95 protein-coding genes, 3 pseudogenes and 1 riboswitch (2 of these 99 cut by a window edge) are annotated in these 115,343 nt (G+C 36.6%); of the genes and pseudogenes, 78 read left to right on the top strand and 20 right to left on the bottom strand.

What is annotated here, in order from left to right; translation table 11 throughout:
- A protein-coding gene (locus tag D1B17_RS03235) for a YhgE/Pip domain-containing protein (RefSeq protein ID WP_120143065.1) crosses the window boundary here: on the bottom strand, nt 1-2,417 show its 5' portion. Its footprint begins 133 nt before the window's first position; only the first 2,417 of its 2,550 coding nucleotides appear in the window; it begins with the start codon at nt 2,415-2,417; its stop codon lies off the left edge, out of view.
- Between the two features lie 144 nt (nt 2,418-2,561).
- On the opposite strand from D1B17_RS03235, the gene D1B17_RS03240 reads away from it, so the two are divergent.
- The 3 genes from D1B17_RS03240 to D1B17_RS03250 all read left to right on the top strand — a co-directional run bounded on the left by D1B17_RS03240 (nt 2,562) and on the right by D1B17_RS03250 (nt 6,138).
- On the top strand, nt 2,562-3,152 hold the full coding sequence (locus tag D1B17_RS03240) for a TetR/AcrR family transcriptional regulator (protein WP_120143064.1): 591 nt from the start codon (nt 2,562-2,564) through the stop codon (nt 3,150-3,152).
- A 375-nt stretch (nt 3,153-3,527) separates the two neighbouring features.
- Nucleotides 3,528-4,808: an RNA polymerase factor sigma-54 gene (gene rpoN, locus D1B17_RS03245; RefSeq protein ID WP_120143063.1), complete on the top strand. Its 1,281-nt coding sequence runs from the start codon at nt 3,528-3,530 to the stop codon at nt 4,806-4,808.
- A gap of 400 nt (nt 4,809-5,208) precedes the next feature.
- Nucleotides 5,209-6,138, top strand: coding sequence for an AEC family transporter (locus D1B17_RS03250; protein ID WP_120143062.1), 930 nt, complete (start codon nt 5,209-5,211; stop codon nt 6,136-6,138).
- A gap of 59 nt (nt 6,139-6,197) precedes the next feature.
- Here D1B17_RS03250 and D1B17_RS03255 read toward each other — a convergent pair whose 3' ends face one another.
- The 4 genes from D1B17_RS03255 to D1B17_RS03270 all read right to left on the bottom strand — a co-directional run bounded on the left by D1B17_RS03255 (nt 6,198) and on the right by D1B17_RS03270 (nt 8,735).
- On the bottom strand, nt 6,198-6,533 hold the full coding sequence (locus tag D1B17_RS03255; protein ID WP_120143061.1) for an ArsR/SmtB family transcription factor: 336 nt from the start codon (nt 6,531-6,533) through the stop codon (nt 6,198-6,200).
- Nucleotides 6,534-6,583: 50 nt separating this feature from the next.
- Nucleotides 6,584-7,153 carry a cadmium resistance transporter gene (locus tag D1B17_RS03260; RefSeq protein WP_120143060.1) on the bottom strand — a complete coding sequence of 190 codons (570 nt, stop codon included), beginning with the start codon at nt 7,151-7,153 and terminating at the stop codon, nt 6,584-6,586.
- A 233-nt stretch (nt 7,154-7,386) separates the two neighbouring features.
- Nucleotides 7,387-7,623, bottom strand: coding sequence for a hypothetical protein (locus D1B17_RS03265; RefSeq protein WP_120143059.1), 237 nt, complete (start codon nt 7,621-7,623; stop codon nt 7,387-7,389).
- 137 nt (nt 7,624-7,760) lie between these two features.
- A complete protein-coding gene (locus D1B17_RS03270) occupies nt 7,761-8,735 on the bottom strand; it encodes a MucBP domain-containing protein (RefSeq protein WP_240704447.1) in 975 nt (324 codons plus the stop codon).
- Between the two features lie 953 nt (nt 8,736-9,688).
- Here D1B17_RS03270 and D1B17_RS03275 point away from each other — a divergent pair.
- On the top strand, nt 9,689-11,668 hold the full coding sequence (locus D1B17_RS03275) for an Ig-like domain-containing protein (protein ID WP_120143057.1): 1,980 nt from the start codon (nt 9,689-9,691) through the stop codon (nt 11,666-11,668).
- Between the two features lie 82 nt (nt 11,669-11,750).
- Here D1B17_RS03275 and D1B17_RS03280 read toward each other — a convergent pair whose 3' ends face one another.
- Complete coding sequence (locus D1B17_RS03280; RefSeq protein WP_120143056.1) at nt 11,751-13,469, bottom strand: BspA family leucine-rich repeat surface protein; 1,719 nt, start codon at nt 13,467-13,469, stop codon at nt 11,751-11,753.
- A gap of 322 nt (nt 13,470-13,791) precedes the next feature.
- On the opposite strand from D1B17_RS03280, the gene D1B17_RS03285 reads away from it, so the two are divergent.
- Complete coding sequence (locus D1B17_RS03285; protein ID WP_120143055.1) at nt 13,792-14,124, top strand: nuclear transport factor 2 family protein; 333 nt, start codon at nt 13,792-13,794, stop codon at nt 14,122-14,124.
- Between the two features lie 327 nt (nt 14,125-14,451).
- Here D1B17_RS03285 and D1B17_RS03290 read toward each other — a convergent pair whose 3' ends face one another.
- The gene (locus D1B17_RS03290) at nt 14,452-16,650 is read right to left on the bottom strand and encodes an ATP-dependent Clp protease ATP-binding subunit (RefSeq protein WP_120143054.1); all 2,199 of its coding nucleotides are present in this window, start codon (nt 16,648-16,650) and stop codon (nt 14,452-14,454) included.
- Between the two features lie 327 nt (nt 16,651-16,977).
- Between D1B17_RS03290 and D1B17_RS03295 the strand changes: the two genes are divergently transcribed.
- From D1B17_RS03295 to D1B17_RS03325, 7 genes and pseudogenes are all read left to right on the top strand, one after another.
- Nucleotides 16,978-17,244 (top strand): phosphocarrier protein HPr, encoded by a 267-nt coding sequence (locus D1B17_RS03295; protein ID WP_057892306.1) that lies wholly within the window; start codon nt 16,978-16,980, stop codon nt 17,242-17,244.
- Nucleotides 17,244-18,965: a phosphoenolpyruvate--protein phosphotransferase gene (ptsP, locus tag D1B17_RS03300; protein ID WP_120143053.1), complete on the top strand. Its 1,722-nt coding sequence runs from the start codon at nt 17,244-17,246 to the stop codon at nt 18,963-18,965. The genes D1B17_RS03295 and ptsP overlap by 1 nt, the downstream gene beginning before the upstream one ends.
- 373 nt (nt 18,966-19,338) lie before the next feature.
- Nucleotides 19,339-19,479: pseudogene (locus tag D1B17_RS03305) on the top strand (MFS transporter); the annotation flags it as partial.
- A gap of 77 nt (nt 19,480-19,556) precedes the next feature.
- Complete coding sequence (locus tag D1B17_RS03310) at nt 19,557-20,081, top strand: hypothetical protein (protein ID WP_120143052.1); 525 nt, start codon at nt 19,557-19,559, stop codon at nt 20,079-20,081.
- A gap of 66 nt (nt 20,082-20,147) precedes the next feature.
- Nucleotides 20,148-20,227, top strand: a riboswitch (ZMP/ZTP riboswitch).
- A gap of 48 nt (nt 20,228-20,275) precedes the next feature.
- Nucleotides 20,276-21,259: an ABC transporter ATP-binding protein gene (locus tag D1B17_RS03315; RefSeq protein WP_205880156.1), complete on the top strand. Its 984-nt coding sequence runs from the start codon at nt 20,276-20,278 to the stop codon at nt 21,257-21,259.
- 22 nt (nt 21,260-21,281) lie between these two features.
- Nucleotides 21,282-22,073, top strand: coding sequence for an ABC transporter permease (locus D1B17_RS03320; RefSeq protein ID WP_120143051.1), 792 nt, complete (start codon nt 21,282-21,284; stop codon nt 22,071-22,073).
- Between the two features lie 4 nt (nt 22,074-22,077).
- Nucleotides 22,078-22,854 carry an ABC transporter permease gene (locus tag D1B17_RS03325; protein ID WP_120143050.1) on the top strand — a complete coding sequence of 259 codons (777 nt, stop codon included), beginning with the start codon at nt 22,078-22,080 and terminating at the stop codon, nt 22,852-22,854.
- Between the two features lie 92 nt (nt 22,855-22,946).
- On the opposite strand, the gene D1B17_RS03330 is transcribed toward D1B17_RS03325, so the two are convergent.
- On the bottom strand, nt 22,947-23,522 hold the full coding sequence (locus D1B17_RS03330; protein ID WP_120143049.1) for a TetR/AcrR family transcriptional regulator: 576 nt from the start codon (nt 23,520-23,522) through the stop codon (nt 22,947-22,949).
- 233 nt (nt 23,523-23,755) lie between these two features.
- On the opposite strand from D1B17_RS03330, the pseudogene D1B17_RS03335 reads away from it, so the two are divergent.
- The 5 genes and pseudogenes from D1B17_RS03335 to D1B17_RS03355 all read left to right on the top strand — a co-directional run bounded on the left by D1B17_RS03335 (nt 23,756) and on the right by D1B17_RS03355 (nt 31,754).
- Nucleotides 23,756-26,785: pseudogene (locus D1B17_RS03335) on the top strand (MMPL family transporter).
- 594 nt (nt 26,786-27,379) lie between these two features.
- Nucleotides 27,380-27,715 (top strand): hypothetical protein, encoded by a 336-nt coding sequence (locus tag D1B17_RS03340; RefSeq protein WP_120143048.1) that lies wholly within the window; start codon nt 27,380-27,382, stop codon nt 27,713-27,715.
- Nucleotides 27,712-28,482 carry a hypothetical protein gene (locus D1B17_RS03345; RefSeq protein ID WP_120143047.1) on the top strand — a complete coding sequence of 257 codons (771 nt, stop codon included), beginning with the start codon at nt 27,712-27,714 and terminating at the stop codon, nt 28,480-28,482. The genes D1B17_RS03340 and D1B17_RS03345 overlap by 4 nt, the downstream gene beginning before the upstream one ends.
- 198 nt (nt 28,483-28,680) lie before the next feature.
- The gene (locus D1B17_RS03350) at nt 28,681-29,904 is read left to right on the top strand and encodes an MFS transporter (protein ID WP_120143046.1); all 1,224 of its coding nucleotides are present in this window, start codon (nt 28,681-28,683) and stop codon (nt 29,902-29,904) included.
- 554 nt (nt 29,905-30,458) lie between these two features.
- The gene (locus D1B17_RS03355; RefSeq protein ID WP_166806607.1) at nt 30,459-31,754 is read left to right on the top strand and encodes an SLAP domain-containing protein; all 1,296 of its coding nucleotides are present in this window, start codon (nt 30,459-30,461) and stop codon (nt 31,752-31,754) included.
- Nucleotides 31,755-31,913: 159 nt separating this feature from the next.
- Here the strand turns inward: D1B17_RS03355 and D1B17_RS12535 are convergent, their stop codons facing one another.
- Together D1B17_RS12535 and D1B17_RS03365 are read right to left on the bottom strand one after the other, a co-directional pair.
- Nucleotides 31,914-32,816: a peptidoglycan recognition protein family protein gene (locus tag D1B17_RS12535; RefSeq protein WP_240704450.1), complete on the bottom strand. Its 903-nt coding sequence runs from the start codon at nt 32,814-32,816 to the stop codon at nt 31,914-31,916.
- Nucleotides 32,817-33,006: 190 nt separating this feature from the next.
- A complete protein-coding gene (locus D1B17_RS03365; RefSeq protein ID WP_240704451.1) occupies nt 33,007-34,236 on the bottom strand; it encodes an ArnT family glycosyltransferase in 1,230 nt (409 codons plus the stop codon).
- A 672-nt stretch (nt 34,237-34,908) separates the two neighbouring features.
- Here D1B17_RS03365 and D1B17_RS03370 point away from each other — a divergent pair.
- From D1B17_RS03370 to D1B17_RS03410, 9 genes are all read left to right on the top strand, one after another.
- Nucleotides 34,909-35,202 (top strand): hypothetical protein, encoded by a 294-nt coding sequence (locus D1B17_RS03370; protein WP_120143040.1) that lies wholly within the window; start codon nt 34,909-34,911, stop codon nt 35,200-35,202.
- Between the two features lie 74 nt (nt 35,203-35,276).
- Nucleotides 35,277-35,765 (top strand): hypothetical protein, encoded by a 489-nt coding sequence (locus D1B17_RS03375; RefSeq protein ID WP_120143039.1) that lies wholly within the window; start codon nt 35,277-35,279, stop codon nt 35,763-35,765.
- 410 nt (nt 35,766-36,175) lie between these two features.
- Nucleotides 36,176-38,416, top strand: a complete 2,241-nt coding sequence (gene nrdJ / locus D1B17_RS03380) for a ribonucleoside-triphosphate reductase, adenosylcobalamin-dependent (RefSeq protein ID WP_120143038.1) — start codon at nt 36,176-36,178, stop codon at nt 38,414-38,416.
- A gap of 473 nt (nt 38,417-38,889) precedes the next feature.
- Complete coding sequence (locus D1B17_RS03385; RefSeq protein ID WP_120143037.1) at nt 38,890-39,312, top strand: CopY/TcrY family copper transport repressor; 423 nt, start codon at nt 38,890-38,892, stop codon at nt 39,310-39,312.
- A 12-nt stretch (nt 39,313-39,324) separates the two neighbouring features.
- Entirely contained in the window at nt 39,325-41,367 is a 2,043-nt protein-coding gene (locus tag D1B17_RS03390) for a heavy metal translocating P-type ATPase (RefSeq protein ID WP_120143036.1), read from the top strand.
- 341 nt (nt 41,368-41,708) lie between these two features.
- Entirely contained in the window at nt 41,709-41,939 is a 231-nt protein-coding gene (gene relB, locus D1B17_RS03395; RefSeq protein WP_120143035.1) for a type II toxin-antitoxin system RelB family antitoxin, read from the top strand.
- 568 nt (nt 41,940-42,507) lie between these two features.
- Nucleotides 42,508-43,251 carry an ABC transporter ATP-binding protein gene (locus D1B17_RS03400; protein ID WP_120143034.1) on the top strand — a complete coding sequence of 248 codons (744 nt, stop codon included), beginning with the start codon at nt 42,508-42,510 and terminating at the stop codon, nt 43,249-43,251.
- A complete protein-coding gene (locus D1B17_RS03405; RefSeq protein ID WP_120143033.1) occupies nt 43,226-44,335 on the top strand; it encodes an ABC transporter permease in 1,110 nt (369 codons plus the stop codon). Before D1B17_RS03400 ends, D1B17_RS03405 begins: the two co-directional genes overlap by 26 nt.
- Nucleotides 44,336-44,350: 15 nt before the next feature.
- Nucleotides 44,351-45,001: a TetR/AcrR family transcriptional regulator gene (locus tag D1B17_RS03410; protein ID WP_120143032.1), complete on the top strand. Its 651-nt coding sequence runs from the start codon at nt 44,351-44,353 to the stop codon at nt 44,999-45,001.
- Nucleotides 45,002-45,369: 368 nt separating this feature from the next.
- On the opposite strand, the gene D1B17_RS03415 is transcribed toward D1B17_RS03410, so the two are convergent.
- Both D1B17_RS03415 and D1B17_RS03420 read right to left on the bottom strand, forming a co-directional pair.
- The gene (locus tag D1B17_RS03415) at nt 45,370-46,362 is read right to left on the bottom strand and encodes a sensor histidine kinase (RefSeq protein WP_120143031.1); all 993 of its coding nucleotides are present in this window, start codon (nt 46,360-46,362) and stop codon (nt 45,370-45,372) included.
- Between the two features lie 255 nt (nt 46,363-46,617).
- Nucleotides 46,618-47,307 (bottom strand): response regulator transcription factor, encoded by a 690-nt coding sequence (locus D1B17_RS03420; RefSeq protein WP_120143030.1) that lies wholly within the window; start codon nt 47,305-47,307, stop codon nt 46,618-46,620.
- A gap of 463 nt (nt 47,308-47,770) precedes the next feature.
- Here D1B17_RS03420 and D1B17_RS03425 point away from each other — a divergent pair, with 463 nt between their 5' ends.
- Together D1B17_RS03425 and D1B17_RS03430 are read left to right on the top strand one after the other, a co-directional pair.
- A complete protein-coding gene (locus D1B17_RS03425) occupies nt 47,771-48,541 on the top strand; it encodes an ABC transporter ATP-binding protein (RefSeq protein WP_120143028.1) in 771 nt (256 codons plus the stop codon).
- A complete protein-coding gene (locus tag D1B17_RS03430) occupies nt 48,522-50,522 on the top strand; it encodes an ABC transporter permease (RefSeq protein WP_120143027.1) in 2,001 nt (666 codons plus the stop codon). Before D1B17_RS03425 ends, D1B17_RS03430 begins: the two co-directional genes overlap by 20 nt.
- A gap of 395 nt (nt 50,523-50,917) precedes the next feature.
- On the opposite strand, the gene D1B17_RS03435 is transcribed toward D1B17_RS03430, so the two are convergent.
- Nucleotides 50,918-51,370: a hypothetical protein gene (locus D1B17_RS03435; protein ID WP_120143026.1), complete on the bottom strand. Its 453-nt coding sequence runs from the start codon at nt 51,368-51,370 to the stop codon at nt 50,918-50,920.
- Nucleotides 51,371-51,414: 44 nt separating this feature from the next.
- Between D1B17_RS03435 and D1B17_RS03440 the strand changes: the two genes are divergently transcribed.
- The 5 genes from D1B17_RS03440 (at nt 51,415) to D1B17_RS03460 (ending at nt 57,537) form a co-directional block, all read left to right on the top strand.
- Nucleotides 51,415-52,140, top strand: a complete 726-nt coding sequence (locus tag D1B17_RS03440) for an MBL fold metallo-hydrolase (protein ID WP_120143025.1) — start codon at nt 51,415-51,417, stop codon at nt 52,138-52,140.
- Nucleotides 52,141-52,398: 258 nt separating this feature from the next.
- Nucleotides 52,399-52,797, top strand: coding sequence for a transcriptional regulator SpxA (gene spxA / locus D1B17_RS03445; protein ID WP_057892338.1), 399 nt, complete (start codon nt 52,399-52,401; stop codon nt 52,795-52,797).
- A gap of 288 nt (nt 52,798-53,085) precedes the next feature.
- The gene (locus D1B17_RS03450; protein ID WP_120143024.1) at nt 53,086-55,707 is read left to right on the top strand and encodes a BspA family leucine-rich repeat surface protein; all 2,622 of its coding nucleotides are present in this window, start codon (nt 53,086-53,088) and stop codon (nt 55,705-55,707) included.
- A gap of 272 nt (nt 55,708-55,979) precedes the next feature.
- Nucleotides 55,980-56,651 (top strand): adaptor protein MecA, encoded by a 672-nt coding sequence (locus tag D1B17_RS03455; protein ID WP_120143023.1) that lies wholly within the window; start codon nt 55,980-55,982, stop codon nt 56,649-56,651.
- A 241-nt stretch (nt 56,652-56,892) separates the two neighbouring features.
- On the top strand, nt 56,893-57,537 hold the full coding sequence (locus D1B17_RS03460; protein ID WP_120143022.1) for a Vat family streptogramin A O-acetyltransferase: 645 nt from the start codon (nt 56,893-56,895) through the stop codon (nt 57,535-57,537).
- A gap of 149 nt (nt 57,538-57,686) precedes the next feature.
- On the opposite strand, the gene D1B17_RS03465 is transcribed toward D1B17_RS03460, so the two are convergent.
- Nucleotides 57,687-58,016, bottom strand: coding sequence for a hypothetical protein (locus D1B17_RS03465; RefSeq protein ID WP_120143021.1), 330 nt, complete (start codon nt 58,014-58,016; stop codon nt 57,687-57,689).
- A gap of 150 nt (nt 58,017-58,166) precedes the next feature.
- Here D1B17_RS03465 and D1B17_RS03470 point away from each other — a divergent pair, with 150 nt between their 5' ends.
- The 3 genes from D1B17_RS03470 to D1B17_RS03480 all read left to right on the top strand — a co-directional run bounded on the left by D1B17_RS03470 (nt 58,167) and on the right by D1B17_RS03480 (nt 60,049).
- Nucleotides 58,167-58,460, top strand: coding sequence for a hypothetical protein (locus D1B17_RS03470; protein ID WP_120143020.1), 294 nt, complete (start codon nt 58,167-58,169; stop codon nt 58,458-58,460).
- Between the two features lies 1 nt (nt 58,461).
- A complete protein-coding gene (locus tag D1B17_RS03475; protein ID WP_120143019.1) occupies nt 58,462-58,761 on the top strand; it encodes a hypothetical protein in 300 nt (99 codons plus the stop codon).
- Nucleotides 58,762-59,155: 394 nt separating this feature from the next.
- Nucleotides 59,156-60,049, top strand: a complete 894-nt coding sequence (locus D1B17_RS03480) for a competence protein CoiA (protein ID WP_120143018.1) — start codon at nt 59,156-59,158, stop codon at nt 60,047-60,049.
- Nucleotides 60,050-60,242: 193 nt separating this feature from the next.
- On the opposite strand, the gene D1B17_RS03485 is transcribed toward D1B17_RS03480, so the two are convergent.
- Nucleotides 60,243-60,839 carry a DsbA family protein gene (locus D1B17_RS03485; protein ID WP_120143017.1) on the bottom strand — a complete coding sequence of 199 codons (597 nt, stop codon included), beginning with the start codon at nt 60,837-60,839 and terminating at the stop codon, nt 60,243-60,245.
- Between the two features lie 573 nt (nt 60,840-61,412).
- Between D1B17_RS03485 and yjbM the strand changes: the two genes are divergently transcribed.
- Genes yjbM through mgtE form a run of 4 tightly spaced genes read left to right on the top strand, consistent with a single transcriptional unit; the run spans nt 61,413 to nt 65,151 of the window.
- Nucleotides 61,413-62,066 (top strand): GTP diphosphokinase, encoded by a 654-nt coding sequence (yjbM, locus tag D1B17_RS03490; protein ID WP_120143016.1) that lies wholly within the window; start codon nt 61,413-61,415, stop codon nt 62,064-62,066.
- On the top strand, nt 62,066-62,878 hold the full coding sequence (locus D1B17_RS03495) for an NAD kinase (protein ID WP_120143015.1): 813 nt from the start codon (nt 62,066-62,068) through the stop codon (nt 62,876-62,878). The genes yjbM and D1B17_RS03495 overlap by 1 nt, the downstream gene beginning before the upstream one ends.
- Nucleotides 62,865-63,785, top strand: coding sequence for an RluA family pseudouridine synthase (locus tag D1B17_RS03500; RefSeq protein ID WP_120143014.1), 921 nt, complete (start codon nt 62,865-62,867; stop codon nt 63,783-63,785). Before D1B17_RS03495 ends, D1B17_RS03500 begins: the two co-directional genes overlap by 14 nt.
- Nucleotides 63,778-65,151 (top strand): magnesium transporter, encoded by a 1,374-nt coding sequence (mgtE, locus tag D1B17_RS03505; protein ID WP_120143013.1) that lies wholly within the window; start codon nt 63,778-63,780, stop codon nt 65,149-65,151. Before D1B17_RS03500 ends, mgtE begins: the two co-directional genes overlap by 8 nt.
- A gap of 365 nt (nt 65,152-65,516) precedes the next feature.
- Here the strand turns inward: mgtE and D1B17_RS03510 are convergent.
- The 3 genes and pseudogenes from D1B17_RS03510 to D1B17_RS03520 all read right to left on the bottom strand — a co-directional run bounded on the left by D1B17_RS03510 (nt 65,517) and on the right by D1B17_RS03520 (nt 68,748).
- Nucleotides 65,517-66,160, bottom strand: a pseudogene (locus tag D1B17_RS03510) (copper homeostasis protein CutC).
- A gap of 437 nt (nt 66,161-66,597) precedes the next feature.
- Nucleotides 66,598-67,437 (bottom strand): undecaprenyl-diphosphate phosphatase, encoded by an 840-nt coding sequence (locus D1B17_RS03515; protein ID WP_120143011.1) that lies wholly within the window; start codon nt 67,435-67,437, stop codon nt 66,598-66,600.
- A 294-nt stretch (nt 67,438-67,731) separates the two neighbouring features.
- Entirely contained in the window at nt 67,732-68,748 is a 1,017-nt protein-coding gene (locus D1B17_RS03520) for a lactonase family protein (protein WP_120143010.1), read from the bottom strand.
- A gap of 76 nt (nt 68,749-68,824) precedes the next feature.
- On the opposite strand from D1B17_RS03520, the gene D1B17_RS03525 reads away from it, so the two are divergent.
- The 14 genes from D1B17_RS03525 to D1B17_RS03590 all read left to right on the top strand — a co-directional run bounded on the left by D1B17_RS03525 (nt 68,825) and on the right by D1B17_RS03590 (nt 85,276).
- Complete coding sequence (locus tag D1B17_RS03525) at nt 68,825-70,033, top strand: AI-2E family transporter (protein WP_120143009.1); 1,209 nt, start codon at nt 68,825-68,827, stop codon at nt 70,031-70,033.
- Between the two features lie 182 nt (nt 70,034-70,215).
- Nucleotides 70,216-70,725 (top strand): tRNA (uridine(34)/cytosine(34)/5-carboxymethylaminomethyluridine(34)-2'-O)-methyltransferase TrmL, encoded by a 510-nt coding sequence (gene trmL / locus D1B17_RS03530; RefSeq protein ID WP_120143008.1) that lies wholly within the window; start codon nt 70,216-70,218, stop codon nt 70,723-70,725.
- A gap of 11 nt (nt 70,726-70,736) precedes the next feature.
- Nucleotides 70,737-71,195: a DUF1149 family protein gene (locus tag D1B17_RS03535; protein WP_120143007.1), complete on the top strand. Its 459-nt coding sequence runs from the start codon at nt 70,737-70,739 to the stop codon at nt 71,193-71,195.
- Between the two features lie 263 nt (nt 71,196-71,458).
- Nucleotides 71,459-73,852 carry a DNA translocase FtsK gene (locus D1B17_RS03540; protein WP_120143006.1) on the top strand — a complete coding sequence of 798 codons (2,394 nt, stop codon included), beginning with the start codon at nt 71,459-71,461 and terminating at the stop codon, nt 73,850-73,852.
- The gene (gene yfmF, locus D1B17_RS03545; protein ID WP_120143005.1) at nt 73,849-75,123 is read left to right on the top strand and encodes an EF-P 5-aminopentanol modification-associated protein YfmF; all 1,275 of its coding nucleotides are present in this window, start codon (nt 73,849-73,851) and stop codon (nt 75,121-75,123) included. Before D1B17_RS03540 ends, yfmF begins: the two co-directional genes overlap by 4 nt.
- A gap of 1 nt (nt 75,124) precedes the next feature.
- The gene (yfmH, locus tag D1B17_RS03550; RefSeq protein WP_120143004.1) at nt 75,125-76,363 is read left to right on the top strand and encodes an EF-P 5-aminopentanol modification-associated protein YfmH; all 1,239 of its coding nucleotides are present in this window, start codon (nt 75,125-75,127) and stop codon (nt 76,361-76,363) included.
- 3 nt (nt 76,364-76,366) lie between these two features.
- A complete protein-coding gene (ymfI, locus tag D1B17_RS03555) occupies nt 76,367-77,089 on the top strand; it encodes an elongation factor P 5-aminopentanone reductase (RefSeq protein WP_120143003.1) in 723 nt (240 codons plus the stop codon).
- Between the two features lie 65 nt (nt 77,090-77,154).
- On the top strand, nt 77,155-77,997 hold the full coding sequence (locus D1B17_RS03560; RefSeq protein WP_120143002.1) for a helix-turn-helix domain-containing protein: 843 nt from the start codon (nt 77,155-77,157) through the stop codon (nt 77,995-77,997).
- A 194-nt stretch (nt 77,998-78,191) separates the two neighbouring features.
- On the top strand, nt 78,192-78,776 hold the full coding sequence (gene pgsA / locus D1B17_RS03565; RefSeq protein ID WP_120143001.1) for a CDP-diacylglycerol--glycerol-3-phosphate 3-phosphatidyltransferase: 585 nt from the start codon (nt 78,192-78,194) through the stop codon (nt 78,774-78,776).
- Nucleotides 78,777-79,235: 459 nt separating this feature from the next.
- On the top strand, nt 79,236-79,775 hold the full coding sequence (locus D1B17_RS03570; protein WP_120143000.1) for a nicotinamide-nucleotide amidohydrolase family protein: 540 nt from the start codon (nt 79,236-79,238) through the stop codon (nt 79,773-79,775).
- A gap of 84 nt (nt 79,776-79,859) precedes the next feature.
- A complete protein-coding gene (gene recA / locus D1B17_RS03575; protein ID WP_120142999.1) occupies nt 79,860-80,987 on the top strand; it encodes a recombinase RecA in 1,128 nt (375 codons plus the stop codon).
- 150 nt (nt 80,988-81,137) lie between these two features.
- On the top strand, nt 81,138-82,703 hold the full coding sequence (gene rny, locus D1B17_RS03580; protein ID WP_120142998.1) for a ribonuclease Y: 1,566 nt from the start codon (nt 81,138-81,140) through the stop codon (nt 82,701-82,703).
- Between the two features lie 583 nt (nt 82,704-83,286).
- Nucleotides 83,287-84,372, top strand: coding sequence for a glycosyltransferase family 4 protein (locus D1B17_RS03585; RefSeq protein ID WP_120144280.1), 1,086 nt, complete (start codon nt 83,287-83,289; stop codon nt 84,370-84,372).
- 139 nt (nt 84,373-84,511) lie between these two features.
- Nucleotides 84,512-85,276 carry a helix-turn-helix transcriptional regulator gene (locus D1B17_RS03590; protein WP_120142997.1) on the top strand — a complete coding sequence of 255 codons (765 nt, stop codon included), beginning with the start codon at nt 84,512-84,514 and terminating at the stop codon, nt 85,274-85,276.
- A gap of 422 nt (nt 85,277-85,698) precedes the next feature.
- Here D1B17_RS03590 and D1B17_RS03595 read toward each other — a convergent pair whose 3' ends face one another.
- A complete protein-coding gene (locus tag D1B17_RS03595; RefSeq protein ID WP_120142996.1) occupies nt 85,699-86,337 on the bottom strand; it encodes a YigZ family protein in 639 nt (212 codons plus the stop codon).
- A 31-nt stretch (nt 86,338-86,368) separates the two neighbouring features.
- Here D1B17_RS03595 and D1B17_RS03600 point away from each other — a divergent pair, with 31 nt between their 5' ends.
- The 24 genes from D1B17_RS03600 (at nt 86,369) to uvrA (ending at nt 114,460) form a co-directional block, all read left to right on the top strand.
- Nucleotides 86,369-87,679: a DEAD/DEAH box helicase family protein gene (locus D1B17_RS03600; protein WP_166806608.1), complete on the top strand. Its 1,311-nt coding sequence runs from the start codon at nt 86,369-86,371 to the stop codon at nt 87,677-87,679.
- A 146-nt stretch (nt 87,680-87,825) separates the two neighbouring features.
- A complete protein-coding gene (locus tag D1B17_RS03605) occupies nt 87,826-88,356 on the top strand; it encodes a ComF family protein (protein WP_240704452.1) in 531 nt (176 codons plus the stop codon).
- A 96-nt stretch (nt 88,357-88,452) separates the two neighbouring features.
- A complete protein-coding gene (gene hpf, locus D1B17_RS03610; RefSeq protein WP_120142993.1) occupies nt 88,453-89,001 on the top strand; it encodes a ribosome hibernation-promoting factor, HPF/YfiA family in 549 nt (182 codons plus the stop codon).
- Nucleotides 89,002-89,212: 211 nt separating this feature from the next.
- The gene (secA, locus tag D1B17_RS03615) at nt 89,213-91,573 is read left to right on the top strand and encodes a preprotein translocase subunit SecA (protein ID WP_120142992.1); all 2,361 of its coding nucleotides are present in this window, start codon (nt 89,213-89,215) and stop codon (nt 91,571-91,573) included.
- Between the two features lie 42 nt (nt 91,574-91,615).
- A protein-coding gene (prfB, locus tag D1B17_RS03620; RefSeq protein WP_120142991.1) for a peptide chain release factor 2 occupies nt 91,616-92,729 on the top strand; the annotation gives its coding sequence in 2 pieces (ribosomal slippage) (nt 91,616-91,687 and nt 91,689-92,729; 1,113 coding nt in all).
- Nucleotides 92,729-93,394, top strand: a complete 666-nt coding sequence (locus D1B17_RS03625) for a response regulator transcription factor (protein ID WP_120142990.1) — start codon at nt 92,729-92,731, stop codon at nt 93,392-93,394. The genes prfB and D1B17_RS03625 overlap by 1 nt, the downstream gene beginning before the upstream one ends.
- A 2-nt stretch (nt 93,395-93,396) precedes the next feature.
- On the top strand, nt 93,397-95,046 hold the full coding sequence (locus tag D1B17_RS03630; RefSeq protein ID WP_120142989.1) for a sensor histidine kinase: 1,650 nt from the start codon (nt 93,397-93,399) through the stop codon (nt 95,044-95,046).
- A gap of 98 nt (nt 95,047-95,144) precedes the next feature.
- Nucleotides 95,145-96,020, top strand: a complete 876-nt coding sequence (locus D1B17_RS03635) for a phosphate ABC transporter substrate-binding protein PstS family protein (protein ID WP_120142988.1) — start codon at nt 95,145-95,147, stop codon at nt 96,018-96,020.
- A 1-nt stretch (nt 96,021) separates the two neighbouring features.
- Nucleotides 96,022-96,942, top strand: coding sequence for a phosphate ABC transporter permease subunit PstC (gene pstC, locus D1B17_RS03640; RefSeq protein ID WP_120142987.1), 921 nt, complete (start codon nt 96,022-96,024; stop codon nt 96,940-96,942).
- Between the two features lie 50 nt (nt 96,943-96,992).
- Nucleotides 96,993-97,829 (top strand): phosphate ABC transporter permease PstA, encoded by an 837-nt coding sequence (pstA, locus tag D1B17_RS03645; RefSeq protein ID WP_237389409.1) that lies wholly within the window; start codon nt 96,993-96,995, stop codon nt 97,827-97,829.
- Between the two features lie 3 nt (nt 97,830-97,832).
- Nucleotides 97,833-98,639, top strand: coding sequence for a phosphate ABC transporter ATP-binding protein PstB (gene pstB, locus D1B17_RS03650; protein WP_120142985.1), 807 nt, complete (start codon nt 97,833-97,835; stop codon nt 98,637-98,639).
- An 11-nt stretch (nt 98,640-98,650) separates the two neighbouring features.
- Entirely contained in the window at nt 98,651-99,409 is a 759-nt protein-coding gene (gene pstB, locus D1B17_RS03655; protein ID WP_120142984.1) for a phosphate ABC transporter ATP-binding protein PstB, read from the top strand.
- A gap of 10 nt (nt 99,410-99,419) precedes the next feature.
- Nucleotides 99,420-100,112: a phosphate signaling complex protein PhoU gene (phoU, locus tag D1B17_RS03660; RefSeq protein ID WP_120142983.1), complete on the top strand. Its 693-nt coding sequence runs from the start codon at nt 99,420-99,422 to the stop codon at nt 100,110-100,112.
- Nucleotides 100,113-100,166: 54 nt separating this feature from the next.
- On the top strand, nt 100,167-100,424 hold the full coding sequence (locus tag D1B17_RS03665) for a PspC domain-containing protein (RefSeq protein ID WP_120142982.1): 258 nt from the start codon (nt 100,167-100,169) through the stop codon (nt 100,422-100,424).
- Nucleotides 100,425-100,453: 29 nt separating this feature from the next.
- On the top strand, nt 100,454-100,819 hold the full coding sequence (locus D1B17_RS03670) for a phage holin family protein (RefSeq protein ID WP_120142981.1): 366 nt from the start codon (nt 100,454-100,456) through the stop codon (nt 100,817-100,819).
- 614 nt (nt 100,820-101,433) lie between these two features.
- Nucleotides 101,434-102,393 (top strand): HPr(Ser) kinase/phosphatase, encoded by a 960-nt coding sequence (gene hprK / locus D1B17_RS03675; RefSeq protein WP_120142979.1) that lies wholly within the window; start codon nt 101,434-101,436, stop codon nt 102,391-102,393.
- Nucleotides 102,393-103,208 (top strand): prolipoprotein diacylglyceryl transferase, encoded by an 816-nt coding sequence (gene lgt / locus D1B17_RS03680; RefSeq protein ID WP_120142978.1) that lies wholly within the window; start codon nt 102,393-102,395, stop codon nt 103,206-103,208. The genes hprK and lgt overlap by 1 nt, the downstream gene beginning before the upstream one ends.
- 64 nt (nt 103,209-103,272) lie before the next feature.
- Nucleotides 103,273-104,214, top strand: coding sequence for a thioredoxin-disulfide reductase (gene trxB, locus D1B17_RS03685; RefSeq protein ID WP_120142977.1), 942 nt, complete (start codon nt 103,273-103,275; stop codon nt 104,212-104,214).
- Nucleotides 104,215-104,398: 184 nt separating this feature from the next.
- The gene (locus D1B17_RS03690; RefSeq protein ID WP_120142976.1) at nt 104,399-104,650 is read left to right on the top strand and encodes a helix-turn-helix domain-containing protein; all 252 of its coding nucleotides are present in this window, start codon (nt 104,399-104,401) and stop codon (nt 104,648-104,650) included.
- Between the two features lie 135 nt (nt 104,651-104,785).
- A complete protein-coding gene (locus D1B17_RS03695; RefSeq protein ID WP_120142975.1) occupies nt 104,786-106,504 on the top strand; it encodes a phospho-sugar mutase in 1,719 nt (572 codons plus the stop codon).
- A gap of 391 nt (nt 106,505-106,895) precedes the next feature.
- Complete coding sequence (locus D1B17_RS03700) at nt 106,896-108,185, top strand: alkaline phosphatase family protein (protein ID WP_120142974.1); 1,290 nt, start codon at nt 106,896-106,898, stop codon at nt 108,183-108,185.
- Between the two features lie 15 nt (nt 108,186-108,200).
- Complete coding sequence (locus D1B17_RS03705) at nt 108,201-109,445, top strand: MFS transporter (protein ID WP_120142973.1); 1,245 nt, start codon at nt 108,201-108,203, stop codon at nt 109,443-109,445.
- A 144-nt stretch (nt 109,446-109,589) separates the two neighbouring features.
- Nucleotides 109,590-111,599: an excinuclease ABC subunit UvrB gene (gene uvrB, locus D1B17_RS03710; RefSeq protein ID WP_120142972.1), complete on the top strand. Its 2,010-nt coding sequence runs from the start codon at nt 109,590-109,592 to the stop codon at nt 111,597-111,599.
- 2 nt (nt 111,600-111,601) lie between these two features.
- A complete protein-coding gene (gene uvrA, locus D1B17_RS03715; RefSeq protein ID WP_120142971.1) occupies nt 111,602-114,460 on the top strand; it encodes an excinuclease ABC subunit UvrA in 2,859 nt (952 codons plus the stop codon).
- A gap of 52 nt (nt 114,461-114,512) precedes the next feature.
- Here the strand turns inward: uvrA and D1B17_RS03720 are convergent, their stop codons facing one another.
- Nucleotides 114,513-115,343: the end of a cation:proton antiporter gene (locus D1B17_RS03720; RefSeq protein WP_120142970.1), read on the bottom strand. The gene runs 1,194 nt beyond the window's last position; only the last 831 of its 2,025 coding nucleotides appear in the window; the start codon falls outside the window, past its right edge; the stop codon is at nt 114,513-114,515.

Consider the following 115,343-nt stretch of genomic DNA (forward strand, 5'->3'; position numbering starts at 1 on the left):
TTTGCAGAATCACCAATCATTAATGTTTGTCTTAGTGCAGAAACGCTATAACTCATTGGTAGATAGGGATGAATAGCATTGAAGAAGTGGTTGGAAAGTTGGATTGGATAAGTTCCGGCAGAGCCACCAAGTTGGAAGACTAAGAGAATCATACTTAGGAAGGAACCAACTTTACCCAAAACGAGATTCAACCAACAAATGATCGACATAAACATCAGGCTAGTTAAAAATAAGACGATGAAGGTTGGAAAAGTCTGGACTGGCTTTAGTCCGTCAATCAAATTCAAGAGGATGAAAACGGCTAATGATTCGCCTAAAGCAAAAGTACCGGTAGTTGTTGCCTTGCTGGCCCACCAAGCGATACCAGTTCTAGGGAACTTTCTAGGTGTGTAAATATCAAACATTAAGTTGAACGCTAGGGCGCCGACAAAGAGAGAGACTGACAACATGTAAGGAGCCATACCAGTTCCATTGTTTGGTGCTTTGTCACGTTCTTTGTGATTGGTCGTTACAGGTTGAGCCAGTTGATTATATGTTAGGTTGGTTGGTCTTAAATGGGATTTTTTAGCTCCAGCAGCCAATTGTTTTGCTAAAGTTTGATTACCAGAAGTAATTTGATTAATGCCTGATCCTAATTGAGTTGAACCGGTTGCTAAATTTTGTGAACCACTGGCTAATTGTGAAGCCCCACTAGTCAATGTATTTGCGCCATTGCTTAATTTTAGGCCATTAGTACGTAGTTGAGTCAGACCAGAATTTAAGTTATTAGCTCCGTTATCTAATTGTGAAATACCTGAAGTTAAACTAGGTATTTGTATATTCATGGCATTGATGCCACTACTTAAAGCTTTAGCTCCAGTGTTTAAAGCCGAACCATTATTAGCTAATTGGTTAGTGCCCGAATGTAGCTGGGATGTACTGTGAGCTAGTTTAGAAGTATTGAGGTTAACTTCTCCGATACCGGTATTTAGTTGATTCATGCCAACAGTAGCAACGCCTAATTGATTTGTTAATTGAGTTGAACCGTTAGTTAACTGGGAAATTTCAGTGGATAAATTATTTTGCGAGTTTGAAAGGGAGCTTTGTAATGTATCAAGCTGGTTGGCGGCGGTTGTCTGTTTCGTCAGAAGGATGTTTAGGTCAGTATTTAATGTATCTAAGGATTGGGTCAGTTCGGTATTAGGACTACTTACAGCGGCTAAGATTGCTGCCTTTTGACTAGCAGTCAGTCCTTGTTGATCGGCAACTTGAGCAACTTTGGATGTGAGACTGGCGGAGTCTAGCTCTTTTTGTAAACTGTTTAAATCAGTTTTGATTGCTTGAGCCTGATTGGAATCATTATTGGCTAATTGTTGTTTTAAATTAGTAATGGAATTGTTTAATTGGGTTGAATTAGAAGTTAGACCAGAACTGACTTTTTGCAAGTTATCAGTTAGATCTTGACTGGCAGCTTGCAATTTGGATAGACCGGAATTTAAGGTCGTGGCACTGGTTGATAACTGGGAAGTTCCTTGACCTAGATTGTTGGCACCTGTTGATAAAGTATCGGTGGCTGCATTAAGTTCGCTGACGCCGTTTGTATAGTTTTGTAAACCAGTAGTTAAGCTGTTGCCACCACTAGATAGTTGATTGGCACCATTAACTAACGTGGCCGACTTGTTATTTAATTGATTAAGACCATTAGTCAAAGTTTGTGATCCGTTTGAAGCTTGATTGACACCTGCCATGTATTGCTCAAGACCAAGTGTGAGAGTTTTAGAACCATTAGCGAAAGTCAGGGAACTGTTAGCTAGTGTGGTCAATCCCGTAGTTATTTGTTGATTGGCATCGGCTACTTTGGTACTTCCAGAAACTAATTTTCGACTGCCATTTGCGGCCGTAGCCATACCTTTAGAAACTTGTTTAATCGCGGTAAACATGGTTTTAGAGTATGTCTTGGTAACTTGTTGAGAGACTTCTTGAGCAGCTTTTTGAGCGGCTTGGGCAGTCATTTTAGAAGCAGTGAAGTTATGACCAGCACTTGTTTCATAATTTAAAACCATTTTTTGAGGCTTTTTATTAAGCAAGGTTGTCGCATTTTTAGAAAAGTTTTTGGGAATGGTGATAACCATATAATATTTGCCATTTTTAAGTCCCTTATTGGCAGCAATGTTGGAATCGAGAACATGAAAGTCCATCGCTTTTGATTTACTGAGATTTTTGGTTAAATCTTGGCCAACGTGTAAGTTTGTTCCTTGATAATTAAGACCTTTATCATGATTGACGACGGCCACGGGTAAATCTTGTAATTCACCATAAGGATCCCACATAGATTTAAGGAAGGTGACTGAATAAATCGAGGGGATAAAAATCATTACTATGAAAACTATGACCATTAATTTATGTTTGAGGATATATTTCCATTCTGCTTTGATCATTTTTCTGCCTCTTTGTAAAGTATGTTATAGTTGACTCGAAATAATACTCAACTGTGGCTTAAATAATAACGTAAAAAAATTTTAAGTCCACAACATAAATACACAATCTGTGTAATATCTTTTTTTGAAGGCTAGGGAATTATAATGAAAAAAGTTGATTTACGTGTTCAGAAAACAAACCAAGCGCTACAAGCGGCGTTTCGTACCTTGGCAAGTAAGACTAGTTATCGCAATATTACCGTTAAAGAATTAACGGAAACAGCTCATATTAATCGCAAGACATTTTATCTACATTTTGATTCGATTGATGATTTTTCCGATACAGTAGTCGATGAAATTGCCGATAAGTTGTTGGAATTGATGCTATCCAAGCCCTTAAGTCAAGGTTTGGCCGAACCAGGCTATATTTTTGATAAAGTGTTGGATTTCTTCCAAGAGTCACGTGAGTTTTATACATTAATGATGACCTCAGATGATTACAGCTTTTTAGCCAGAAAAGTTGAGATAAAAATTGCTAGAGGATTGTCGCAAGCTTTGTATGCGGCTTTTGATATATCAGAGTTAGATGCCTTTGTCTGTGCCAATTTTTTGATTCGAAATACAATGTTACTGTTTAGAATTTATAATGAAAATCGAATGAGGTTGGATCGAAATGAATTCCGAGATCGATTGATTCGGCTGGATTCTAGTGGTTTAAGTACCTTTATTGATGTGAAGCGAAATATTAGAAAATAAATTTTTTTGAGAATAAATACAAATTAATGAAAAAGCGCTATCATTATAGTAGTTATTAAATTGGAAACGCTTTTAGATGGTCGCCTCCAGGAGTCAGAAAAATAAGTCGCTGTGGGGAACGATTGGAGCCAAAAAGCGGTCTCCAATCTCGCTTTTGAACTTCGCCAAGTACGCGAATTTCAAAAGTCGTCCCGTGGTGTAGGCACTAAAGTGCCAACGCCACCTTCACAGCGACTTAATTTTCTGACTCCTTCCGGCTAGGTTATTTTCAAATTTTCTGGTCATTGGGACGATGTCATAATAACTAACTGGAAAATAATTTATAAAATATTTTGTGATACTTAATTATTAGTCAATAGAGAGGAAGTGAACCTGATGGAGCTTAAACAGAATTTAAACCAAAAACAAGTTCAAGGGTTATCTTTGACGCAAGGGATGCGCCAATCAATTTTAATTTTGCAATCGGATGCCATTGATTTGGCTGATTATTTGAATGAACAGAGTTTGGAGAATCCGCTGTTTGACGTGCGGGTCAATTTAGATATGCCATTTATTGATAACGAGGGTAGTGGTTCATATCAAATTAAAGATGAGCAACAATCGTTGTTTGAATACTTATTAGATCAAGTTCAATTGACGATGCGTAAAACACCATTACGTGATTTGGTAGTTTACTTGATTGAGCAGCTTGATCCGAATGGTTATTTAACGCTATCAGATGATGAAATTTTTGATGAGGTAGACGATATTACCCCAATTATGTTGTTGGATGCGAAGACTTTGTTGCATCAACTCGATCCTCCCGGGATAGGGGCTCGTGACTTACAAGAATGTCTTTACTTACAAGCTGAAGCTGATAATGCTAATAAAGCTATTATGTCGATGTTGAGTGATAATTTTGAATTATTTACTAAGCATGAATGGAAGAAGTTAAAGCGTGCTCTAAAAATCTCCAATGCTGAATTACAAGAGGATATCAATTTTATTCAGTCATTATCCGCAAATCCTGGTCAACGTTATACATCACAAAATGAACAATACGTCGTTCCAGAGTTAGCTGTTAAGAAAAATGGTGACAAGTTGACGTTATCAATAACTAAATATGGTCAACCACAGTTGATTTTTGCGGAGGAAACGTATGATAATTTGGTTAAATCAACTGATGAGGATGTTAAGAAGTATATTCGGGATAAATATAATCAATATCAAACATTGGAATATAATTTACAACGCCGCATAGATACAGTCTCAATTATTGGCAAGTGTATCGTGAAGGCTCAATATAAATTCTTCATGCAAGAAACAGATTCATTGGCACCATTATTGATTCGGGATGTGGCACAAAAGTTACAAATGAGTGAATCAACCGTTAGTCGGACAATTAATGGCAAGTATATTCAAACTGACTTTGGTATTTTTGAATTGAAACAATTCTTCTCACGTCGTAGTAAAGTCACTGTAGGTGAAGCCCAATCGGTTGATCAAGTGAAGAATAAAATCAAAGGTATTTTGAACGATGAAGATAAGAAGAAACCATTGAGTGACCAAAAGATTTCCGATATGTTGAAGGAAGATGGCTTACAGATTGCCAGAAGAACTGTGGCAAAATATCGTGAGCAATTAGGTTATCCATCAACAAGCCGCCGTCGAATTTAATCAAAAAAGTTAGATAATTTTTCTGGATTTATATCAGAAAAAGGTATCTAACTTTTTTTACGTCCTATTCCATAACTGAAAGTGAAAAGAACAGATTTTGGATTGCTGGGGAGGTTTGCTTTAAGTAATAATATTGAATATTAAATAATACACTAGCTGGAGGATGCAACGAATAAGTCAGCAGTGGTAGTGGTGTTAGCAATTTATTGCTTACTCCACAGGACGTATTTTGAAATTCGCGGGTTATGCGGAGTTCAAAATCGAGATTCTAGACTGCTTTCTGGCTAGAATCGGTCCTCACAGCGACTTATTCGTTGCATCCTCCAGCGGCATACATAGCAGCTCTTTCTTTTTGGCATGAAATATTTGTATAATGAATTAACCGAGGGGAGTACATCATATGAATATTGGACAATTGATCAATCAAATTGTTTTGATGTTTTGTTTAATGCTAGTTGGGGTTTTAATTAACAAATTAAAATTTATGCATTCACAAACATCGAGCGACTTAACAAATGTATTATTGTATATTGTTTCGCCATGTTTAATTATTAATGCTTTTGAGCAACCGTATTCAGGCAGCCGAATCAAACAATTTTTGCTAGCAATTGCAGGCGTGTTTTTACTTTATATTATTGAAATTATCGTAGCTAAATTAGTTTTTGGTCGTTTGAAAAATCAAAATTTACGTCGGATAACACAGTATGGCAGTATTTATTCAAACGCTGGGTTCATGGGGATACCGTTGATTAGTTCATTATTTGGTTCTGAAGGTGTTTTCTTTGCCGTCGTATCATTGGCAGCGTTCAATATTTTTAGTTGGACACAGGGTGTGTCACTGTTTAAAGATAATGATAATGGGGTGGTGGAGAAAACTGATTGGCGTCAAGTGTTGCTGAATCCTAATATTCTAGCCATTTTCCTAGGTATTTTATTATTTATTTTTTCAATCAAGATACCATCCACGCCTAATCAAGTTATCAAGTATGTTGGTTCAGTTAATACGCCACTTTCGATGATTGTGATTGGAAATAGCTTAGCAAATATCAAATTCAGTCGTGATATGTTGAATAAAGAAATTGGGTTGACTATTTTATTACGTAATTTATTGTTTCCCATTATTGGAATTGTTTTGTTGAAAGTTATCGGTGTAACGGGAATAGCTTTTTATACGACGGTAGTAATGGCAGCTTGTCCGGTAGCTGGATTGGTCGTGTTGTTTACCTTACAAGTTGAGGGTGATACTGCACCAGCCATTTCACTGATGAGTTTATCAACTATTTTGAGCTTAATTACGATACCGTTAGTATTTGCATTGGGAAGTTTGTAAAAAATAACCTAAGATTGGTTTTAGTGAGAATTCACCAGAAATCAGTCTTAGGTTATTTTTTATTCGCCATGCTTTTTACCACGGATAACGTGATCAGCATGTTCTAACATTTCGTTGATGACGTCCAAAATATGTGGATCGTCTAACCGATAATAGTTAAATTTGCCTTCTTTTTTTGAGCTCACCAACTGGTGCTTTTTTAAAATTGATAGCTGGTGAGAGACAACCGATTGCTCCAAATCAAGCGCTTGGCCGATTTCATTAACGTTTAAAGTGTTGTCTTCCAAAAGCTTTAGCATTTGCAAACGATTGGGGTTGCTGAGTAATTTAAAGATTCGTTCAGATTCGATTAAATGTTTAGAATCAATCAATTTAACTTGCTCTTTTTTAGCCATTGTTATAAGTCCTTTGCTAAGTCTTACATATAGTATACAGCAGGACTACTTTAAAATAGGGCAATAAGGTGACTGATTAATCCACTATCCCAAAAGACGTACAAACCGATAAGGACGTAGCAGATTTTCATAAGCTTTTCTCCATGAGCTTCCATAACTTTAGAAACGACTGGCATATCAGCAACTAATTTGATTAGCAGAACAACTAAAATAGTTAAAGTACCGATAAAAACTAGGGTAATGAGGAAGTTAGTGATTGTTTCACCAACCAAAACGGGTAAGAAAATTGAGAGATTGCAACCGGCACAGACAGATAAATAGGTGACCAAAGTGCTGATTGTTTCAGACTTATTAGTTGTCTTTTGATTATCATCATCGTCATCATCATCGTGAAAGGCCATGTAAATTGGTAATATCCCCAGTATTCCCAAAACCCACTCAGGCAGAAAGGCAGCTAATGCTTTACCGACAACGAAACTGGCAATCAGTAAAATAATATTTCCTAAGAGATAGCCCCAAATAACGTGTGATAGTTTATATTTTTTCAGCAAAAAAATTAACATGAAAAAGAAATCCAAATTGACACTTAAAAAGGTTAAAGCCAAGATCCAATAGTTCATAGAAATCTCCTTTGATACATATGTCATATATGACATATGTTAATTACAACATATATCATACCTTAACTGAAATAGATTGCAACCAAAAAAGGGAATCTATCCGAGTAATAAAAGTTGGAAATAAGCTAAAAGATGGCTAGTTTTTTCCGCTTAAAGCAAAAATAGTCCCAGCAACCCCAAACCGGATTACGGAACTATTTGCCTTAATGCTCGAAAGCTGAACATCACTTCCTTTAATTTTTCAAAATATCTCTAAAGAAATCTAACGTAATATCAAATAAGGGCTTCAGGATGGCAACAATCATCAAGGTCAAATCGACGAATAACAGTTTAATCATCCAAGCTACTGACATATCGGTCGTAAAGTGGAAGTAGAGGGCGAAGAGGCCCAAGAATACCGCCACGAATGCAAAAATATAAATAACAATTAGGCCAATCAATTCTTCTGTTTCGTTTTCCTTGTGTTCCATAATAATCTCTCCTTTGAAGCCGAGCGCAAATCTAAGCTATTAACACCCCACGTTTTGTATACGCTTACATTATACCATTCTTAAGACTAAAAAAGACGTTAATCCCATGTTAGACACGAGTTTTAACGTCTTTTTTTCTATAAATTCAAATATTTACTTTCAATATAATAGCCGTCGCTCAATTCAGCCCAAACGCTGTAATTATCTAACTGAACGATTTGTTTGACAAAAACATTTTGTCCACCACGATAACGTTGATTGTCCATGTCGCCATAAGGAGTTTTCCAAGCGGTAATGTATTGATCCTGATAGTACATTACTTTAACGGAACGCTTAATTGTCATTTGGTCAATAACCGAATATGTGTAGCTGATGTTATTAGCAGTTTCTGCCAAAGGACTGTTTAGCATTTCTTGGCGAGGAGAATTTTGCTTAATAACACAAGTTTTAAGACTTTCGGTGCTAGGAATCCAAGTGTTGCCACCAAGGTTATACCAAATAGTTTTGTTATATGTTTCCTGAACTGCTCGGTAAACCTTCCAAGTTGTCCCATAAGGAAGTGTTTTTTCCAAAGGAGTTTTACTTAGAGGCTTATTGAATACATGAACATTGTTGGTCGTTTCTACAAACAGGTTCTTATTGATTTTATAATTTTTGGTTGGCAAAACATTGTAAACATATTCTTGCTCTTGAACATGTGCAGTGAATTGACCGTTAGCTTTTCTTGGTGAGTGAACTAAGAAATGATTGGCTTCTTCAAGTGGCTTAGTGTCGAATTGACGGTTCAAGTCACCTTCAAGGTATTGGGGGTCAGAAATCAGGTTACCGTCGGTATTGCGGTGGTACACGATAACTGGTGCTGATAATTGACTAGCATAGACCAGATAAATTCCGTCAGAATTAGGGATGAATGTTTGTTGGAAATTAGTCACAGAAGACAAAACATATCCTGGAATTTCTTGCCAAGGAATATCTAGCTTATCTAAATAATGCCCCTTGATCGTAGTTGGTTTTGCGATTTCTTGGCCAAGGGAGTCAACATAATGAACCTTGATTTCCACATCATCGCGAGCTATTTTTTTGATTTTAGGTGAGAGTACATTATTTTCCATAGTTCTTTCCCCGTTATGGGAAAAGTCGTGTGTATTTTTCTTTCCCATAATAATTCCCTTCTAACATTAAATTAGTGTCATTCTAACATGAAAAAAATCCCCAAATTGGCTTTATATAGGTATCTTAAAGATATTTAAAGGAAAACTAACAAAGAGTAAAGAAAATTTTAAACATTTACTATGGCACTAGTTTTAAACTTGGATATTTGCCGTCTCTGGACACAAGAAATATTGGCGCTGTGGGGACCGGCCTGAGCCAAGGTCTCAGACCTCGATTTTGAGCCTTGCATAGACCGCAAGTCTCAAAACTCGTCCCGTGGAGTAAGAGCTAAAGCTCTAACGCCACCTGCACTGCTGCCAATATTTCTTGTGCCCAGAGACTAATGCATTTGTTATTTTTAATATGATGTAATAATTAATTTGATAAATGGGCGTCGAATTATTTTAAATTGAACGTTATAGAAAAGATTAGATATTCGATTCTATAACCTGCCTCAAGAGATTATGACTTTGATTTTTTTGATTGAACACCAAAAGCATACTTAGGCCTTGACCATATTCCCATCCAACGCTGTAATGGCAATATTTACACTTTAATACTCAAGCATTCCAATGAAGAACCGAGCCGGAAGGAGCAAGAAATTTAGGTCGCTGTGAAGGTGGCGTTATGGCTTCAGCCATTACACCACGGGACGACTTTTGAAACTCGCGTACCTTGCGAGGTTCAAAATCGAGACGAAAGACCTTGGCTTTCGTCGGTCCCCACAGCGACCTAAATTTTCTTGCCCCTGGAGGCGGCATATTTTAACAAATTAGTTTATATATGAAACAAAAAGTCAAATATTCTTTCTTATAATTAATGTCATTATAGTAAAAATATAATTATTGAAACTGATTATATTGACAATTTGTCTGATGATATAATTCATATACTAAATAATGTAAGGGGTTTAATGATGCGGAAATTAAAAAAGCGTTGGTTAATAGTACTCATCTTTATTTCCATATTATCTGCCTCTTCGTTCAATCGAAGATATAAACAAGTTAGAGCTGACGAAGCGGAGACGACAGAAGTAACGCCATATAAGAAACCAAGTGGCAATGCAAGATCATTCTTGGGACTTCGTACTCGGAGTGGTTATATTTTACAGCCGGCTGAGCAAACTTATATTGAAATTGGTCAGACAAAAGGTCTTTATGCGGATTCTAGACGGTCAATGATTGCTCAGATACTTGGAGCACTTTTCATGGTTCGTAGATATCAATGGTACCAGTCGACTGATGGGAAAACGTGGTCGAAAGTATCAACAAAGAATTCTGGGACAAATAAAAATTTGACGTTAACACCGAGTGACGAGGGTACGACATATTATCAATTGGAAACATATTGGACGGGACTTACTGGATGGATCAAGTCAAATGAACTGTATTCTAATGTTGCTACCGTCCATGCCGTTCCAGAGCCAGTTGATGCTAAAGAAGTCAAAGTCGTTACTGATGACGATTATTTGTACAATTCAGTGAATGATATTGTTAATATTGAAACTTACGCTCATGCAATTCCTACACCGGCCAATTTTACTGGTACGGTTACTTGGAGTGTGGACGATACTAATTTGGCAACTATCGATGAAGAAACTGGTTTGATTACAGCGAATACTAATCGACTTGGTGGAAAAGTTAAGGTTACGGCTACAATGCATAATCCTATCGGTGATGATATTCAAGGTTCGACCATAGTTACTGTTGGTGGTGGACTAGAAGATCAGACTGTCCATGCCGGGAACACAGCTACCTTTGATCTTCGTGGTAACGTTGGTGATTTAGACGATGAAGATGAGGAAGATAGTGACGGTAATAGTGACTACACGGTTAAATGGTATAAAGAAGACCCTATCACTCATGCGAGAACTCAAATTCAAAAAGATGACCCACAAGCACTTTCATACACAACACCAGAGACAACTTTGGACGATGATGGAACGATCTTCTTAGCTATTGTTTCAGTTAAATATAATGGTAAAACGTACTCCTATACGACAGAAGATGCCTATTTGCATGTTTTGCCAGAGGGCGGACCAGATCTTACTTTAACTAATACTTTGAAGAACGAAACGTTCACGGACAATAACAATACTAATACCGTTTTGTTTGGAGTTAATAATGGTGATGCCGTGAAGTACACAGATACTGTTAAAAATGTCAGCACTTCTGGAACTTTGAAAGATGCAGAATATACATTGCCTTTGCGGAAGGGGACACAAGTCACAAGTGTCAAAGTTGATGGCAAAGATACGACTAATTATGAAGTCAAAGATAATGACGACACCAATAGTAGTGACGTGGTTATTGCAGGATTAAATTTCAAGATCAATGAAAGTCATGACATTGAAGTTAATACGACCGTTGCCGGAATCGAAGCTAAAACCAGTTATACTTCAGTTCCTTATATTACTGGTATGAACGATGATAATAATATTTATCAAAAATTTGGTAATGATGAAACCTTGAATTACACGACCAATTCAGTGGTTGTTAATAAGGTAAGTGATATTGACTATGGCACAATCAATAGTGTTGGTACTGGTAAAACATTGCCACGTCAAGATGAATTGAATTTACCTAATAATATGATGGAAGTTGAAGACATGCGTCGTAATAAGGAACCGTTGACAGTGACGGTTTCTCAAGATGCTCCATTACAAACAAAGACAGGGGACGTATTTGCAGGAAACCTCCGTTTTTATAACAATGGTGAATATACTGATTTACTAGAACGACCAGCAGTTGTGGCTACAACCAATAAAGATGAAGAATTACTTTCACTCGGCTGGGATAAAGATAACGGAATCCTGCTATATCTCCAATCAAAACTAAACGTTGCCGGAACTTATAAGACAACCTTGAGTTGGACGATTTCGGATAGTGTTTAGAGTCTGGATGATATAAATAAGGAGAAGTAAAGCTTGGCTAAGCCCAGTTTTACTTCCCCTTATTGTTTATATATATAGATTTTTAATTAATACTAATATCATTATCTTTAACAAATTCGTTTGTGGCAACACGATAATAAGTCGTGCCATTTAAATTGATAGTACGGTCGGATTTCCAATCACTGTTGGCTGATAAAGCACGATCACCAACTTGTTTACCTGCAGCCGTATATAGATATTTGTAAGTTCCGTGATTAGTTCTTACAGAGCCTTTAAAGTCCTTATATGAATAAACTTGATTAGCTTTAATCCATTCATTTGTAGCAACTCTTAAGTAATCTTCACCATTAATGGTTACTTTCTTATCGACATACCAATCAGAATTTGAAGCAAGAACTCTATCTGATATCTTGGTTACTGAACCGGAATCATGACGATTTAGTGACCAAAGTTCAACGTTTGGTTTGTCAGAGTAAGTAGCGATGTTCTCAATTTGTGAAGATAGTGGAACTTCTGAGTCATGGTGATTTGTAGAATTGTTATGACTTGCGGTATTGTTGTGGCTTGGGGGAGTGGGTGTGGGATGTTCTTGGCCAGTATAGTACATATTTATAGTGTAAGTATCACCAGCATCGTAAGTTCCTTGGAGATTATTCTGTTCGGAAAGAATAGTCTGTGGCAAATTTTCTATATTATCGTACCCAGAATCTTTGATGTCGTCCACTGTCATTAAGTCATCATCATTTTCTTGAAGAGTAGTTTTATCTTCATCAAATTTCCAGTCGGAAAAAATCTTTGGAAAACTTAAATCTGATGGTACTTGTGAAACTCCATCAACGAAAGGAATATCATATTCTTTTGATAAACGATTTTTTTTACCGTTTAAGTAAATGTTTAAAGTTAATTTGATGGGATCATAATGCTTTTCTGTAACTCCATATGGGACAAATGTTTCGACACCATTTTTGGTGTCAGATCCGTCATAGAATTCACTTATTGGATGGTTATTAGGTAACTTAAGGCTGCCACTGGCGGCAGCACCGGTCCCTGTATTTTGCCAACCAGCATATGTGGAGGAGCCATTGGCATTTTGTGTAGGTAGCATAACATATTCAACAAACACATTTTTTGGTCCGAATGTAATTTGTTTTAATGTGCTTGGAAAATTAGGATTGCTGCCACGCCCCCCATCTGCATATGGATCAACAGATTTCATATTAAAGCTGGAAATATCTAAGCTGGTAAAAGTACTGGAATAAAACATATGACTCATATTAGTCACTTTTGAAGTATCGAAATTAGATAAATCAACTTCTTTCATTTGTGTACTTGCAAACATATGTGACATATTCGTAACGTTTGAAGTATTTAGATTTGATAGATCTAACTCTTTCAAATTCGTAAGGCTATTAAATAAACTTGAACTGTCTGGCGGAGCATAGACACCATTCTTTGAAGCCAGAGAGGTATCTATTTTTGTCACGAGTGCTGCTGAAGAACTAGTGACTAATTTTCGAGTATCATCTTTGCTAAGAGTTCCGTCCGTTAAATAAACAGTACCTTGATTAGTCAAATAGTAATGAGAAGTTCCATCCAAGCCGCTGGCAATAACGTTACCCTGAATTCCAGGTGGGGTAGTGTCATCGGTAGGTTGTTGTGGAGTTGGCTGTTCAGTAGTCGTTGTATCAGCAGGGGTAGTTTCACCGTGAACTGTGGTCGCGCTACCCAGTAGTAATAAACCTGATGCAATAGTGAGGCTTGAAGTGATAGTTAACTTAAATAATTTCTTATTGATTAACATAAAAACAATCCTCCTTTATGTTTATACAAGTATCATGTTTATACAGATATTATAATACGTTTTGTATGGAAGAAGTACAGTTAATTAGAGAATTATTTAAAACATGTTAACTCTTTCACAAAAGTGGCGAAGGGTAAGCTTTAAAAATTGTACAAGTTTCAAGAACAAAGCTCGAAATTTAAGACTTGCGACGATTCCACAAAAGTTGTTAATTCGTTAATATTTGAAAAGCATCGTGCATTTATTTTTTGAATTCTAAATTTTCGACAATATAATAGGAAAGTTGTTTAATGTATTCAAATTGTATATTAAGGAGAAAAACATGAGCGAACAAACATTACCAGAAGCAATCAATAATTTCGTAAATTACACCAATACAGCCGATTCAGAAAACTTCGTCCAAACATTTACCACTGATGCAATCTTGAATGATTGGGGAACAGAGTATGAGGGACATGAAGGGATAGCTAGCTGGAATCAAACCGATAATATTGGCAAAAAATCACAATTTGAAGTAGTTAATGCCAAAAAAGAAAGCAATAATACATGGATTGTTAATCTAAAAGTGACAGGAAATGGTTTTAATGGGGTGAGTCCATTTAAGATGGTAGTTAAAGATAATTTGTTGCAAAGTGTTCAAATTTTACCAGATTAACTAAAAATGGTTTTTGATTTAAATATTATTTATTAATTAAATTATATCCACGGAAAAGGGTTATTAAATTATAGTTGAAGAGCGTGCGCGATACAGGCATCAGTGAATGTGTTGTGAGGACGACGAAGGAGTTCTTACAACACGGACGTATTTTGAGATTCGCGTACTTTGCGAAGCTCAAAATCGAGCTTGGAGACCTTGGCTCCAAGCGGTCCCACAGCAGACTGTATCGTGCACGCTCTTCAACGGCAGTGAACAAATAACAAAAAAAGCTCGACCAAGAATCCAATCAGGATTAGGTCGAGCTTTTATCATCAGCACCACTAATTATTGTTCAGTATCAGGTGCACTATACTTAGAAATTTTAATTTCATCTTTATCGAGATGTGCTTCGAGTTGCTTGTCTTTTGGATGATCCAAGAAGTAGTCAGCAACTTTATCTTCGATTTGTTCTTCAATCACACGACGGAGTGGACGAGCACCCATCTTAGGGTTGTGGCCCAAATCAACTAATTTATCTTTGGCATCCTTAGTTACATGAATGCTTAGACCTTGATCGGCAATCATCTTGTTAGTATCTGCCAACATTAGATCAACGATATGTAATAGGTTGTCTTTGGTTAGAGAATTGAATTCAACGATACCATCGAAACGGTTCAAGAATTCAGGTTTAAAGAATTCTGACAAACGATTCATAATTGAGTTTGTCGTACCATTTGCTTCAGCACCGAAACCAACGTTAGCTTCTTGCATACCTTGTCCGGCGTTAGAAGTCATAATAATGATAGTATCCTTGAAACTGACAGTTCTACCTTGAGAATCCGTTAAACGGCCATCATCGAGAATTTGCAAGAACATATGCATAACATCTGGGTGAGCCTTTTCAATTTCATCTAGCAAAATCAAACTGTATGGATTACGACGAACTTTTTCAGTCAATTGACCAGCTTCTTCGTAACCAACATACCCTGGAGGCGAACCAATCAACTTAGAAACTGAATGTTTCTCCATGTATTCAGACATGTCAAAACGAATCATTGAATCCTCAGAACCAAATAGTTCTAGGGCAAGTTGTTTAGCAAGTTCAGTCTTACCAACACCAGTAGGTCCTACGAATAGGAAGGAACCGATTGGACGACCAGACTTATTGAAACCAACACGGTTACGACGAATAGCACGAGCTACATCACCGACAGCCTTGTCTTGACCAATAATGTGACCTTTCAAATCTGATTCCAAGTTCTTCAATTGAGCTTGTTCATTTGATTGAAGTTCACCAACTGGAATATTAGTCTTTTCTTCAATAATCTTTTCGATTTCCTTGTCAGTTACAATATTTTGACCAGCAGGTTCATCTTTGTTGTCATTCTTCATATTTTGGAATTTAGTAACTTGATCACGATAGTAGGCAGCTTTTTCGTAATCTTCATTACGAAGGGCAGCTTGCTTTTGCACTTCAGCGTCAGAAATCTTGTTATCTAAATCTTCCATATCGACGTGATTGATTTGCAAGTTCTTCTTTGAACCAGCTTCATCAATCAAATCGATAGCCTTATCAGGCAAGAATCTATCTTGAATGTAACGAGCTGATAACTCAGCAGCAGCTGTAATAGCTTCATTAGAATATTTTACATGATGATAGTCTTCATATTTAGGTTGGAGACCCTTCAAGATTTGGACTGTTTCCTTAACTGTAGGTTCATTAACTTGAACCGGTTGGAGACGGCGTTCCAAAGCTGAATCTTTTTCGATTGTCCGATATTCATTTAAGGTAGTTGCACCAACAAGTTGAAGTTCGCCACGGGCTAGGGCAGGTTTCAAAACGTTCCCAGCGTCCATACCACCTTCAGCGTTACCAGCACCAACAATTTCATGGATTTCATCTATAAATAGGATAATATCTTTTTGTTTTTGAAGTTCGTTGATCAATTGTTGCATTCTTTGTTCAAATTGACCACGAACGCCGGTACCTTGAACAAGTGAAACAACATCAAGACGAATTACACGTTTGTGTTGTAACTTTTCAGGTACATCACCATCGACGATCTTTTGAGCAAGACCTTCGACAACGGCTGTTTTACCAACACCTGCTTCACCAATTAATACAGGGTTATTTTTAGTTCTTCTATTTAATATTTCAATTACACGACTGATTTCTTTGTCACGACCAATTACTGGGTCGATTTGTCCTTTTTTAGCAAGGGCTGTTAGATCGACACCGTATTGATCTAAGACTCCGTTACCTCGAGGTCTGCGGCCATTACCATTGCCGTTACCTGTTTGAGTTTGGGGACCTTGTTGCTCGAAAGCATTAGGTTGTTGTCCGCCATTCAAAGCGTTGAACAAGTCTTCAAAACTAGAAAATCCACCGTTTGGATTTTGTGCCATATTATTCATACCTTCGTTAGCTTGATTTCTTAACTTTTGATAACAGTCTTGGCAGAGATTGATTTCCGTCCTTTGACCATTAACACTTGTATAAAGATGAATTGTTGCTTCATTTTTATGACAATTTTGACATAACATTCGCACCCCACCTTTCCTTAATCACAGGATACAACGGTAGTATATAATTAGCACTCGAGTAATGCAAGTGCTAAGTCTTGAAAATTTTTAAAAATTATCAATTTAATAGTAGGAAAAATTAATTTTTCAAATTTATGTGAAAAAGATTGATAATATAAACGCTTTCAGGCTCTAGCGTTGTAAGCGTTAAACGTCTTATCGCTCTTGACTTATCTAAAGGTTTTTTGGACAAAGCCCTTGTGAAAATTTAAAGATAATGGTAAATTAATTAGTGAATATTTGTAGTGTTACTACAGAATTTTATAATTATATGGTGAGGTATTTATTATGGAAAAGAAAGAATTTCACATTATTGCAGAAACAGGAATCCACGCACGTCCAGCTACTATGTTGGTACAAACAGCAAGTAAATTTAGCTCAGATATTAACATTGAATTCTCTGGTAAATCAGTAAACTTGAAGTCAATCATGGGTGTTATGTCACTTGGTGTTGGCCAAGGTGCTGACGTTACAATCACAGCTGATGGTGACGACGCTGCTGATGCAGTTGCAGCTATTGCTGATACTATGACAAAAGAAGGTTTGGCAGAATAATGGTTAAGACTATTAAGGGAATTGCAGCCAGTGATGGTATCGCTACTGCTGAAGCATACCTTTTAGTTCAACCAGATTTGTCTTTCACAAAGAAGAGTATTTCAGATGCTGATGCCGAAGTTAGTCGTCTTAAAGATGCTATTTCTACATCAGATGACGAATTAACAAAGATCAGAGATATCGCTAAAGAGTCTCTAGGTGAAGAAGAAGCTCAAGTTTTTGATGCTCACAAGATGATTTTGGCTGATCCAGAATTTACGGGTGCAGTTGAACAAGAAGTTAAAGATAATAGTGTTAATGCAGAACAAGCATTGCACGATGTATCAGAAAACTTCATTTCTATTTTTGAGGGAATGACAGACAATCCTTATATGCAAGAAAGAGCCGCTGATGTACGTGATGTTACAAAGCGTGTTATGGCTCACTTGCTAGGTGTTTCACTTCCAAACCCAGCATTGATCGACCATGATGTCGTTATTGTTGCGCACGATTTGACACCAAGTGACACAGCTCAATTGAACAGCTATGTTAAGGGATTTGTTACTGATATCGGTGGTCGTACAGCCCACTCAGCTATTATGGCACGTTCACTAGAACTACCAGCTGTTGTTGGTACTGATACAATTACTACTGATGTTAAAGAAGGAGACACAGTTATCGTTGATGGTTTGAACGGTGCTGCTATCGTTGATCCTTCAGATAGTGACATCAAACACTATCAAGAATTAGCTAAGAATTTTGCTGACGAAAAAGCAGAATGGGAAAAATTAAAGGACGAACCTTCAGTTACTGCTGATGGCAAGCACTTTGATATTGCAGCTAATATCGGTACACCTGATGATCTCCAAGGTGTTATTGACAATGGTGCCGAAGGTATCGGTTTGTATCGTACAGAATTCTTGTACATGCAATCAGAAAGTCTTCCAACTGAAGAAGATCAATTCAAGGCCTACAAGAAGGTTCTTGAAGGTATGAATGGTAAGCCAGTCGTTGTCCGTACTATGGATATCGGTGGTGACAAACACCTTCCTTACTTACCACTACCTGAAGAAATGAACCCATTCTTAGGTTACCGTGCTATCCGTATCAGTTTGGATAGACAAGAAATCTTTAGAACTCAACTAAGAGCTTTGCTACGTGCATCTGCTTTTGGTAAGTTACGTATCATGTTCCCAATGATTGGTACTTTGCAAGAATTTAGAGATGCTAAGAAGGTCTTTGAAGAAGAAAAGGCTAAGTTAGTTAAAGATGGCGTTGAAGTTTCAGACAGCATTCAATTAGGAATGATGATGGAAGTTCCAGCCGCTGCCGTTCTTGCAGACCAATTTGCTAAAGAAGTTGACTTCTTCAGTATTGGTACAAACGACTTGATTCAATATACTATGGCTGCTGATCGTGGTAATGAACATGTTTCATACCTTTACCAACCATATAACCCTTCAATCTTGAGATTGATCAAACACGTTATTGAATCAGCTCATAAAGAAGGCAAATGGGCCGGCATGTGTGGTGAAGCCGCTGGTGACAACACAATGCTTCCATTGCTATTGAGCATGGGTCTAGATGAATACTCAATGAGTGCTACATCAGTTCTTCGTGTAAGAAGCTTGATGAAGAAGTTGAGTACTAAGGATCTTGCTACATTGGCTGATCGTGCTGTTAACGAATCAATCACTAATGAAGATAACAAGAAACTTGTTGAAGAATACTTGAACAAGTAATAATGTAAATTAAAAGAGACTTGCAGGGATGCAGGCCTCTTTTTTTATGCCGCTTCCAGGGACAAGAAATTTTGGTCGCTATGGGGACCGGCTCGAGCCAGGGTCTCGACCCTCGATTTTGAACTTCGCAAAGTACGCGAAGTTCAAAATTCGTCCCGTGGTGTAAGCACTAAAGTGCTAACGCCACCGTCACAGCGACCAAAATTTCTTGTTCCTTACAGCTAGTTATTTGTCAGTAGATAACCATTTTTTACAATAAATATATTGGAGAAGTTCAGAATATATCTATATTTTAGATTGACTAAATCATCAATAAAACTTGTCTTTGTGGTAACCTTTTCGTATGAACACTAAATGATTAGGGGATTATTGAATGACAAAATATCGGTGGCAAGCTAGTGTTCTGATTTTAGTTACTTTCATGCTTGGTTGTAATGAATTTATGGTCGTCGGGGTGCTTTCGGATATTGCCCAATCTTTATCGGTAACTGTTGCAACGGCGGGGTACTTGGTGGAGCAACAGTTGATGCTTTAGAGTTAATTATTATAATCGTGTTGAATAAAATGATTGCTCATCATAGGGGGAGAATTATGATTACTTTTAGATTGATTGTCACAGCAGTGTTAATAATTATTGCACTACCAATGTATGTCATTGGACTTAAAAACGTACGAAAATCAGGAAAAGCTAAAAGAAATATTGGTGATATTAATGCTTGGAAGATATCAACCGAACTGGCTAAAAAATATCCAGAGGAGTATAGGCTGATAAAAAAAGAGTCAATGTCAGTAGGATGGTCATTGATACTAATGCTTTTCATCATGGGTGCTATTATTGCTGGTTGCTATACTGACATTGAATATCAAGATCCGACAATCGTTAGAGTGAGTTGCCTAATAGCAATTATAGTAACTGTATTTTTGATGTTCTTTTTGAGAAAATTATTGAAGTTAAGGTTAAAGATTGAAACCAATTTTAAAGAATCTGCTGATGAAGAAAATTTGCCAATAATTTCTGAATATATAGCTATAAATCGGGTGGCATTGAAAGGCTCTAAATATACATCATTGTCATTTTTGTTGATTTTTATAGTTATATTAGTTGTTTTTGCATAGATTTTTAGTTAATTCATTAATCGTTTAAAATCCGTTGACTTAATTTTTTTGATTTGTTACTTTTTTATTGAACTATACGACTGGCGAATGTAGAAATAACTACAAGGAAGTATAGTTAATGCTAGCCGATCGCCTGGGCATCTCTTTTTAGAGATGCTTTTTTTGTCCCCAAAAAATGAAACGGAGGAGAAAATTTGGACATTTTGTTTTCGAACATTTCTAAAGAGTATCGAGTAAAAAAGCAACAAGCTAGTCTTTTTCAAGATTTGTTTAATCGTAAGTATAGTGAAAAAGTGGCTTTGAAGGATGTCAGTTTTCAAGTTAACAAAGGTGAAGTGGTAGGATATATCGGACCAAATGGTGCTGGTAAGTCAACAACGATAAAAATCATGACGGGTATTTTAAAACCAACTCAGGGGACTTGTCGTATTTTGGGTGTTGATCCGATGGAAAATCGCATGCAATTTGTCAAAAGAGTTGGAGTTGTTTTTGGCAATCGTTCCAACCTAATGTGGGATTTACCAGTAATTGATTCTTTTAATATGATGCAAAAGATTTACAAGATTCCACGAGTGGATTTTTTAGATAACCTTCATGAATTAGTGACTTTAATGAATGTTAAGAATTTCTTGAGTACGCCAGTAAGACAACTTAGCTTGGGGCAACAAATGCGATGCGAAATTATCGTGGCACTGTTACATTCCCCTGAGATTTTATTTTTGGATGAGCCAACCTTAGGTTTAGATGCTCGCTCTAAAATTGCCGTCCATCAATTTATTAAGAAAATAAATGAAGAAAAAAATTTAACGGTTGTTTTAACTACTCATGACATGGGTGATATTGAGGCACTAACTAGTCGGGCCATTATTATTGGTAAAGGTAGTAAATTGTTTGACGGTGATTTTAGTAGCATCAAAGATAAATATCAGCAATATAAAAAAGTCAGAATTGAAATTAACCAATTAAATCAAATTGATGAAGTGGTATCTCAAATTAAAAACGATTTTAATTGCGAGTTAATGACCATAAGTGCTAATGAAATAGTCGTTGGTATTAAAAATGATTTTGAACGGTTAATTCAATTTATTGTTAATACTGAGACAATTGATAACTATCAAGTTCAATCGCTCAATATTGAGGAAATTATTGCTCGTTACTATTCCGAATTAGACATCTAATGAAAAGGTTGTGAGGAAAACTATGTATAAGAGTGTTTTTAGTTATCGAATTAAGCAATTATGGCAGTATAAATTTGCGCTAATTTCCTCGTTACCACTGTACTTGATTAGAGGATTTCTGACCATTTCAATTTTGATGGCTTTCAATAAATTAACATCTTCATCAGGTCAAGTTCGTGGACTAGTTAATTATGTTTGGATACAAACTTGCTTTGCACCTTTTGTATCAGCGTGGGTTATTGACAGTGATTTGAATAACGTTATTAAAACTGGCGATATTGCTTATGAATATATGAAACCGGTAGATTTATATTGGTCGTGGTTTATGCGGTTGATTTCGCAACGCCTCTTCACAGGAATGGTATCTAGTATTCCTATTTTATTGTTGGTTAGTTTTTTTCCAAAGCCTTATGCACTGACAGTACAGATATCGGATGGAAAAATCATCTTGTTTGTTGTGGCTATAGGTTTGGCATTAATTTTGAATACTGTTTTATCGCTACTTGTTTACATTTCAATTTTTCATACTTTTTCAATCACAGGATCGTTGCTTATTTTTGGTTCTATTATGGAATTCTTAGGTGGACTAGTTATTCCATTTTCTTTGTTTCCCGAGAATATGAAAAATGTGTTAAATTTATTGCCATTTAAATATGGCATTGCCTACCCCATACAATTATTTAATGGGAAGACAATTTCTGCTGAGAATTTAACGGGTATTATATTTCAATTATTTTGGATAGCCGTCGTGATACTACTAGGCCGGGAATGGCTGAAAAGGGATATCAAACATATTGTTGTGCAAGGGGGATAACGAATTGAACGTTTATTTTATGTTGATCAAACAAAATATCAAAGCGCAATTTGAATACAATATTTCAACTTATTTACTGATTGTAGGCCAGTTTATTGCTCAATTGACTTTTGTTTTAGGGTTCTTTTTACTCTTTAAGATACTTGGCTCTATTAATGGTTATGTATTTTCACAAGCATTGTTGGTTTATGCATTGGTCAACATTTCTTATACTTGTGCAGAAATTTTTGGTAAAGGTGTTAACAGCCTTGCCGAATTGATCAGGCGTGGTAGTTTGGACATTTACTTAATGCGTCCGCAACCGTTATTATTGCAAATAATGGTAAGTGGCGTTGAAATATCTCGAGTTGGTCGATTGATTACATCGATTGGATTGCTGATAATGGCGATAGTTAGAAGTTCAATTCAGTGGAATATTTTTAAATTAATTGCTTTAGTCACAATACCCCTTGGAGGCATTATTTTATTTCTGGGATTGTATATTCTTTTTGGAGCATTGACCTTTTATTCTGTGAATTCAATCAATATTTCTATTTTATTAATGGGTAGTGGATCAGATTGCTTACATTATCCAGTAGATGTAATGAACAAGGCGGTGCGGGCCGTGTTGACGTATGTTTTTCCATTCGCTTTAATTAATTATTATCCATTTTTGTATATTTTTGACAAAGTGAACGGAGTAGAATTAGTTTTTGTTCCGTTAATATCGATTGTATTTTTAGCAGTTATTTTAAAGTTTTGGAAATTTTGTTCTAGGTATTATTCATCGACAGGGTCGTAGTTATTTTGAATAGTGATGAGTGTAAAAAGGGCATTGGAGAAAATCTTATTCCACAGATTTCTTCTAACGTCCTTTTTGTAATCAAATTTTTTTTACAATCCACCATGCAACAAAGTAGTCAAATATTTATCGGCGGTTTCTTTATCCACATTTGGTTGTTCAAAAAGACACCATTCTAGCATTCCCACAATCAAATCGCTATAAAAACGAGCTAATAGTTTAGCCGGAACTCGTTTTGAAGTGCTAGGTAAACAATGTTCAACGATAATTTCATTAGCTTCACGTTTCAAATAACCAGCCGTGTTGTGCCACAAGTGGGAATCGACACCATTACTCTTTTTCAAATTTTCCAATAAGGGATTATTGTTGTGGAAAAAATCGAGTAGGAGATTGAAAGTTTCAATTAAACCGTCTTCATTACGGGTAATATCAGGTAGTTTTTGAAAAATATCATGACCAATGTATGACCAAAGATATTGCAACAGGTCCAACTTGTCATCAAAGTAATTATAAAATGTAGCCCGAGGGTACTCACTTTTTTGGCAAATATCGTTGACGGTAATCTTATCGAATTCATTTTCTCCTAATGCTTCGAACATGGCAATTCGAAAGGCTTTAAGTGTCCGCTTAGCACCAAGTGTTAAGTGTTGATTCACATCAATCTTCATGTTCTAATTTCCCCCAAAGTTCATTTAAAAACTTAATTGTTAATTTTAGTCTAGCATATTGTAAACGCTTTACTTAAATAAATAAGTGTCTAAATTTTTGCATATTATAAATTATGTCTAAATATAGGCTAATATACAATATTTGTCTCTTGTATAAGGATGCTATTGATTTTATGATTGTCAGTGAATTTTCAGAAAGTATTTTGATAGTATTCATGTAAGGAGATATTACTATGCAAAAGAAGCTGAGTCGATATATTGCAGCTTTAATTGGTTGGATCATTGTGGTCATTGTTGCACTGGTAGCGATGCCCAATGTTTCGCAATTGGTTAGAAATAAGGGGAATTTCACTTTACCAAGTTATGCTGAAAGTCAGAAGGCTTCCAACATTGAAAAGAAAGCCAATGGGAATAAGGCTGTACGGACTTATACGGTTGTTTTCAAAAATGACGGTGGAGAGAAACTTTCATCTTCACAGGCGGATGAAATCAATGATAAGTTAGATGAATTGAGTAATAAGAGGTTTCTCAAAGTCACCAATGTCATGGGTCCAAGTGATAACGCTGAAACTAAAAAGCAACTGATTGCTAAAGATAAGACAACTCAGTTAGCTCAAGTAACAGTGAAAAAGAATAATTATGTCGGACAACAAGTGAAAGAGTTGCAACGACAATTACATGTTTCAGGAATCAACACCTATGTAACTGGGGTTGATGCTTTGAACGATGCCTTTTCAACGGTGACTGAAAAGGGGATTCAAAAGACTGAGGTTATTGCGGTAATTTTCATTTTCATCGTTTTGATTTTAGTTTTCCGTTCACCGATCGTACCGCTAATTTCATTACTAAATGTTGGGGTAGCGTTTGTCACTTCCTTGAGTATCGTCATGAACTTAGCGCAAAAAGTAGACTTTCCAATTTCTAATTTCACGCAAGTCTTCTTAGTCGTTGTTTTATTCGGTATTGGGACTGATTATAATATCCTGTTGTATAACTACTTTAAAGGAGCTTTAGCTAGGGGACTCTCGGCAAAAGAAGCGTCGCATGAGGCTCAGATCCATGGTGGCCGGACGATTCTTTACAGTGGTGTCTCGGTCTTCATCGGATTTTCAGTCTTAGCTCTAGCAAAGTTTTAGTTTTATCAAAGTGCTGTTGGTGTTGCCATCGGAATTTTGGTTTTACTAGCAGTCTTATTAACGCTCAACATGTTCTTTATGCAGACGCTAGGAAAGAAAATGTTTTGGCCTAGCAAGGTCAGTGCTGGTGGTGGCAAGAGTCGAATCTGGTATGGATTGTCAAGATCTGCCTTAGCCTATCCAGTTGTCATGCTTGGTATTATTGCCGTCTGTGCGGTACCATTTTTCATCAATCAAGATTCAACTTTGAATTTCAATAATGCTGATGAAGTACCGGATAGTTATCAAGCAAAGGCCGGTTATCAAATTATTCAAAAGCATTTTAGCAAAGGAATGTCAGCTCCAGCTACGGTTGAAATTGAGGATAATTCCAGGATGACGACGCAAGCTAAACTGGCCGCGATTGATGATTTAACGACTTACTTACAAAAAGAACCAGGTGTTAAAACAGTTACTTCCGCAACTGAGCCTGGTGGTAATAAGATTCAAAGTATGTATCTCAAGAATCAATTAACTACTATTACGAATGGTTTAACGACTTCAACTAAAGGACTTGAGAAAATTAAGTCAGGTTTGAATTCGGCCAGTTCACAATTACAGAGTGCCAATATTAGTGGCAGTACCGCTCAGGTTCAACAATTAGCTAATGGTACGAGTGAACTTCAAAATGGTGCTCAACAGTTATCTAGTGGTATTAATCAGTATACGGCTGGAGTTAATAGTGTTAACAGCGGTGTTCAGAGCGCTAATAGCCAGTTGCCAGTTTTGACAAGTGGCGTTTCAACTTTGAATAGTAGTTCTGCTCAGTTAGCAACCGGTATGTCACAGTTACAATCACAAGTTAGTTCATTGTCTGGTCAAGCTAGCCAGTTGTTAGCTTTAATGCAAGCTTCTGGTCAAAATACTAGTGCCGCTAGTGGTGAGATAGCACAATTACAAAGTTCAATCAGCCAATTGAGTGCTGGTTCAACTGCTTTATCATCAGGAATTTCACAATTGTCAGGTTCAATGCCTGGTTTAACTTCAGGTATGTCGACTTTAGCTAGTGGAACAAGTACCTTAGCTGCAACTAGTCCAACCTTAACTTCTGGTAGTCAAAGTGTTGCCAGTGGTGCGGCAACTGTTAATAGTGGCGTTCAACAAATGAATACCCAGTTGCAACAAATGGCTGGTAAAGTAACGCAACTTGAATCAGGTTTAACTTCAGCAAATGATGGTTTGAATTCACTTGCTCAAGGTAACACGACAATGAAGACTTATCTAAATGGCCTTAGAAAGTCTTATGTTGGTGATACATTCTATCTACCAAAAGATACGATTAAGAGTAAAGCCTTTAAACCTTCACTTGATGCTTATATGAATAATAATCGTAAGATCGCTTCATTGACGATTGTCTTTAAAGGCGACCCTAATAGTGATACAACTTCTGAGCAATTGAAGATGATTCAAACTGATATGAAAGCTAGATTAAAACATGGTGCATTGAAGCACGCTAAAGTTGCCGTCGGTGGTCAAACATCGCAAAATAATGATTTGAGAGCTTTGGCAAATGGTGACTTTGGTCGGACAGCAACAATCATGACCATCGGTATCGGAATTGCTTTGATTGTCGTAACAGAATCGATTTTGCAACCAATGACGATTATTGGAACTTTGTTATTGGCCTATGAAGTTTCATTAGGAATCACGAGAATCTTCTCGAAATTAGTTTTGCATGACAATATGTTGAGTTGGAATACGCCATTCTTCACCTTTATTATGTTGATGGCTTTAGGTGTTGATTACAGTATCTTCTTGATGATTAGATTTAAGGATGAACCAATGCCAGATTTGAAGGACCGGATGTTAAATGCGGCCACCTCAATCGGAACAGTTGTTATCTCCGCAGCTATTATCTTGAGTGGTACCTTCGCCGCTTTGATGCCATCAGGTGTTACGACGTTGATTCAAGTAGCTTTAGGTGTTATCTTCGGTTTGATTATCTTGGTCATTATCTTGCCACTGACGATGTCATCGTTGATTAGTTTGATTACTTGGCATGATAAGCGTTTGTTTAGGGTTAAGAAACCTAAAGATAAAAAGAAAAATAATGATGATGCTAGTGATGTAGCGGATTCTAAAGCATAGTTATTATAAAGATGCCGCCTCCAAGAACAAGAATTTAGGTCGCTATGGGGACCGGCCTGAGCCAAGGTCTCAGGCCTCGATTTTGAACCTCGCAAAAGCCGCGAGTTTCAAAACTCGTCCCGTGGTGTAAGAGCTGAAGCTCTAACGCCACCTTCACAGCGGCCTAAATTCTTGTTCCTTCCGGCTAGGATATTAGTTTCTTTTTAAGTGTAATCAGATAACAGTAATGAATAATTATATATAGCAAAAGCATCTATGGAGAATTAATTTGTATTCTTCATAGATGCTTTTTTGATATCATATTATTTTTCAAGTATAAAATAAATTAGTCGGAAGAGCAGAGAAACAGTTACTGGAAGTGAAAGTGCTGTAAGGACGACTGTTTTTGTCGTTCTTACAGCACCGGGCGTGTTGGCGACTTGCTGAACTTGCAAGGCTTCAACCGAGGCTCGAGACCGTGGCTCGGGCCGTTCCGCACTGCCAGTGACTGTTTCTTTGCTCTGGAGATGGCATATTTGAAGATATAATCTAGTTTATTCGTTGTTTTTTCAATGTATGTTACCCTAATATAGGAGTTTTCATGAGAGGGGACATATGAAGAACAAAGTTATCCGTAATTTTCTAATATTTGTCATCTTCTGGTTGTTGATAACACTAGGGATGAACGTTTTTAACCAACGACCACTATTTCACAGTTTTCCTTGGGAAGTATTGTTGATTTTCCTACTATCACTAATTCAAATCGTAACTAATTATCAACGTAAAATAATTTGGAGTATTTATTTTGTAGTCTTCTTTATCTTTATGTTGTTGACTGGTGGCTATTATAATTGGACATCACTAATAACGTTTGCGATGATGTCAGTGTTTATGAGTGCAATAACGTATTTCATTGGCAATCAGTTTAAAAAAGGTGAACACATTAAATGAGAAAATTTTTGTGGATTGTTTTGGTATTGAGCATCTTTTTATTAGTTGGGTGTAGTTCCAAGAACAATCAAACGAAGCAACAAGCACAGAAACCGGAACGAACGATTCAAAAAAATCAAAAGGCTTGGCAGAAGAAAAAATCTGCAGCAGTTAATGTTAATCAAAAAGATTTAACACCTTTTGTTGCCACCGTTCCAACAGGTTATCATGATGAAGATATGTCATTGTCACGTTTTAAAAATGGCAGTCAATTAGTCGTTCAAGCGCAAGTAGTTAATCTGCAAGCAGATAAACCAACACTGGTAACAAAAACCAAGGCTACGATTTATATCAAAAAGGTACTGGCCGGTAATAAAAATTATCAAGGAAAGACCATCAAAACTGAATTGTCAGGCGGACTTACTACTGCGAAGTTTAAGTATACAAGTTTGGAAGGCGAGTACATCGGCAAACAGTTTGGTTTCAAAAATCCTCAAGCTAAAGTTTACAGTGACAATCCCAATAGTCCGTTGCCAAAGATTGGTCAAACGATTATCGTAGGACTAAATCAATTCCGCCCAGAGAATGATCATGATCTTAAACAACATCAAGCAAATGGTTTAACGACCAAGAATTTTTATGTGGTTAATAATCCAGATGTTACTTATTGGGTTGAAAGTAATGGGAAATATCAGCTAAATAATCCAGCGTTTTTGAAAAATAGTATTAAGAAATATCATAAATTGAATGGACTATCTAAATATTTTAATCAGCATTTAAAGGATTAAAATACATACCATAAATTGAAAGAAGTTGAATGATTAAATGTCATTCAACTTCTTTTTATTAGAAAAATATTTCTATATTATTTTACAAGTTGAAAGTTATTATCCGTTATCCCAGTATGACTTTTGTATTGCGGACTTTTAATAGGTGGAGTATTATTAGAAAAAATATAATAATGTTCTAATCTAAGAAGGCGAAATATGGATAAGTTTAAGAGACAAATATATTTAGCTACATCGGCATCCCTTATCTCAGGTTTTGGTAATGGGATGTTCTCCTTTGCCATTGATTTGTATGTTTTAAGAGAATCCTCATCGCCATTATGGTTTGCTGGAACTCAAATAATTTCACCATTGATCGCCTTTTTTCTTTCTCATCAAGTGGGAGATTTGATAGATAAATACCCACACAAAAAGATACTTAGTTTGGCGTATATTTCAGAAATTGTTGTAGTATTATGTTATTTCTTCCTCTTACAGCTTAAGGTAGTCATGACAATAAAGTTTCTAATGACCTTGATTGTATTGGTGTTCCTTAATATATTTAATTTAGTTGAACAATCATCATATCAAGCATCGGTTATTAACTTAGTTCCAAAAAATCGCATACAAAAATTGAATTCCATGCAACGTTTAGCAGCGTCATGTTCACAAATTTTTTCGCCAGCACTCGGAGCTTCGATATATTCTTTATTAGGAATGCACAATATGATTTCCATTAGAATAGTGACAGTTTTAATGTCATTGGTTTTGATTTCAATGATTGATTTTCACGCAGCAATAAATAACGAAGCAGATGTAAAAGAGAAAGTAACAGAGCATAATAATCTAAAAATCCGTGAAATATTAAAGGGCAATCGAGTATTGTTATACACTATTATCATGTCCATCGGCGTTAATATCTTTTTGGCAATATCTAATATTGCTTTACCATTCTTAATGGTACACATTTTGAAATTTACGAATAGTCAATATGGATTGCAACAAACAATGGTCGGAGTCGTATCTATTTTGGCAGGGACTTTTCTTTCATTAATAAAGAGCATATCCAAACCAGTCCGAGTAAGTATGTTAGCGATGATTAACATATCTATCTCTTTGGTAATCTTTGGCATAACAGGAATCGTGAATATTTCCCATTTGTTTAGTTTGATAGTGTTCCTAACAGTTTCGATAATTATGGGAGCATCCTTAGTTTCTATGGAAATACCGATGAGTACATATATGCAGGCCTCAGTTCCAAAGAATATCCAAGGAAAAGTTTTTTCGTTTGTCTTTGGAGCGTCACAAATTGCAATGCCAATCGGAACAATAATTGGTACCGTGTTTGTATATAGTCCATTTGTTTTGTTAATTATTAGCGGAGTACTTATGGCTGTTTTTGTGTCACTTAATTATTTGAAAAATGGTCGAGCGGTTGTTTAAATATGCCGCCTCCAGGAGCAAGAAAAATTAGGTCGCTATGGGGACCTAATTTTTCTTGCTCCTTCCGGCTAGTTTATTCGTTGATTTTCGATAAAGTATAATATTGAAAATTTGATAATTTAATTGCTATTTTTAAGTAATGAATAGACATAGTACCGGTTTTTGAGATTTGTTTTTAGTATCGTAATTATTTGAATTAACTCTAGTGAATTTTGAACTTGCTAGAGTTTTTTTATTGCAGTAACGAGATGAAAATCAGTGAATAAATTAGCTGGAGGGTGTGGGGATGAATCTATCAGCAGTGAAGGTGGAGTTAGGTCGGTGTTTTTCCGGCCTTACTCCACGGACGTATTTTGAGATTTGCGTACTTTGCGAAGCTCAAAATCGAGGCGCGAGACCTTGGCTCGCACCGGTCCCACAGCAGGTAGATTCATCCCCACACCCGGAGGCGGCCCCAATAGTTAAAATACTATTAAACCTTCCAAAATATCAGCCAACAAAAAAATTGAAGTTTTATAATTAATTATGAATATTTCAATATGGAGGGATTAATTTTGAAGAAAAGTACATCATTATTATTCAGTGGACTTCTAGTTTCAGGTATGGTCCTAGGTGCAACTGTTACATCAACAACAGTTCACGCTGACAATACTGCTACTACTCAAGCCACAGCTAATGTAACAAACAACGTTGCTTATTATGATCAAGATGGTAATTTTATCCTTAATAAGGATGAACAAGGCACTGAAGGTTCACCAATAACCTTTGCCCCAGACGGATATGCCATTCCAACTAACAATAAGGCAGTTTTTGGTGGCAGTGCTGCTACGGTTAGAGTAACTGTAAACAAAATGATTTCTGTTAAGGTCAACTATGTTGATCAAAACGGCAAGCTTGTTAACTCTGAAGTTGTTAATGGTGGTGTTGGTAACACTGCTAAGTTGACTGATTTACCAGCCGGCTGCAACTGGGTCAACGATGCTGAACAAACAATCACTTTAGTTCAAGGTAAGGAGTACAACGTACCTGTTAATAAAAAAGTTTTCAATACGGTTATTTTTAAGACTTCGGATAATACTGAAGTAGGTCGTACTGAGATCTTTAGTGATAAAGTTGGCGATGCCTATAATTTAACATCAAGTCAAATTCCTGCTGGTTACAAAGCTGACACGACAAGTTTGACACTACAAACAGATAACAATACTCAATTCGTAACTGTTACAAAAGATGCTGACGCTGCTACTGGTACGGTCACTGTTAATGATCAACCAGCTCAACTTTATACAATTTATGGTAATACAATTACTGGTCGTACTTTGAAGGCTAATTCACCTTGGAAGATTTTTGATACTAAGGTTATCAAAGGTAAGACATACTACAAAGTTGCTACAAATGAATGGGTTGAAGCTAGTGCAGTCACTGTCAACAATGACACCACTAACACGGTGACACCATTCACAAATACTGTAAAAACTGGTAGCACTCTTTCAAGATTGTATAATAAAGAAGGTAAGGAGCTAAGTGGTCGTGCTTTAGGTCCAAATACATCTTGGAAGACAGCTAACAAGATGATTTTGAATGGTAAAACATATTATCAAGTAGCTACAGATGAATGGGTTGATGCAAGTACTGTAACAGTTAATGGTGAAACACCAGCAGAACCTTCAAATAACGTGGTAACTATCAATTCACAAATTGCCAGTCTTTATACAAAAGATGGTAAAGTTGTAACTGGTCGTGCTTTAAGACCGGGAACACAATGGAAGACAGCTAATAAGATGACTCTAAATGGAGAAACATACTATCAAGTTGCTACAACAGAATGGGTTAAAGCAAGTAGTTTAGCTTAGTTTTAGTAACACATTGTAACAAAACTAAGCTTTCAAGCATTAAAACAAATGGCGCCAGCAATCCAAAATTGGATTACTGACGCCGTTTGTTTTGAGTAGAAGAAGTTAAGTTCTAATTTCTAAGTATGTTGTAGAAATTAGTTCAGGGCAATATCGTTTTTAACCTTTATAAGTATTGGCTACCCATTCGGTAGTTGCAACGCGGCGATAGGTTATCCCGTTAATCGTTTTGGATTGATCAGTGTACCAAATGGAACCGTTGGCAAGTCCCTGATTGGTAATCGGTATAATTTTATTATCGTTAGTGATATTAACTAGCGGAACATAAGCTGCATGCGGATTATTAACTTTGATAATGTGATCATTTTGAGCGTTAACATCACCATAAACTTTTAAATTATTATAGTAGGTTTTGATTAAATCATTGAATTGGTCCATGTCATAACCCCAAGTACTGAAGTAGTAAACTGGGTCTTGATGAGTAGTTTCATGCCAAGTATTACTGGCTTGAGCATGTGAGATGACTGTTTGACCAGGGATATCTGGCAAATTGTATTGAATCAATTTTGAAGCGATGTAGTAGGCATCATTGGACAGTGAACGGGCAAAGGCATCATAGGAATTAACTCGACAAAGTTCTACCTGAATATAACGGGCATTGGCAGTTGGACCAGCACCCCAGACAGTATAATCAGTATTGTGAATGTTCAAAATTTCATTATTATCCACGAAAGCATGGACGTAAGTTTCGAGTTTTGGCCAATTAGCGTTAAAACGGTCTGTGAATTGTTGAGCCGTGACATTAGCTTCAGATGTTTCGTGAACAACAATGCCTTCGGGATGACCGACACCATTACGATAACCATTCCATTTATTGAAAGTGCCTTCTTGATTTTGAATTGAGACGGGTTTGATTTTGTTAGAAATGATGTAATCGTTAATTTTTGATGTAGCCTTGATTGTCGTTACTTTTGTTAAACTGACGATTGATAACAGCGTAATAAAAGATATGATAAAAAATAATTTCTTTTTTGTGATAATTATTCCCCCTAAAAGTTCCATTATCAAGATTAGCATAGAAGAAAGCGGGGAACGTTTACAGAATCGTTACAAGTAAAAACAAGTCTGTTTTAAAAATATTTTTACCTTGAATATGTGGTATAAAAATGTAGGTGACTTGCTACATTTAAACAAAAAAGTAATCCAAAATCGGATTACTTTTTTTCGAATACTAATTATGTTTTGTCACACTTTATTTTATAAAACTAAATGTTTTTTTAGAATTTAGTTTAATTGAGCTAAGAACGTGTAAAACTTGATAAAGCCCCAAGCTACCAACAATCGCAATGACTGGTAAAAATTCAATACGATATCTACCTTGAACTTCAATCAATAGTTGAACAACTGCAAATGCCATTAACGGTAATAGCAATAAATACAGTTTGTCATCAAATTTTGTACGGAAGAGCTGTAGTGAGCCAATCCAAGAGAAGATGATTAGGATAATTGAACCGACATAAGCCAGGAAGTTAATTCTATCAACAGTTTTAGTAGAATGAGCCATCCGAATATTAGCGGCATCAGTTGCCATTGTTCGACTTGACCAAAGACCTTGAGTTTTATGAATAAAGAGTGGTAGCCAAGCATGATTTTGATTTAAATAGGCTATTTCTTTATGTAACTTCTTATATTCAACTTTACTCATCTGTTTGCGTGACTTGTTTGGATTAATTAATTGGTCCATATCAGGTGAATATGTTCCTGCTGATTGATAGTTTAATCCTGTTACGAATTTCCATTCAGGATCGTTGTTAGTAAGACCGTATTCATTGATACCAGAAGCTTTTATTCCCCAACCAGCTAGTGAAAAGAGTACAAAGTAAATGGCAACAGTTAAAAACACTTTTATTGTTGCGTGATAATCTTTATTTTTTAGTAGTAGATAAATCAACGCATAAACGATGATTCCAGCAATGATGACTGGTCCAATTGGACGAATCAAACAACCGCCAGTCAAGGTGATACCTGCTAAAATGTAATATTTAAGTTCGTTTTTCATTATTAAATAGAAGGTTACTAAGTAAAGCAATGAACCTAAATATTGGTTACTTGCTTGACTGTTCAATGCGAACCAATCAAGGTCAATCATTAAAATAAGAATTGATAAACGGGCCATTTTGATATTATCGAAGATTTTGATTACAAATAAGTAAGTAATCAAAAGAATTAGAGCTTGATAAATTACGTTAAGAAATTGAATGGCAAAGATATGATAGCCGAAGATTTTGGAAACAATCATGGCATAAACGAAATAGCCGGACTGGTAGGCATATTTAGAGAAATAATCGTTGTCTGTTTGATAAAGTGGGTCACCGATATGGTAATTTAGCAGTCGATCCCAGAAATTACCGAAGTCACTTAATTGGACAGATGGTACTTTAGATATCCAGATTAAGGCAGTAATCATGAAAATAAGAATCATACTGAGTACAACGAGCCAGTTGAGTATTCGATCGTCAGTTTTTATTCGTGTTAATCCATAGCCAATTAAAAGCACTAATAGAACTGCCGCGATTACAATAATAGAATTATGAGTGTTTTGAAATAAAAAATTGTGATGATAAAAAGCTAACATTAGGATAAATATTGCAGTGGTTAAGATAGCAACACAAGCTAAGATAGTTTTGTTGATGACCTTTTGTATTTTTTCGATAATTGTTCCCCCTTAAAAAGTAGGGCATTTTAGCGTTAATATATACTCCAAAATAAATATAATCCCCAACATTAATTATTCTTAAGTAAATAAGACACAGTGTCATAAATTATCTAATTAAATTACAAAAGCAGCCAAATTAGTGGCTGCTTTTGTTTTGTTATATATATTATTCCCGAAAGAATAAAATACCCTCAAACAACATACTACACTAAGATATTATATCTTTAAAGAAATTTCTTTAATACGATGAATAATTTTAAATAAAATAAATTAAATGATATTTTTGCTATTTTATTTTTACAAATGATTGAGGATTAAATATTTAGTGAATTTAATTGTTAAACAAATAGTTAAGATTTATTTAATTAGTTGCTAGAAATAATCTTCTGATAGTATAGTTGGTGTCGTAAAAGGGAATCTACTAAGGGAGATATTAATATGCAAACGTTGGATCAATCAAAATCATATTATCGTCGAATCACAACGCTCGATATTGTTACTATTTTGATGATAATAGGCTTGCTGTTCTTTACAAATGGATTTTTACTTTCATTATTACTGATAGTGGTTTATCCGTTCAGTCATTCAAAAGTTTTGGTATCTGATATTGGGGATAAAAATACTAAACTTTGGGTTCGCAAGATGGACTGGGATATCTATCGTAAAGAACATCGCTTAGGTCCAATTATGCAATATAAATCCCGTAGTACGGTTGATATGAAACAGGCTTAGCAGACTATGCGTCTGCTTTTTTTATTTATATAAACCTATAATTGTGGCAATAAATATGTTTAGGAGGCAATATAATGAAAAAAGTTATAACATATTTATCTGTATCAATTGGTTTACTATTTGGATTATCGACTGTTGCTAATGTGACAACAGTTAAGGCGGATTCAACGTTGCCTGCAGGACATTATGCCTTTGCGGTAACAAGAACGACCGAAACAACTGATCAGAATGGAAACTTAACTTTAACAATTTTACCCAAAGGTTCTTCGTGGTTAATCAATACTGAATACGACAAGGGTGACCAAACATTCTTTCAATTGGCACCAAATATAGTTGTTAATTTGTATGCAGGTTATGTTTATATGCCCAAGGTCCAAGATTTAAAAGTTATTTCTAAAGGTCCAGCATCTTTATATGATCATAATGGACAATTAATTACTGACCGCGCATTAGCACCTGGTAGTGAGTGGTATTCGGATCGAGTGATTTTCTTGGATGGCGAAACTTATTATCGTGTAGCTACAGATGAATTTGTTTTACTCAGCGATGTTCAAGAATATTAGCTTTTTAAAATTGGTATAGGTCCAACGGTTTAACTTTAAATCGTTGGACCTTTTTATATCCAAAATAATTTTTCTTGTGGAACACCTGATGTGACAACCATACGTTCGTGTCAAGCAAAAAATTTAGTGTTATCCACTTGAAATTTTGCCAACAGTTTAAATTGAAAAAACCATTGCGAAGTCTTCGAGTTCGATATTAGAATAGTAGTTGCGACTTTGATTTTTCGCTTTGAATTCTCAAGAATTCTTTAAGGTACAAAATGTAATTTTGATCATAAAACTGCTGAAATGGCGGGGCACAAAATGGTTTGTCAAAAGTCAATGATAATAATTGACTACTAGATATTGTTATTATTTCAATTTGAAGGTACTATATATTGTGTTATTTAAATGTTGTGGAGTGATTATTAATGGACGTAATTAATAAAGTTATTTTATCTGACGAATTCGTCGATGAAGTTAAGAAAACAATTAAACCCCACTGGGGTGAATTAGGCTGGGTTACATACAAGCGTACTTATGCGCGTTATATTGATGAACTTGGCCGGACTGAAAACTGGTCCGAAACTGTTAAACGTGTGGTCGAAGGAAACATCAATCTTGACCCTCGTTTGAAAAATGACAATTTAACTGATGAACAATATGCCGGATTAGTTAAAGAAGCTCAAAATTTATACAAATTGGTCTATGGTTTAGCTGCCACTCCTTCAGGGAGAAACCTTTGGATCTCTGGAACTGAATATCAACATCGTAATGGGGATGCCCTAAACAATTGTTGGTTTGTCGCCATCAGACCTCAAAAATATGGTGATAGCCATATCGTGCCTAGTTATCTTCAAAAAGATCAACTAGCCGTTTCAATGCCTTTCTCATTCATGTTTGATCAATTGATGAAGGGCGGCGGGGTTGGTTTCTCTGTTGTTCCTAGCAATATGAAACTAATGCCTGTTGTTGATAATAAAGTTGATTTAACTGTTATTATCGGTAAGGAAAGTGCCTCATATAAGGATGCCATTGCTGCTGGTGCGGTTGACCGTGAAGACTGGTTGGCAAAACATGATATTTCAGACACACGTCATTATGAACTTCCTGATACACGTGAAGGCTGGGTTATCGGTAATGCCAATATGATCGATGCCCACTTTAACGATACAAATGATGGTTTCAAAGATGTTGTCCTTGATATTACTGACATTCGTGCCAAAGGTGAAAAAATTAAGGGCTTTGGTGGAACTGCTTCAGGTCCAGTACCTTTAGTTGAAATGTTCTTTGATATTAATGAAGTTTTGAATAATGCCGTTGGACGTAAGTTGACTTCAGTTGACTGTACCGATATGGGTAACTTGATTGGTAAAACAGTTGTTGCTGGTAATGTTCGTCGTTCAGCTGAGCTTGCTTTAGGTGGAGCAACTGATGACGACTTTATTACCATGAAACAAGATCAAAAGAAGCTATATCACCACCGTTGGGCCTCAAACAACAGTGTGGCGGTTGATTCAGAGTTCAAACGTTATGCACCAATTGCTGATTCAATTACTCATAATGGTGAACCTGGTATTGTTAACTTGGAATTGTCACGTAACTATGGACGTGTTATTGATGGTTATCAACCAGGAATTGATGATGGTGTTGAAGGAACTAATCCTTGTGGAGAGATTTCATTAAGTAATGGTGAACCATGTAACTTGTTTGAAGTCTTCCCATTGATTGCGACTGAACAAGGTTGGAGTTTGGAAGAGGCCTTTGCTTTGGCTGCTCGTTATACAAAACGTGTTACATTCAGCAACTATGATTGGGAAGTTTCACGTGATGTTATTCAAAAGAATCGTCGTATCGGTGTCTCAATGTCAGGTATTCAAGATTGGATTTTGACAACCTTTGGAAATCGTGTTGTGACAGGCTTTGAAGCTACAACTGATCCTGAATCAGGCGAAACAATTCAAAAGCCAATTTATGACCAACGTGTTGTTGATAAGTTCGATGATTTGTATCACACCGTTGTTGAAGCTGATAAGGAATATTCCAAAGCTCTTGGATGCAAACCTTCTATTAAACACACAACAGTTAAACCATCTGGTACTGTTGCTAAGTTAGCTGGAGTTTCGGAAGGAATGCATTTCCACTATGCTGGATACTTGATTCAAAGAATCAGATTCCAAGATACCGACCCATTATTGCCAGCCTTGAAAGCTTGTGGATACAAGATTGAACCTGACGTTTACACGAAACATACAATGTGCGTTGAGTTCCCAGTTAAGGCTGCCAATGCTGATGACCCTAACTTTGCTTCAGCAGGATCAGTTTCAATCGCTGAACAATTTGCTACCCAAGCCTTCTTACAAACATATTGGTCAGACAATGCGGTTAGTTGTACCATTACCTTCCAACCCAAAGAAGCCGACCAAATTGCATCATTGATGTATCAATACAGACACGTCACAAAATCAACTTCATTGTTACCATATAGTGGAGCTGACTTTAAGCAAGCACCTAAAGAGCCAATCGACAAGAAAGTTTATCAAGAACGTGAATCAGAAGTAAGCGAAGACGTTGCTGCTGTCTTTGCCAAACAAAATGATAATCACGATAAGAAAGATATCGAATTAGTCGATCAGTCAGACTGCGAAAGCGGAGCTTGTCCGATTAGATAGCTCGGTTGTGTGCGATAGTTATTAATTGGGTCGTTGTTTGATTTAAAATATTCGAATAAGTAATTTAAGACAGAGACATCCTTAATAGGGTGCCTCTTTTTTTGCTTTTAATTTTAATGTTTGATTGGTTTTGAACTTATTTTCAAATTTAATGTAATAGTTGAAAATATAAAACAAACAACCAATAAACTAGCTGGAAGGAACAAGAGATTTAGGTCGCTGTGAAGGTGGCGTTATGGCTTTAGCCATTACACCACGGGACGACTTTTGAGACTTGCGGTCTTTGCAAGGCTCAAAATCGAGATTCGAGACCGCTCTTTGGCTCGAATCGGTCTCCATAGCGACCTAAATCTCTTGTTCCTGGAGGCGGCCCCTAAAAATAATCATTATACTTTACTTTTTAAATTTACAGTTGTAAACTAAGAAGTGTAAAAGAGATTACAAATGTAAACATAGATTGAGGAGGAAATGACATGAAAGAGGTTGAAACGATGAGTCGTGCTGAATGGCAAGTGATGCGAATCATTTGGACATTAGGTGAAGCCACAAGTAAGCAAGTCATCGAGATCCTTGAACGTAAAACAGATTGGAAAGCTGCCACGATTAAGACTTTGATGATTCGGCTTCAAAAGAAACATTTTCTCAAAGCTGAGGAAACAAAGCGTCCTTATATTTATCAGCCAATGATTCAAGAGAATGAAGCAATTCATGAAAGTGTTAATGAACTATTTGATAGCATCTGTTGTATGCGTAAGGGTAGTGCAATTAATGATTTGATTGAGAATTCAGATATTTCGCAAAGTGATATTTCGCAAATGATAGCAACATTAAATAAAAAAGCTCAGACAGCACCTGAAGAAGTCGAATGTGACTGCTTGGAAGCTGAATTGAACTAAGGGGATGATTTTATGAAAGATATGGATATGAAACATGCAGATATGAAAGACATGAAAATGGATATGTCCAGTGGTCACGATATGATGATGCACGGTGGTCATATGATGGACATGGGTGATTTAAGACAAAAGTTTTGGATTTCACTAGCTTTAGCGATTCCAGTATTTATTTTGTCACCATTTATGGGGATGCATCTACCATTTCAATTTCAATTCCCTGGTTCAGATTGGATCGTTTTGATTTTGTCCACAGCGCTTTATTTCTACGGTGGGAAACCATTTTTAACGGGGGCTAAAGGTGAATTGTCAGAAAAGCAACCAGCCATGATGACTTTGATTACTATGGGTATCAGTGTTGCTTATATTTATAGTCTTTATGCGTTCGTTATGAATGATTTGTTACATTCGTCAAATCGAATCATGGATTTCTTCTGGGAATTAGCTTCATTGATCGTCATCATGTTGTTAGGTCACTGGATTGAAATGAAGTCGACTATGAGCGCTGGTAATGCGTTACAAAAAATTGCTTCACTAGTACCAAATCAAGTTCACATGGTTCATGGCGATAAAACGATGGATCACGATATCTCAATGGTTAAATCAGGTGATGTCGTTGAAGTCCGTGCCGGTGAATCAGTGCCACTTGATGGACATATTATTGCCGGTTCTGGCTATATCAATGAATCATTGATTACTGGTGAGTCCAAAGCTGTTAAAAAGGAACTCGGTAGTAAAGTGGTCGGTGGATCAATCAACGGTGATAGCACAATTAAGGTTAAAGTTGATAAATCGGCTGGAGAAGGCTATTTGTCACAAATAAGTAAGTTGGTATCTGATGCCCAAAACAATCGTTCTAAGACGCAAATGTTAGCTGATAAGGTATCTAGTTGGTTGTTCTATGCTGCTTTGACGGCCGGAATTTTATCATTTATTTACTGGTTGATTTTCGGTGATATGAATACGGCTTTGAACAGATTAGTTACTGTTTTAGTTATCGCATGTCCCCACGCTTTAGGTTTGGCCATTCCTTTGGTTATGTCACGTAGCACTTCAATCGCTGCCACAAATGGATTGATTATTCGTGATAACCAAGCAATCGAAAACAGTCGTAAGATTGATTACATTGCTATGGATAAAACTGGTACGTTAACTGAGGGTAAGTTTAACGTCAACGGACTTCAAAGTATGGATAAGTCAGTTGATGATAAGAAATTATTGTCACTTATTGCTGGTATTGAAAGTGGGTCAAGTCATCCAATCGCTAATAGTGTTGTTCAATATGCTAAAGAACAAAACGTTACACCAACTGCTTTGGATAACATTAAAGCTCTTAAAGGTTATGGTATGAGCGGTACTTTAGATAACAACGAATACTACTTAATTAATATGAAGTATCTTAACGAAAATAAAATTACTGTCGATAAGCAATTAGTTCAAGCATATTTGGATAAAGGTAACACCATTAGTTTTCTAGTTACTGATAACAAAGTATTAGGATTTGTTGCTTTGGGTGACACGATTAAGAAGAATACGGTTGAATTTATTAAAGAATTAAAAGCTAGAAATATTACCCCAATCATGTTGACTGGTGATAATAAAGAAGCTGCTGCCATTATGGCTAAACAAATGGGTATTGATGAATTCAGAGGCGAATTATTACCTGAAGATAAGCACAACGTTATTAAACAACTCGAACTTGATGGTCATCATGTCATGATGGTCGGTGATGGGATCAATGATGCACCTAGTTTGGCTTCAGCAACAATCGGTGTCGCAATTGGTGCCGGAACAGATGTCGCAATTGATTCAGCCGATGTTGTTCTCTATAATTCAGATCCAAGTGATATTATCAAATTCTTCAAACTATCACACAATACCTACCGTAAGACGATTGAGAATCTCTGGTGGGGGGCTGGTTATAATATCTTAGCCATTCCACTAGCAGCCGGAGTTCTAGCAGGTGTTGGCTTTGTCCTAAGTCCTGCCGTCGGTGCTGTGGTTATGTCATTGTCAACGGTGGTTGTTGCATTGAATGCTTTGACACTTAAAATGTAGAAATATTCGAATTAATTAGTGATTTTTAAATTCGGATAGTAACAATTATTAAAATTGTTGGTACCAAAAAATAAGCAAATAAATTGACTAATTGACTAGAATCGTCGATTAAGTTAAAAAGATTAGTCTAAATAGGGTTACCGCTTTCAGTGGTAGACCTATTTTTATTTTGTATGCCAAATGAAAGAATAAATTATAATGGCGGTTATATTTAAATTAAATAATTATTAATCAAATTATAGAATATCTTTTATATAAAGTTGAATTGTGAATAAGATAACTATTGAAAAAAGTTGTTCGACAATATACACTGTATTTGAAAATAAGGTAGGTGACGAGAAATGGCAGTTATAGCTTTAGATTTGGATGAACAGGACGAAAAGCTGATTAAGAACTATGCAAAATCTAAGAATATAAGCGTATCTGCTTTTCTTCGCTCGGTAGCTGTCGAAAAAATAGAAGACGATTTGGACGATCGACTCTATGAGAAGGCAGTCAGAGAATCTAAGAACAACGACCATGACATTTCACTAGAAGCACTGCATAGGGAAATGGAGGCATACTGTTGTTAACTGTTCGAAGCAATGATAAAGAATAAATGCCTGTGAAGCTTTTACTTCACGGGTATTTTTTTGTTCTCTCTTAAATTTGGTTAGTTGCCGTCTCTGGGTGCAAGAAATGTTGGCGCTGTGGGGACCGACCAAAGCCTTGCGTCTCAGGTCTCGATTTTGAACTTCGCAAAGTACGCGAATTTCAAAACTCGTCCCGTGGTGTAATGGCTAAAGCCATAACGCCACCTTCACTGCTGCCAACATTTCTTGCACCCAGAGACTAATACATTCGTTATTTTTTATACGGTATAACTAATTAATTGATTCGATAAAAAGATTACATATTATTTGAAATTGAATATGAGAAAAAGGCTAGATATTTTTCTGGACTTATACCAGTGCGAAGATATCCAGCCTTTTTTACATTCGATTCTATAACCAAAGTTGAGAAAGAACCTTTTTTTCTGGTTAGATGCTAAAGAAATTTCACAGTTATTGACAAACGTTTTAAAAAGAATTATTCTTTGTTCATTAAGTGAGTAACCAAACACTCACCAACTAATTTTACAGATTTGAAAGGTAAACAATTATGGTAAATACAATTATTTCTATGAAGAATGTTGTTAAGAAATTCGGCAAAGAAACTGTTTTGAACCATATTGATTTTGATATTCCTCAAGGTAAGATCATTGGTTTGATTGGTCCTTCGGGTGCTGGTAAATCGACTATTATTAAAATTATTTTAGGTATGGAAAAGACGCAAAAAGGTTCTGCCACTGTTTTTGGGAAAATCATGCCTAATCGTCAACTGTTGAATCGAATTGGTTATATGGCACAAACGGATGCTTTGTATGAAGCCTTGACGGCTAAAGAAAACTTGCAATTTTACGCTGATATGAAAGGTATAGCTGGTCAAAAGGCTAATCGACAAATTTTGCACGTGGCTGAAGTGGTCGAATTAACCAATGATTTGAATAAGCGTGTTAGCGGATATTCTGGAGGTATGAAGCGGCGCTTGTCACTCGCGATTGCGATGCTTGGTGACAGTGAAGTTTTAATTTTAGATGAACCAACGGTTGGAATTGACCCAGCGTTACGTCGTCAAGTTTGGAGTGAACTTCATAAATTGCGGGATCAAGGCAAGACGATTTTAGTTACAACACATGTTATGGATGAAGCTGAATTAGTTGATGATGTGGCCTTGATTCTTGGTGGTCAGTTGATTGCCTATGATACTCCAGCCAATTTGAAAGCCCAATACAATGAAGTTACGGTCGAAAATGTTTTCTTAAAGGTGGAATACGAAAATGAAAAGAACTTGGTCTATCGCTAAACGGGTTTTAAAAGAATTATTGCGTGACAAAAGAACTTTAGCCTTGATGTTTTTAGCCCCAATTCTAGTCTTGACGTTGATGAAGGTTGTTTTTACCGCTAACTCTACGACGAGTGTCAATATTGCAACGATTAACGTCCAAAGCGGTCTCGTTAGTCAAATAAAAAAAGTTGATCATATCAAGGTTTATAAATATGCAACTGAAACGAAGGCTAATAAAGCTTTAAAAAATCAAAAGGTTGATGGCATCGTTCATTACAAAAATGGTAATTTCTATGTTAAAAATGCCAATACTGATGCTAGTAAAACGACAGCTACGAAGGCTGCTTTGAAGTCATCGATGGTTGCAATGAATATCAAAGAATTGAAATCAACATTAACGTCTATGGCGGCAATGAATCCGCAAATAGCTATGAGGATGAAATCGAAGCAATCGAAGACACCGAAGATTCATAATAGCTATGTTTATGGTGATAAAGATACGTCATTTTTTGATAAAATTTTGCCAATTTTAATGGGGTTCTTTGTCTTTTTCTTCGTCTTTCTCATTTCAGGAATGGCGTTATTGAAAGAGAGAACAAGTGGTACTTTGGACCGACTTTTGGCAACACCAGTGAGACGTTCAGAGATCGTGTTTGGTTACATGATTAGTTATGGGCTTTTAGCAATTGTCCAGACGTTGATAATTGTGCTGTATACGATTTACGTTCTAAAAGTTGAGGTTTTGGGAAACTTATGGAATGTTGTGATTGTGAACGTAGTTTTGGCGATGGTGGCTTTAGCTTTTGGTATTTTAATGTCGACATTTGCCAAATCAGAATTTCAAATGATGCAATTTATTCCTATCATCGTTATCCCACAAGTGTTTTTCTCGGGTATTATTCCATTAGATACAATGGCACATTGGGTACAAAATATTGCTTATATTTTACCGCTTAAATATTCTGGTCAAGCAACGAGTGATATTGTGATGAGCGGTGCAGGACTTGATCAAATTTTGTCGCCAATTGGTGCGTTGTTGATTTTCTTGGTAGTATTAACTATCTTAAATGTACTTGGTTTAAAACGTTATCGTAAAGTGTAGAAGGGATTTGATTTTTTGGCAGAGCAAGAGCTTTCACAAGATTTTAAAAAATGGGTTGGCCAGTCCGATATGCCAACGGGTAAGAAAAAAGTTGTTTTAGCAGCCTTAGAACTCTTTTCAAAAAAGGGTTTCGATGGTACTTCAACGCAAGAGATTGCCAAGACTTCAGGGATGAGTCAGGCAACCATTTTTAAGTATTTTAAAACTAAAGAAGATTTGCTGGAATTTATTATTACCCCATTGATGAAAAATATTTTTCCAGTTTATGTGAATGACTTTCAAAAAGAATTAGTTGCTAAAAAGGGTAATATTGAAGATCTGATCCATTTTGTCGTTCAAAATCGCTATCACTTTTTAGTAGATAATCGTGAAGTCGCCTTAATCGTTCTTTCAGAAATTTTGACGAAAGATAAAGTTCGCGACAAGTTTGTTGAATTAGTTGAGAAACGTGGCTCTGATATTATTCAAGTTTTTGTGAAAATGGCTCATGAGACCGGCCAAATTAGAGCTGATATTAAACCAGAAACAATTATTAGAATGGTCATTTCTCAAATTTTATTTTATTTTGTCCAAAATAATAAAGTTATGGCACCGAAATCAGCAGAGGAAACTAAGCAAGATTTGGCTGAGATTGAAAAGGTGGTTATTTCGGCAATTAAAAAGTAGGTTTTGAGGATGCCGCCAAAAGGGGCAAGAAAATTAGGTCGCTGTGGGGACCGATTCGAGCCGAAGGGCGGTCTCGAATCTCGACTTTGAACCTCGCAAAGTACGCGAGTTTCAAAGCTCGTCCCGTGGTGTAATGGCTGAAGCCATAACGCCACCTTCACAGCGACCTAATTTTCTTGCCCCTTTCGGCTAGGTTATTTGTTGGGCTTTCTTGATTATTACAGTGTTGCTGTTTTATTTCATTGATACTGATAGCAAGGGGTAAGTATATTTTGAATCTTCAATCAACAGTACGAAAACAATTCAAAATCAAAAAAACTAGCTACTTTTTCTGGATTTATTCCAGTGGAAAAATAGCTAGTCTTTTTTTACTTGTAATATGGTAAGTCTAAAAAGGTAATAATTGTTTCTGTACCTTCACCTAGGTGTGAGGTAACTGTGATTGTATGTCCAAGTTTATCGATCATCTTTTTAGTTAAATACAAGCCCATGCCGGTTGATTTGCTGCCGGATTGACGGCCGTTGCTTCCGGTGAATCCTTTGTTGTAAATACGGCTGATGTCTTGATTGGAAATGCCGATACCATTGTCTTTGATATGTAGCTCGATATTATTATTAGATGTTGTAGTAAAGATGGAAATTTTACCACCATTGTCAGTGTATTTTAAACTGTTTGCTAAAATTTGATTGATAATAAAACTTAACCATTTTTCATCGGTCAAGACTTTTTTATCGGTTAAATCAAAGTTGATACCGATACGTTTGCTGATAAATAGGCGCTTATTTGTGCGGATACAAGCTTTAACGATGTCATTTAAATCTTGCTCTTGAATCAAATAATCATTTGAGAAATTATTCAAACGGGCAAAGTAGAGTGCTTGGTCGACTAGATAATCAATTTGGTCAATCTCTTCGGCAATTAAGGCAGGGTCCAAATCATCATCTTGTGACAGTTTTAAGGCTGCCAAAGGTACTTTGATATCATGAACCCAAGATTCAGTGTATTCGCGCTGATCTTTTTGATTTTGATAGAGTTCAGTCAATTCGGTGCGGTATTCCATTGAAATATTGTTGATTTTCGTTTGAATAAACTTTTGCTCATTATTGCGGGCACCGAAGAGTTCTTTAGACAAGTCCTCTTGATAGTTTTCGAGTTGTTTGTACCAAGCCTTTTTGTGCATGTAGGAAATAGATAAATTGACTATTAAAAAGACCATCGCTAATATCCATGTGTAAATTAAGGTACCAATGTGGAAGTTAACTTGCGGGTCTAAAAAAAGCACCAATTCAACGAAGGTCATTCCTACTAGAACAATCAGGATAGAGTAGATATGATCGCGTAAGTATTTAAAAAATGTCATGTTTTACCTCGTTAACTAAAGGTTTAAAGATGCCACCTCCGGGTGCGAGAAATATAGGTTGCTGTGGGGACCGACCTGAGCCAAGGTCTCAGGTCTCGATTTTGAACTTCGCAAAGTACGCGAATTTCAAAACTCGTCCCGTGGAGTAGGAGCTAAAGCTCCAACACCACCTTCACTGCTACCTATATTTCTCGCACCCGGAGGCTAGGGTATTAGTTATATATAATGGTTAATGGAAATCATATGTGTAGAGTATCAAATAGTTAAAAGATTAGGGATAATATATCCTTGTCCAACTTTAGTGACGATGTAATTCTTCAAGCCAAATTTCTCGATTTTTCCACGTAGACGGTTGATATTAACGGTCAAAGTGTTGTCATCAACGAAGCGCTCATCGTCCCACATGAAGTTTAAAAGTTGTTCTCGTGTGACGATTTTTCCTTGGTCTTTTAAGAGACGTTGTAATAATTTATACTCATTTTTTGATAAATCGATTTTGTTGTCATCAATTTCAACTGAACCGCTGGATAAGTTTAATTTTAATCCGTTGTGTTCGATTACGTCACTGGTACTTTTAGTAAAGTCGTATGTTCGACGTAATAAAGCATTGATTTTGGCAATTAAGATATCAATTGAGAAGGGTTTCTCAACGAAATCGTCTGCCCCCATGTTCATAGACATGATTTGATCCATGTTAGAATTACGGGATGAGATGATAATAATTGGTGTTTTGGAAATTTTGCGAATTTCTTGGTTCCAATAGTAGCCATCATATACTGGTAAATTAATATCGAGCAAAACTAGATCCGGTTTATAGTCATTGAATTGTTCAATGATATTATTAAAATCCTTAGTGATATAAGAATTCATTTGCCATTTTTCGAGATTTTCACTGATTAGTTGGGAGATGGATGGGTCATCTTCAATAATCATAATTTTAGCCATGATAAATTTCCTCCGTGCTAGAATAAAGACACTATATAGTATGATAACAATAATTTATACTTGGTTGAAAGTCAATTTTATGTTGCCGCCTCCGGGCACTATGAAGTTCACCTGCTGTGGGACCGCCTGGAGCCAAGGTCTCCAGGCTCGATTTTGAGCTTCGCAAAAATCGCGAATCTCAAAACTCGTCCGTGGAGTAAGAGCTAAAGCTCTAACACCACTGTCACTGCTGGTGAACTTCATAGTGCCCTCCGGCTAGAGGTTTGTTATTATTTTTATCATATTATATTTAAAGTAAAATAAATTATGAAATTGTTTTAATTATAGTAGAATTTTATGTTTGCTGTCTTGCTATTAACAGATTAAAACTTTATTTATGAATATAAAAAAGAAGTTAAAAATACATTAGCTGGTGGTTTCGGAAAATTTTTCTGAAACCACCAGCGGCATAGGAGAGTTAACTGTGCAAATTGCTGTAAAAAATATTTCGAAAGATTTCGGGCGCAAGCGTAATGCTGTGCATGCTATTAAAGATATCAGTCTTGAGGTTGACCATGGTGAGTTTCTGGGTATCATGGGTCCCTCTGGTGCTGGTAAAACAACGTTGTTAAACATGATTTCGACTAATGAACGGCCTGATCATGGTCAAATCATGATTGATGGGTTGGATTTAACACAACTGCATGACCGTGATCAAGCTAAGTATCGTCGAAATAAGATGGGCTTTATTTATCAAAGTTTTGAATTGTTGGATTCTTTGAATGTGAAGGAAAATGTTATTTTACCATTAGCTTTGAATCGGTCTAATAAAAAGCTGATTGAAGAACGGTTTGATTATATGATGCAACTGTTGAATATTACAAAACTATCTGACCGTGCGATTGATGAATTATCACTTGGGCAAAGACAAATTGTGGCAGCCGCTCGAGCTTTGATTAATCGCCCGGAAATTTTGTTTGCCGACGAGCCAACGGGTTCGCTTGATTCTAAGTCAGCAACTATTTTGTTGAATTACATGCAGATGGTTAATGAAAAGGAGAAAACGACGATTCTGATGGCTACACATGATGCGTTTACGGCTAGTTATTGTAGTCGCGTAATCTTTATCAAAGATGGGGTCGTCTTCTCAGAAATTGTTAATCCGGGCAATCGTGACAAGTTTTTTGAACAAATAATCAACATGCAACGAACGATTGGTGGAGGGGATTACTTCAATGTATCGCAAAATTATTAAACGTAGTCTGTCCAATATGCGTGACAGTTATTTGATCTATATTTTGGCATGTAGTTTTGCCATTGGCATTTTTGGGATTTTGATGTCGATTGGGGATAGTCCTTCAGTTTACATTGCACTGCATTGGTGGGATACCTTCATTTACGATATTACGAATGTTATGAGCGGATTATTCGCCTTTTTTGCGTTTATTTATATGATTTACGTCGGCGGTTTCTTCGTTAAACAACAACGAAATGAGTTTTTAACTTTTGAAAAATTAGGAATGCAACGTTGGGTGATTGTAACGATTAGTTTCTTTCAGACCGTAATTGTGCAAGCAGTGGCTTGGCTGATTGGGATTACCTTCATGTTTATTTTTCAAAAATTTATGGGCATGTTGCTGTTTTACTTGATGCAGGTGCATTTTAATTTTGACATGTACATAGGCTGGGGTAATTTGCTGATTTTACTGCAAGTGTTTTCTGCCTCAACCTTGATTTTAAGCACGATTAATGCCATTAAGACTGTTCGAATCTTACGGAAGAAGCAACGACGAACGATTGTCAAAGCTCGGTGGTGGTTACGGATTCCCGCAGGCTTTTTGGGAGTCGTATTATTGCTAAGTGCGCAAGTTACCACACTATATCTTTTTAAAGATATGCGAACAATTAGTTATTCATCTCGACCACTTGTTGAAATTTTTTACGTTGTAGTAACAGATATTTTTGGCACTTACTTAGTTTATTATGGTTTTTTGCCAACTATTTTAAACGTGATGGAAAGGATTCGTTCAGTTTCTTATTCAGGTATTAACTTATTTTCGTTCAAGTATATGAAGGAGCGACTTTTTCAAAACATTTCGATTTTATGGTTTGTGACCGAGTTATCGGCTTTAGCGTTAGCTCTGTTGACCTTTTGTTACTTTGGTTACCAAGCGGTACACCAAAACTACAACAGTGCTTATCCGTTCGAATTAGCGGCTAATAAGGATACTGTGAAAGTGATTCGAGGAGAATTGAAGAAGAGTAATGCCAAGTTGAAAGGTAGCTATAAAACAGCCGTCAAGGTCAATTTAGTATCTTATTACAGTAAGTCAAGTCAATCATATATTCGTCAGCCAATGACCTTTATGTCGTATTCCGACTATAAATCATTACCCAAACGAATGCGAAAATATAATCCAAAAATCAATGGACATGAATTTTTGAAAATTGATTATAATTCATCGATTATGTATCACAATAATTCCAAGGAACATGATATTGAGGTCAAGGATGCTCCAATCATTCAAACAGCTAAGCAAGGGCATTCATTCCCATATGGTAGTTCGATGCATTTTGGACCAATGATGATCGTACCGAATAAATATTATCGGAATATGCCTAGTGAAGTGAAGGATACCTTTTATGGTTGGGATTTCAGAAAAGGGGATCGTTTAAGCAAGTCACAATTACGTGAGCTTGATAATTATCGGGATGCCTACTATATGAAGGTCAACTTCAAGTCATCACTGGCAGATTCGACAATCGAAGTTATGAAAAAAGAACCTAACAAGTATGAAGCCGCAACTTATACGCAATCAGGTTTCTTACGTCAAGGTAATTTGAAAAAGCAATTCAAACAAGGTGGCGGATTTTATTTATTTATTGTGGCACTGTTCAGTGTCGCATTATTGGTCGCACTGGGAAGCGTTCTAACCTTGCGGATTTTGTTGCGAGATGATTACCAATCACGCCAATTACGGACATTGCAAAAAATTGGTGTTGAAGAATCAGAAATCAAGGGAATTATCAGACGAGAAAATACCTTAACATTCTTAATTCCTATTGTTTTTGCCTTGATACAGTCCTTTACGGCGATTGCAATGTTTGATTTTGGACGGCATATTTCGAAGAATATCGTCTTAATATATGGTGGCTATATCGTCTTGTACGGACTATTCGGAATTATCAGTTTCCAAGTTTCTTGGCGTGGTATTAAGCAAAAATTTAATCTTTAAATGGGCCGCCTCCAGGAGTAAGAAAATTAGGTCGCTGTGGGGACCGATTCGAGCCGAAGGGCGGTCTCGAATCTCGACTTTGAACCTCGCAAGGTACGCGAGTTTCAAAGCTCGTCCCGTGGTGTAAGAGCTAAAGCTCTAACGCCACCTTCACGGCGACCTAATTTTCTTGCTCCTTACGGCTAGTTTATTCGTTGTTTTGAATAAATTTTTGGTGGAGTATTACATTTAAATTAAAATAAAATCAAAAAGACTAGATTTTTTATCTCGATATAAATGCCGATGATAAAAATTGTCTAGTCTTTTTTGTTTGGTTCCATAATTAAAGTTAAGAAAGAGTTCCAAAATCAAATTGCTTGTATGCGGAAACTGACTATATTCTGTAGGGCAAGAAACTAATCTACCAATGAATAAGCTTTTGAGAAGAATCCAAAATCTTCTTCAGTTGTACCTTGAATTTGTTTTTGAATTTCTTCTTGTAGCATCAATTGCCAGGCTTTAATTTGGCTGGTTTCGGTAAATGTGCGAATAATTAAATATTCTCTTGGACTTTCCCTTTTTTGCAAGGTGGCAGTTGCGTTAGAATTGAAGGAGTATTGGTGGGTACCAAATAATTTATCTTCGAACAACTTGGCTTGATCTGGATTTAATTTCAAATAAGTCAACGAATATAAATTCTTCTGAGGGTTGTAAAATCCATTGATACTGCGATATTGTGCAAATGTCGATAACCTTTTTATTAAAAGATGGTCAGCATTTGCATGAAATAAGGGTTTTAATAAGGTATCAGCAGTTGTTAGCTGACTCTTTAAAAAATTATATGTGCCTAGCTTTAATGTTATGTTCATAATTATTGAAATCCTTTCAACTAAATTTTTTTTGGAGGTTTTCCATGTTAGTTACAGTTTTAGGCTTTTACGGTGGTTATCCACATAATGGAATTGGTACATCAGGCTATTTACTACAGTCCGATGATAAAAAATTGTTGGTCGACTGTGGTAGTGGTGTTCTCAATGCGCTATCCAAATATATGAAACCAACCGATTTAGATGCTGTTGTGTTATCCCATTATCACCATGATCATACAGCAGATGTCGGTGTTTTGCAGTACGAATGGCTTGCCGCTAAGAAGGAGAATCCACTTCCTATTTATGGTCATACACAAGATTTTGTCAACTATGCACAATTAACTGTTGATAATGCCACAAAGGGAATTGCCTACAACGACTACGAACCAACGCAGATTGGCGATTTGAAATTTGAATTTCTTAAAACGGTTCATCCCGTTCCAGCTTATGCAATGCGTATTACTGATAAAGCGGGTAAGGTTCTGGTTTATACAGCCGATACAACATATTTTGATGGCTTAGTTGATTTTGCCAAAGATGCTGATTTATTAATTGCTGACACTAATTTCCCAGAAGATGTCACAGGACGTAAAGCACATCTAAATACTAAAGAGGCCGGGACTTTAGCTAAAGAAGCTAAAGTAAAACGTTTGATGATCAGTCATCTTCCACAAACGGTTGACTTGGAGACTATGTTAGCACAATCACAAAAATATGCAGGTGATATTCCAGTCGTTCACGCTTTCCAAGGATTAGAGATGGAAGTTTAATCGCGGTCTAATAAGGATTAGTTTTCAATGAAAGCTGTATTAAATTTAACTAATACAATAAATAAACTAATATTTATATAATTTGTGAACACTTTACATAAAGGGCTATTTGTCGGGTACTTTTTTTCACAAGTATGTAAAATTCGAACAAATATTCGTAACTTTTTATTGAAAAAGTATAGATTTTATTATGATAGTAAGTTACAATATTTATGTGTTTAAAGAGTTTGATACTACACAGGAAAGGAGAGATTATATATGGTAACCATTTATACATCTCCAAGTTGTACTTCATGTCGTAAGGCCAAGGCTTGGCTCGAACAACATGACATTCCTTACAAAGAAAGAAACATTTACTCAGAACCTTTAAATAAGCAAGAAATCAAACAAGTACTTCAAATGACTGAAAACGGGACAGAAGAAATTATTTCTACTCGTTCAAAGGCATTCCAAAACCTTAAGGTTGATTTGGACGATTTAACAATTGATCAATTGTTAGATTTAGTTCAAACAAACCCAGGCCTCTTGAAGCGTCCTATCATCATGGATGACAAACGTCTTCAAGTTGGTTTTAATGAAGACGAAATTAGAAGATTCTTGCCTAGAAGTGTCAGAACAATGGAACTTCAAAAGGCTCAACTAATGGCTGGCTTATAAAAAATAAAATTGGGATCACTATACTTTTAGGTATAGTGATTTTTTTTGAAATGGGAACTATACAAATTGTATGGTTCTTTTTTTTCGCCTTTTTTCTTGAATTTAGGTGGGATAATACACACATTTTGACGATGTGTATATTATCTAAAGCCTATTAGACCGCGATTCACAGTTGGTAAAATGGTTTTATTCAAATTGAAATAATCTACCATGAATATATTGATAATATGTCTTTGAAAAGAAAATATCTTATATGAATTTGTTTATTTACAACGCGGGGTACAGATTATGATTGAAATTATGAGATTTCAAAGTAAGCGCTTAGATAAAATTGATATTATATTATTAGAAATAATCATGGGAATTAATTTTGTTCTATTTGGGAAATATGCCATGGTCAAAGCCGATACAGTTCCCGATGCTCAACAAATGTTGAATCAGAATGCGACGACTACTATGTCTGGAGTTTCTAGAAGTAATACTATTATGCCAATCGCTGCCTCTAGTGAGTCTATTACTCATAGTGGGGTTAACGGAACTGCTAATTGGGATATTGATAGCGATGGAAAACTGACGGTGCATGCTGGGCATTTAGCATATGGCCGAGGCAACTGGGCTCCTTATGCGAATTTGATAACGAGTGTTTATGTGGAGCCAGGAGTAACCCCCTATAGCTCAGTCATGGGTGCTGGGGGTAACGGTATTTTTAGTGGCCTTTCCAATGTGGAAATAATTGATGTTACTAATTTAGATGTTTCGAAAGCGTATTCTCTTTCAGGAATGTTTTACAATGATATGAAGCTAAAAAGAATACTAGGTCTGGATACTTGGAATACCTCTCAATGTATTTATATGGGGAGTATGTTTTACAATGATTATCTACTTGAAGAATTAGATGTATCAAGTTTTGATACATCTAAAGCAACTGATATGGCAATTATGTTTTTAGATTGTAAATCCTTAAAGTCTTTAGATGTTTCAAATTTTGATACATCTGGAGTGCAATCAATGTCATCTATGTTTAGTGGAGTATCTGGGGAGATATTCGGATTGAATAATTTTAATACGTCAAGGGTAACTTCCTTGAGAAATACTTTTGAAAAAGTTGATTTCACAAAAACAAATGTAAATGATATAGCAGGATGGGATACGTCAAAAGTTACCTCTATGTCAGGAACGTTCCAGGGAGCTAAATTTAATTCGTTGGATTTGAGTTCTTGGGATATTGGTAATGTTACAGATATGTCTAATATGTTTGCTAATAGCGTTGGTGATATCAATCAAATTAAAAATATTGTTGATTGGGATGTATCAAAAGTAACTTCAATGTTCCAAATGTTTCAGGGAGTTAAAAACGCTAGTCTCTCAGTAGTTGATAATTGGGACGTATCTAGTGTTACAAACATGACTGGTATGTTTCAGAACTGTAGTAATTTGTCTTCGCTCGATTTGTCAAAATGGAGAACCAGTTCTCTTTTGGAGGTTTCTCAAATGTTTAGTGGGGCGAAATTACTTGATGAAAATAATTTAAAAGGGTATCAAACATTAGTTACTAATAAAGTTACAAAAATGGATTCTATGTTTTCAAATACGGGTTTTAAGGAAATCAATTTATCAAAATATGATACGTCTAATGTTGTTGATTTTAATCACTTATTTTATCAAACGACTAAGTTAAATAAGGTTATTGGTAACCTAGATACCCATTCAGCAACTAATTTTAGTTATATGTTTGATGGAACAGGAGATATTGATTTTACAGAATCTAACGCTGATAAATGGGATACAGCGAATGTTACGAATATGTCGAATACTTTTGCAAGTTCTAAAATTACTGATTACAGTTTTTTGAAAGATTGGGACACCTCGTCTGTTATAGACTTGTCTAATACGTTTTCAAATATTGTTGCTCAATCATTACCGATTGATAAATGGGATGTTTCTAAGGTCGAAAATTTAAATCAAACTTTTAAAGGCACTACTAAATTAGATGATTTACCAATAAGCAAATGGGATGTTTCCAATATAACTGATATGAGTGGTACATTCTGGGGTTCAGGAATGAAATCAATGTATATTAAAAACTGGAATACCTCTAAAGTCACAACATTTTATGCAATGTTTAACTCTATGCCTAATTTAGAAACTTTAGACCTGTCTAATCTAGATACTACCAGTGCAACAGATGTCCAGTACATGTTTGGTGGTACTTATAAACTTTGGAAAGTCACTCTCGGTCCCAAGTCAGTACTAGTTAATTTAAAAGGTCCAGCCCAACCAGTTGGGTCAGGATTGGGAAGACCTGTGCCAGGCACGATTATTAGTGATTCAAACTCTGAGGGCACATACCAAGCTATTAGTGATAAATGGCAAGAAGTCGCCCCAGAAGAAGGTGGTACTGACCATGCTCCAGTTGGTGATTTAATGTCAAATACAGATATTGTTGATAAGTTCTCAACGGTTGGCAATCCTGTAACGACCTATGTTTGGCAACAACAACCGCAAATTGATATGAAGATGTCTGTTCCTGATATCGATTTTGGTGAAACTTATGACAGCGCAGGACTAGTAAAACGCAATGCACCTTTTGCCATCAATGTGACGAATAATAGTTATCCAACTGATGCTATACCGGCCAAAATCAATGTTTCAATGGACCATCCTTTGACAGATGTTGATGATACTTCAAAAACTTTGAATGATGTTTTAGTTTTTAAGGGTCAAGATAATATTGAAAAAATCTTATCGTCAGCTGATACCGAAATTTACAATGGCGACATTGCTAATGGTTCAAATGATTTATCTTGGGACGATAACCATGGTATCTTGCTTGATATGAATAATGATCGATATGCCAAAAATGGGCACTATACAACGACATTAAAATGGACATTGACTAACAGCATTTAATTTATTTTGATTGTTACCGATATTTAGTGACGCTTTAATAATTCGAAATTTTGATAATGACTTCAAAATATATCAAGTATCAGTTTATCCAGAATGGGACATACTCAATAGTTATCAAGTATTTGCTATTTAATAGTGGCCAAAAAGGCATAATCTTTGACTACTTTTTCAACTTTTAGTATATTGTTCGAATGACTTCTAATATCGATGTATGATAGTTGAAATAGTTTTTGAGACTGTTAAAATGTAGATACAGAATTGAGGTGACTATGATGGAAATGGATCGACTTAATGAGAACACGATCAGAGTCATTCTTAGTACAGAGGATTTACAAGAACGTGGTGTAACTGTTTTGGATTTGCTTGGCAATAAAAAACAGATTGAATCGTTCTTCTACAGTATTTTGGATGAAGTTGATAAGGATCACGCTTTTACAAATAATCAACCTGTTACTTTCCAAATCATGCCAAATAAGGCAGGCTTGGAGTTGTTAATTAGCAAGAGTGACGATTCTGACGGCACAGGTTCATTGCCATTAAATGGGCTACAAGATTCAGCCGATAATGATGATAATAACTTTGATGATGAAAAAGTTGGGACTGAAGAATATGACAGCGATACTGCTCCATATTTAAATGACCCAGATACACCTACGAAGACTGTTATTGTTGAATTTAAAGACTTTGAAGATTATGTCCAATTGGCTAATTTATTACACTTAGAAAGTGGAATTTCAAACCTTTGGGAATACAAAGATAAGTATTACTTGCAATTGATTTTGTTTACAGATGAAATGCATGAAATGAGCTACAGCGATGTATTGGCATTACTTAGCGAATACAGCTTTAAGACTAAAGTTACAGCTGCTGTTTTATCTGAGTATGGTAAGAAGGTAATGACTAAGACTGCTTTGGAATTAACAAGATACTACTTTGGGAACTAAAAGAGGCTGTGACAAAAGTGACCTCTACATAAAATATGAGAGTGGGACAAAACATGTTCAGCTTTCGAGCATTAAGTCAAATAGCACCAGTAATCCGATTTTGGATTGCTGGCGCTATTTGTTTTAAGCGGAAAAAGCTATGTTTCGTTCCACGTTTATGCCGCATGCTTAAAGGCAATAGCAGTTTTGTACCAAACTCGTATTTTTGTTATGATAAACAAAATTAGCCAGAGGTGATTTCATGAGTTTACCAGATCCTAATGCAATCTATCCAAATCCCAATATTCCGGAAATGGTTTTTGTAAAAAATGTCGTCACTAGACCGAATATAACTGTCGGTGAGTACACATATTATGACGATAAAAATAATCCTGAGAAATTTGAAGATCACGTGACACACCACTATGAATTTCTAAATGATAAATTAATTATTGGAAAATTTTGTTCAATTGCGTCGGGAATTGAATTCGTGATGAATGGAGCTAACCACGTGATGGAAGGAATCACGACATATCCCTTTAACATTTTAGGTGGTGACTGGGCTGACCATATTCCAACTTTGGCCGATTTGCCATTAAAAGGCGATACAGTTGTCGGAAATGATGTCTGGTTTGGACAAAATGTGACTGTGATGCCGGGAGTTAAAATTCACGATGGAGCAATTATTGCCGCGAATACAACAGTAGTCAAGGACGTTGAACCATATTCGATTGTGGGCGGAAATCCTAGCCGACTTCTAAAATATCGTTTTAGTGCTGAAGAAATTCAGCTTTTAGAAAAATTAGCTTGGTGGAATAAAGATATTAATTGGATTTCTGAGCATATAGAGGAACTAACAATCGACAAAGTAGATGTTAGTAAACTTCATCAGTGGATTGATAGTTAAATATTGATATAAACTGAAAGGAAAAAACATGACCACTACAGTTAGAAAAGGGTCATATCAAAACTTTGTCTAAGGAAGAATGGGATAGACTATCTCATGAGAATTAAGAGAAAAGTATCGTGAATCTATTGAGATTCTCGGTACTTTTTTTAAATCCATGGCTCAAACATTAATACAATTAGAACAATAATAATTAAGGCTCTGGCTATATGATGTGACCAATTAATCATTCCTTGTCCGTAACCATGCAATATCGCAGCAATCCAAGTGGCTACTAATAGGAAAGTCGTTATTATTGGAGCATGATTGTGTAAAAAAATAATGGTGATTATTAAAGTAAGGAAACTCAGTATATTTATAATTCCAGACAATTTGATTAAGGTAGTGGCTTTGCGATAGCTATTAAAGTTTATTATGGTGATAATACCTATTAAGGCAATAAATAACATTGCCAGACATTCTCCAATAAAGTTAATCATTGATGGTCTCCAGTGAAGATTTTTACCCAGTTTAACACCATCGATGATAAGTAAGTGTTTTGAGGTACTATTGAAAAATAGGCTATTTCGCCAGAGTTTGTGGAAACGGTTACATTGGTTTGCTAGAATTGACTTAGGAGATGAGGACAAATGGTAGAAAAGGCAGAAATACTTGATGTTATGAATCAATTAAGTCATGAATTGAACCAATCACATGGCAATTCGTTGACCGCACAATTTGTGAATGAGAGCCTAGCTGAATTGAAAAAGAGTGAGGGAGTTGCTTTTACTGGAGCCATGCAATACTTTTTGAACAAGGCACCAGTGGTTAAATTATCTGATGGCATCAAGTTGAACTCTAAGGAAAAGAAACTATGGCATCAGGCACTTTCATTTACTGATTTAGGCAATAATCTCTGGGGCGCCAGTGTTGGAGGGTATTGATATGAAACAAGCTGATCAAGTTAAAGTAATCAAAGCGATGGAAAATTTGAGTTCAAATTTGAATAAATATCACGGCAATTCACAAACAGCTCAATATGTTCAAGAGACGTTGAATGAGTTACGTAAGGAAGATGAAAAAGCTTTTACAGGGACATTTGAGTACTTCATTGTTAAAGCCTCTATGTTGCGACATGATGAGAATATTGATTTAAATGAAGAAGAAATAGCACGTTTTTGGGATGTTTCTTCTCTAAAAGATTTAGGTAATGATTTATTCTTTGGAATGGGTATTGGCTGGTAACCTGAGGTTGAAATTTGCCTCCAGGAGCAAGAAAAATTAGTTTGCTATGGGGACCGGTCTGAGCCAAGGTCTCAGACCTCGACTTTGAACCTCGCAAAGTACGCGAGTTTCAAAGCTCGTCCCGTGGTGTAAGCACTAAAGTGCTAACGCCACCTTCACAGCGACCTAATTTTTCTTGCTCCTTCCGGCTAGTTTATCCTCTGCTTTTGATAAATGTGTCATGACGGAGATATCTTAGTGTAAAATGTGCTACTTTTGCATCAATGGTGATTAGAGTATTAATGTGTAAAGATTTTTTTGAAACTTTCAATTTTTTAGTTTTTTATCAGGAAATATCGTGTAACTTTGAAGTGCACGGTATTTTTTTGCGTAATTTTTATCTGAGGTGATAAAAATGTATGCAGCTTTGGACGAACAAGGGACTTTGATTTATGCACAAGAGGCGGTGGAAAATCAGAAGTATTTTTGTTGTCACTGTGAGAAACAAGTTAAATTGATTTTGACGGAGAGTCGAAAGTATTTTCGTCACGCAAATAAGTCGAATAATAGTATTAATGAACGTTTGATTCACCAAAAAGGTAAGCAATTAATATTAGAAGAATTGTCGAAGTACAAATTTGAAAAATTGGAAAGTGAATATTATTTACCGGAAATCAAACAACGTCCAGATGTGTTTATTAATCGTCAATTGGTTATTGAATATCAATGTGCTCGGATTGATGAAAGTGTACTTGAAGAGCGTGTGGCTGGCTATCGCAAATTAGGATTGGAGAGTATTTGGATTTTGGGAGATGCTTATTTGGAAACACGTGTCCATCGTGAGCACTTGAAATTTATCGCATATAGTGAAGCTTACGGATATTACTTGTTGATGCTTGATTCATTAAAACAACAGTTAACGCTATTTCACCACATAAAATTTATTGGACCTTTTAATAAAATTTTCTTTCAGCGTGAAATTTTTTCTCTCACTAATTTACCAAATCTTTTCTCATTTCAGGTTGTCGAGTATCCATTGCATCCGTTAATGATGCAAGACTATTTAGTTAAAAAGTTGCGTCAAAAAAATGATCCACATTCGCAGTGGGTCAAAATGAATTTTTATCAACAAAATCAACAGACAGTAGAAAGTTATTTAGAAGGTTATGCTTTTTTACCACAAGCCCCAATCTATCAAACTCCGGCTTGGCAAAGGGTCTGTGGGTCGGAGGTAAATCTTTTGAAACAGCCATTATTAACTGAAGGACAAGTGAAAAATAATCTTGGGAAAGATTATTATTATCCTTAATGAGTTGTGCTAGTTAAATACCTAGCATAAATATGTGACGAAATATAGTTTTTTCGTTCAAAACAAAATAGACTCACAATCCAATAGCGGATTACGAGTCTATTTTGTTACACTTTTTTGCTTATATTCGTTTTGTTTAAAGTTACCGTCTAAACTTATCCAAACTAATAACCGTGCTTGAATTAACGAATTCCTATGTTTGTGGAAGTTCTTGTTCCAACATCGCATTGACATTACAACTGATACTTTCTTGAGAAAGTGATTCACCGAAATCATTGATCATCATACCAGGACGTTCTTCGTCATCGAGATCAAATATTACGGCTGTGGGAGCCTTTTGAATCTTCATTTCCATTGACAATTGTTGATCACGTTTGAGGCCTTGAACAACACATTGACTTTCTTTGTCGACCATAATTGATTTATAATCAAGCCCGCTATTGTTAATTGCACGCTTGATAGTGGTATCATCAAAGGGATTGTTTAGAACATTAACTTGTTCTTGAAGATTCATTAAAAAGTTACGTGCCTTCTTATTTCCTTGGCAAGAGGCAGCCTTATATAACTTAGAGGCTTCGAGTACTTCTTTGGAAGCAGTGTTGCGTTCCTCAATGTCAGTAATTTTGAAACCTTTTAAATGCATATAATCATTTATTGTAGCCATATTATAGTTCGTTACGAAATGATATTGTGTATCAATGTCATGTTTGCGAGTGAAATCAATAATAGCTTGTTCCACCTTTAAACAATACGAACATAAGGGATTAATATATAAGAATATTTCCCACATTACATTTCCCTCCATCTCTCTATTGCATAGTCATTCTACCAACAATTTTTAAAAAGGTAAAATTATAAACTCATGAACATAATTCTGGAATTGAGTGAATCTTGAACGGATATACGATATATTTAATAGGTAACTAAGGTTGGAAAGTGAGAATAAAGAGTTCTTTCTCAAATTTGGTTAGTTGCCGTCTCTGGGTATATGAAATATTGACGCTGTGGGGACTGGGTCTCCAATCTCGATTTTGAACTTTGCAAGAGACACTGATTTCAAAAGTCGTCTAAAGGCTAAATCCCTAACACAACTTTCACCACTGCCAATATTTCACGTACCCAGAGACTAATATGATGTAACTAATTAATTCGATAAACGAGTGCCGCATTGTTTTAAAAATAGCCAAATGTTGGAAAAAATACAAACTGTATGGCAAGTTTCTATACATACTAATGTGTCATGAGATGATATGCAAACTTTATGTCTCAGGGATAATTTAAGTATTAAGTTAGTTATAAAAGAAGTAGGAGAGTAATGCCTATTTTCTGAGGATTGTAAGTAGTAAGTAAAAGTGAGGTCATTATGTCAGAGATTAAATGGAATGAATTTTTGATACCATATTCACAAGCAGTTGACGAATTAAAAATTAAGTTTAGAAATTTACGTAAGGAATTTCTAGAAAAAAACGAACATTCTCCAATCGAGTTTGTGACTGGTCGTGTTAAAACAGTTGATAGTATTCGTGAAAAAATGCGTCGTCGTTTTATTAGCGAAGAATTGTTAGAACAGGATATGCAAGACATTGCTGGAATTAGAATTCAATGCCAATTTGTGGAAGACATTTATGATGTTGCTAAATTGCTCCATATAAGGGAAGATATGCGGGTGATTGAAGAACGTGATTATATTGCTAACAGTAAGCCTAGTGGTTACCGTTCTTATCATGTTGTGATCGAATATCCGATTCAAACATCGACGGGCCAAAAAAATATTTTAGCTGAAATTCAAATTAGAACTTTGGCAATGAATTTTTGGTCAACGATTGAACACTCTTTGAACTATAAATATAAGGGTGATTTTCCTGAAGAAATCAATGAACGACTTAAGCGTGCGGCTGAAGCCTCTTTTATGTTGGACGAGGAAATGTCTAAAATTCGTGAAGAGATTCAAGATGCACAACAATATTTCACTGATCGAAAACGTGATTTAAATAACCCGACGGAGCACGATAAATAATGAAATTATGGATTAATAATAATAGTAAAGAAAAATCAGTTGCTGCAGCGAACAAATTACGCAGCAAGTTATTGGATGCGGGCTTGATTTTGGATCGTCGTGATCCTCAATTGGTGATCAGTGTCGGTGGTGATGGTACACTGTTAAGCACTTTTCATGCCTATGCGGCCCATTTAGATAAAGTTAAGTTTTTGGCCTTACATACAGGACATCTAGGGTTTTATTCTGATTGGACTGATACGGAAATCGATGAATTGGCCAATCGCATTATCGAGTGTCAAGATAATATTCCTTCAACGAGTTATCCCTTACTAGATGTGATGGTTGAAAATAAAGAAGGGTCACTCTTTCATGGAATTGCAATCAATGAGACAGTGGTCAGACGTCTATCCTCTTTGACAATGAAAACACGAGTCGATTTGGATCGCGAATTCTTTGAAAGTTTTCGTGGTGATGGGCTTTGTTTTGCTACACCAACGGGCTCAACAGCTTATTCAAAATCTATTGGTGGAGCCTTGATCCATCCAAAAATCAGTGTTTTCCAAATGATTGAGATTGCTTCGATCAACAACCGAGTTTATCGGACAATTTCATCGCCAATCATTATTCCACATAACCAACAAGTCGATCTTTATCCACAGACAGCGGATGATTACGTAATTAGTTGTGACGGAATCACGACCAAATTGAAAAATGTTAAGAAGATTACAATCAAATTGAATTATCAACGAGCCCAATTTGCCCAATATCGACACCGACATTTCTGGACTAGAGTAGAAACAGCTTTCTTAGGACAAGATGAACAAAAGTAACCGTATCTTAAAGTTCACAATTGGTGATAATGACAAGAAAAATGTTCGCAAGTTTTTAGTCCAGCACAAATTTTCCTCTAGTCAATTACACAATTTAAAAAATAAAGGTGGACTAATTTTTGTTAATCATAAGCAACGTCATTTTGACTTCCGACTTAAAAATGGTGACGAGATTTTAATTATTTTAAATTCAGAAGAACCATCAGATTTGATTGCACCAATGTCAGGTCCGGTAGACGTTATTTATGAAGATAGTTATATATTAGTTGTGAACAAACCACCTGGGATTGCTAGTTTGCCAGCCAAAGCCAGGTCTGGGAAAACGATGGCTAATGTGGTCAAAGGCTATTTAATTGCCAAAAAGGAAAATCCAACTATCCATTTGGTGACACGATTGGATCGGAATACTTCGGGGTTAATGGTTTTTGCTAAGACATCGTATGCTCATTCTTTGTTAGACCAAATTCTCCACAGTGAAGATTTCCAAAAATTTTATTTGGCTATGACTTATGGTCAAGTGAAGCCAGAAAGTGGCCTGATCGACCTACCAATTGGAATCGATCCGGACGCTTTTTACATGCGCAATATTGACTACCAAAAAGGTAAGCCTTCCCGAACAATTTATGAAACGGTTGAAAAGTTTTCGGATGCTAGTTTATTGAAATTAAAGCTATTAACAGGCCGGACTCATCAAATTAGAGTTCATCTGACAGCCATTGGTCATCCCATCATTGGGGATGATATGTATAGTGGCAAAGTTGATAAACGAATCGATCGGCAAGCTTTACATTGTTACCGTTTGAATATTGTTCATCCTGTGACGAAAAAGCTTTTAAAATTGCGGGCACCATTGCCAAAAGATATGGTAATGTTAAAGAGTGTGCTAAGGGGTGAGAAGAATGGATGAGAACGAAAAAAGACTCCAAGATAAATTTGTCCAATTGAAGGGCTATCTTGATGATGATGATAAAAAGCGTTTCCGAAAAACTTACTTGGATATGCATTTTTATGATCAGAGTACTTTTTACCTCACGTTAAATAAAACTGAGCGAATAGCAATGTACTCAATTTTAGAACCTGACGAAATGGGTGACATGTTCGATACGATTGAAGACGATAATCCCATGATTCCGGAACTTTTGAAGGAAATGGATTTACCTTATGCTTCAAAAATGTTGAATGATATGTACGATGATAATGCGGCCGATGTTTTGGAACATTTGGACAAAGTCGATGTGGATCGATTTTTAGAACAAATGCCAAAGAATGATGCTAACAACTTACGTGGCTTGTTACATTATGATACCGAAACAGCCGGTGGTATTATGACCACTGATTATGTAAAATTTCATGAAGAAGAAAAAGCCGTTGAAGCGATTCGAGCGTTGAAAGAATATGCCAAAACTGCTGAAACAATTTATTATTTATATATTTTGGACCATCACGATGATTTAGTTGGCGTTATGTCGTTGCGTGATCTGATTTTACTCGATGATGATGATACACTGGGTGAAAAAATGAATAGTGATATCATTACGGTCAATGTTGATGCAGAGCAGGCTGAAGTTGCACAAGTCTTCAGAGATTATGAGTTCTTAGCCGTTCCTGTTGTTGATCACTCGAATCAATTAGTTGGTATCGTTACTGTTGATGATGTTATTGAAGTTATTGATGATGAAGCTCAACAAGATTACTCCGGTTTGGCCGGTGTTAGTATGGATGAGACCAATAATGACGGTCCATTTAAAGCCGCATCTAAACGATTACCATGGTTAATTACCTTGTTATTATTGAGTATGATTACCGCAACCTTGATCAATCACTTTGAGGGACTATTAGCAGAAGCTAGTATCCTTGCCGTCTTTATTTCGACCATCACTGGTACAGCCGGTAATGCAGGTACCCAAAGTTTGGCTGTGGCAGTTAGAAGATTGGCAGTTGAAGAAATCAATCGCCATGAATTTTTGAAATTGATTGGTAAAGAATTGATAACTGGTTTTGTGACCGGATTAGTAACCGGAATCTCGGTATTTCTGTTAGTCGGAATTTGGAAACATAACTTTGTCCTCGGTATGGTTATCGGAATGGCAATGTGTGCTGCCATAACCGTGGCTAACTTAGCCGGAAGTTTGATACCAATGTTGATGTCAAGCTTCGGTTTTGACCCAGCCGTAGCCAGTGGACCATTTATCTCAACTTTGAGTGATTTAACATCAGTATTGATTTACTTTAGTATTGCAGGGATGTTTATGCAGTATTTTGTCAAAGTTTGAGAGAGCGAAGATGGGGCGCCCAGCTCCCGAGTATTTTCGTAGCTTTGTGAATTGCACGCCGATTTTGCGGGCGATTTACAAAGCTATGAAAAACGGAAGGAGTTGCCCCATCGTAGCTCGTTTTGAGAGAGCGGAACAGGCCGGGAATTTCCGAGCATTTTCGTAGAACTGTGAATTGCACGCTGGTTTTGCGTGTGATTTACAGTTCTATGAAAAGCGGAAGAAATTGGCCTGTGCAGCTCGTTTCAAAGCCACTGCATATTCAGCCGCACTAAAATACAATTGCCTATATAACAAAAAAAGGTTCGAATTCTTCAAGGATATATATAAATCCTTAAAGAATTCGAACCTATTTATTTACAAAATTAATTATTAACACCGTCAATAATCTTAGTACCATGTAATTCCTTAACACCAAGCTTTTCAGCAATAGCATCAGCATTTTCAAAATTAACGCCACCACCAGGCAAGATAACAATTCGACCATCAGCGTAATCAATATATTTTTTAATATTATCCAAAGTATCATCAATTGGAGTAGTTAGCGGACCACCATGAGTCAAGATACGGTCAACATCATGGTCAACTAACCAATCAATCGCTGCCTTTTTATTATCTTCAGCCAAAGCGTCAAAAGCCATATGGAAAACAATTTGCATGCCAGCGGAAGCTGCAATCAACTGTTCCATAGCGTCTTCATCAAGCTCACCGTCAGCAGTCAAAGCACCGAAAGCAACACCGTCGACACCTAGTTTTTGAGCTTCAAACAAGTCAGCTTCCATCATCTTAATTTCCAAATCGTTATAAACAAAGTCGCCACCACGAGGACGAATCATTTCAACGACGGGGACAGATTTTTCCTGCAAGTATTTTGTGGTTTCTTGCAAGACACCATGACTAGGAGTTGTCCCCCAACAGCTAAATTATCGTTTAGTTCGATTCGATTAGCACCCTTTAAAACGGCAGTGGGAATTTTAGTAAAGTTTTCTACAGCTACTTCTTTAAAAATAATCTTCAACCCCTCTTTATAATTGTGTATATATTCTAACAAATTTTATGATTATGAGGTAATGAAATATGTCGTCTCCAGAGTTGAATAATATTTACTGGCTGTGCGGACCGGTCCGAGCCAAGGTCTCGTACCTCGGTTTGAAGCCTTGCAAGTTCAGCAAGTCTCCAAACACGCCCGGTGGTGTAATGGCTAAAGCCATAACGCCACTTTCACTGCCAGTAAATATTATTCAACTCTTCCGACTAGATTCTGAATGTGAATATCGTATTATTATTCAATGAAATTGTTTGTCTTTAAACATGCAGCATAAACGTGGAACAAAACATAGTTTTTTCCGCTTAAAACAAAAGGCCCCAGCAATCCAAAATCGGATTACTGGGACCTTTTGCCTTAATGCTCGAAAGCTGAACATGTTTTGTCCCACTCTCTAAAAATTAAGCAACCATTGTTTTGATACCAAAGTAGGCGATAACGATGATGGCCAAAATAATTCTGTACCAACCAAAGGCTTTGAAGTCGTTACGTTTAATATAATCAAGTAAGAATTTGATTGAAGCGTAGGCAACGATGAATGATACTAAAGTACCAACAAGCAAGATGATTGTTTGACTACCAGTGAAGACATTGCCTTTCATGAAGTACTTAACAATCTTCAACAAACTAGCACCAAACATTGTTGGGATAGCTAGGAAGAATGAAAATTCGGTAGCGACGAATCTTGATGTCCCGACTGTCATACCACCTAGGATCGTAGCACCGGAACGAGAGGTACCTGGTACCAATGAAAGAACTTGGAAAAGTCCAATTTCAAAAGCAGTTTTGTAAGAAAGACTTTCTAAATCAGCGGTTTGAGGACGTTTATTCTTGAGCCAATTTTCGACGACAATGAATAAAACACCATAAATCAGTAATGTGGCAGAAATAACTTGCCAACTAGTCAAATGTGCATCCATCCAATCGTTTAAAGGTAAACCGATAACGACTGAAGGTAAGATAGCAACTAGGACTTTGAACCAAATACTCCAAGTTTGACTCTTCTCACGATGATTTTTCTTAGGTGAGAATGGATTAAGCTTGTGGAAGTAAATGAGGATAACCGCTAAAATGGCACCGAACTGGATAACTACCATGAACATGTTGATAAATGCAGTTGATTCCTTTAACTTGATAAATTCATCAGCTAAATACAAGTGTCCAGTAGAACTGATAGGTAGAAATTCAGTAAAACCCTCGATGATACCAAGGATGATGGTCTTAATAATTTCAATGAACATACTATTCTTTTCTCCTATAAAAACTAAAAGTTGAAATATTTGGAGTCGTTATAATTATTGCTAAGTTGATATTTCAGATAAATAACTTAGTCGGAGGTTATGAGAGAATTTGCCAGCAGTGATAGTTCTGTTAGGGCCTTAGCCCTAACAGAACAGGACGTGTTTTGAAATTCGCGTACTTTGCGAAGTTCAAAACCGAGCTTCGAGACGCAAGGCTTTCAGCGGTCCCACAGCAGGTAAATTTTCTCATAACCGGAGACGGCAAATACAACTTTTAATTGTTTAAATTTAAAGCTAGATAAAGTGTACACAAGTACACTCGGGAATAGCAATATTATTTTCTAATTTAGTTAAGATTCCCTTGTTAGGATTGCGTTTAAAGATAGACAAGTCGTCTGAATCTTGGTTAGCAGAGATAACGTATTTTTCAGATGGATCAAGGTCAAAATCACGAGGACCTTTACCAGTTGAAACGGTACTTAACTTCTTAAGACGGTCACCATTAGGATCGACTGAGAAGGCAGCAATAGTGTTAGCACCACGGGTTGAAGCATAAAGGAACTTACCATCTTTACTGATACGGATGGCAGCAGTAGTATTCTTTTGCTCGTCTTTGGCTGCTTCTGCTTCGTCAACAAGTGTTAATCGAGCAGATTCGGCATCATATTGCATGACGAGAATTTTTGATGATAATTCACAGGCAACATAGACGTATGGTTTAGTTGGATGGAAGACTAAATGTCTAGGAGCATAGCCTGATGGGGCAATGTAATTATTCATCAATTTTGGTTCTTTAGGATCATCGATATCATAAATATAAATTCGATCAGCACCGTAATCACAAATAATCAATTTACCATCTGGTGTCAAAGCACTGTAATGTGGTTTTGATTGATCTTGCTCAACACGAGGGCCATGACCTTCAAACTTAACTTCTGAATAATGTTCAATTTTGCCATCAGCAGTCAAATGGTCGATTTTAACTTTGCTCAAGTGGAAGTAAGCACTGAAAATCAAACTGCGACTAGGTTCAAATTTAACGTATGAAGGAGAAGTCTCTTCGGAAAAATCTTCATCCAAAAGTTTTGGTTCATCGCCGGAGATATCGTAAACGACAATACCACCACGGTCGTCTTTTTTAGCAAGGGCAATCAACTTCATGTCGTTAGTTACGTCGATATAAGTTGGTCCGTTTAATTCAACTAGGGCTTTAGGGTCAGAAAGTTCACCGTTATCAGAATTTAATTCTGCAGCGTAAACGCCTTTGCCGGCTTTTTTTGTGTAACCACTAAAGAGAACCTTTTCAATCATTATCAATTCCTCCAAATAATGTATAGTATTATAATATACAGTATAATCTTACTATAAAATTTTTGGGGAGCAGTTTATGAAAGAAGCGCCGGAGAGAAAAAAGAGTTGGTTTTACAAATGGTTCCTTAATAATCAACTGACGGTAGTTTTGATCAATATATTCTTGGTATTTTTGATTATTTTTTTATTTTCAAAAATCAGCTTTGTTTTTGAACCCATCAACCAAATTCTGGGAATCACAATGCCACCAGTTATTTTGGCCTTGGTACTATATTATTTGATTAATCCGTTGATTAATGTTTTGGAAAGTAAATTTCATGTTAATCGAATCGTTTCGATAACCTTTGTTTTTATTATTATTTTGGCATTATTGATTTGGGGCGTGATGTCCTTAATTCCGTTTGTTCAAAGTCAGGTCGATTCATTGGTTAAAAATTGGCCACAATATTGGAATTCTTTGAATAAGAGTTTACAAAATATGTTTTCTGATCCCAAATTGCATCTCGTCAAAGAGCGTCTGATTGAAACGAACGCTAGCGTGACAAAGAGTTTTGAAAAGTCAATGGACCAAATTTTGCCACAAACGATGAATAATCTTAGTTCAGCAGTTAGTGTCTTAACAAATGTTGTTATTATTTTAATGACAGCACCATTTATTTTGTTCTTCATGCTGAAGGATGATAAAAAATTCAAAGATTCAGTTATTAAATTCATGCCTGATCGTATTAAAAACTCCGTCGGAGATATGTTGTCAGAAATTAGTCAGTCCTTGAGTTCTTATATTACTGGACAATTGACCGTTGCATTCTGGGTAGCCGTAATGTTCTTTGTTGGTTATTTAATTATTGGTCAACGATATGCTTTGATACTGGGGACTGTAGCCGGGATTTTGAATTTGATTCCATACATTGGATCAACCTTAGCTTTAGTGCCATCGCTTGTAATTGCTGCATTTATTGCCCCTTCAATGGTCTTGAAAGTTTTGATTGTTTTCGCTATCGAACAGACAGTTGAAACACGTGTTATTTCACCTATTATTGTCGGTAATAAGATGCAAATGCATCCAGTAACAACCATTTTAGTTTTGCTTGTTTCAGCAGGAATGTATGGTTTGATTGGTATGATTGCTGGTATTCCAATCTTCGCTATTTTAAAAATCATTTTTATCAGAATGTTTAATTGGTTTAAGCGCAATTCAAGTTGGTACACGGAAGAAGAATTGTTGGAAACTAAAGAAGTAGATGATTCTGAGGACACAAATAATTCCGAGAAAGTTCACAAATAATTCAAAAACTCATTGTATAGACCGGAATTATCGTATATACTATCTAATGAGTTCTGTGGTTATTTGTTTTTCTCAGGAGAGATTTTGACAAAAGCAAGTAAACAAGAGGCTATACTAGCGCATGTCCTTGCTGTGGTTTTCACCGAGGGGATGCGCTTTTTTAATTTTAAGGAGAGTAAATAATGACCAATCATATTGCGTTATATGAACCATTGATGCCGGCTAATACTGGTAATATTGCTAGAACATGTGCCGGAACAAATACCAAATTGCATCTGATCCGTCCACTAGGCTTTAATACTGATGATGCCCACATGAAACGTGCTGGGCTAGATTATTGGGATAAAGTTGATATTACTTATCATGATAATTTGGACGCCTTCTTAAAATCAATTCCAGATGATAAGTATCTCTATTTGATTACGAAATTTTCTGATAAAGTCTACAGTGACCAAGACCTTAGCGATACATCTGTTGATCACTATTTTTTGTTTGGAAAAGAGACAACTGGTTTGCCAGAAGATTTCATGCGACGCAATCCAGAAAAATGTTTGCGTATTCCAATGAGCGATAACATTCGTGCTTTGAATTTATCTAATAGTGCCGCTCTAGTGATTTATGAAGCAGTACGTCAACAACATTTTGCTGGACTAGAATTAAGCCATCATTATGAACACGATAAATTAGATTAGGGGAGAGAAGTATGAAAATTAATAAAGGTGAAGTTACAGTTCAATCATTTCATTATGACGTCGAGGCACCAACAGCTGATACTAAGACCGATTTGAATATTAATATCGAACATCCAAATTTGAAAGGTGAAGATGGACAACCTTTGAATGAAGATGAAGGTAAAATTCTTCAAGTAGTCGTTCCTTTTGAAATTCATATGGAAAATGCACCATTTAAAGTTTCCGGATTAATTGGTCAAGTTGTTCAACCAGTTGGTTTTCACGGTGAAATTCAAGATTTAGATGCTAAGCAAGTCCAACAATTGTCACGTCCGGTCGTTGAATACATTGAAACGTTAACATACCAAGTAACTAGCGTGACATTGAATCATGGAGTTTCATTGAACTTCACTAACCACGCCGAGATTAAGCCAAATGAAGAAGTTGAAGAATTACGTGCTAAAGAGGCCAAGAATCAAGATAAGAAATAAAAATTACGTCCGAGGTTTGAGTGTGCTTTGAATCTTTCAATCTTCTGATAAAAAGCACAAAAAATTAGAACCAAGTGTTATTTATGATTTCTCGGTTTTTCGATATACAAAATAGTCTCCAGTCGTAAGTAAGTCTGCAAACGGGTAGACATTCTCACAACTGCAGGTGACAAACATATAAACAGTCCAGTTGGGCTGTTTTTTTTAAGGCTTAAAAAAGGTATAATTTTAGAAGATGACTTTTAAATTCATGTGAGGTACTTATGGTTAGAAAAAAGGCAAGTGCAACGCCTAGAAAGAGAAAAAAAACAGTTGATAATTCACGATTGATTCGCTCGTTAGTCAGTCTCTTGTGGATTATCCTGTCGGTTTTAGGATTATTTAAATTCGGCATTGTTGGCAAAACTTTCGATAATTTGTATCGAATTTTTGTCGGTGACAGCTATCCGGTTTTATTGATTGTCAGTATCTTTGTGGGTGCCGTTATAATCGCTACGGGACGGATACCCGTTATGACGCCGAAAAGAAGTTTTGGTTTATTGTTTGTTTATTTAGGATCACTGATTATATTGCACGGCATCTTTTTCTCAAGCATGTCGTTGTATCACAACTATAATCTCGTCACATGGAACACTTTAGCTGCCGATATGACTCAAGTATCAGTTGATGGTTCAGTCGGTGGAGGAATGATTGGTTCATATTTGTACAGTTTCTTTATGCCAATGTTCTCCAGTATTGGAACGTATTTTGTTACTGGATTGATTATTTTTATCGGAATTTTGATGTTATGTAATGTCACAATGAAACAAGTTTCAATCGTTACGACCGACATATTGGTTAAATGTAAGCATGGATTGTTAAAATTAAAGGAGATTATCTCTGGTCATTATAGTAATTATGTTGATCAGCGTAACGCTCCGAAAGAAAAGAAAGTCCCAGTTCATACACCTACGTATCAGGAGTCAGAAGTTACACGTGATGGCAGTAAAATTGCCGATGGACTTAGCAGTTTTAAGAATGATGAAAGTAAGCCCGAGGAAGATTTCAAAATTGAAGGTGTTCCAACAACGCCACCAGCTCCAGAACCTACTGAAACGAAGGCTGCTGATGTATTGTCGAAGCCTTATGGAATTGATGGAACGAAAGATAAAGATTTGCCAGACCCTGTTAGTTCCAGAAAAACTGAGGGTCCGGTTAATAATGATGATTACAAATTACCATCTGTTGATTTATTGAAACAAGTTCCCCAGACTGATCAAACATCCGAAGTTCACTTGATTGAAGAAAACAAAGATAAACTTCGTCAAACTTTCAAGAGTTTTGGTGTTGATGTCGAAGTCAAAAAAGCTAGTCTAGGACCAACGATTACCAAGTATGAAGTTCAACCTGCTGTTGGTGTCAAAGTAAGTAAAATCGTTAATTTAGCGGATGATTTGGCTTTAGCTTTAGCTGCCAAGGATATTCGTATCGAAGCTCCAATTCCTGGTAAGCCATTTGTCGGAATTGAAGTTCCTAATAAAACAACGTCAACGGTTTCATTCAGGGATATAACGGAGAAACAAAAAGATAAGACGCATCCATTGGTCGTTCCACTAGGGAAAGATGTCTCCGGAAATATCATTGAGGCCGATATAACTAAAATGCCCCATTTATTAATTGCTGGATCGACTGGTAGTGGTAAATCAGTTGCTATCAATACGATTATTACCGGTATTTTGATGAAAGCTAAACCCAATGAAGTTAAATTGATTTTGATTGATCCAAAAATGGTTGAATTAAATGTTTATAACGGTATTCCACAATTGTTGATTCCGGTTGTTACTGATGCTAGACGTGCCGCTGGTGCGTTACAAAAGGCAGTCAAGGAAATGGAACGGCGTTATAAGTTGTTTGCTGAGACAAGCCACCGTAACATTGGCGAGTATAATGCTGATGTTGATAAATTTAATGAGACTGCCAGTGATGAGGATAAGATGGAACGCTTGCCTTATGTCGTCGTTATAGTTGATGAGTTGTCTGACTTAATGATGGTTGCTGGTCATGAAGTTGAAGCAGCGATTGTCCGATTGGCCCAAATGGCTCGTGCCGCTGGGTTGCACATTATTATTGCTACCCAACGTCCATCAGTTGATGTTATTACTGGTCTGATCAAAGCTAATATTCCATCACGAATCGCTTTTGCCGTTTCAAGTGGGGTCGATTCTAGGACTATCTTAGATTCGGTTGGGGCTGAAAAACTACTTGGACGTGGTGATATGCTCTTTCAACCAATTGGTAAGAGTAAACCAGTTCGTCTGCAAGGAGCTTATATTTCCGAGTCAGAAGTTGAGAATGTGGTTAAGTTTGTTAGTGAACAACAATCGGCTGAATACGATGAAGATATGATTCCAACCGATGTTGACGAAGGTGGTTCCGATGGTGATAAACCAGAAGATGAATACTGGGATGACGCGGTCGAATTGATTGTGAAACAACAATCTGCCAGCGTCTCGATGTTACAACGCCGTTTTGCTATCGGTTATAACCGAGCTGCCAGAATGGTTGATGAGATGGAAAACCGCGGTATTGTAGGGCCATCAGAAGGTAGTAAACCCAGAAAGGTTCTAATAACTCCAGAGCAATTAGATACAATTAGAAAAAATCAGGTGAAAAATTGAGAAAAACATTAGCAAAGAATATTTTCTTAAATATTAATCCCATTAAAAAGTTTCGGACGATTAAAATTCAAGTGGACTTTTTACGTCCTTTAAATAGAGAAGAGACTACAACCCGGAGACTTTTAGCCAACGTGATGTCAAACTCGACTAAAGATTATCCTAGTTTTCAAGCGATAAATGACCGTGAAATGGAATTGTACGGTTCAGAAATTAATGTCTATACGCGTAACTTGTTAAATTTTAATGATTTAGCTTTTAGTGTTGAATTTGCCGACCCAAATTTCTTAATTGATGGCAATACACAATTAAAAGATAACTTGGATCTTCTTGGCGAAATTATTTTCAAGCCTAATTTGTCCGATGATAAGTTTGATGAGACAGCCTTTGAGACTGAAAAACGTAATTTAATGTCTAATTTATTGTCAATCCAAGATAATCAAGATTTAGTTAGTACCTTAGGATTAGCAAAATTGATCTATCGTGATGATCCAAACCGTCAAATGCCAATTTTTGGTAGCATTGATGAATTGAAGAGTCTGACGAATGAAGACTTGTTGAAGAGTTATCGTGAAGTCATAAAAAATGATGCGGTAGTAATTAATGTCGTTGGCAATGTTGATGAGACTGAATTTTTAAATGAATTGAATGACAGTATTTTTCAACAAGAATTGCAAAATGATCGTGCCGATTTGAAGATTGAATTGGAAAGATTTGATGATTTGATTGCCAGTCCTGCTAGTCAAATTGACCATAAACACTTGAATCAAAGTCGAATTGCTTTGGCTTATGCGACAGAGGGTGTTTCTAAGGACTTTAGTCGTCTAGCGCCACAAATTATGAATTTGATTTTGGGTGGTGACGATCAATCACAACTTTTCTTACAAGTGAGAGAAAAGAACAGTTTGGCTTATTCAGTTTCTAGTACGTATCAACCAATCAGTCATTTGGTAATGATCCAAGCTGGTTTAGATGCAGATTCTGTGGACAAGGCCTTAGATTTGATCAATCAACAAATTAATTTTATCAAGCAAGGTAAATTCACTGACGCTCAGGTTGAACATGCCCAAAAAGTGATGTTGACGCAACGCAAGATTTCAAGTGATACGATTCAACATTACATTATGCGGAGTATTTGGGAGACTGTTTATCCAAAAACGTTATTGACTGATGGTCAATTTCAAGCAGAATTGGATCAGCTAGATAAAAAGCATATTGCCAGTGTGGCGGACCACATGCATGCAATTGCTCAGTATCAATTGATTGGAGATTAGTATGACGGAAAAATTAGAGAAACAAACCAAGAAATTAGCTAATGGTTTACAAATTAGTGTTGTTCCGTTAGCCGGATTCAATCAAGTCTATGGGTTAGCGATGACTAATTTCGGTTCAGTCGATACCAAAGTTGGAAATAAAACGTTACCAGCAGGGATAGCTCACTTTATCGAACATAAATTGTTTGCCAAACCCGATTACGATATTTCGGAAAAGTTTGCTAAATTTGGGGCTAATTCTAATGCCTATACAAGCTATACAAAGACTGGTTATTTGTTCCAAACATTAGAGAATCCGTATGAGAATTTGAAGGTATTACTGGATTTGATTCAACATCCATATTTCACGGAGAAAAATGTTGCTTCTGAACGAGGCATCATTGATCAAGAAATTCAAATGTATTTGGATATGCCAGAGTGGGTTTTGGAACAAAGAATTCTAGGTCAACTGTATCCAAATGATCCGATTGCTGAAGATATTGCTGGCTCAAGTTCTTCATTACAACAAATCAACCATGAGAATTTATTGGAAACTTATCGCCAAAACTATCGCCCAGATAACATGAATATTGTTTTGGTGGGGGATGTGGACTTTGAAAAAGTTGAAAATATTGTAGAAAATTCTGATTTTCATACGATCGAACAGCCATATGCTAAAGAATTCAATCAATTTGAACCTATTGGCGTAGGTGGTAAAGAGCAGATGGACATCAGCCAAGCCCGTGCAGCTTATGGAATCCGAATTGACACGAAGATGTCTGGCTATGATTTAGTTAAAAAACAGTTTGAATTAAATATGGTCATGGAAACTTTGATTGGGGAATCGTCCAAAAATTATCAAGAAATGAGCCAATTAAATTTGATTGATGATAGTTTTTCTTATAATGTTGTTGCAGAAAATAACTATTGTTTTATCATAATTAGTGGGTCTACTAATAATCCTGAGAAATTTCAAGAATATTTGCACGATCATCTTTCTTATCAAGAACTTAAATCAGTTTTAACAGATGAAAAATTTGAGCGTATCAAGCGTGATGCTATTGGTTCTTACTTGTTTGCTCAAAACTCACCTGAAGCGATTGCTAATCAGATGGCGGAACTGTACTTCTATGATGTCGATTATTTGGAATTGATTCATATGATTGACTCAATCAAAAAAGATGATGTTTTAAAAATTTCTGATAAATTCTTACAAGATGATAATTGCACCTACTACAATCTTTTGCCGAATAGGAAGTAGAAAATGTATGCATTAGTTATGGGCAGTTCTGGTGATATCGGAACTAGTACCGCTAAGAATCTAGCTGAAAAGGGCTGGTCTTTGTATTTACACTACAATCGTAATCGTGAACGTATTGATAAATTACGAACTGAGTTAGTGGAGAAATATCCCAAGCAAGACTTTATACCAATTAAATTTGATATGGAAAATGACAAAGTTGAAGCCTTGACGCAACAAATTTTTGGCTTAGATGCGGTCGTCTTTGCGCAGGGGAATACTTACTATAAGTTACTGGTTGATATTTCTGAAGCTGAAATTGATTCACTTTGGAATATTCATGTAAAATTGCCAATTTTGATTTTGAAACAATTACAAGATAAATTAGCAAAAACTCATCATGGACGGGTCGTTTTCATCGGCTCAATCTATGGCAAAGTGGGTTCAGCGATGGAAGTAGTTTACAGTACAGTAAAAGGTGCTATGTCGTCATTTGCGGATGCCTATGCTAAGGAAGTTGCTTCATTGGGGATTTCTGTCAATGTCGTGGCACCAGGTGCTGTGAATACAAAGATGAATACCAAAGAATTCTCGAGTGAAGATTTGGAAAGTGTTAAAGATGAGATACCAGCTGATCGACTGGCAAACCCGGATGAGATTGCTGATTTAGTCAGTTATCTTGTCAATATCAAGTCAAATTATCTGACGGGACAAACGATTTATTTTGCTGGTGGCTGGTTACTGTAAGCTCGCTAGTAGTTGAATAATAATATATGTTATACTTAGAAAAATTAGTTAATCGGTGGTAAATAATGGACGAAATTGGCCAAAAGTTAAGAAATGCACGTATCAAAAAAGGTTACACAATTGATGATTTACAACAAATCACAAAAATTCAAAAGCGATATTTGATTGCCATTGAAGAAGGTCAATTTGATCATCTTCCAGGTGACTTTTATGTCCGCGCCTTTATCAAGCAATATTCAGATGCCGTTGGTATCTCAAGTGATGACCTGTTGGAGGAATACAAGGCAGATATTCCTAATTCTCAACCAACACAAGAATCAGCTCCAGAAGAAACAAAGACTCGTACCATTAAGGAAGAATCAAATTCATTCTTCTCTAACTTAGGTAATTACATTCCTCAAATTGTTGTCGGAATTGTAATCGTCGTTATTGTTGGGGTCATTGCATTTGGGATGATACATCGGAATCAAAGTGCCTCAAGTGTGACGATTCCAAAGGATAACACAACTCAAACAACCAAGAAGAGTGCTAAGAAGAAAGCTGCTAAGAAAGAATCTAAGAAGGTTGCCAAGAAGACAACTAACGAAGAAGCTGTTAAGGAATCTGATACTGAAGGTACTTACACTATTACGAACGCCCCTAGTGACGGGGTAAAGGTTGAAGTTGAAGGTAATGGAGGCCAAGCTTGGATTCAATTCAAGGAAGGCTCAAATACTACTTGGCAACAAGCATTGAATTCTGGTGAAAAGAAAGAGACAACTGTTGCAAGTGATACAACAACGTTCTCAGTTCAAACAGGTAATGTTAAAAACACTAAGGTAACAATTGACGGCAAGTCTGTTGATTTGTCAAAACTTCAAAGTGGTAGCAGTATCGTTAGAACTTTGACATTTAATATTGAAAAATAAAATAATGAGTCTGGGACAAAGCTGTTATTGTTTTTTAATATGCAGCATAAACGTGGAACAAAACATAGCTTTTTCCGCTTAAAACAAATGGCTCCAGCAATCCAAAATCGGATTACTGGAGCCATTTGACTTGATACTCAATTTGTCCCATTCGCATTATTTTGTCAGAAAACAAATTTTGGAGGATGTTTTAAATGGTTTGGAATGTACCAAATAAACTAACAATGTTACGGATTATTTTGATCCCAGTTTTTATTATTTTATTGGCTTTTAATTGGGCTAATTTAGGTGACATTTACGTTGCTAATGATTTGATTCCAATGAATCACGTTTTAGCAACCGTTGTGTTCATTGTGGCATCATTGACTGATTTACTTGATGGTAAAATTGCTCGTAAATATAATTTGGTTTCTAACTTTGGTAAATTTGCCGATACTTTGGCAGATAAAATGCTTGTTATGACAGCTTTTATCTTCTTAGTTAGTTTCAAAATGGCTCCAGCTTGGGTCGTAGCAATTATTGTTTGCCGTGAGTTGGCAGTCACTGGTTTAAGAACGATTGTTCTTGAAGTTGGTGGAAAAGTTATGGCAGCGCAAATGCCTGGTAAGATTAAGACTACAACACAAATGCTAGCAATTATTTTCTTGTTAATGCACAATATTTTCTTCTCAGCTATCAATATTCCCATCGGTGAGATCTTCTTGTATATTTGCTTGATTTTCACTATTTACTCTGGTGCTGATTATTTCTGGCAAAGTCGTGAAATTTTTAAATCATAATTGGGTGATGTGAGGCAGCCGTCTCTGGGTACAAGAAACATTGGCGCTGTGGGGACCGATTGGAGCCGAGGTCTCCAATCTCGATTTTGAACTTCGCAAAAAGCGCGAATTTCAAAACTCGTCCCGTTGTGTAAGGGCTAAAGCCCTAACGCAACCTTCACTGCTGCCAATATTTCTTGTACCCAGAGACTAATATATTTGTTGTTTTTAATACGATGTAACTAATTAATACGATAAATGAGTGCCACATTAGTTTAAATTAAATATTATCAAAAAGGTTAGATGCCCGATTTTATAGCTAAACTCGAGGAAGAACTAAATTTATTGTTCTTTCCGTCCAGTTTATTTTTGCTATTAGATAAATAGTTAGTAAGAATTACTGGTTTGCGTGCTACGAAGCAATTTTTTAATGGACTATGAATATTTATAAATATATTACGTAATTTGGAGAAGAGGGCAATGAAAGATATGGTTGAATTTTTTAAAACTATTGAAACAGCTGATTTCGAAAATGGCGTACCAGCTCAATACAGTGATTTTTCGAAGCAGACGGTGGATTTGTTGAAGCAAGATGAATTGAAGATCACAGCGGCTGAGAGTTTGACTGCGGGGTTGTTTCAAGCAACTGTTGCTTCTGTTCCTGGGGCTTCCAATGTTTTTGATGGTGGTTTTGTAACTTATGCAGACGATGTGAAAGTTCAATTGTTAGGGATGGATCCGAAATTGATTACTGAATTTACAGTGGTTAGCGCTCCGGTTGCGCAGGCAATGGCTAAATTGTCAGCTCAAAAGATTCGCGCCGACATTGGTGTGGGCTTTACTGGTGTAGCGGGTCCTGATCCGTTGGAAGGTAATCCTGTTGGAACGGTTTTTATTGGGGCATATAACGATAAAAATAATACGGAAATGGTTAAAGAATTCCATTTTACAGGGTCAAGACAGGCAATTCGTGAGAAATCAGTCCTTTGTGGATTTGCTCTCGTGCAAGAAATAATTTAACAAACATTTGTTCGCTTTTTTCTTGCTTTTTTGATGAATTACTAATAATATATCTAGTGATGAATGCATTAGGAGGAAATCGATTTGGCTAAAGATGAACGACAAAAGGCTTTGGATGTAGCCTTGAAAAAGATTGAGAAGGACTTTGGTAAGGGTGCCATTATGAGAATGGGTGATGATCTAAATACCCAAATCTCAACTGTTTCAACTGGTTCATTAGCTCTTGATAACGCACTTGGCGTTGGGGGCTTTCCACGTGGTAGAATCGTTGAAATTTATGGACCTGAAAGTTCTGGTAAAACAACTGTAGCTTTACATGCTGTTGCTGAAGTACAAAAGCAAGGTGGTACTGCTGCTTATATTGATGCCGAAAATGCGATGGATCCTGCATATGCCACAGCATTAGGTGTTAACATTGATGACTTATTGCTATCACAACCTGATACTGGTGAACAAGGACTTCAAATTGCTGATGCTTTGGTTTCCAGTGGTGCCGTTGATATCGTCGTTGTCGATTCTGTTGCCGCTTTGGTTCCACGTGCTGAAATTGAAGGTGAAATGGGTGATGCTCATGTTGGTCTACAAGCTCGTTTGATGTCACAAGCTTTGCGTAAGCTTTCTGGTTCAATCAATAAGACTAAGACTATCGCACTTTTCATTAATCAAATTCGTGAAAAAGTTGGTATCATGTTTGGTAATCCAGAAACTACTCCTGGTGGTCGTGCTTTGAAGTTCTATTCAACAATTAGACTTGAAGTTCGCCGTGCTGAACAAATTAAAGATGGTTCTGATGTTATCGGTAACCGTACTAAAATTAAGGTTGTAAAAAACAAGGTTGCTCCTCCATTTAAGGTTGCACTAGTTGATATCATGTATGGTAAGGGTATTTCTCAAACTGGTGAATTGGTTGATATGGCGGTCGATAAGGATATTATTGACAAGTCAGGTTCATGGTACTCATACGGTGATGAACGTATTGGTCAAGGTCGTGAGAATGCAAAGACATACTTGTCTGAGAATCCTGAAAAAATGGAAGAGATTAAGAAGAAGGTCCGTGATGCCTATGGTATGGACGGAAAACCTGAAGATGAAGATGCTGAAGGTAAAGATTCTAAAAAAACAGATAAAGCAGATAAATCTGACAGTAAAGTCAAAGATGATGATGGAAACATCGATTTAAATCTTGATTCTGATAAAAAAGAAACTAATTAAACAAAAAAAGAGACTGATTCAGTCTCTTTTTTTCTTTTTATTTGGTTGACAGGCAATATTTATTCTATAATATTAAGTTGTATGTAAATATTCTGTAACATATGTGTTTTACAAACAAACTTTCTTAAAAGCAAACATGGAGGTGATGGCATGTATCCTGCTATCATAACCTTCTCTTTCGCTATAGTAACATTAATCGTAGGTGTCCTTTTCGGATATGCTCTCTGTAAAGATGCGTACGAGAAAAAACTTTCACAAGCAAAACAAACTGCTGCGGATATCGTTTCAGACGCTAAAAAGGCTGCTAAGTCTCTTAAAAAAGAAACTTTACTGGAAGCCAAAGATGAGATTCATCAATATCGTGAGAAACAAGAAGATGAATTGAAGGAACGTCGTCGCGATGTTCAGAAACAAGAGAATAGAGTTCTCGAACGTCAAGATATTTTGGATAAAAAAGACCAATCGCTAGAAAAGCGTGAGGAAAATATCGAGAATAACGAGAATAATATTTCAGCACGACAACATAAACTTGATGAAAAAGACAAACAATTGACTGATACTCTTAAAGAGCAGCAAGCGGAGCTGACAAGAGTAAGTAACTTAACTCGTGAACAAGCAAGAAAGATAATTCTTGATAAATTAAACAAGGAATTAATCCATGAACGTGCCAAGATGATTAAGGAAAGTGATGAACAAGCTAAACAGCGTTCTGAAAAAGATGCTAAAGCTTTGATTGTCGCTGCTATCCAAAGAAGTGCCGCCGATACAGTTTCAGAATCAACTGTCACAACGGTAACTTTGCCTAACGAAGACATGAAGGGTAGAATCATCGGTCGTGAAGGTAGAAATATTCGCACTATCGAAGCGCTCACAGGTGTTGATTTAATTATTGATGATACCCCTGAAGCAGTGGCTTTGAGTGCCTATGATCCGGTCAGACGGGAAATTGCTCGGATGGCTTTGGAGAAATTGATTGAAGATGGTCGAATCCATCCTGCACGTATTGAGGAAATGGTTGATAAGTCCAGAAAAGAAATGGATGATCATATTCGTGAAGTCGGTGAACAAACTGTTTATAGTTTGGGCATTAGCTCAATGAATCCTGATTTAATTAAGATTATTGGACGTATGGAATATCGTACGAGTTACGGTCAAAATGTTTTGAATCACTCAATTGAAGTGGCTAAATTATCCGCTGTAATGGCTGCTGAATTGGGCGAAGATGTTATGTTAGCAAAACGAGCAGGTTTATTACACGATATCGGTAAAGCTATCGATCGTGAAGTTGACGGATCACACGTTGAAATTGGTGTTGATATCGCAACTAAGTATAAAGAACCAGAAGTAGTTGTTAATACAATTGCTTCACATCATGGGGATGTAGAACCAACATCATTAATTGCGACAATCGTTGCCGCCGCAGATGCCATTTCAGCATCACGTCCGGGCGCTAGATCAGAGTCGATGGAGAATTATATTCACCGTCTTGAAAAGCTAGAAGAGATTGCCAACAAGCATGAGGGTGTTGATCATAGTTATGCAATTCAGGCTGGTCATGAAATTCGTGTCATGGTTAAGCCAGAGGAAATTTCTGATGATCAGGCTGCAATTTTAGCTCGTGATATGAAAGGTGAAATTGAAGATAACCTTGAATATCCAGGTCATATTAAAGTTACAGTTGTACGTGAAGTTAGAAAAGTTGAATTAGCGAAATAATTATTGAGGGGTGTATCTAAGTGGTACACTCTTTTTTATATTATGGATAAGCCGTCTCCAGATTCGGACAGTGGTCACTGGCAGTGCGGAACGGCCCGAGCCACGGTCTCGGACCTCGGTTAAAGCCTTGCAAGTTCGGCAAGTCTTTAACGCGCCCGGTGGTGTAAGAACGACAAAAGCGGTCGTCCTAACACCACTTTCACTGCCAGTAACCACTGTCCGAATCTTCCGACTAGTTCCTTATTAACTCAAGAATGGCTTGATATCTCAAATATTTTCAGGGCTTTTATTACCATCTTGATAGGATTCTGTAAAAAAATGCTCTTAAAATATTTATCCTTCTCAGGATAGATTCTTATCAGACTAATTTGAAGACAGACCTCAGTTAATTAAGTATTTTAGATTTTGTTCTAATAAAGTTTATTATTGATTAAGTATTCTACCTTCGGAATTGAGAAGTTTAACTTCGTAGTCAGTTAAGATATCAACTGATTTTCAATATCGGACTAACTAGCACCATGGGTGGAGATATTGTATAATTGTTTTTATTAATGGAAAGTGAGTTTTTCTAAAAATGTCGGGTATGTTTAGTGTAATAGTAAAATTATTTGTAACGATGATCTTATCGGCTGCGATAACTCCTTTTGTAGTGAAATTGGCCTATATTCTAGGAGCAGTGGATAAACCGAATGCTCGGCGGGTGAATATTAAGCCAATGCCTACGATGGGTGGGCTGGCTATTTTTATTGCTTTTAACTTTTCAACGTTTGTCTTATTACGTGAACAATTCCCAACACATGAGTTGTTCAGTGTTTTCTTAGCTGAATGTATTATTATTTTGACTGGGATTATTGATGACATTCGTGAATTATCGCCGAAAGCTAAATTAGCTGGTATTCTGGCAGCAGCACTAGTGATTTATTTCTTAGCTGGAATTAGGATGAATGAAGTAACGTTACCAATTATCGGTTCATTTGAATTAGGTTGGTGGAGTTTACCAATCACTATAATTTGGATCATTGCCATTACCAATGCGGTCAACTTAATTGATGGACTAGATGGGTTGGCAACAGGGGTTTCTATCATAGCCTTATTTACCATGGGGGTTATGGCATATTTCTTCTTGAATATGACTAACGTTTATGTTGCCATTTGGATTTTTGCGATGGTAGCAGCTTTAGTTGGATTTTTACCGCATAATTTCCATCCTGCTAGTATCTTCTTGGGTGATACGGGATCATTATTTATTGGATTTATGATGGCGGTTTTCTCACTTAAAGGTTTGAAAAATGTCACATTTATCACCTTATTGATGCCAGTGGTTATCATGGGTGTGCCAATTACTGATACGGTTTATGCTATTTTGAGACGACTTTTGAATAAAAAGCCGATCATGCAAGCCGATAAGCATCATTTGCACCACAGACTAATGCAACTAGGTTTGTCGCATCGTCAAACAGTCTTGGTTATTTATGGATTATCATTAGTCTTTGCTTTTATCTCAATGCTTTATCCACTTTCAACATTGTGGGGTAGTGTTTTATTGACAATCGGTGTCTTGTTCGGCTTGGAATTATTCATCGAGTCGATTGGATTATTAGGGGATAATCGACAACCATTACTAAAAGCAATTCAAAGATTCGTTAAACGATTAGAAAAGAAAGATTAGCAAGCGCCGTTATAGCGCTTGTTTTTTTGTCATTAGAGTTGATTCCACACTTCATAGAGACCGTCTCTATTGAGCTCTACATTTGACGGGTGGTATATATATGACAACAACCTTTAAATAGTGCTTGAGGAGATTTGAAATGGAATTAAACGAACAGTTAAAGAAATATCGACAACAAGAAAATTTGACGCAAAAACAATTGGCCATGAAATTGAATGTTTCTGATAAGACAATTTCAAGTTGGGAGACCAATCGAACATATCCCGATATTTCATTATTGATCAATCTTAGTTCTGTTTTGAATGTTTCCTTAGATGAACTTTTAAAGGGAGATACTGAGACTGTGGAAAAAATTGATAAAGATTTGAAGTTGAAGAAAACTTATAAGCATTTGTTGATTGTAATCGGGGTATTACTGGTAATTGTTGGTGGTGGATATGGCTTTTTATCGCAATACCAATATGAAAATGAGTTGGTTGACCGCTTCAATCCATTACTTAAAACAAAGATTGGCTATGCGGCTTTACCGACCGAGAAGACTGCCATTGACTCGGACTATATCGAAATGAAAGTTGGACCACATGAAAAAAAGAAGGTTCTAGGTTCACCGTTTAAAAATATGGTTGTAACAGATGATTCATGGGGTACGTCATCATTTCTAACGTTCTACACAGGTTTGCCACCAGTTGATAAGCCATATGTGATGGTGGAACATCGAGGAATATATGTGTCACGAATAAATTTTGTCGATTGGGAATCAATTCCTCGAGGCATTAGAAATAATATGTTTAAGGATTATTCTAAATATCGCGGGATGTACATTGATTATAAAAAGAGTCAGAAATCAATGAAGGGTAATTATGACCCTAAAACATTTGTGATGAATGTTGGTCAATATGATTAGGATGTGTCTTCAAATTATTTATATTATTGATATGCCGTCTCCAGATTTGGACAATGGTTACTGGCAGTGCGGAACGGTCCGAGCCAAAATACGGTCTCGAACCTCGATTTAAGCCTTGCAAGTTCGGCAAGTCTTAAATGCGCCCGGTGGTGTAAGAACGACAAAAGCGGTCGTCCTAACACCACTTTCACTGCCAGTAACCGCTGTCCGAATTTTCCGACTAGTTCTTTAGTAGCTCAAGTAGGATTCTGGAACTAAAATATTTATCCATATCAGAATAGATTCTTATCAGACTAATTTGGAGACAGACCTTAGAGTAGTAAAGATTACATAGGTTTTGAATAAAAAAACAGATATTTGCGAAGACTGGTTAGGCCAGCTTTTACAAATATCTGTTTTTTCTGATTCAGAAGGCAGCATATTTAATTTGCCTCGATAGGAACTTGTTTATATGTTTTATCGGTTTCTTTAATAATGATTTGGTTTTGAAAGAGATCTTTAATATTTTGAATATCCTCTTTGACATTATCTAAGTCTAGATAAATTTCACATTTTACATCAGCGGTGAATTGTTTATTTTCTAAGGTTATCTGTTCATTGCGAGCGTAGTTATCGAATTTATCAAACATGTGATAAGGAATTGTCAGTTCAAATCCTTGTTGAATTCTATTCTCAACCAAGCCAATTTCTTTCACGGCTTCTGCAGTTGTTGATGAATAAGCTCTAATCAGACCTCCGGCTCCCAATTTGATACCACCGAAATAACGTGTGACGACCACGGTAACGTTTTGTAGGTCTTGTTGTTGCAAAACATTAAGAATGGGGGAGCCGGCTGTTCCACTTGGTTCGCCATCATCTGACATACGTTCGATTTTAACGTTTTCCATAACGATGAAAGCTGTACAGTTGTGCGTTGCTCCGGATTCTTGTTCGCGGATCTTCTGAATGAAGGCATTAGCTTCATCTTCTGAAAAAGTTTGCGCAATGTGAGCGATGAAACGTGATTTCTTAATGTCTTTTTCGTGACTGCCTGTTTTGGCAATTGTTTTATAATTTTGCAAAAAAATGTTACTCCTTTACGTAGTATTTAGTATGGATAATTTAGATGAATATTTAGGTGGACGAATTATTAAGATCACTGACCTTAAACCCGAGACTCTATTGTATCTGAAAGATCATGGTGGTGAAGTTGTTACGGCCACGTTCAAGAAAAATGATAAACTATTTTGCCGTCGTTGCCTAATGGTCATCGAGAAACTTCCGATTGATTTTCAATATTGTCGTAGTTGTATCAATCTAGGTAAGATTCAAATCAGTGACGAGTTGCTAATTACGCCAACAGATATCCGTTACCCACGTCAGGAGGATTATTTAGTGTGGGATGGTCAACTAACAGCCAATCAGTCAAAAGGCGTTAGAGAGTTAATTTTAGCTTTTCAGCAACATCAAAATCATTTGGTTTGGGCCGTGACTGGGGCCGGTAAAACTGAAATGATTTTTCCTTTAATTGAACAAGTTTTGCTAAAGGGACAACGGATAGCTATTTGTTCGCCGAGAGTTGATGTCTGTATTGAATTGTTTCCTAGAATTCAAAAGGTTTTTCCGAAGACGACCGTGGGACTATTTCATGGCCGCAGCGAGGAACCTTATCATCTCACACAAATTATGTTGGCAACGGTTCACCAATTGATTCGTTTTGAAAAGGCCTTCGATGTGTTAGTGGTTGATGAAGTGGATTCTTATCCGTTGGCAGGTAATTTGATGTTACGTAAGGCTATCCAGAAAGCCAAAAAGGATACTGGCATAATTGTTTACTTATCAGCTACACCGCCGAAAGAACTTTTGAAACAAGTTAAACAACATAAATTATCAATAACTAGATTATATCAAAGGTTTCATGGACACCCTTTGCCAGAACCACATTGTCATTTGTTGTTAAAGCCAACACAGTTTTTAAAAATCAATCCTAGATTAAGATTATTAATAGCACGTCTAATTAAGAATAAGCAGCGTTTCATGTTGTTTTTCCCACAAATTCCAGCGATGAAACAGTTTGCAAAACAATTAAAAAAGTTATATCCGTTATTAACATTTGTTGATGTCAGTTCCAAAGATGAACAGCGCTTGGAGAAGGTACAACAATTTCGTGAACAAAAGGTTCAAGCAATATTAACAACAACCATTTTAGAGCGAGGAGTTACCTTTAAGAAAATTATGGTGATTGTCTTAGATGCTCAGGCAAAGGAGTTTTCTAAAACAGCCTTGATTCAAATAGCTGGTCGTGCGGGAAGAGGAAAGGATTCTTTTGATGATGAAGTACATTTTTTCTATCAAGTTTATAACCAACAAATTCGCAAAGCTTGCGATGAAATTCGTTATTTAAATCAGCAGGCCAAAAAATGAAATGTCTTAATTGTGGTAATCCAATAAACAATAATCTCACGATAAGAGAAATATTTTTATTTAAAGAAATTATCCCAAATTATATGTGTAATTTATGTCGTCAAGAGTTGGCACCATTAGTGGGACGGAATAATTGCCCTCGATGTATGAAACCAGAAAGTGAGGGAATCTGTTCAGATTGTCGCCTGTGGGAGCAAAAATTCGGTATTATCAATTGCCATCAGGCTTTGTTTGAGTATAATCGATTCATACACAGCTACTTCAAGCTGTATAAACGATATGGGGATGTCTTGTTGGCACGATTGTTTTATCAAGATATAAAGAATTGGTCTTTGAAAAATCACTTTGATGTAGTTACATATATTCCGGCGAGTCCTGGTCACTTGCAAGCACGTGGTTTTGATCCGGTCTATGAACTATATACTGATATTTTTGAACTGCAACAACTTTTGGTGAAAGCAGATGCCGATAAACCGCAGGCTCAGAAAAACCGTTTAGAACGATTAGAAACACCACAGACTTTTTCTGCTTTACCAACGATCGAGCAAATTCCTAAAAATCAGCATATTTTGATTTTAGACGACATTTATACGACCGGTCGAACTTTAATGCATGCTCATGATATATTTTTGAGTGCAGGGTTTAAGAATATTTCTACATTTTCACTATCTAGGTAATGGAAACGTTGTCATATTGGCATAAGAATATTATAATTACACTAAAGAGATGTAAGAACACTCTTTAATTTCCTATCGTCGGAAGGAGAGATTATTATGTTAACTATTAATGTACGTGGTGAAAATATTGAAGTAACTTCATCAATTCGCGAATATGTCGAAAAAAGAATTTCCAAGATGGAAAAATATTTCAGTGATGAAAGCAATCCAATTGCTCATGTAAACTTGAAAACATACCCTTCAAAAGGTACAAAGGTTGAAGTAACAATTCCATTGCCATACATCACATTGAGAGCTGAAGAACTCAACGATGACTTGTATGCAGGAATTGATCTTGTTGTTGACAAGCTTGAAAGACAAGTTAAGAAATTCAAGACACGTGTCAATCGCAAGAGCCGTGAAGGTGGCAGTCTAAAGGAAATTCCTTTGGATGACATCACACCAGATGATACAGATGAGGATAAGTCACAAATTGTTAGAACAAAGCGTTTATCACTAAAGCCAATGGACGCTGAAGAGGCTGTTCTACAAATGGAAATGCTTGGCCATGAATTCTTTATTTTTGAAGATTCAGAGACAAATGGGGCAAGCATCGTATACAAACGTAACGATGGTAAATATGGTTTGATTGAAACAAACGAATAAAAAAATTAATTTTAAAGCCGAGACAGCTTGTTGTCTCGGCTTTTTTGTGTTCTAAAACTCCGTTTGTAAAGCATTCTTAACACAAAGATGTTTAAAATGGTGTATCATTGTAATCCTGAAAAGTCTGTTTAATTGATATTAAGTTTAAAAGTCTAAAAAAAAATGCTACTATTAAGAGTATGTTTATAACACTTAGGAGAGATATATTAATATGGCAAATCCACTAAGAAGATGGGTCGAAAGCGATAAAAGAGAAGTCAAACGTATGGGCAAGATTGCCGATAAGATTGAAAGTTATGCTGATGCTTACAGCAAACTTTCTGACGACGAACTCAAAGCTAAGACTCCTGAATTTAAAGAAAGACTAGCAAAGGGTGAAACGCTAGATGATATTTTACCTGAAGCATTCGCTACTGCCCGTGAGGGTGCTAAACGTGTGCTAGGTTTGTATCCATTTAGAGTGCAATTGATTGGTGGTATTACTTTACATGAAGGTAATATTGCCGAAATGAAGACTGGTGAAGGTAAAACTTTGACAGCCACATTGCCAGTTTACTTGAATGCGCTAGAAGGCAAGGGTGTTCACGTTGTTACAGTTAACGAATACCTATCTGGCCGTGATGCAAAGCAAATGGGTGAACTTTACAACTGGTTAGGATTAACCGTTGGATTGAACATCAACAGCATGGATTCTGAAGAAAAACGTGCTGCTTATAATTGTGATATTACTTATTCAACTAATAGTGAACTTGGATTTGATTACTTGCGTGACAACATGGTTGTTTACAAGGAACAAATGGTTCAACGTCCATTGCATTATGCAATTGTCGATGAAGTTGACTCCATTTTGATCGATGAGGCTAGAACACCTTTGATCATTTCTGGAGCTGCTGAAAAGTCAACTGCTATGTACGTTCGTGCTGATCGTTTTGCCAAGACACTTGAAAAAGATGATTACAAGATTGATTGGCCTACAAAATCAATCAGTTTAACTGAAACAGGTATCAGAAAGGCTGAGGATTACTTTGGTCTTGATAACCTTTATGATATTGACAATACAGTTTTGAATCACCATTTGGATCAAGCTTTGCGTGCTAATTACATCATGAGTCTAAATATCGACTATGTTGTGCAAGAAGGCGAAGTTAAGATTGTTGATCAATTTACTGGTCGTGTTATGGATGGTCGTCGTTATTCTGATGGACTACACCAAGCTATTGAAGCTAAGGAAGGCGTAGAAATCCAAGATGAAACTAAGACTATGGCTAACATTACCTACCAAAACTTCTTCCGTATGTACGATAAATTAGCTGGTATGACAGGTACTGCTAAGACTGAAGCTGAAGAATTTAGAGAAATCTATAACATGGAAGTTATTTCAATTCCTACTAACAAGCCAGTTATTCGTATTGATAGAGATGATGTGCTATACCCAACCTTGAAGAGTAAGTTTGCGGCGGTTGTTCAAGATATCAAACGTCGTCACGCTAAGGGTCAACCATTACTAGTTGGTACTGTTGCGGTTGAATCTTCAGAATATCTATCTAAGTTACTCGATAAAGAAGGTATTCCACATGCTGTTCTTAATGCTAAGAACCATGCTAAGGAAGCTGAGATCGTTATGAATGCCGGTCAACGTGGCGCCGTTACAATCGCTACTAATATGGCTGGTCGTGGTACTGATATCAAGCTTGGACCTGGTGTTCGTGAACTTGGTGGTTTGTGTGTTCTAGGTACTGAACGTCATGAGTCACGTCGTATTGATAATCAGCTTCGTGGACGTTCTGGTCGTCAAGGTGATCCAGGTGAAACACAATTTTACATGTCACTTGAAGATGACTTGATGAAACGTTTCGGTTCAGAAAGAATCAAGCGTGTCTTGAAGTCATTGAAGATTGAAGATGACGATGCTGTCATCCAAAGTCGTATGATGACTCGTCAAGTTGAATCTGCTCAAAAGCGTGTTGAAGGTAACAACTACGATACTCGTAAGAATACACTTCAATATGATGATGTTATGCGTGAACAACGTGAAGTTATCTACAAGGAAAGAATGGAAGTTATTAACGAAGACAATGATCTTGACCGTGTCTTGCTTCCAATGATCGAGCGTACTATTAAGGCTCAAGTTGAAGTTCATACTCAAGGTAAAGAAGAAGATTGGGAACTTGAAGCAATCGCCGACTTTGCTAAAGCCGCTTTAGTAGGTGACAAAGATATCGATGTTGTTGATCTACAACTTAAGTCACAAGATGAAATCATCAAGTATTTGATGGACTTTGTTCACAAGAATTATGAACAAAAGAAAGAACAACTTGGTGACCCTTCACAAATGCTTGAATTTGAAAAGGTTGTTATCTTGCGTGTTGTTGATGAACACTGGACAGATCATATCGATGCTATGGATCAACTACGTCAATCAATTGGTCTTCGTGGTTACGGACAATTGAATCCTTTGGTTGAGTACCAAGAAGAAGGATATCGTATGTTTGAAGAAATGGTTTCTGATATTGAATATGATGTTACAAGACTATTCATGAAGGCCGAAATTAGACAAAATATGGAAAGATAAAAAGCAGGCCGCAGGGCCCGCTTTTTTTATAAGGGTGATTACATGGAATTCGGAGAAATAAAAAATAAAATTTCCGACATGGAAAACAAAATAAAGCAGTTCAGGGGGTCTCTTTGACTTAGAAAATCTCGAAGAGAGTATCGCTGAAAACGAAGCTAAAATGACTGAGAATGGTTTTTGGGATGATCACGAAAAAGCACAAAAACTAATCGATGAAAATAATGCTTTGAAAGATAAATATGACAATTTTAAGGAACTCAGTGAAGGACTGGAAAATCTCCAAGTTTTAGCTGAGTTGTATCAAGAAGATCCTGAAGATGACTTGATGCAACAATTAATAGACGATTCGGATAATTTAGCCGCAAAGTTACGTTCATATGAGTTAATGATGTTGTTATCCGAACCATATGATTCTCATAATGCTATCTTAGAAATTCATCCTGGCGCTGGTGGAACAGAATCTCAAGACTGGGGATCAATGTTGTTACGAATGTATCAACGTTGGGCTGATCAACATGGCTTTTCCGTTGAAATTGAAGATTATCAACCCGGTGAAGAAGCGGGAATCAAGAGTGTCTCAATGATGATCCGTGGTAAAAATGCCTATGGATTGTTACGTTCTGAGCGCGGTGTACATCGTTTAGTTAGAATTTCGCCATTTGATTCAGCCGGACGACGCCATACATCTTTTGCATCAGTTGACGTTATGCCAGAATTAGATGATAGTATTCATGTGGAAATTAATGACGATGATTTACGAGTGGATGTTTTCCGTTCATCTGGTGCTGGTGGTCAACATATCAATAAAACTTCATCAGCGGTTAGAATTACTCATTTGCCAACAGGTATCGTTGTTAGTTCGCAAGCGCAACGTTCACAACTACAAAACCGTGAAACAGCGATGAACATGTTGAAAGCTAAGTTGTTCCAACGTGAACAAGAAGAACAAGCTAAGAAACATGCTGAGATTCAAGGTGAACAACTAGATATTGGTTGGGGTTCACAGATTCGGTCATATGTTTTTCATCCATATACAATGGTTAAAGATCATCGCTCCAATTATTCAACAAGTAATGGTCAAGCGGTCATGGATGGTGATCTAGATCCATTTATTTATGCTTATCTCCAATGGAAATTACAAGGAGCCAAACAATAATGAAAAAGAAAATCTTAATTGTCGACGATGAACCATCAATTTTGGAGCTAATTGAATATAATTTAGAAAATCAAGCATATCAGGTCGCTACTGCCACGGACGGGCAAATGGCGCTTGATAAGGCCAATGAGGGCAACTTTGATTTAATTTTGTTGGATCAGATGTTACCTAAATTGAGTGGAATTGATGTGCTCAAGAAGATGCGTAAATCAGGAAATTTAACTCCGGTTATTTTTTTAACTGCGGTCGATGCCGAAGACAATAAGATTGAAGGATTAATCAGTGGTGCCGATGACTATATCACTAAGCCATTTAGCATCAAGGAACTACTTGCACGGATTGAAGTGGTATTAAGAAGGACTTCGCATGTGGACAAAGAGAAGACTTTTGAACTTAATACCGATGTAAAAGGACTTATCATTGATGGTCGTGAGATCTCTTTGACGAAAAAAGAGTATGAATTACTTGAATTTTTAATTAGAAATAAGGGAATTGTGGTATCCCGTGAACAGATTTTTGACAATGTTTGGGGAATAAATTCTAATTCACAAATGCGGATGGTTGATATCCAAATTAGTCACCTCCGTGATAAAATTGAACAGGATACAAAGAACCCACAAATAATAAAAACCGTACACGGATTCGGTTATATTCTAGAGGTATGACGATGAAAAGAAAACTAGAACCAATAATTTCCATTTTGATTTCTATAGCTATCTTTATCATTTTGGTGACGTTCTCCGATAGTATTTTGGGAGATTCGCAAAATGACATGTTTACCGAAGAAACAATTTCCTATCAGGAATTAAAGAAAAACCACGAGCCCGCCGATGCTGCAAGTATTGCTGGACTCAGTTATATTGATGCCAACAAAGAGAACACGGCAATGCAGCGTAAAGCTTATGATATGTATCATAATGGCCGAACTGCTCCTGGAAAAGATTATGTGACGGATACTAGCCTAACAACTAGAACAATGTATTTTATGTCGGGATCTAACCGTCATATCGTTGCTAAGAAGTACAATCGTCTCTGGAGCCAGAGTCCAATGACATTCATTATCGTTTCGTTGATGTACTTTTTGATTACGGATTCAGTCATTTTATTCTATTATCGTAAACGTCAACTTTTAAGTGAAGATATTAGAAGTGTGACTGAAAACTTACGTCGTGTAAGAAAAAACAAGGAAATGGCATCATTGATTTTATCGCCAGATGATGAATTATATGGTTTGGTTGAGCAAACTAATAAGATCAGTATGGATATCAATGACCTACGTGATGATGTGCGTCTGCGTGAACGTCGTTTCCGTGGTCTAGTTGGACATTTGCCAATCGGGGTCATGTTGTTGAACTCGCAAGGGGATGTCTTATTACATAACCAAGCCATGTCGAGTTTATTAGATGTTAATATTTCTAACGATATTCATCCCTTTATTGAGGACGTTAAGACATATAATTTGAGTCAAATGATTGAGCACACGTTGCGCAAAAACAAGAATCATCACCGTGAAATTCAATTGGTTGGTAATTCACAAAAATATGTTGATGCCAATGTTATTCGTTTGATTCATTCAAGAGAAGACTACGATCAACAGGTTTTGGTTATTTTGTATGATTTGAGTGAAAGTCGCCAAATTGAACGAATGCAAGTTGATTTTGTTAATAATGTCAGCCATGAGTTAAAGACTCCAGTAACTTCCATTGAAGGCTTTTCTGAGACGCTTCTTGGTGGAGCAAAGGACGATCCGAAGAAATTGGACCATTTCTTAAACATTATTCACAGTGAAAGTGTTCGCTTATCAGAATTGATTCAAGATATTTTGTCCTTATCAAAGGTCAAACGTGACACTCAAAAGACTGAGTTAGTCAACTTACGTGACGATGTTGAACATATTTTGGATCATCAATCGATAGCTATTAAGAAGCATAATTTGAAAGTTAAACAAGAGTACTTTGGTAGTCCTGAAGTAACGATCAATAAGGAAAAGATTAATTTAGTTTTCCGCAATTTAATTAAGAATGCTATTTCATATAATAAAGAAAATGGAGAAATTGACTTAGAAGTTCACCATGATGAAATCGAGAATCGAATCAAGTTCGTTATCAAAGACACTGGTATTGGAATATCGGAAGATGACCAAGGTCGTATCTTTGAAAGATTTTATCGCGTGGACCGTTCAAGAAGTTTGGAAACGGGTGGTACCGGTCTAGGATTGGCGATTGTTAAGGAAACTTTGGATACACTTGATGGTGATATCCGGATTGAATCGCATAAAGGATTGGGAACAACCTTCACAGTTGACATACCATTATAGAAAAAATGTCGCAACAAAATAAAATATTTTGTTACGGCTTTTTTTTATACAAAAAATATACATTGTTGTAATATCCTAAGTGGATAGAGGTGAGAACATTGAAAAAAAGACTTGTCGCATTATTTGCAATTATGATTCCAGTAGTAATAGTTTTGAGTGGTTGCAAAGGCAGCGGAAGCCAAGAAACAATTACAGCAGTTGGATCTTCAGCTGCTCAACCCTTAGTGGAACTTGCCGGGGAAGAATTTACAAAAAATAATCCAAACGAGTACGTTAACGTCCAGGGGGGCGGTACTGGTACAGGACTCAGCCAGATTCAACAAGGTGCGGTCAATATCGGTAATTCAGATTTGTATGCTGAACAGAAGAAAGATATTGATGCCAAGAAACTTGTGGATCATCGGATTGCTGCAGTTGGGATGATTCCGGTTGTAAATAAAGACGTTAAAGTCAAATCTCTGACAATTAAACAATTAAGAGAAATCTTTTCAGGTGAAGTGAAGAACTGGAAACAAGTAGGTGGTCAAGATCTTCCAATAACGATCATTAATCGTGCAGATGGCTCTGGTACTAGAGCAGCCTTTGAAAGTGATGTTATGAATGGAACACCTTTCGTGCGCTCTCAAGAGCAAGATTCCAGTGGTATGGTTCGTCAAATTGTTTATAACACTAAAGGATCAATCAGTTATTTGGCAATGCCTTACTTAAATGACACCGTTAAAACGGTTAACATTGATAATATTGAACCAACAATTGAGAATATTGAGAATAATACTTGGAAAATTTGGTCATATGAACACTTGTATACTAATGGCCAACCAACAGGTATGACAAAAGAATTCCTTGAGTTTATTATGACTGAACATGTTCAAGAAAATGTTGTTAAAAAAATGAATTATGTTCCTATCAATGAAATGAAATATCAAAAAGATTATAAGGGCAATGTTACGCCCGTTTCCAAGGGGGTAAAATAATTTGAAAGATCCAATTAGAGAAAGTTTAACTACAAAATCTGTCTCCGCTAAACGTGAAACACGCGGTAAGATTATATCTTTCAGTTTTACTGCCATTATTGTTTTGTTAGTCATTACTATTATTGGTTTTATCGCATCACGAGGTTTAATTATTTTTATTAAAGATGGCGTTAATCCAATTGATTTTTTGACGCATTCAGTTTGGGCTCCAAATAAATTAGATAGTGCCGGACATCCCATTGTTGGGGCCGCTCCGATGATTGTCGGTTCGTTTGCAGTTACTTTGATTGCTGCTTTGATTGGGACACCATTTGCGATTGCTGCTGCCATTTTTATGACAGAAATATCACCTAAATGGGGTCGCAAGGTTTTACAACCAGTTATTGAATTGTTGGTTGGTATTCCTTCAGTTGTTTATGGATTCTTTGGTTTAACAATTATCGTGCCATTTGTTCGAAAAGTAGCTGGTGGTAGTGGTTTTGGTATTTTGGCAGGGTCATTTGTGTTATTTGTTATGATTTTGCCAACGATCACGTCAATGTCAGTTGATGCGCTAAAAGCAGTTCCAAGATATTATCGTGAAGCTTCCCTAGCATTAGGAGCTACAAGATGGCAAACCATTTCAAAAGTTATTTTACGTGCAGCTACACCGGGACTTTTGACAGCAGTTGTGTTTGGAATGGCACGTGCATTTGGTGAAGCTTTGGCTGTTCAAATGGTTATTGGTAATGCAATGTTATTACCACAAAATTTAGTTTCACCATCGTCAACTTTAACAAGTGTTCTAACAATGAACATGGGTAATACAATCATGGGTTCAACACCAAATAATGCTTTATGGTCACTGGCATTATTACTATTATTGATGTCATTGTTATTCAACTTCGTTATTAGAAAAATTGCTAAGCGAGGTGAGTTCTAGTGTTTACTGAAAAGACAAAAGATAAGATTGCCACAGGTGTTATTTACCTGATGTCATCGATTATCGTGCTCATCTTGGCTGGGTTATTAGTTTATATTTTAGGAAGTGGACTTCGTTACGTTAACTGGCACTTTTTAACTTCTGGTTCGAAAGCCTTTCAAGCTGGTAGTGGTGTCGGTATTCAATTATTTAATTCCTTTTTCCTACTGATTCTTTCAATGTTGATTTCCATTCCAATTTCAATTTGTGCGGGAATTTACTTGTCTGAATATGCAGGTAAAAATAAATTAGTTGATATGATAAGAGTATCAATCGAAGTTTTAAGTTCGTTGCCATCGATCGTTGTTGGTTTATTCGGATTTTTGATTTTCGTAATTAGCTTTAAGTTTGGTTTCTCAATTCTGTCTGGTGCGTTGACATTGACCGTGTTCAATTTACCTATTTTGACCAGAAATGTTGAAGATTCACTACAATCAGTTTCCCAATCACAACGTGAAGCTGGACTGGCGTTGGGCCTTTCTAAATGGGAAACGGTAATTCATGTAATTATTCCCGATAGTTTGCCTGGTATCATTACTGGGATGATTATCGGTGCTGGTAGAGTCTTTGGTGAGGCCGCTGCCTTGATTTACACGGCGGGCCAAAGTGCACCACCATTGGACTTTACAAATTTCAATATTTTCAGTATTACCAGTCCATTGAATTTGATGAGACCAGCTGAGACTTTGGCAGTCCATATTTGGAAAGTTAACTCTGAAGGTTTGATTCCTGATGCAGTGCAAGTTTCCGCAGGTGCTTCGGCTGTGCTGATTATTGCGGTCTTGATTTTTAATTTGCTAGCTAGATATATTGGTAATAAAGTTTATAAGAAGATGACGGGTGAGTAGACTATGGATACACAAACTGATCAACAATACATCCTTCATTTGAATGAGGATGAGCATGAAATTGCCATGAAGACAAAAGATCTACAAGTTTTCTACGGTGAAAAAGAGGCAATGCATAAAGCATCGCTTCAATTTGAAAGATATAAAATCACATCCTTGATCGGTGCTTCAGGTTCTGGTAAGTCAACTTACTTGAGATCTTTGAATCGTATGAACGACAATATACCTGGCGCATCGGTCAAAGGACAGATCATGTACCGAGGATTAGATATCAATAAAGATAATGTCGATATTTATGAAGTTCGAAAGCATATTGGGATGGTATTTCAACGTCCTAATCCATTTTCGAAATCAATTTATGACAACATTACCTTTGCTTTAAAACGTCATGGTTTGCATGACAAAAAGAAATTAGATGAAATTGTTGAGACAACTTTAAAACAAGCCTCACTTTGGGACCAAGTTAAAGATGATCTTAACAAAAGTGCATTAGCGCTCTCTGGGGGTCAACAACAAAGACTTTGTATTGCTCGAGCAATTGCGATGAAACCGGATATTTTATTGATGGATGAACCAGCAAGTGCTCTAGATCCAATCTCAACGTCAAATGTTGAAGAAACAATGTTGAATTTGAAGGATAAATTTACCATTATTATCGTCACACACAACATGCAGCAAGCAGCTAGAATCAGCGATTACACCGCATTTTTCCACATGGGACATGCAGTAGAATTTAATGAAACTAGAAAAATCTTCACTCGTCCTCATATTAAGACAACTGAAGATTACGTTTCTGGACACTTTGGATAGGAGCCCTAAAATTGGCAGAAAAAATTTTAACATCTTCTGATGTACATTTGTTTTATGGTAAGAAAGAAGCATTGAAGGGGATTAACCTCGACTTTAATAAAAATGAAATCACAGCTTTGATTGGACCATCTGGATGTGGTAAGTCAACATATCTTAGATGTTTAAATCGAATGAACGACTTAATTCCAAACGTAACGATAACGGGAACGATTTCTTTGGATGGGAAAAACATCTATGCGCCCAATATTGATACGGTTGAACTGAGAAAACAAGTTGGAATGGTTTTCCAACAACCTAACCCATTTCCTTTTTCAATTTATGATAATGTAGTATATGGATTAAGATTAGCTGGTGTAAAAGATAAAGCTGTACTGGATGAAGCTGTTGAGACTAGTTTACAAAATGCTGCTGTTTGGGATGATGTAAAGGATAAATTACATCAAAGCGCCTTATCCTTATCTGGTGGACAGCAACAAAGAGTATGTATTGCTAGAGTTTTAGCAGTGAAACCTGATATTATTTTATTAGACGAACCAACTTCAGCTTTGGACCCTATTTCATCTTCTAAGGTTGAAGATACAATGTTAGCTTTACGTGAGGATTATACGATCATTACTGTTACACACAATATGCAACAGGCATCACGTATATCTGATCAAACTGCTTTCTTCCTCAACGGGGAATTAATTGAAGCGGATAAAACGAAGAATATTTTCTTAAATCCAAAGGAAAAACAGACGGAAGATTATATTTCCGGAAAATTCGGTTAGGAGAAAAAAGATGCGTACAACGTTTGAAGAGCAATTAAATAATTTACATTTACGCTTCTCAGAAATGGGTATGATGGCCAGTGAAGCCATTATGAAATCAGTTAAGGCCTACGTTGACCATGACAAGGCCTTAGCTAAAGAAGTCATTAAAAATGACCACATTATCAATAAACGCGAAATGGATCTTGAAAAAGAATCATTTGAAATGATTGCGTTACAACAGCCTGTTACTTCTGATCTGCGAATGATCGTAACAGTTTTGAAAGCCAGTTCTGATCTTGAAAGAATGGGTGATCATGCCGTCAGTATCGCTCAGGAAACAATTCGTGTTAAAGGTGAAACAAGAATTCCTGAAATTGAGAAGTTAATTGCCGATATGGGAGAAATTACAACTAGTATCGTTGAAGATTCCCTTGAGGCTTACTTGAAGCGTGACAGTAAGATGGCTGAAGAAGTCGCTAGCCGTGACGTGAAAGAGCATTATTTGAGTGCAAAAATCAATAAGATGAGCATTTCAGAAATGAAAAAAGAAGGGGACTACGTTTTAAGTGGATCCTCGTACATGTTAGTTTCCAGTTATTTGGAACGTGCCGGTGACTATGCAACCAATATTTGTGAATGGGTTGTTTACTTGAACACTGGACATGTGGTAGAACTGAATCAGAAGCATGTTGCAGATGATGAATATCCTAATAAGGGATAATTGATAAATCTGTAAATATGTAGTATATTTTTGAACAAGTTGAGGTGATAATATATGAAAAATAGAATCACAAGATCCAGTACCGATAGGATGCTTGCCGGCGTTTGTGGCGGTTTAGGTGAGCACTTTGGAGTGGACTCAACTTGGATACGCCTAGCTTTCATCTTTTTGTTACCATTTACTTATTTCTTGCCAGTCTTGGTATATGTAGTTTGTGTCTTTTCTTTTCCAGAGAAACGCAATATTCAAGAGACAAGTTATCATCGTAGTAGAAGACATTTGAAAGCAACGGGTTCGAAAAAATATTACTGATTCAAAAGAGAGTTAAATGAGGGTATAAAATGAAGTTTTTAATCAGATTGGTGATACAAACGTTATTGTTTTTAGCAATTGCGCGTTTATTACCAGGTATGTTTCAAATTGATAGTTTAGCGACAGCCATACTAGCTAGTTTGGTTTTAGTATTCTTAAACTGGACCATCAAACCATTGTTACATATCATTTCTCTACCGATTACATTTATAACGTTTGGATTATTTTCATTTGTTATCAATGCAATTACCTTAGAATTAACTTCGGTAGTGGTAGGATCAGCAAGTTTTCACTTTAATGGCTTTGGTTCAGCCCTTGTGGTTGCAGTCATTTTAGCAATTTGCAATTCTATTATTAATAGCTATACTATGGATAATTTTCAAAGACGCGTCTAGGGCGCGTTTTTTTGTTTTGTTGTTGTATTGTGTTGAAGGATGCCGCCTCAGGTTGCTTGCGACAAAGCCTGCTGTGGGACCGTCTTGAGCCAAGGTCTCAAGACTCGATTTTGAACTTCGAGAAAAGCGCTCGAATTTCAAAACACGTCCTGTGGAGTAAGAGCTAAAGCTCTAACTCCACTGTTACTGCTGGCTTTGTCGCAAGCAACCTGAGGCTAGGTTCTTTAAAAAATGCTTGGTTTCTTGGTTATGCTACAATGTATTACTTCTTTTGAAGTATATCTGTGTATAAAGTGAAATTTATTGATAATAGATTGATAAAATCGTTTATAATTTAAAATTTTATAGTCAGAAATACTTTAGTCGGAAGAGCTGGGAGAATTAATCTGCTGTGAAAGTGGTGTTAGGACGGCGATTTTTGCCGTTCTTACAGCACCGGGCGTGTTTGGAGACTTGCTTGCAAGGCTTCAAACCGAGGGACGAGACCTTGGCTCGGCCCGGTCCGCATAGCAGATTAATTCTTCCAGCTCTGGAGATGGCAGTTATAGAACGGTTTCAACCGCAACTTTTTAATGCTAAAATTGGTATAAAAATAGATTTGGTGAGGGTTGGCTATGACAAATTTTGTTACTGTATCGCAAATGGTTAAAGATAATGAATTAAAGGTTTATAATGATGAAGCTTTAATGGACGGCAAGAAGATTACTACAAGTGATATTTCACGTCCTGGTATCGAATTGACTGGCTATTTTGACTACTATCCAAGTGAACGTATTCAATTATTTGGACAAACTGAATCAGCATATTCACGTTCAATGACTGAAAATAATCGTTATAAAGTTATGTTGGAATTGTGTCGTGAAGATACGCCTACATTATTGATTTCACGTAACATTCAACCTAGTAAAGAATTATTGAAGGCTGCTAGTGAACATAATGTTCCTGTTATTGGCTCAGAGTTACCTACAACTAGACTTTCCAGTATGATTACTGAATATTTGGATGAAAGATTAGCTCCTAGAGAGTCGATTCATGGTGTCTTAGTTGATGTTTATGGTATTGGAATTTTACTAACTGGTCATTCTGGTATTGGTAAAAGTGAAACTGCTTTGGAACTTGTTAAACGTGGACATCGTTTGATTGCTGATGATCGTGTTGATGTCTATCAACGTGATGAAAAGACGATTGTTGGTGAAGCACCCAAGATTTTGAACCATTTATTGGAAATTCGTGGAATTGGAATTATCGATGTGATGAATCTCTTTGGTGCCGGTGCGGTTCGTTCGCAAAGTGAAATTCAATTGATCATTAATTTGGAAAATTGGTCTGCCGATAAGAACTATGACCGTATTGGAACTTTGGAAGATAAGCGTACATTCTTTGATGTAGATGTTCCACAAATTACAGTTCCGGTTAAAGTTGGTCGTAATATTTCCATTATTATCGAAGTAGCTGCCATGAATTATCGTGCTAAGAAGATGGGTTATGATGCTACTAAGAAGTTTGAAGATAACTTGGGTCTTTTGATTAAAGAAAATGAAGAAAAAACAAAGAATGATGGAGAAGGCAAGTAATGAATTTTGAGTTGTTGGCATTAAATCCAATTGCGTTGGATCTTGGGGGATTGCAGATTCATTGGTACGGTATCATCATTGCTATGGGTGCCTTAGTCGGTGTCATTATGGCGATGCGTGAGGCAAAAAGAAGACATATTGATCCAGACAATATTTTGGATTTGGTCTTGTACGGTGTGCCAATTGCTTTAGTTGGAGCAAGATTGTATTATGTGATTTTTGAATTGCCGTTTTATTTAGCTAATCCAGGCGAAATCATCAAAATTTGGCACGGTGGGATTGCTATTTATGGTGGATTGATTGCAGCATTTATCGTTTTGCTAGTTCTTTGCCATAAACGTAAGATTTCACCATGGTTAATGCTAGATATTGCTGCACCATCAGTTCTTTTAGGCCAAATTGTTGGTCGCTGGGGTAATTTTATGAATCAAGAAGCCTTTGGTGCCAAGACTTCTTTGGATTTCTTACAGTCATTACATATTCCACACTTTATTATTGAACAGATGTATATCAATGGAGCTTATCGTCAACCCACATTTTTATATGAGTCAGTCGGTAATTTGATAGGCTTGGTTTTGATTTTAGTATTGAGAAATCGTAAGCATTTGTTAAAACGTGGCGAAGTATTCTTAAGTTATTTAATTTGGTATCCGGCTGTGAGATTTTTTGTAGAAGGAATGCGAACTGATAGTTTGTATATTTTACCCGGTGTCAGAGTTTCACAAGTTTTATCGTTGATTTTATTCGTGGTAGCTATTGCCGTGTTTATTTATCGCCGGAAGAAACAAAGTGAACCTTGGTATAATGAATTGTGAGCAATTTAATTGCTAAGTTAGAAATAAATGGTAAGATTTGTTGAGTAATAGGAGGTAATCGACGATGAAAACATATGATGTAGTAGTTATTGGAGCTGGACCTGGTGGTTTGACGGCCGCTTTGTACGCTTCACGTGCTAACTTATCAGTAATGATTCTCGATCGTGGTATCTACGGTGGTCAAATGAATAACACCGCTGCGATTGAAAACTATCCTGGATTTGATTCAATTCTCGGTCCAGACTTGAGTGAAAAGATGTATCAATCTTCAACTCAATTTGGGGCAGACTTTGGCTATGGTGCCGTCGAATCTGTTGAGGATAAAGGGAATGTTAAAATCATCCATACTGATGATGGCGACTACGAAACAAAAGTTGTAATCATTGCAACTGGTTCACAATATAAGAAGATTGGCGTACCTGGCGAGGATGAACTTTCAGGACGCGGTGTTTCTTACTGTGCCGTCTGTGATGGTGCGTTCTTTAAGGGACAAGACGTTGCCGTTATTGGTGGTGGCGATTCTGCCGTTGAAGAAGGTATTTATTTAACACAATTAGCTAAATCTGTAACAATTATTCACCGTCGTGATCAACTACGTGCTCAAAAGATTTTGCAAGATCGTGCATTTAAGAATGATAAGATTAAGTTTGTTTGGAATGCTGATGTTAAAGAAATCGTGAGCGAAGATGACAAAGTAGCTGGTGTCAGATACATTGACAAAGAAACTGGTGAAGAACATGTTGTACCTGCTAAGGGTGCCTTTATCTACGTTGGTATCGATCCAATGACAACACCATTCAAGAGTTTAGGTATTCTTGATGAAGCTGGCTGGATCAATACTAATGAACATATGGAAACGAAAGTACCTGGCATTTTGGCAGTTGGTGACGTTAGAAAGAAAGATCTTCGTCAAATCGCTACTGCAGTTGGTGAAGGTGGTATTGCTGGACAACAAGCATTCAGTTATATCCAAGAACTTTCCGATGATAAGGTTTCAACTAAATAAAGTTAATAGTTAAAAATTGAGGATTATATGAACGGTAATTATACCAGTTCATATAATCCTTTTTTATTTATAAAATTATGACTAAATAGTTAAAAATAGAAAAAATTATTAGTGCATTTTGGTTCCATTTTGTACATGTTTAAACATATAATAGGGTTAATAAAAATGATAGGAAGTGATTCTTATGCGTGAAGTCGCAGATAACAAATTCAACCAATTAATGCATGAATCAGGTTTTAACATTGCGAAAAATTTGAAGGAGCTTAGAAGAGAACGTAACGTTACTCAAAAAGAAGTTGCTCAACATTTGAACATTGATGTGACGACGCTATCCCATTATGAAACGGGGATTCGGATGCCAGATATTGATACGCTGATTGCCTTAGCAAAATACTACGATACCGACATTAATAGGATCATCAGTAGTGAAACATAATAATTTGAAAATTTGACTGAATGATTTTAAGAATATTTTAAAGATTTATTGTTAAAGTTATGAAATCAAATTTTAATAGTACTGCATGATTGCTATAATGATTGTAAGTACTTACAAATTAGGAGGACAAAGTTAATGTCTTGGCAAGATAATATGCAACAATGGCTCGATTATAAAGATTTGGATCCAGATATGAAAGAGCAACTAGATGAGATAAAACAAGATGATAAAGTAGCTGAAGAAGCATTTTATGCACCAATGGAATTTGGTACTGCTGGTATGCGTGGTCTAATTGGTCCTGGTATTAATCGCATGAATATTTACACTGTTCGTCAAGCGACAGAAGGGTTAGCTTCATTTATGGATACTTTGGATGACAAAGTAAAAGCACAAGGTGTCGCTATTAGTTATGACTCACGTTACTATTCTCAAGATTTTGCTTATGAATCAGCTAAAGTTTTAGGGGCTCACAACATTCACAGTTATGTGTTTGACAGCTTGAGACCTACTCCTGAATTATCTTTTGCTGTAAGAAGCCTACATACATATGCCGGTATTATGATTACAGCTAGCCATAATCCTAAACAATACAATGGTTTCAAAATTTATGGTCCAGACGGCGGACAAATGCCACCAGCTGAATCAGACAACATTACTAGTTTTGCTCGTAAAGCTAGTGATCTCTTCGCTATCAAAGTAAAGGCCGTGCCCAAACTACGTGCTGAAAAATTATTAACTTTGATTGGTGAAGATGTTGATTTAAATTATATGAAGAATCTCGAAACAGTTATCGTAAATCCTAAGTTGATCGAAGATATCGGTGACAAGATGAAATTTGTTTATTCACCACTTCATGGAACAGGTAAGATGATTGCTCCACGTATTTTCCAACAACTTGGATTTAAGAATTTCAATATGGTAACTGAACAGGCCATCCTTGACCCAGAGTTTGCGACAACTCCATTCCCTAATCCAGAATTTGCCCAAACTTTTGACCTCGCTATCGAACGTGGCAAAAAGATTGGCGCTAATATCTTAATTGCAACTGATCCTGATGCCGATAGATTAGGGGCAGCGGTTAGACAACCTGATGGCTCTTATAAATTAATGACGGGTAATCAAATTGCCTCAGTCCTTTTAAACTACTTGTTACAAGCTAAAAAGGGCTTAGGAGATTTACCTACTAACGGAGCGGTTGTGAAGTCAATCGTATCTTCGGAATTGGCTACAGCAATTGCTGATAAATATGACATTAAGATGTTCGATGTTTTGACAGGATTCAAATATATTGCTGAAAAGATCGAACAATTTGAAGAAACTGGTAGTAACGAATTCCTCTTCGGTTTTGAAGAAAGTTATGGATATCTAGTTAAACCATTTGTTCGTGATAAAGATGCTATGCAATCAACACTTTTGTTGGCTGAAGCTGCAGCATATTACGAATCAAAATGTAAAACAATCTATGATGCACTAGAAGACCTTTATAAGGAATTCGGTTATTATCGTGAAAAGACGATTTCGAAGACTTTTGCTGGTATTTCAGGAAAAGATAAGATGGCTCAAATCATGAAGACCCTTCGTGAAGAGGGAATCGATGAAATTAACGGCGTTAAAGTTGTCGAATCAATTGATTACCTAAACAATACAGATACAACAGCTGCGGGTACTAAAGAAACAGGCTTACCAAAAGCAAATGTTTTGAAGTATGTTCTAGCTGATGATACATGGGTAGCTGCCAGACCATCAGGTACAGAACCTAAGATGAAATTCTATATCGGTATAAAGAGCGATACAGAAGATGGCGCTGCTAAGAAATTAGATGAATTTGCTAAAGAAATCGAAGGTTGGGAATAATTAATTCTTAACTTTAATCAATGAGCATTCTCAGTAATGAGGATGCTTTTTTGTTGTCTACGAATATGAAAAATATTTATTGGCGGTGTTTAAGAATATCAATTGAACAGAAACACTAGTCGGAAGTCAGAGGCATGGAAACTCGCAGTGAAGGTAGAGTAAGAGCTTCGGCTCTTACTCTACGTACGTATTTTGAGATTCGCGAACCTTGCGAAGCTCAAAATCGAGCCTTGAGACCTTGGCTCAAGGCGGTCCCACAGCGAGTATTCCATGCTTGTGACTGGAGACGGCAACCCCAAAATAGAGTTAAAATTCAAATATTGTCGTCAACAAGAAAATTATATCTGCGATATAATAATTTCATGTAGTTTGTGAAAAGGGGAAAATCAAATTGCCGACAAATCAACATTTAGTTATCATTTCACTCGATTCATTAGGATTTCGAGATATTAATGAACATCAATCAGAATTACCTACTTTAAATAAATTAGTTAACGGTGGTACTTGGGTCAAAGAGGTTAGGGGAATTTATCCAACTTTGACTTATCCATCACATACCACCATTATTACTGGTCAGTATCCCAGTGTACATGGAATTATTAACAATACTAAAATTCAACCAGACCGACAGTCACCGGATTGGTACTGGTATCAAAAAGATGTCAAGGTGCCTACGCTTTATGATTTAGCTCGTAAGCAAGGCTTAACAACAGCGGCGTTTTTATGGCCCGTTACAGCTGGTAGCAAAATTAACTATAATTTGGCAGAAATTTTTCCTAATCGAATTTGGACAAATCAAGTTTTAGTTTCATTACGTGCTAGTTCACCATTGTTTATTTTGGAAATGAATCAAAAATACGGTAAATTACGTAATGGTATCAAGCAACCAGAGCTAGATGATTTTATTACTGCCTGTACAGTCGATACAATCAAACGTAAGAAGCCTAATTTGACGCTCCTACATTTGGTTGATATGGACAGTATGCGTCACCGTTATGGCGTTCGTTCTGATGAGGCCATGGAGGCGTTACATCGATTAGATAACCATGTGGCGCAGGTGATTGATGCCACCAAAGCTGCTGGAACTTTTGAAGATACTAACTTTGTTATTTTAGGGGATCATTATCAAATCAACGTTGATAAGATGATTCATTTGAATACTTTATTTGCTAAGCGGGGCTGGTTAACGGCTCGTCCTGATCAGACCTTTAAGAAGGATTGGCGGGTAATGGCCAAAACTTGTGATGGCTGTACGTACATTTATACACGTAATTTTGAGCAAATCGACCGATTGAAAGATGTTATTTCAGGTGTTGAAGGTGTCGAAAAAATTTATGATAAAGCGGACGCAATTGAACGTGGAGCAGATTCTGAATGTACATTGATGGTTGAAGCAAAAGCTGGTTATTATTTCACTGATGAGAGTGATCGTGCCAATGCTGTGGAAAAAGTTTTACCAGAAATGATGGGTGATGCTGACCGTTATCAAGGTGTTCATGGTTATGACCCTGAAAAACCAGGTTATAAGACGACCTTGATTTTTAACGGACCGATGATTAAACAAAATAAGACGGTCGCAAGGGCTAATTTGGTTGATGAAGCCCCAACCTTTGCCAAGTTGTTAGGTTTAGAATTCCCTGAACCATTGGCAGGTTCAGCCATTGATGAGGTATTTCTTTAGAATTGAGGGGAATTTATGAAATTTAATAAAAAACAATGGAGTTGGATTTTCTATGATTGGGCTAACTCTGGTTATGGAATTATTGTTACAACGGCAGTTTTGCCAGTGTACTTCAAGTCAGTTGCACAAAATGCCGGCGTTACACAAGCAAATGCTACGGCATATTGGGGTTATGCTAATAGTTTTGGAACATTGATTGTTTCGATTTTGGCACCCGTTTTGGGAGCATTGGCCGATTATCCACATCATAAAAAGCGCCTGTTAAGCATTTTTTCATTCTTAGGTATCGTTATGACGCTGGGACTAGCCATTTTACCTCCAAGCCAGTGGCAACTGTTGATAGCGGTGTATATCTTGTCGATAATTGGTTATTCAGGTGGAAATTTGTTTTATGATAGCTTTTTGACTGATGTTGCCGATAATGCCAAAATGGATTCCTTGTCGTCAAATGGTTATGCTTATGGATATTTAGGCGGCGTTTTGGCTTTTTTACTCTTTTTAGTTTTACAATTGACGAGTGGTTTTGGCATGTTATCGAGTTATGGCGTTGCACGAGTTAGTTTTTTGTTAGCAGCTATTTGGTGGATAATTTTCTTTATTCCATTATTAAAAAATGTCCGTCAAGTTTACTCATTACCAGAAAATCCGCATCCCATCACATCTAGTTTTAAGCGTGTTTGGGCAACCATGACACATTTACGAAAGTATAAGGCGGCCGCATGGTTTTTAGTAGCGTATTTCTTTTATATCGATGGAGTCGATACTATCTTTACAATGGCTACTTCTATCGGAATGGATATGGGTATTACGACCACAACTTTGATGATTGTCTTACTAGTAGTGCAATTGGTAGCTTTTCCATTTTCAATTTTGTATGGATGGATAGCTAACCATTTTTCAGCACGAAAAGGAATTTTGTTAGCGATTATTTTGTACTTCGGAATCTGCCTATACGCTTTAAAATTGAATACAACAGTAGATTTCTGGATATTAGCTGTTTTAGTCGGAACTAGCCAAGGTGGAATTCAAGCCTTGAGTCGCTCATACTTTGGTAAATTGATTCCTAAAGAATCGGGCAGTGAATTTTTCGGATTTTATAATATTTTAGGAAAATTTTCAGCCGTTATGGGACCAATTTTAGTTGGGGTGGTAACTCAAATCACAGGTAAATCGACTGTCGGGGCAGCTTCGTTGAGTATTTTGTTCTTGATTGGTTTAGCCATTTTTCTAATGTTGCCTCGATTAACAATGGAAAAGTAGGGTGTATCAATCGTAAGTAAATATATAGCGAAAATATGTTCGCTATGGTAATATAGAGCCAGCGAAATAAGTCGGTATTAATTACATCTAATTCAATTTTAATTAGATGTATTTTTTAGCTTAAATGAGGGGGTAAGTGAGTCCGTGATAGATAGGATTACTGATAATAAATTTGATTTAGTTTCAAAGTACGCTCCGGCGGGAGATCAAGCACAAGCGATTAATACAATCACCAAAGATTTTCAAGCTGGTGATAAAGAAGTTATTTTGGAAGGTGCTACTGGTACTGGTAAAACTTTCACGATGGCAAATGTTATTAAGAATTTGAATAAGCCAACACTTATCATTTCACATAATAAGACGTTGGCTGGCCAGTTGTATGGTGAAATGAAAGAATTTTTCCCTAACAATGCGGTTGAATATTTTGTCAGTTATTATGACTATTACCAACCTGAAGCTTATGTACCTTCAAGTGATACTTATATTGAAAAAGATTCAAGTATTAATGATGAAATTGATAAGCTCCGTCACTCGGCAACTAGTTCACTTTTGGAACGTAATGATGTGATCGTTGTGGCATCAGTTTCATGTATTTTCGGTTTAGGTGATCCGCGAGAATACGCTGATAGCATTATTTCCTTGCGTGTGGGTCAACAAATTGCTCGAGATAAATTGTTAGAAGAATTAGTTGAAAATCAATTTGAACGCAATGATATTGACTTCCAACGTGGTAGATTTCGTGTTCGTGGGGATGTTGTGGATATCTTCCCAGCCTCACGAGACGATAATGCTATTCGTGTGGAGTTTTTCGGTGATGAGATTGATCGAATTATTGAAATGGATGCTTTGACTGGTGAGGTTAAAGGTTCAATGGACCATATTGGAATTTTTCCAGCCACTCACTTTATGATTAGTGACTCTAAGATGGATCAAGCACTTGACCGCATTAAAAATGAGATGGATGTTCAAGTAGAGAAGTTTACAAAAGAAGGTAAGTTACTTGAGGCTCAACGAATCAAGCAACGGACCGAGTATGATATTGAAATGATGCGTGAAATGGGTTATACCTCTGGTATTGAAAACTATTCACGTCATATGGAAGGCCGTGCTGAAGGTGAACCACCATTTACTTTGCTTGATTTCTTCCCCAAAGATTTCAATATTATGATTGATGAGTCTCACGTTACAATGCCACAAATTCGTGGGATGTATAATGGTGACCGTGCTAGAAAACAACAATTGGTTGATTATGGGTTCCGTTTGCCAAGTGCTTTGGATAACCGTCCATTAAAGTTAGATGAGTTTGAAAAACATGTTAACCGTATCCTGTATGTCTCGGCGACACCGGGACCTTATGAATTGGAAAGAACAGATCATAAGGCGGAACAAATTATTCGTCCAACAGGCTTGCTTGATCCTAAAATTGAAGTTCGACCAATTATGGGTCAGATCGACGATTTGGTTGGTGAAATTAACGACCGCATTGAAAAACATGAACGTGTCTTTGTGACGACATTGACTAAAAAGATGGCTGAGGATTTGACGGATTATTTTAAAGATTTAGGTATAAAAGTCCGTTACTTACATAGTGATATCAAAACTTTGGAGCGAACGAAGATTATTCGTGATCTACGATTAGGTAAATTTGATGTTCTGATCGGAATCAATTTGTTACGTGAAGGTATTGATGTACCAGAAGTTTCTTTGATTGCCATTTTAGATGCCGACAAGGAAGGCTTTTTGCGTGCTGAACGTTCCTTGGTTCAGATTATCGGTCGTGCTTCAAGAAATGAGCATGGGAAAGTTATCATGTATGCTGATTCAGTGACTGATTCGATGAAGGGGGCTATTGATGCAACAGCTCGTCGTCGTAAATTGCAGATGAAGTTTAATGAAGAACATGGTATTACACCAACGACAATCGTTAAACCGATTAGGGATGCCATTTCAATGTTCCAGAAGGTTGATAATACTTCATCAGAGACTGAAAAGATCGATGATGAAATTGACTTTAAGGATATGACGAAGAAGGAACAAAAAGAATTGTTGGCTAATTTGCAAGAACAAATGGAAAGTGCGGCTAAGAAACTTGATTTCGAGGCGGCTGCCAATTTACGTGATTCGATTTTGGAATTAAAGGCGGAAATGAAATAAATATGTTAAATGATAAGATTGTTATTCATGGAGCACGTGCTCATAATTTGAAAGATATCGACGTGACGATTCCCCGTGATAAATTAGTTGTTATGACTGGTTTATCCGGTTCAGGTAAGAGTTCGTTAGCTTTTGATACGCTTTACGCTGAAGGACAACGACGTTATGTGGAAAGTTTATCTTCTTATGCACGTCAATTTTTGGGACAAATGGATAAACCTGATGTCGATTCAATTGATGGATTGAGTCCGGCTATTTCGATTGACCAAAAGACGACTTCAAAGAATCCCCGTTCAACTGTTGGTACAGTTACGGAAATCAACGATTATTTACGTTTGTTGTGGGCTAGAGTTGGAACACCAATTTGTCCTAATGACGGTACGAAGATTACTAGTCAATCAGCCCAACAAATGGTTGATGCTATTTTAAAACTGGATGATGGTACGAAATTACAAATTTTGTCACCAGTCGTTCGTGCCAAGCGTGGTCAACATAAAAAAGCTTTGACGCAAATTAAGAAACAAGGTTATGTCAGAGTTCGTGTTGATGGCGAGACACGTGATATTGGTGAAGATATTGAGCTGGATAAGAATAAGAAACATGATATTGATGTTGTGGTTGACCGGATTGTAATCAATGATCATATCAAGTCACGTTTGTTTGATTCTGTCGAAGCAGCTTTACGTTTATCTGATGGTTATATGAATGTTGATGTCATTGGCCAAGATATGATGGTCTTTTCCGAAAAAAATGCTTGTCCACTATGTGGTTTTACTGTGGGTGAATTAGAACCTCGTTTATTCTCATTCAATGCTCCCTTTGGAGCTTGTGATAACTGTGATGGTTTAGGGATGAAGCTAGAGGTCGATATGGATCTTGTTATCCCTGATCCTAGTAAGACATTAGCTGAAGGAGCTATTATTCCTTGGAATCCAATAAGTTCACAATATTACCCTGAAATGTTAGCTCAAGCGGCTAAAGAATTTAAGATTGATATGAATACGCCATTCGAAAAATTGCCTCAAAAAGATCAAGATATTGTTTTGAATGGATCAGATGGTAAGACATTCCATTTCCATTATGAAAATGATTTTGGTAGTGTCCGTGATGTTGACGTACCATTTGAAGGTGTTATTCCCAATATTAATCGTCGCTATCATGAAACTAACAGTGACTTTACTCGTGAAGTTATGCGTAAGTATATGACTGAATTGACATGTCCAGTTTGTCACGGAAAACGATTAAATCGTCAAGCATTGGCTGTGAAGATTAGTGGTAAAGATATTGCTGAAGTTTCTGATATGTCAATTAAGGATGAATTGCCATTCTTTAAGGCAATTACTTTGGGTGAACAAAATACTGTGATTGCTAAACCTATTTTGAAAGAAGTTAAAGATCGATTGAGCTTTTTGATAAACGTAGGTTTGGAATACTTGTCACTATCACGTTCAGCCGGAACTTTATCGGGTGGTGAAGCTCAACGGATTCGTTTGGCAACGCAAATTGGGTCTAATTTATCTGGTGTTATGTATATTTTGGATGAACCTTCAATTGGGTTGCACCAACGAGATAATGACCGTTTAATTAGTTCTTTGAAGAAAATGCGTGACCTTGGCAATACTTTGATTGTTGTTGAACATGATGAGGACACCATGCGTGCAGCCGATTATTTGATTGATGTTGGACCAGGTGCTGGTGAGGCTGGTGGTCAAATTGTAGCTGCTGGTACACCTGCAGAAGTTGAAAAGAATCCTAAGTCCTTGACTGGACAATACTTAGCTGGTAAAAAGTTTGTCCCAGTGCCACTAGAACGTCGTAAGGGAAGTGGCGAAAATGTTGAAGTTTATGGAGCCGCTGAAAACAACTTGAAGAATCTTAATGTGAAATTTCCATTAGGTAAGTTCACAGTTGTGACCGGAGTGTCCGGTTCTGGTAAATCAACGTTAGTTAACATGATTTTGAAGCGAGCATTAGCTCAAAAGATGAATCATAATTCTGAAAAGCCTGGTAAGTATAAGAAAATTACCGGTTACGAAAATTTGGAGAAGATGATTGCCATTGACCAAAGTCCAATTGGACGTACGCCAAGAAGTAATCCAGCTACTTATACAGGTGTCTTTGATGATGTACGTGATCTTTTTGCTCAAACGAATGAGGCTAAGTTACGTGGTTACAAGAAAGGTCGTTTCTCGTTTAATGTTAAAGGTGGTCGCTGTGAAAACTGTCACGGTGATGGGATCATTAAAATTGAGATGAATTTCTTGCCTGATGTTTATGTTCCTTGTGAAGTTTGTCATGGAACACGTTATAATTCAGAGACTTTGGAAGTTACTTACAAAGGTAAAAATATTGCGCAAGTCTTGGATATGAAAGTTAAAGAAGCACTCGATTTCTTCAGTAATATTCCAAAGATCAAACGTAAACTCCAAACAATCGTTGACGTTGGTTTAGGTTATGTTTCACTTGGACAATCTGCTACTCAGTTATCTGGTGGTGAAGCTCAACGGATGAAGTTAGCTTCAGAGTTATATAAAAAATCTAATGGTAAAAATTTCTATATCTTGGATGAACCTACAACAGGGTTACATACCGATGATATTAAACGTCTATTAGAGGTCTTACAACGCTTAGTTGATGAAGGCAATACCGTTTTAGTAATTGAACATAACTTAGACGTTGTGAAGTCAGCTGACTGGTTGATTGATTTAGGCCCAGAAGGTGGCGAAGGCGGTGGTCAAATTGTTGGCACCGGTACACCTGAACAGATTGCTAAAATTAAAGAGAGTTATACTGGTCAATACTTGAAGCCAATTTTAGAGCGTGATACTAAACGTACTAAAGCAGTAGAAAAGAAAGCATAATAAAAATGAAAAAGGCAAAATCACAATTAAGTGGTTTTGCCTTTTTAATTTGTTATTCTTCATTTAACGATTGTAAATAAACTAATTGGTCAGTTGAAATTTGTTCATATAAGGCGCTTCCCAATTCAGGACTAAATTCTTTAGAAGCAATTTTTGATTGGATATAAGTATTTTCTTGTTGAAATGCCTCAATTAGGAGTTCATTTTGATCATTTTCAAAGTTTTCATTCTCGTGGAAAGTACGTGTCAAACGGCGGTGACGCTCATCGTAAGCACGACGTGCCAAATTGATCTCACGACTTTTTTCCGTGTCATTGACGAGACTTTGATTTAAATAGCTGATTACTTTTTTATAAGGCTTTTGTTCAGTGACGGCCATTTGACGCCACATTTTCTTATTCCTAGCAATCATTTCGGCCCGATTATCGGCTTGTTGATGCTTCATTTGGTGGAAAACTTTTCGCCGTCTTCTAGCTTCTTTACTGGGAGAAAACCGCTCTAGAATACCGAATTTAACAATCAAGATAAATCTTTGCCAGGTATTTTGTTGATACTGAATAATCGTTCTACGAGCAACACGCATGTATAGATTAGCATTTAAAGGTGTTATTTCCTGATTATTTAGCATTTCTAAAATAGTCTGTTGTTCTAATTCAAAACAGTTATCAAAAATGATATTAAGCTTAGATTTATCAACATGGCCTTCAATAGTTCGTTGGCCGTCCAAGATATTAATGACCTGACTAGTGCTAGTGTTTTTTTTGTGTCTAGTTTGGATTGAAACAATTGCGTCGTCAACCATTTGTCCTTTGGCTTTAGCTAATTCCTCTTCAGAATATTTTGAAACTTGTTTTGGTAATAAGAAGGGCAAGGCCAATGTAGG

The sequence above is a fragment of the Companilactobacillus zhachilii genome, from assembly GCF_003606365.2.
GTDB lineage: Bacteria > Bacillota > Bacilli > Lactobacillales > Lactobacillaceae > Companilactobacillus > Companilactobacillus zhachilii.

Excerpts from the sequence above, each read along its gene's own strand:
- D1B17_RS03265 (WP_120143059.1), bottom strand. The coding sequence starts at position 7,623 with ATGGAACACAAGGAAAACGAAACAGAAGAATTGATTGGCCTAATTGTT.
- D1B17_RS03390 (WP_120143036.1), top strand. The coding sequence starts at position 39,325 with ATGAAAGATATGGATATGAAACATGCAGATATGAAAGACATGAAAATG.
- D1B17_RS03475 (WP_120143019.1), top strand. The coding sequence starts at position 58,462 with ATGAAACAAGCTGATCAAGTTAAAGTAATCAAAGCGATGGAAAATTTG.
- trxB (WP_120142977.1), top strand. The coding sequence starts at position 103,273 with ATGAAAACATATGATGTAGTAGTTATTGGAGCTGGACCTGGTGGTTTG.
- D1B17_RS03495 (WP_120143015.1), top strand. The coding sequence starts at position 62,066 with ATGAAATTATGGATTAATAATAATAGTAAAGAAAAATCAGTTGCTGCA.
- D1B17_RS03430 (WP_120143027.1), top strand. The coding sequence starts at position 48,522 with ATGTATCGCAAAATTATTAAACGTAGTCTGTCCAATATGCGTGACAGT.
- D1B17_RS03290 (WP_120143054.1), bottom strand. The coding sequence starts at position 16,650 with ATGTTATGTCAAAATTGTCATAAAAATGAAGCAACAATTCATCTTTAT.
- D1B17_RS03560 (WP_120143002.1), top strand. The coding sequence starts at position 77,155 with ATGGACGAAATTGGCCAAAAGTTAAGAAATGCACGTATCAAAAAAGGT.
- D1B17_RS03630 (WP_120142989.1), top strand. The coding sequence starts at position 93,397 with ATGAAAAGAAAACTAGAACCAATAATTTCCATTTTGATTTCTATAGCT.
- phoU (WP_120142983.1), top strand. The coding sequence starts at position 99,420 with ATGCGTACAACGTTTGAAGAGCAATTAAATAATTTACATTTACGCTTC.
- mgtE (WP_120143013.1), top strand. The coding sequence starts at position 63,778 with ATGGATGAGAACGAAAAAAGACTCCAAGATAAATTTGTCCAATTGAAG.
- D1B17_RS03420 (WP_120143030.1), bottom strand. The coding sequence starts at position 47,307 with ATGGCTAAAATTATGATTATTGAAGATGACCCATCCATCTCCCAACTA.
- D1B17_RS03670 (WP_120142981.1), top strand. The coding sequence starts at position 100,454 with ATGAAGTTTTTAATCAGATTGGTGATACAAACGTTATTGTTTTTAGCA.
- D1B17_RS03345 (WP_120143047.1), top strand. The coding sequence starts at position 27,712 with ATGAGAAAATTTTTGTGGATTGTTTTGGTATTGAGCATCTTTTTATTA.
- D1B17_RS03605 (WP_240704452.1), top strand. The coding sequence starts at position 87,826 with ATGAAACCAGAAAGTGAGGGAATCTGTTCAGATTGTCGCCTGTGGGAG.
- D1B17_RS03240 (WP_120143064.1), top strand. The coding sequence starts at position 2,562 with ATGAAAAAAGTTGATTTACGTGTTCAGAAAACAAACCAAGCGCTACAA.
- D1B17_RS03600 (WP_166806608.1), top strand. The coding sequence starts at position 86,369 with ATGGATAATTTAGATGAATATTTAGGTGGACGAATTATTAAGATCACT.
- D1B17_RS03465 (WP_120143021.1), bottom strand. The coding sequence starts at position 58,016 with ATGATTAACTTTATTGGAGAATGTCTGGCAATGTTATTTATTGCCTTA.
- rpoN (WP_120143063.1), top strand. The coding sequence starts at position 3,528 with ATGGAGCTTAAACAGAATTTAAACCAAAAACAAGTTCAAGGGTTATCT.
- nrdJ (WP_120143038.1), top strand. The coding sequence starts at position 36,176 with ATGGACGTAATTAATAAAGTTATTTTATCTGACGAATTCGTCGATGAA.
- D1B17_RS03415 (WP_120143031.1), bottom strand. The coding sequence starts at position 46,362 with ATGACATTTTTTAAATACTTACGCGATCATATCTACTCTATCCTGATT.
- hpf (WP_120142993.1), top strand. The coding sequence starts at position 88,453 with ATGTTAACTATTAATGTACGTGGTGAAAATATTGAAGTAACTTCATCA.
- D1B17_RS03590 (WP_120142997.1), top strand. The coding sequence starts at position 84,512 with ATGGAATTAAACGAACAGTTAAAGAAATATCGACAACAAGAAAATTTG.
- D1B17_RS03400 (WP_120143034.1), top strand. The coding sequence starts at position 42,508 with ATGGTAAATACAATTATTTCTATGAAGAATGTTGTTAAGAAATTCGGC.
- D1B17_RS03310 (WP_120143052.1), top strand. The coding sequence starts at position 19,557 with ATGATTACTTTTAGATTGATTGTCACAGCAGTGTTAATAATTATTGCA.
- D1B17_RS03705 (WP_120142973.1), top strand. The coding sequence starts at position 108,201 with ATGAAATTTAATAAAAAACAATGGAGTTGGATTTTCTATGATTGGGCT.
- D1B17_RS03695 (WP_120142975.1), top strand. The coding sequence starts at position 104,786 with ATGTCTTGGCAAGATAATATGCAACAATGGCTCGATTATAAAGATTTG.
- D1B17_RS03435 (WP_120143026.1), bottom strand. The coding sequence starts at position 51,370 with ATGAACATAACATTAAAGCTAGGCACATATAATTTTTTAAAGAGTCAG.
- D1B17_RS03625 (WP_120142990.1), top strand. The coding sequence starts at position 92,729 with ATGAAAAAGAAAATCTTAATTGTCGACGATGAACCATCAATTTTGGAG.
- D1B17_RS03275 (WP_120143057.1), top strand. The coding sequence starts at position 9,689 with ATGATGCGGAAATTAAAAAAGCGTTGGTTAATAGTACTCATCTTTATT.
- lgt (WP_120142978.1), top strand. The coding sequence starts at position 102,393 with ATGAATTTTGAGTTGTTGGCATTAAATCCAATTGCGTTGGATCTTGGG.
- D1B17_RS03255 (WP_120143061.1), bottom strand. The coding sequence starts at position 6,533 with ATGGCTAAAAAAGAGCAAGTTAAATTGATTGATTCTAAACATTTAATC.
- secA (WP_120142992.1), top strand. The coding sequence starts at position 89,213 with ATGGCAAATCCACTAAGAAGATGGGTCGAAAGCGATAAAAGAGAAGTC.
- spxA (WP_057892338.1), top strand. The coding sequence starts at position 52,399 with ATGGTAACCATTTATACATCTCCAAGTTGTACTTCATGTCGTAAGGCC.
- D1B17_RS03320 (WP_120143051.1), top strand. The coding sequence starts at position 21,282 with ATGTATAAGAGTGTTTTTAGTTATCGAATTAAGCAATTATGGCAGTAT.
- D1B17_RS03285 (WP_120143055.1), top strand. The coding sequence starts at position 13,792 with ATGAGCGAACAAACATTACCAGAAGCAATCAATAATTTCGTAAATTAC.
- D1B17_RS03330 (WP_120143049.1), bottom strand. The coding sequence starts at position 23,522 with ATGAAGATTGATGTGAATCAACACTTAACACTTGGTGCTAAGCGGACA.
- D1B17_RS03270 (WP_240704447.1), bottom strand. The coding sequence starts at position 8,735 with ATGGAAAATAATGTACTCTCACCTAAAATCAAAAAAATAGCTCGCGAT.
- D1B17_RS03485 (WP_120143017.1), bottom strand. The coding sequence starts at position 60,839 with ATGTGGGAAATATTCTTATATATTAATCCCTTATGTTCGTATTGTTTA.
- D1B17_RS03295 (WP_057892306.1), top strand. The coding sequence starts at position 16,978 with ATGGAAAAGAAAGAATTTCACATTATTGCAGAAACAGGAATCCACGCA.
- D1B17_RS03405 (WP_120143033.1), top strand. The coding sequence starts at position 43,226 with ATGAAAAGAACTTGGTCTATCGCTAAACGGGTTTTAAAAGAATTATTG.
- yjbM (WP_120143016.1), top strand. The coding sequence starts at position 61,413 with ATGTCAGAGATTAAATGGAATGAATTTTTGATACCATATTCACAAGCA.
- yfmH (WP_120143004.1), top strand. The coding sequence starts at position 75,125 with ATGACGGAAAAATTAGAGAAACAAACCAAGAAATTAGCTAATGGTTTA.
- pstA (WP_237389409.1), top strand. The coding sequence starts at position 96,993 with ATGTCATCGATTATCGTGCTCATCTTGGCTGGGTTATTAGTTTATATT.
- D1B17_RS03440 (WP_120143025.1), top strand. The coding sequence starts at position 51,415 with ATGTTAGTTACAGTTTTAGGCTTTTACGGTGGTTATCCACATAATGGA.
- relB (WP_120143035.1), top strand. The coding sequence starts at position 41,709 with ATGGCAGTTATAGCTTTAGATTTGGATGAACAGGACGAAAAGCTGATT.
- D1B17_RS03460 (WP_120143022.1), top strand. The coding sequence starts at position 56,893 with ATGAGTTTACCAGATCCTAATGCAATCTATCCAAATCCCAATATTCCG.
- ptsP (WP_120143053.1), top strand. The coding sequence starts at position 17,244 with ATGGTTAAGACTATTAAGGGAATTGCAGCCAGTGATGGTATCGCTACT.
- D1B17_RS03570 (WP_120143000.1), top strand. The coding sequence starts at position 79,236 with ATGAAAGATATGGTTGAATTTTTTAAAACTATTGAAACAGCTGATTTC.
- D1B17_RS03455 (WP_120143023.1), top strand. The coding sequence starts at position 55,980 with ATGGAAATGGATCGACTTAATGAGAACACGATCAGAGTCATTCTTAGT.
- D1B17_RS03280 (WP_120143056.1), bottom strand. The coding sequence starts at position 13,469 with ATGTTAATCAATAAGAAATTATTTAAGTTAACTATCACTTCAAGCCTC.
- D1B17_RS03540 (WP_120143006.1), top strand. The coding sequence starts at position 71,459 with ATGGTTAGAAAAAAGGCAAGTGCAACGCCTAGAAAGAGAAAAAAAACA.
- D1B17_RS03500 (WP_120143014.1), top strand. The coding sequence starts at position 62,865 with ATGAACAAAAGTAACCGTATCTTAAAGTTCACAATTGGTGATAATGAC.
- D1B17_RS03450 (WP_120143024.1), top strand. The coding sequence starts at position 53,086 with ATGATTGAAATTATGAGATTTCAAAGTAAGCGCTTAGATAAAATTGAT.
- D1B17_RS03250 (WP_120143062.1), top strand. The coding sequence starts at position 5,209 with ATGAATATTGGACAATTGATCAATCAAATTGTTTTGATGTTTTGTTTA.
- uvrA (WP_120142971.1), top strand. The coding sequence starts at position 111,602 with ATGTTAAATGATAAGATTGTTATTCATGGAGCACGTGCTCATAATTTG.
- D1B17_RS03525 (WP_120143009.1), top strand. The coding sequence starts at position 68,825 with ATGAAAGAAGCGCCGGAGAGAAAAAAGAGTTGGTTTTACAAATGGTTC.
- ymfI (WP_120143003.1), top strand. The coding sequence starts at position 76,367 with ATGTATGCATTAGTTATGGGCAGTTCTGGTGATATCGGAACTAGTACC.
- D1B17_RS12535 (WP_240704450.1), bottom strand. The coding sequence starts at position 32,816 with ATGGAACTTTTAGGGGGAATAATTATCACAAAAAAGAAATTATTTTTT.
- D1B17_RS03515 (WP_120143011.1), bottom strand. The coding sequence starts at position 67,437 with ATGTTCATTGAAATTATTAAGACCATCATCCTTGGTATCATCGAGGGT.
- D1B17_RS03340 (WP_120143048.1), top strand. The coding sequence starts at position 27,380 with ATGAAGAACAAAGTTATCCGTAATTTTCTAATATTTGTCATCTTCTGG.
- trmL (WP_120143008.1), top strand. The coding sequence starts at position 70,216 with ATGACCAATCATATTGCGTTATATGAACCATTGATGCCGGCTAATACT.
- D1B17_RS03385 (WP_120143037.1), top strand. The coding sequence starts at position 38,890 with ATGAAAGAGGTTGAAACGATGAGTCGTGCTGAATGGCAAGTGATGCGA.
- D1B17_RS03535 (WP_120143007.1), top strand. The coding sequence starts at position 70,737 with ATGAAAATTAATAAAGGTGAAGTTACAGTTCAATCATTTCATTATGAC.
- rny (WP_120142998.1), top strand. The coding sequence starts at position 81,138 with ATGTATCCTGCTATCATAACCTTCTCTTTCGCTATAGTAACATTAATC.
- D1B17_RS03375 (WP_120143039.1), top strand. The coding sequence starts at position 35,277 with ATGAAAAAAGTTATAACATATTTATCTGTATCAATTGGTTTACTATTT.
- D1B17_RS03370 (WP_120143040.1), top strand. The coding sequence starts at position 34,909 with ATGCAAACGTTGGATCAATCAAAATCATATTATCGTCGAATCACAACG.
- D1B17_RS03260 (WP_120143060.1), bottom strand. The coding sequence starts at position 7,153 with ATGAACTATTGGATCTTGGCTTTAACCTTTTTAAGTGTCAATTTGGAT.
- D1B17_RS03470 (WP_120143020.1), top strand. The coding sequence starts at position 58,167 with ATGGTAGAAAAGGCAGAAATACTTGATGTTATGAATCAATTAAGTCAT.
- D1B17_RS03350 (WP_120143046.1), top strand. The coding sequence starts at position 28,681 with ATGGATAAGTTTAAGAGACAAATATATTTAGCTACATCGGCATCCCTT.
- hprK (WP_120142979.1), top strand. The coding sequence starts at position 101,434 with ATGACAAATTTTGTTACTGTATCGCAAATGGTTAAAGATAATGAATTA.
- D1B17_RS03365 (WP_240704451.1), bottom strand. The coding sequence starts at position 34,236 with ATGATTCTTATTTTCATGATTACTGCCTTAATCTGGATATCTAAAGTA.
- D1B17_RS03480 (WP_120143018.1), top strand. The coding sequence starts at position 59,156 with ATGTATGCAGCTTTGGACGAACAAGGGACTTTGATTTATGCACAAGAG.
- D1B17_RS03690 (WP_120142976.1), top strand. The coding sequence starts at position 104,399 with ATGCGTGAAGTCGCAGATAACAAATTCAACCAATTAATGCATGAATCA.
- D1B17_RS03585 (WP_120144280.1), top strand. The coding sequence starts at position 83,287 with ATGTTTAGTGTAATAGTAAAATTATTTGTAACGATGATCTTATCGGCT.
- pstB (WP_120142985.1), top strand. The coding sequence starts at position 97,833 with ATGGATACACAAACTGATCAACAATACATCCTTCATTTGAATGAGGAT.
- D1B17_RS03665 (WP_120142982.1), top strand. The coding sequence starts at position 100,167 with ATGAAAAATAGAATCACAAGATCCAGTACCGATAGGATGCTTGCCGGC.
- D1B17_RS03520 (WP_120143010.1), bottom strand. The coding sequence starts at position 68,748 with ATGATTGAAAAGGTTCTCTTTAGTGGTTACACAAAAAAAGCCGGCAAA.
- pgsA (WP_120143001.1), top strand. The coding sequence starts at position 78,192 with ATGGTTTGGAATGTACCAAATAAACTAACAATGTTACGGATTATTTTG.